This window comes from Pseudarthrobacter adonitolis, from assembly GCF_055412845.1.
This window is the reverse complement of record NZ_JBVAYW010000005.1, coordinates 111,440-222,908: the sequence shown is the minus strand read 5'-3', so window position 1 is coordinate 222,908 and position 111,469 is coordinate 111,440. Positions and strand designations below refer to the sequence as shown.

Annotated in this window: 103 protein-coding genes, 1 tRNA gene and 3 pseudogenes (1 of these 107 only partly in view); 71 read left to right on the top strand and 36 right to left on the bottom strand. The window is 65.3% G+C overall.

Annotated elements, in window-relative coordinates:
• Positions 1-430 carry the start of an HNH endonuclease signature motif containing protein gene (locus tag ACZYZ4_RS08365; protein WP_463859858.1) on the bottom strand. The gene continues 989 nt to the left of window position 1, outside the view, so only the first 430 of its 1,419 coding nucleotides appear in the window; its start codon is at positions 428-430; its stop codon lies beyond the left edge, outside the window.
• Between the two features lie 298 nt (positions 431-728).
• On the opposite strand from ACZYZ4_RS08365, the gene ACZYZ4_RS08360 reads away from it, so the two are divergent.
• Together ACZYZ4_RS08360 and ACZYZ4_RS08355 are read left to right on the top strand one after the other, a co-directional pair.
• Positions 729-818, top strand: a tRNA-Ser gene (locus ACZYZ4_RS08360).
• A 995-nt stretch (positions 819-1,813) separates the two neighbouring features.
• A complete protein-coding gene (locus ACZYZ4_RS08355) occupies positions 1,814-2,089 on the top strand; it encodes a hypothetical protein (RefSeq protein WP_463859857.1) in 276 nt (91 codons plus the stop codon).
• A 241-nt stretch (positions 2,090-2,330) separates the two neighbouring features.
• Here the strand turns inward: ACZYZ4_RS08355 and ACZYZ4_RS08350 are convergent, their stop codons facing one another.
• Positions 2,331-2,423, bottom strand: coding sequence for a DeoR family transcriptional regulator (locus ACZYZ4_RS08350; RefSeq protein WP_463859856.1), 93 nt, complete (start codon positions 2,421-2,423; stop codon positions 2,331-2,333).
• A gap of 96 nt (positions 2,424-2,519) precedes the next feature.
• Between ACZYZ4_RS08350 and ACZYZ4_RS08345 the strand changes: the two genes are divergently transcribed.
• The 4 genes and pseudogenes from ACZYZ4_RS08345 to ACZYZ4_RS08330 form a co-directional block, all read left to right on the top strand.
• Positions 2,520-4,580: an alpha/beta hydrolase gene (locus ACZYZ4_RS08345; protein ID WP_463859854.1), complete on the top strand. Its 2,061-nt coding sequence runs from the start codon at positions 2,520-2,522 to the stop codon at positions 4,578-4,580.
• Between the two features lie 23 nt (positions 4,581-4,603).
• Positions 4,604-5,212, top strand: a complete 609-nt coding sequence (locus ACZYZ4_RS08340) for a hypothetical protein (RefSeq protein ID WP_463859853.1) — start codon at positions 4,604-4,606, stop codon at positions 5,210-5,212.
• A 263-nt stretch (positions 5,213-5,475) separates the two neighbouring features.
• Positions 5,476-5,868 carry a hypothetical protein gene (locus ACZYZ4_RS08335; protein ID WP_463859851.1) on the top strand — a complete coding sequence of 131 codons (393 nt, stop codon included), beginning with the start codon at positions 5,476-5,478 and terminating at the stop codon, positions 5,866-5,868.
• Positions 5,869-5,897: 29 nt separating this feature from the next.
• Positions 5,898-6,336, top strand: a pseudogene (locus ACZYZ4_RS08330) (DDE-type integrase/transposase/recombinase); the annotation flags it as partial.
• A 141-nt stretch (positions 6,337-6,477) separates the two neighbouring features.
• On the opposite strand, the gene ACZYZ4_RS08325 reads toward ACZYZ4_RS08330, so the two are convergent.
• Entirely contained in the window at positions 6,478-7,551 is a 1,074-nt protein-coding gene (locus ACZYZ4_RS08325; protein ID WP_463859849.1) for an IS630 family transposase, read from the bottom strand.
• A 138-nt stretch (positions 7,552-7,689) separates the two neighbouring features.
• Entirely contained in the window at positions 7,690-9,084 is a 1,395-nt protein-coding gene (locus tag ACZYZ4_RS08320; RefSeq protein ID WP_463859879.1) for an MFS transporter, read from the bottom strand.
• 224 nt (positions 9,085-9,308) lie between these two features.
• Between ACZYZ4_RS08320 and ACZYZ4_RS08315 the strand changes: the two genes are divergently transcribed.
• Complete coding sequence (locus tag ACZYZ4_RS08315) at positions 9,309-10,202, top strand: helix-turn-helix transcriptional regulator (protein WP_463859847.1); 894 nt, start codon at positions 9,309-9,311, stop codon at positions 10,200-10,202.
• Between the two features lie 92 nt (positions 10,203-10,294).
• On the opposite strand, the gene ACZYZ4_RS08310 is transcribed toward ACZYZ4_RS08315, so the two are convergent.
• From ACZYZ4_RS08310 to epsC, 7 genes and pseudogenes are all read right to left on the bottom strand, one after another.
• Positions 10,295-11,533: an acyltransferase family protein gene (locus ACZYZ4_RS08310; protein ID WP_463859845.1), complete on the bottom strand. Its 1,239-nt coding sequence runs from the start codon at positions 11,531-11,533 to the stop codon at positions 10,295-10,297.
• Positions 11,530-13,224 (bottom strand): FAD-binding oxidoreductase, encoded by a 1,695-nt coding sequence (locus tag ACZYZ4_RS08305; protein WP_463859844.1) that lies wholly within the window; start codon positions 13,222-13,224, stop codon positions 11,530-11,532. The genes ACZYZ4_RS08310 and ACZYZ4_RS08305 overlap by 4 nt, the downstream gene beginning before the upstream one ends.
• The gene (locus ACZYZ4_RS08300) at positions 13,221-14,498 is read right to left on the bottom strand and encodes an FG-GAP repeat domain-containing protein (protein WP_463859842.1); all 1,278 of its coding nucleotides are present in this window, start codon (positions 14,496-14,498) and stop codon (positions 13,221-13,223) included. Before ACZYZ4_RS08300 ends, ACZYZ4_RS08305 begins: the two co-directional genes overlap by 4 nt.
• Positions 14,495-15,712 carry an MFS transporter gene (locus tag ACZYZ4_RS08295; protein ID WP_463859877.1) on the bottom strand — a complete coding sequence of 406 codons (1,218 nt, stop codon included), beginning with the start codon at positions 15,710-15,712 and terminating at the stop codon, positions 14,495-14,497. The genes ACZYZ4_RS08300 and ACZYZ4_RS08295 overlap by 4 nt, the downstream gene beginning before the upstream one ends.
• A 20-nt stretch (positions 15,713-15,732) precedes the next feature.
• The gene (gene wecB, locus ACZYZ4_RS08290) at positions 15,733-16,899 is read right to left on the bottom strand and encodes a non-hydrolyzing UDP-N-acetylglucosamine 2-epimerase (protein WP_463859840.1); all 1,167 of its coding nucleotides are present in this window, start codon (positions 16,897-16,899) and stop codon (positions 15,733-15,735) included.
• 68 nt (positions 16,900-16,967) lie between these two features.
• Positions 16,968-17,552: a hypothetical protein gene (locus ACZYZ4_RS08285; protein WP_463859839.1), complete on the bottom strand. Its 585-nt coding sequence runs from the start codon at positions 17,550-17,552 to the stop codon at positions 16,968-16,970.
• A gap of 359 nt (positions 17,553-17,911) precedes the next feature.
• Positions 17,912-18,451, bottom strand: a pseudogene (gene epsC / locus ACZYZ4_RS08280) (serine O-acetyltransferase EpsC); the annotation flags it as partial.
• A 237-nt stretch (positions 18,452-18,688) separates the two neighbouring features.
• On the opposite strand from epsC, the gene ACZYZ4_RS08275 reads away from it, so the two are divergent.
• From ACZYZ4_RS08275 to ACZYZ4_RS08240, 8 genes and pseudogenes are all read left to right on the top strand, one after another.
• The gene (locus tag ACZYZ4_RS08275; RefSeq protein WP_463859837.1) at positions 18,689-19,546 is read left to right on the top strand and encodes an alpha/beta hydrolase fold domain-containing protein; all 858 of its coding nucleotides are present in this window, start codon (positions 18,689-18,691) and stop codon (positions 19,544-19,546) included.
• Complete coding sequence (locus ACZYZ4_RS08270) at positions 19,543-20,076, top strand: hypothetical protein (protein ID WP_463859835.1); 534 nt, start codon at positions 19,543-19,545, stop codon at positions 20,074-20,076. Before ACZYZ4_RS08275 ends, ACZYZ4_RS08270 begins: the two co-directional genes overlap by 4 nt.
• Positions 20,073-21,017 carry an LLM class flavin-dependent oxidoreductase gene (locus tag ACZYZ4_RS08265; protein ID WP_463859833.1) on the top strand — a complete coding sequence of 315 codons (945 nt, stop codon included), beginning with the start codon at positions 20,073-20,075 and terminating at the stop codon, positions 21,015-21,017. The genes ACZYZ4_RS08270 and ACZYZ4_RS08265 overlap by 4 nt, the downstream gene beginning before the upstream one ends.
• Positions 21,018-21,024: 7 nt before the next feature.
• Complete coding sequence (locus tag ACZYZ4_RS08260; RefSeq protein WP_463859831.1) at positions 21,025-21,921, top strand: hypothetical protein; 897 nt, start codon at positions 21,025-21,027, stop codon at positions 21,919-21,921.
• A 5-nt stretch (positions 21,922-21,926) separates the two neighbouring features.
• A pseudogene (locus tag ACZYZ4_RS08255) lies at positions 21,927-22,097 on the top strand (IS3 family transposase); the annotation flags it as partial.
• A gap of 88 nt (positions 22,098-22,185) precedes the next feature.
• Complete coding sequence (locus ACZYZ4_RS08250; protein WP_463859875.1) at positions 22,186-22,467, top strand: DDE-type integrase/transposase/recombinase; 282 nt, start codon at positions 22,186-22,188, stop codon at positions 22,465-22,467.
• A complete protein-coding gene (locus tag ACZYZ4_RS08245) occupies positions 22,442-22,741 on the top strand; it encodes an integrase core domain-containing protein (protein ID WP_463859830.1) in 300 nt (99 codons plus the stop codon). The genes ACZYZ4_RS08250 and ACZYZ4_RS08245 overlap by 26 nt, the downstream gene beginning before the upstream one ends.
• 255 nt (positions 22,742-22,996) lie before the next feature.
• Positions 22,997-23,983, top strand: coding sequence for a trypsin-like serine peptidase (locus tag ACZYZ4_RS08240; protein ID WP_463859828.1), 987 nt, complete (start codon positions 22,997-22,999; stop codon positions 23,981-23,983).
• A gap of 134 nt (positions 23,984-24,117) precedes the next feature.
• Here the strand turns inward: ACZYZ4_RS08240 and ACZYZ4_RS08235 are convergent, their stop codons facing one another.
• On the bottom strand, positions 24,118-24,897 hold the full coding sequence (locus tag ACZYZ4_RS08235; RefSeq protein ID WP_463859826.1) for a type 1 glutamine amidotransferase domain-containing protein: 780 nt from the start codon (positions 24,895-24,897) through the stop codon (positions 24,118-24,120).
• A 505-nt stretch (positions 24,898-25,402) separates the two neighbouring features.
• Entirely contained in the window at positions 25,403-25,747 is a 345-nt protein-coding gene (locus tag ACZYZ4_RS08230; protein WP_463859824.1) for a hypothetical protein, read from the bottom strand.
• Between the two features lie 420 nt (positions 25,748-26,167).
• Here ACZYZ4_RS08230 and ACZYZ4_RS08225 point away from each other — a divergent pair, with 420 nt between their 5' ends.
• The 8 genes from ACZYZ4_RS08225 (at position 26,168) to ACZYZ4_RS08190 (ending at position 38,531) form a co-directional block, all read left to right on the top strand.
• A complete protein-coding gene (locus ACZYZ4_RS08225; RefSeq protein ID WP_463859822.1) occupies positions 26,168-27,274 on the top strand; it encodes an NAD(P)H-dependent flavin oxidoreductase in 1,107 nt (368 codons plus the stop codon).
• Between the two features lie 70 nt (positions 27,275-27,344).
• Positions 27,345-28,706 (top strand): hypothetical protein, encoded by a 1,362-nt coding sequence (locus ACZYZ4_RS08220; RefSeq protein ID WP_463859820.1) that lies wholly within the window; start codon positions 27,345-27,347, stop codon positions 28,704-28,706.
• Between the two features lie 75 nt (positions 28,707-28,781).
• On the top strand, positions 28,782-29,405 hold the full coding sequence (locus ACZYZ4_RS08215; RefSeq protein WP_463859818.1) for a hypothetical protein: 624 nt from the start codon (positions 28,782-28,784) through the stop codon (positions 29,403-29,405).
• Between the two features lie 88 nt (positions 29,406-29,493).
• Complete coding sequence (locus ACZYZ4_RS08210) at positions 29,494-30,243, top strand: YcnI family copper-binding membrane protein (protein ID WP_463859816.1); 750 nt, start codon at positions 29,494-29,496, stop codon at positions 30,241-30,243.
• Between the two features lie 104 nt (positions 30,244-30,347).
• Positions 30,348-30,968 (top strand): DUF4232 domain-containing protein, encoded by a 621-nt coding sequence (locus ACZYZ4_RS08205; RefSeq protein ID WP_463859814.1) that lies wholly within the window; start codon positions 30,348-30,350, stop codon positions 30,966-30,968.
• Between the two features lie 42 nt (positions 30,969-31,010).
• Entirely contained in the window at positions 31,011-32,549 is a 1,539-nt protein-coding gene (locus tag ACZYZ4_RS08200) for an FAD-dependent oxidoreductase (RefSeq protein ID WP_463859812.1), read from the top strand.
• A gap of 56 nt (positions 32,550-32,605) precedes the next feature.
• Positions 32,606-37,708: an ATP-dependent helicase gene (locus tag ACZYZ4_RS08195; RefSeq protein WP_463859810.1), complete on the top strand. Its 5,103-nt coding sequence runs from the start codon at positions 32,606-32,608 to the stop codon at positions 37,706-37,708.
• Positions 37,701-38,531 (top strand): Fpg/Nei family DNA glycosylase, encoded by an 831-nt coding sequence (locus tag ACZYZ4_RS08190; protein ID WP_463859809.1) that lies wholly within the window; start codon positions 37,701-37,703, stop codon positions 38,529-38,531. The genes ACZYZ4_RS08195 and ACZYZ4_RS08190 overlap by 8 nt, the downstream gene beginning before the upstream one ends.
• Before the next feature lie 10 nt (positions 38,532-38,541).
• Here the strand turns inward: ACZYZ4_RS08190 and yczE are convergent, their stop codons facing one another.
• A complete protein-coding gene (gene yczE, locus ACZYZ4_RS08185) occupies positions 38,542-39,243 on the bottom strand; it encodes a membrane protein YczE (protein ID WP_463859807.1) in 702 nt (233 codons plus the stop codon).
• Between the two features lie 61 nt (positions 39,244-39,304).
• On the opposite strand from yczE, the gene yczR reads away from it, so the two are divergent.
• Positions 39,305-40,843: a MocR-like transcription factor YczR gene (gene yczR / locus ACZYZ4_RS08180; protein WP_463859805.1), complete on the top strand. Its 1,539-nt coding sequence runs from the start codon at positions 39,305-39,307 to the stop codon at positions 40,841-40,843.
• A gap of 104 nt (positions 40,844-40,947) precedes the next feature.
• On the opposite strand, the gene ACZYZ4_RS08175 is transcribed toward yczR, so the two are convergent.
• Positions 40,948-41,451: a DUF4188 domain-containing protein gene (locus tag ACZYZ4_RS08175; protein WP_463859803.1), complete on the bottom strand. Its 504-nt coding sequence runs from the start codon at positions 41,449-41,451 to the stop codon at positions 40,948-40,950.
• Positions 41,452-41,530: 79 nt separating this feature from the next.
• Between ACZYZ4_RS08175 and ACZYZ4_RS08170 the strand changes: the two genes are divergently transcribed.
• Positions 41,531-42,106 (top strand): TetR-like C-terminal domain-containing protein, encoded by a 576-nt coding sequence (locus ACZYZ4_RS08170; protein WP_463859801.1) that lies wholly within the window; start codon positions 41,531-41,533, stop codon positions 42,104-42,106.
• A 112-nt stretch (positions 42,107-42,218) separates the two neighbouring features.
• On the opposite strand, the gene ACZYZ4_RS08165 is transcribed toward ACZYZ4_RS08170, so the two are convergent.
• Both ACZYZ4_RS08165 and ACZYZ4_RS08160 read right to left on the bottom strand, forming a co-directional pair.
• Complete coding sequence (locus ACZYZ4_RS08165) at positions 42,219-42,911, bottom strand: SRPBCC family protein (RefSeq protein ID WP_463859799.1); 693 nt, start codon at positions 42,909-42,911, stop codon at positions 42,219-42,221.
• Positions 42,904-43,566, bottom strand: a complete 663-nt coding sequence (locus ACZYZ4_RS08160; RefSeq protein WP_463859797.1) for an ArsR/SmtB family transcription factor — start codon at positions 43,564-43,566, stop codon at positions 42,904-42,906. The genes ACZYZ4_RS08165 and ACZYZ4_RS08160 overlap by 8 nt, the downstream gene beginning before the upstream one ends.
• A gap of 172 nt (positions 43,567-43,738) precedes the next feature.
• On the opposite strand from ACZYZ4_RS08160, the gene ACZYZ4_RS08155 reads away from it, so the two are divergent.
• A complete protein-coding gene (locus tag ACZYZ4_RS08155) occupies positions 43,739-44,746 on the top strand; it encodes an RluA family pseudouridine synthase (protein ID WP_463859874.1) in 1,008 nt (335 codons plus the stop codon).
• Here the strand turns inward: ACZYZ4_RS08155 and ACZYZ4_RS08150 are convergent.
• Complete coding sequence (locus ACZYZ4_RS08150) at positions 44,694-45,224, bottom strand: O-acetyl-ADP-ribose deacetylase (protein ID WP_463859795.1); 531 nt, start codon at positions 45,222-45,224, stop codon at positions 44,694-44,696. The two genes, ACZYZ4_RS08155 and ACZYZ4_RS08150, sit on opposite strands and share 53 nt — an antisense overlap.
• Before the next feature lie 151 nt (positions 45,225-45,375).
• Here ACZYZ4_RS08150 and ACZYZ4_RS08145 point away from each other — a divergent pair, with 151 nt between their 5' ends.
• On the top strand, positions 45,376-46,053 hold the full coding sequence (locus tag ACZYZ4_RS08145) for a hypothetical protein (protein WP_463859793.1): 678 nt from the start codon (positions 45,376-45,378) through the stop codon (positions 46,051-46,053).
• A gap of 69 nt (positions 46,054-46,122) precedes the next feature.
• A complete protein-coding gene (locus tag ACZYZ4_RS08140; protein ID WP_463859792.1) occupies positions 46,123-46,740 on the top strand; it encodes a DedA family protein in 618 nt (205 codons plus the stop codon).
• A gap of 1 nt (position 46,741) precedes the next feature.
• Here the strand turns inward: ACZYZ4_RS08140 and ACZYZ4_RS08135 are convergent, their stop codons facing one another.
• Positions 46,742-47,047 carry a hypothetical protein gene (locus tag ACZYZ4_RS08135; RefSeq protein WP_463859790.1) on the bottom strand — a complete coding sequence of 102 codons (306 nt, stop codon included), beginning with the start codon at positions 47,045-47,047 and terminating at the stop codon, positions 46,742-46,744.
• A gap of 35 nt (positions 47,048-47,082) precedes the next feature.
• Positions 47,083-48,285 carry a HoxN/HupN/NixA family nickel/cobalt transporter gene (locus ACZYZ4_RS08130; protein WP_463859788.1) on the bottom strand — a complete coding sequence of 401 codons (1,203 nt, stop codon included), beginning with the start codon at positions 48,283-48,285 and terminating at the stop codon, positions 47,083-47,085.
• A gap of 138 nt (positions 48,286-48,423) precedes the next feature.
• On the opposite strand from ACZYZ4_RS08130, the gene ACZYZ4_RS08125 reads away from it, so the two are divergent.
• The 12 genes from ACZYZ4_RS08125 to ACZYZ4_RS08070 are packed head-to-tail and all read left to right on the top strand — an operon-like array spanning position 48,424 to position 57,617.
• Positions 48,424-48,753, top strand: a complete 330-nt coding sequence (locus ACZYZ4_RS08125) for a hydrogenase maturation nickel metallochaperone HypA/HybF (RefSeq protein WP_463859786.1) — start codon at positions 48,424-48,426, stop codon at positions 48,751-48,753.
• A gap of 60 nt (positions 48,754-48,813) precedes the next feature.
• Positions 48,814-49,659 carry a hydrogenase nickel incorporation protein HypB gene (gene hypB, locus ACZYZ4_RS08120; protein ID WP_463859784.1) on the top strand — a complete coding sequence of 282 codons (846 nt, stop codon included), beginning with the start codon at positions 48,814-48,816 and terminating at the stop codon, positions 49,657-49,659.
• Between the two features lie 30 nt (positions 49,660-49,689).
• A complete protein-coding gene (locus tag ACZYZ4_RS08115; protein ID WP_463859782.1) occupies positions 49,690-50,748 on the top strand; it encodes an NADH-quinone oxidoreductase subunit B family protein in 1,059 nt (352 codons plus the stop codon).
• A gap of 29 nt (positions 50,749-50,777) precedes the next feature.
• Positions 50,778-52,571 (top strand): nickel-dependent hydrogenase large subunit, encoded by a 1,794-nt coding sequence (locus ACZYZ4_RS08110; protein WP_463859781.1) that lies wholly within the window; start codon positions 50,778-50,780, stop codon positions 52,569-52,571.
• Between the two features lie 6 nt (positions 52,572-52,577).
• On the top strand, positions 52,578-53,525 hold the full coding sequence (locus ACZYZ4_RS08105; RefSeq protein WP_463859779.1) for a NifU family protein: 948 nt from the start codon (positions 52,578-52,580) through the stop codon (positions 53,523-53,525).
• Position 53,526: 1 nt separating this feature from the next.
• A complete protein-coding gene (locus tag ACZYZ4_RS08100; protein WP_463859777.1) occupies positions 53,527-54,198 on the top strand; it encodes a DUF5947 family protein in 672 nt (223 codons plus the stop codon).
• Complete coding sequence (locus ACZYZ4_RS08095; protein WP_463859776.1) at positions 54,195-54,863, top strand: DUF6084 family protein; 669 nt, start codon at positions 54,195-54,197, stop codon at positions 54,861-54,863. The genes ACZYZ4_RS08100 and ACZYZ4_RS08095 overlap by 4 nt, the downstream gene beginning before the upstream one ends.
• Positions 54,860-56,263, top strand: a complete 1,404-nt coding sequence (locus ACZYZ4_RS08090) for a hypothetical protein (RefSeq protein ID WP_463859774.1) — start codon at positions 54,860-54,862, stop codon at positions 56,261-56,263. Before ACZYZ4_RS08095 ends, ACZYZ4_RS08090 begins: the two co-directional genes overlap by 4 nt.
• Positions 56,260-56,379: a DUF6893 family small protein gene (locus ACZYZ4_RS08085; RefSeq protein WP_463859772.1), complete on the top strand. Its 120-nt coding sequence runs from the start codon at positions 56,260-56,262 to the stop codon at positions 56,377-56,379. The genes ACZYZ4_RS08090 and ACZYZ4_RS08085 overlap by 4 nt, the downstream gene beginning before the upstream one ends.
• Before the next feature lie 7 nt (positions 56,380-56,386).
• On the top strand, positions 56,387-56,971 hold the full coding sequence (locus ACZYZ4_RS08080; RefSeq protein ID WP_463859770.1) for a hydrogenase maturation protease: 585 nt from the start codon (positions 56,387-56,389) through the stop codon (positions 56,969-56,971).
• A gap of 12 nt (positions 56,972-56,983) precedes the next feature.
• On the top strand, positions 56,984-57,310 hold the full coding sequence (locus ACZYZ4_RS08075; RefSeq protein ID WP_463859768.1) for a HypC/HybG/HupF family hydrogenase formation chaperone: 327 nt from the start codon (positions 56,984-56,986) through the stop codon (positions 57,308-57,310).
• Positions 57,279-57,617, top strand: coding sequence for a hypothetical protein (locus ACZYZ4_RS08070; protein ID WP_463859766.1), 339 nt, complete (start codon positions 57,279-57,281; stop codon positions 57,615-57,617). Before ACZYZ4_RS08075 ends, ACZYZ4_RS08070 begins: the two co-directional genes overlap by 32 nt.
• Positions 57,618-57,668: 51 nt before the next feature.
• Here the strand turns inward: ACZYZ4_RS08070 and ACZYZ4_RS08065 are convergent, their stop codons facing one another.
• The gene (locus tag ACZYZ4_RS08065) at positions 57,669-58,442 is read right to left on the bottom strand and encodes a DUF6390 family protein (protein ID WP_463859764.1); all 774 of its coding nucleotides are present in this window, start codon (positions 58,440-58,442) and stop codon (positions 57,669-57,671) included.
• A 154-nt stretch (positions 58,443-58,596) separates the two neighbouring features.
• Here ACZYZ4_RS08065 and ACZYZ4_RS08060 point away from each other — a divergent pair, with 154 nt between their 5' ends.
• The 3 genes from ACZYZ4_RS08060 to ACZYZ4_RS08050 are packed head-to-tail and all read left to right on the top strand — an operon-like array spanning position 58,597 to position 61,637.
• Positions 58,597-59,751 carry an ABC transporter substrate-binding protein gene (locus ACZYZ4_RS08060; protein WP_463859762.1) on the top strand — a complete coding sequence of 385 codons (1,155 nt, stop codon included), beginning with the start codon at positions 58,597-58,599 and terminating at the stop codon, positions 59,749-59,751.
• Positions 59,741-60,901 (top strand): FecCD family ABC transporter permease, encoded by a 1,161-nt coding sequence (locus ACZYZ4_RS08055; protein WP_463859760.1) that lies wholly within the window; start codon positions 59,741-59,743, stop codon positions 60,899-60,901. The genes ACZYZ4_RS08060 and ACZYZ4_RS08055 overlap by 11 nt, the downstream gene beginning before the upstream one ends.
• On the top strand, positions 60,894-61,637 hold the full coding sequence (locus ACZYZ4_RS08050) for an ABC transporter ATP-binding protein (protein WP_463859758.1): 744 nt from the start codon (positions 60,894-60,896) through the stop codon (positions 61,635-61,637). The genes ACZYZ4_RS08055 and ACZYZ4_RS08050 overlap by 8 nt, the downstream gene beginning before the upstream one ends.
• Before the next feature lie 149 nt (positions 61,638-61,786).
• Here the strand turns inward: ACZYZ4_RS08050 and ppc are convergent, their stop codons facing one another.
• A complete protein-coding gene (gene ppc, locus ACZYZ4_RS08045) occupies positions 61,787-64,609 on the bottom strand; it encodes a phosphoenolpyruvate carboxylase (protein ID WP_463859756.1) in 2,823 nt (940 codons plus the stop codon).
• 152 nt (positions 64,610-64,761) lie between these two features.
• Positions 64,762-65,442 carry an NADPH-dependent F420 reductase gene (locus tag ACZYZ4_RS08040; RefSeq protein ID WP_463859754.1) on the bottom strand — a complete coding sequence of 227 codons (681 nt, stop codon included), beginning with the start codon at positions 65,440-65,442 and terminating at the stop codon, positions 64,762-64,764.
• 193 nt (positions 65,443-65,635) lie between these two features.
• Here ACZYZ4_RS08040 and ACZYZ4_RS08035 point away from each other — a divergent pair, with 193 nt between their 5' ends.
• Entirely contained in the window at positions 65,636-66,472 is an 837-nt protein-coding gene (locus ACZYZ4_RS08035; RefSeq protein WP_463859752.1) for a DUF1684 domain-containing protein, read from the top strand.
• A gap of 79 nt (positions 66,473-66,551) precedes the next feature.
• Here ACZYZ4_RS08035 and ACZYZ4_RS08030 read toward each other — a convergent pair whose 3' ends face one another.
• Together ACZYZ4_RS08030 and ACZYZ4_RS08025 are read right to left on the bottom strand one after the other, a co-directional pair.
• Positions 66,552-67,817, bottom strand: a complete 1,266-nt coding sequence (locus ACZYZ4_RS08030) for an acyl-CoA dehydrogenase family protein (RefSeq protein WP_463859751.1) — start codon at positions 67,815-67,817, stop codon at positions 66,552-66,554.
• Complete coding sequence (locus ACZYZ4_RS08025) at positions 67,814-68,611, bottom strand: SDR family NAD(P)-dependent oxidoreductase (protein WP_463859749.1); 798 nt, start codon at positions 68,609-68,611, stop codon at positions 67,814-67,816. Before ACZYZ4_RS08025 ends, ACZYZ4_RS08030 begins: the two co-directional genes overlap by 4 nt.
• Before the next feature lie 103 nt (positions 68,612-68,714).
• Between ACZYZ4_RS08025 and ACZYZ4_RS08020 the strand changes: the two genes are divergently transcribed.
• The 4 genes from ACZYZ4_RS08020 (at position 68,715) to ACZYZ4_RS08005 (ending at position 73,903) form a co-directional block, all read left to right on the top strand.
• On the top strand, positions 68,715-69,938 hold the full coding sequence (locus ACZYZ4_RS08020) for a glycoside hydrolase family 76 protein (RefSeq protein WP_463859747.1): 1,224 nt from the start codon (positions 68,715-68,717) through the stop codon (positions 69,936-69,938).
• A 162-nt stretch (positions 69,939-70,100) separates the two neighbouring features.
• A complete protein-coding gene (locus ACZYZ4_RS08015) occupies positions 70,101-71,156 on the top strand; it encodes an iron ABC transporter substrate-binding protein (RefSeq protein ID WP_463859745.1) in 1,056 nt (351 codons plus the stop codon).
• Positions 71,157-71,201: 45 nt separating this feature from the next.
• Complete coding sequence (locus ACZYZ4_RS08010; protein WP_463859872.1) at positions 71,202-72,740, top strand: ABC transporter permease; 1,539 nt, start codon at positions 71,202-71,204, stop codon at positions 72,738-72,740.
• Positions 72,737-73,903, top strand: a complete 1,167-nt coding sequence (locus tag ACZYZ4_RS08005; RefSeq protein ID WP_463859743.1) for an ABC transporter ATP-binding protein — start codon at positions 72,737-72,739, stop codon at positions 73,901-73,903. Before ACZYZ4_RS08010 ends, ACZYZ4_RS08005 begins: the two co-directional genes overlap by 4 nt.
• Before the next feature lie 34 nt (positions 73,904-73,937).
• Here ACZYZ4_RS08005 and ACZYZ4_RS08000 read toward each other — a convergent pair whose 3' ends face one another.
• Positions 73,938-74,537 carry a YdeI/OmpD-associated family protein gene (locus ACZYZ4_RS08000; protein ID WP_463859741.1) on the bottom strand — a complete coding sequence of 200 codons (600 nt, stop codon included), beginning with the start codon at positions 74,535-74,537 and terminating at the stop codon, positions 73,938-73,940.
• A 78-nt stretch (positions 74,538-74,615) separates the two neighbouring features.
• Between ACZYZ4_RS08000 and ACZYZ4_RS07995 the strand changes: the two genes are divergently transcribed.
• The 6 genes from ACZYZ4_RS07995 (at position 74,616) to ACZYZ4_RS07970 (ending at position 80,421) form a co-directional block, all read left to right on the top strand.
• A complete protein-coding gene (locus tag ACZYZ4_RS07995) occupies positions 74,616-75,380 on the top strand; it encodes a VOC family protein (RefSeq protein WP_463859739.1) in 765 nt (254 codons plus the stop codon).
• Positions 75,381-75,527: 147 nt separating this feature from the next.
• The gene (locus ACZYZ4_RS07990) at positions 75,528-76,067 is read left to right on the top strand and encodes an NUDIX hydrolase family protein (protein WP_463859738.1); all 540 of its coding nucleotides are present in this window, start codon (positions 75,528-75,530) and stop codon (positions 76,065-76,067) included.
• Between the two features lie 86 nt (positions 76,068-76,153).
• Positions 76,154-77,191 (top strand): DUF6707 family protein, encoded by a 1,038-nt coding sequence (locus ACZYZ4_RS07985; protein WP_463859736.1) that lies wholly within the window; start codon positions 76,154-76,156, stop codon positions 77,189-77,191.
• Between the two features lie 61 nt (positions 77,192-77,252).
• Entirely contained in the window at positions 77,253-77,978 is a 726-nt protein-coding gene (locus tag ACZYZ4_RS07980) for an SRPBCC family protein (RefSeq protein ID WP_463859734.1), read from the top strand.
• 33 nt (positions 77,979-78,011) lie between these two features.
• Positions 78,012-79,358, top strand: a complete 1,347-nt coding sequence (tgt, locus tag ACZYZ4_RS07975) for a tRNA guanosine(34) transglycosylase Tgt (RefSeq protein ID WP_463859732.1) — start codon at positions 78,012-78,014, stop codon at positions 79,356-79,358.
• A gap of 124 nt (positions 79,359-79,482) precedes the next feature.
• Positions 79,483-80,421, top strand: a complete 939-nt coding sequence (locus ACZYZ4_RS07970) for a type IV toxin-antitoxin system AbiEi family antitoxin domain-containing protein (RefSeq protein WP_463859730.1) — start codon at positions 79,483-79,485, stop codon at positions 80,419-80,421.
• Positions 80,422-80,557: 136 nt separating this feature from the next.
• Here the strand turns inward: ACZYZ4_RS07970 and ACZYZ4_RS07965 are convergent, their stop codons facing one another.
• Positions 80,558-81,274 (bottom strand): queuosine precursor transporter, encoded by a 717-nt coding sequence (locus tag ACZYZ4_RS07965; RefSeq protein WP_463859718.1) that lies wholly within the window; start codon positions 81,272-81,274, stop codon positions 80,558-80,560.
• 180 nt (positions 81,275-81,454) lie between these two features.
• Here ACZYZ4_RS07965 and ACZYZ4_RS07960 point away from each other — a divergent pair, with 180 nt between their 5' ends.
• From ACZYZ4_RS07960 to ACZYZ4_RS07950, 3 genes are all read left to right on the top strand, one after another.
• Entirely contained in the window at positions 81,455-82,111 is a 657-nt protein-coding gene (locus tag ACZYZ4_RS07960; RefSeq protein WP_463859715.1) for a TetR/AcrR family transcriptional regulator, read from the top strand.
• Between the two features lie 31 nt (positions 82,112-82,142).
• Positions 82,143-83,060, top strand: a complete 918-nt coding sequence (locus ACZYZ4_RS07955; protein WP_463859714.1) for a TIGR01777 family oxidoreductase — start codon at positions 82,143-82,145, stop codon at positions 83,058-83,060.
• Positions 83,061-83,304: 244 nt separating this feature from the next.
• Positions 83,305-84,201, top strand: a complete 897-nt coding sequence (locus ACZYZ4_RS07950) for a hydroxymethylpyrimidine/phosphomethylpyrimidine kinase (RefSeq protein WP_463859712.1) — start codon at positions 83,305-83,307, stop codon at positions 84,199-84,201.
• A gap of 122 nt (positions 84,202-84,323) precedes the next feature.
• Here ACZYZ4_RS07950 and ACZYZ4_RS07945 read toward each other — a convergent pair whose 3' ends face one another.
• On the bottom strand, positions 84,324-85,616 hold the full coding sequence (locus ACZYZ4_RS07945; RefSeq protein ID WP_463859710.1) for a serpin family protein: 1,293 nt from the start codon (positions 85,614-85,616) through the stop codon (positions 84,324-84,326).
• Between the two features lie 301 nt (positions 85,617-85,917).
• Positions 85,918-87,312: an MFS transporter gene (locus tag ACZYZ4_RS07940; protein ID WP_463859708.1), complete on the bottom strand. Its 1,395-nt coding sequence runs from the start codon at positions 87,310-87,312 to the stop codon at positions 85,918-85,920.
• Between the two features lie 253 nt (positions 87,313-87,565).
• Here ACZYZ4_RS07940 and ACZYZ4_RS07935 point away from each other — a divergent pair, with 253 nt between their 5' ends.
• Genes ACZYZ4_RS07935 through ACZYZ4_RS07925 form a run of 3 tightly spaced genes read left to right on the top strand, consistent with a single transcriptional unit; the run spans position 87,566 to position 90,688 of the window.
• Positions 87,566-88,234 (top strand): response regulator transcription factor, encoded by a 669-nt coding sequence (locus tag ACZYZ4_RS07935; RefSeq protein WP_463859706.1) that lies wholly within the window; start codon positions 87,566-87,568, stop codon positions 88,232-88,234.
• A complete protein-coding gene (locus ACZYZ4_RS07930; RefSeq protein ID WP_463859704.1) occupies positions 88,231-89,685 on the top strand; it encodes a sensor histidine kinase in 1,455 nt (484 codons plus the stop codon). The genes ACZYZ4_RS07935 and ACZYZ4_RS07930 overlap by 4 nt, the downstream gene beginning before the upstream one ends.
• A gap of 1 nt (position 89,686) precedes the next feature.
• On the top strand, positions 89,687-90,688 hold the full coding sequence (locus ACZYZ4_RS07925) for a TAXI family TRAP transporter solute-binding subunit (protein WP_463859871.1): 1,002 nt from the start codon (positions 89,687-89,689) through the stop codon (positions 90,686-90,688).
• A 163-nt stretch (positions 90,689-90,851) separates the two neighbouring features.
• Here the strand turns inward: ACZYZ4_RS07925 and ACZYZ4_RS07920 are convergent, their stop codons facing one another.
• The gene (locus tag ACZYZ4_RS07920) at positions 90,852-92,366 is read right to left on the bottom strand and encodes a helix-turn-helix domain-containing protein (protein WP_463859702.1); all 1,515 of its coding nucleotides are present in this window, start codon (positions 92,364-92,366) and stop codon (positions 90,852-90,854) included.
• 153 nt (positions 92,367-92,519) lie between these two features.
• Here ACZYZ4_RS07920 and aceA point away from each other — a divergent pair, with 153 nt between their 5' ends.
• On the top strand, positions 92,520-93,836 hold the full coding sequence (aceA, locus tag ACZYZ4_RS07915) for an isocitrate lyase (protein ID WP_185262477.1): 1,317 nt from the start codon (positions 92,520-92,522) through the stop codon (positions 93,834-93,836).
• Between the two features lie 223 nt (positions 93,837-94,059).
• The gene (gene aceB, locus ACZYZ4_RS07910) at positions 94,060-95,712 is read left to right on the top strand and encodes a malate synthase A (protein ID WP_463859700.1); all 1,653 of its coding nucleotides are present in this window, start codon (positions 94,060-94,062) and stop codon (positions 95,710-95,712) included.
• A 246-nt stretch (positions 95,713-95,958) separates the two neighbouring features.
• On the opposite strand, the gene ACZYZ4_RS07905 is transcribed toward aceB, so the two are convergent.
• Positions 95,959-97,155 (bottom strand): MFS transporter, encoded by a 1,197-nt coding sequence (locus ACZYZ4_RS07905; protein WP_463859698.1) that lies wholly within the window; start codon positions 97,153-97,155, stop codon positions 95,959-95,961.
• Positions 97,156-97,323: 168 nt separating this feature from the next.
• On the opposite strand from ACZYZ4_RS07905, the gene ACZYZ4_RS07900 reads away from it, so the two are divergent.
• A complete protein-coding gene (locus ACZYZ4_RS07900; RefSeq protein WP_463859696.1) occupies positions 97,324-98,292 on the top strand; it encodes a D-2-hydroxyacid dehydrogenase family protein in 969 nt (322 codons plus the stop codon).
• Here ACZYZ4_RS07900 and ACZYZ4_RS07895 read toward each other — a convergent pair.
• Positions 98,289-99,500, bottom strand: coding sequence for an ROK family protein (locus ACZYZ4_RS07895; RefSeq protein WP_463859694.1), 1,212 nt, complete (start codon positions 99,498-99,500; stop codon positions 98,289-98,291). The two genes, ACZYZ4_RS07900 and ACZYZ4_RS07895, sit on opposite strands and share 4 nt — an antisense overlap.
• Before the next feature lie 198 nt (positions 99,501-99,698).
• Here ACZYZ4_RS07895 and ACZYZ4_RS07890 point away from each other — a divergent pair, with 198 nt between their 5' ends.
• Genes ACZYZ4_RS07890 through ACZYZ4_RS07870 form a run of 5 tightly spaced genes read left to right on the top strand, consistent with a single transcriptional unit; the run spans position 99,699 to position 104,380 of the window.
• A complete protein-coding gene (locus tag ACZYZ4_RS07890) occupies positions 99,699-100,463 on the top strand; it encodes a sugar phosphate isomerase/epimerase family protein (protein ID WP_463859692.1) in 765 nt (254 codons plus the stop codon).
• Positions 100,460-101,581, top strand: a complete 1,122-nt coding sequence (locus tag ACZYZ4_RS07885) for a Gfo/Idh/MocA family protein (protein WP_463859690.1) — start codon at positions 100,460-100,462, stop codon at positions 101,579-101,581. The genes ACZYZ4_RS07890 and ACZYZ4_RS07885 overlap by 4 nt, the downstream gene beginning before the upstream one ends.
• A 10-nt stretch (positions 101,582-101,591) precedes the next feature.
• Entirely contained in the window at positions 101,592-102,809 is a 1,218-nt protein-coding gene (locus tag ACZYZ4_RS07880; RefSeq protein WP_463859688.1) for a Gfo/Idh/MocA family protein, read from the top strand.
• 1 nt (position 102,810) lies between these two features.
• Positions 102,811-103,812, top strand: coding sequence for a sugar phosphate isomerase/epimerase family protein (locus tag ACZYZ4_RS07875; protein WP_463859686.1), 1,002 nt, complete (start codon positions 102,811-102,813; stop codon positions 103,810-103,812).
• A gap of 22 nt (positions 103,813-103,834) precedes the next feature.
• Positions 103,835-104,380, top strand: coding sequence for a GNAT family N-acetyltransferase (locus tag ACZYZ4_RS07870; protein ID WP_463859684.1), 546 nt, complete (start codon positions 103,835-103,837; stop codon positions 104,378-104,380).
• Between the two features lie 3 nt (positions 104,381-104,383).
• Here ACZYZ4_RS07870 and ACZYZ4_RS07865 read toward each other — a convergent pair whose 3' ends face one another.
• Together ACZYZ4_RS07865 and ACZYZ4_RS07860 are read right to left on the bottom strand one after the other, a co-directional pair.
• Entirely contained in the window at positions 104,384-106,567 is a 2,184-nt protein-coding gene (locus tag ACZYZ4_RS07865; protein ID WP_463859682.1) for an amylo-alpha-1,6-glucosidase, read from the bottom strand.
• Positions 106,564-107,700, bottom strand: a complete 1,137-nt coding sequence (locus tag ACZYZ4_RS07860; RefSeq protein ID WP_463859680.1) for a glycosyltransferase family 4 protein — start codon at positions 107,698-107,700, stop codon at positions 106,564-106,566. Before ACZYZ4_RS07860 ends, ACZYZ4_RS07865 begins: the two co-directional genes overlap by 4 nt.
• Positions 107,701-107,880: 180 nt before the next feature.
• Here ACZYZ4_RS07860 and ACZYZ4_RS07855 point away from each other — a divergent pair, with 180 nt between their 5' ends.
• Positions 107,881-108,579 carry a DsbA family oxidoreductase gene (locus tag ACZYZ4_RS07855; protein ID WP_463859678.1) on the top strand — a complete coding sequence of 233 codons (699 nt, stop codon included), beginning with the start codon at positions 107,881-107,883 and terminating at the stop codon, positions 108,577-108,579.
• A gap of 114 nt (positions 108,580-108,693) precedes the next feature.
• Positions 108,694-109,323 carry a TetR/AcrR family transcriptional regulator gene (locus tag ACZYZ4_RS07850; protein ID WP_463859676.1) on the top strand — a complete coding sequence of 210 codons (630 nt, stop codon included), beginning with the start codon at positions 108,694-108,696 and terminating at the stop codon, positions 109,321-109,323.
• Between the two features lie 10 nt (positions 109,324-109,333).
• Here the strand turns inward: ACZYZ4_RS07850 and ACZYZ4_RS07845 are convergent, their stop codons facing one another.
• Both ACZYZ4_RS07845 and ACZYZ4_RS07840 read right to left on the bottom strand, forming a co-directional pair.
• Positions 109,334-110,005 (bottom strand): LytR C-terminal domain-containing protein, encoded by a 672-nt coding sequence (locus ACZYZ4_RS07845; RefSeq protein WP_463859674.1) that lies wholly within the window; start codon positions 110,003-110,005, stop codon positions 109,334-109,336.
• On the bottom strand, positions 109,998-110,297 hold the full coding sequence (locus tag ACZYZ4_RS07840) for a type II toxin-antitoxin system VapB family antitoxin (RefSeq protein ID WP_058930154.1): 300 nt from the start codon (positions 110,295-110,297) through the stop codon (positions 109,998-110,000). Before ACZYZ4_RS07840 ends, ACZYZ4_RS07845 begins: the two co-directional genes overlap by 8 nt.
• A gap of 149 nt (positions 110,298-110,446) precedes the next feature.
• Here ACZYZ4_RS07840 and ACZYZ4_RS07835 point away from each other — a divergent pair, with 149 nt between their 5' ends.
• Entirely contained in the window at positions 110,447-111,376 is a 930-nt protein-coding gene (locus tag ACZYZ4_RS07835) for a Cof-type HAD-IIB family hydrolase (RefSeq protein WP_463859672.1), read from the top strand.
• Positions 111,377-111,469: the final 93 nt, after the last annotated feature.

Genomic DNA, 111,469 nt, shown 5'->3' with positions numbered 1-111,469 from the left:
CCATGTACCGGGCGTGCAGCCACGAGATCGACCCGGCCTGCAGCGCGGACAGGGTCAGTGGCAGGCTGGTTGTGAGCTCGTCGGCTTCAGCGAGCAGAGCACCCGCGGTGCGTTCGCTTACTGTCAGCACGCAGGCGACCTCAGCAATCACCACCATCTCCTGCCCGCAGTGGTCCTGCGGGGACTCGGCAGGGCCCGCAAGGGTCTGGGCGGCGTCGGCATAATCGACGGCAGCGTGAACCTTCAGGGCCGCCATCTTCGCTTCCCCGTGAGCTACCTCAGCCAGAGTCGCCAGAGCGATATCGGCCCTCCTGCGCAGCGGATCCGCATAGGAATCCGGGGTTTCGGCAGCGCCACGCAACACCAGAGCCAGCTCAGAGAAGGACGCCGCAAGGGCATCTGCCGCCTCTATAGCTGCTCTGCTTTCCAAACTCAAAGCATCCCAGCGGGATCTGACAATTCCGCGTGGCTGAATGCCTATGTGCATAACTCTGCGACCAGAAGGGCATAGCAAGGATCCGGGCCAACAGTTGGGCGGCTTCGGCGACACCAGGAAGGACTCGGCGGCTTTCAGAGGTCCACTGACCGGACGTCATCATCATGGCGCTGCAGGTGAGGGCCCCAAGTGTCCCTTCGCCTGTAGCGGGGGCTTAAACGTCCGGCCATCCATGAGCTGGACGCCCGCCGTTTTGTGGATGGGCGGCATGCTCCGGTAACCTATTCAGGTTGGTGACGTGTCCGAGCGGCCGAAGGTGCAACACTCGAAATGTTGTTTGGTGTCAAAGCCAACGTGGGTTCAAATCCCACCGTCACCGCCAAATGAGAAGGTCCCGGTTCCCCTATAAACAAAGGGAACCGGGACCTTTCTTCATGTCAGGGCAGGGCCCAGCAGTAACGCAGCGGTAACAGAATTTTCACGGTTCCCCCGCACGACACTCCTGAATTCCCCCCATTCACATCAGTAAGGTATCCGTGCATCCTCGGGGCTGGCGGTTACCTGGTGGATGCACGATTCTAGAGAACATGACTGATTCGCCGAAGAGCCAGACAGAGCAGACCTACGAGCTGAATGGTCGACTGATGGCACCGAGACAGGGGCCGGCTCCACGTTCGAGGAGTTCATCGCCGCAAGCGCTACCTATCTGGAAATTAACCGCGAGACTTACTGGAACCCATGGGTTAGGGAAGACCGTGCCTCGGAAGAACGTGCCGCTGCGACGGTGGTGGAGCAGTGGGAAGTAGTGAACCCTGACCCGCCAACCTCACGGCAGGAGACGCTGGAGGAGTTCGAGCACCGTCGCGAGGAAGAGTCCGCCGCGGACTCAGCCCGTCAAAAGCGGGACAGGGAACGATATGACCCCGCCCTTGAACGGGCTCGCCTGTCACTGCTTGAGCATGAGTCTCTCCTTCGACATCGACGAGAAGAAATCGCAAGGCTCCGGGGAGGCAGCTTCGCTGCATAGAGTGATGAACGCCGCGTCGCGGAAATAGCGGTTCTCCAGCAATTGGCTACTACCACGGAAGCCAAGATCGCAACGCTAGCCGCTGTCGTCGGGGACCGCGAGGCTGTAGTCGATGCTGAGGGTCGCTCACCCCGGGACCGGCTGGAATTAGCGCTGTTTTACTATCGGTTGCATCGCGAAACGAGAGTACGCGAGCTTCGGACACAGCTCCCGAAGCTGAAAAGCATAGCCAACGAGCCGTTGAGCGCATCTGACCGCTCGAAGCATTGGGCTGAGATGAAGGCGTTCGAGCATGAGCTTGGGGACCTTCTGGCAGTGCCGCGGCTTGCCGCAGACGACATGTGCTCCGAATGCGCAACGCCATCCTCCCACCATGGGTTCTCCAGCCACGTCGGCCCCTGCTCGGCGTGGCCAGATTCGGGCGCACGCCTGAAACAGGTACGGGACATGTTCTTGCCCGTACCGCAGCGAGTTCCGCTCCGGCCAAGATTCCCGATCCGCCCAAGCCGGAACCGATCGCACTCTTGCCTTCAGGACTTCCGATTGCCGCCGTGCTCGCTGAGCTGAGCGAGCTGAAAGAGGAACATCCCGACGCGATCGTCGAAAAAGGTCGCGCCGGCACATAGGAGATTTGGCCATCTCACAGGTGAATATTGAGTCCTGGAACCAGCGAAACCCTGGGCTCATGTGTTTGCAGGCCTGGTCCCACCAAGCGGAGACACTCAACTGCTGCTCGCCCCTGAGAACCGGCACCCGCGATCATTGTCCGAGGGTGCGTTTATGGTGATGGGATGGATCTAGAGAACCTCGTGACAACTCTCCGACAGAAGTACCGCCGGGAGATTTCCGCACTGCATCACGACTCGTTCAGCGAGGACGGATCTGGCTGACTGAAACGTTCAGTTCCTCGGCAACCTGCTCAATGGTCAGGAACCGGTGCTTCTTGATTTCATCGGGCATCACACCATCCTAAAGTCGTCCGCGTAAACCCTCACGCGAAGCAATCAGAGGTTATGCTAGTCGTTGGATTTATTGTTTGCTTGTGGGGGGACGGGCATGAGTTTTACCTTTGATGACGGCGCGGCCGTCGGGATTGTCTTTGATGATGGCGCTGCCGACGCTTTGATCAGTGCAGCCGATTCAGCGGAGCAGGTTCTGCGTGGCGAGGGTGGTTTTCTGGGCGGCGCTGTGCATCATGCAACGGAGGACTTCAAGGGCGGCTACGCACGCTTGTTCACCGAGGCCTGTGCCATCAGATCCGACGATCGCGGCCGGCTTGCCGGTGTTCTCGCGGATCTGGCTGAGGACATCCGGGAAGCGAAACTGCGGGCCCAGCAGGAGAAGTCCCGGCTAAAGAAACTCACCGCCTGGCGGCAACGCGCCGATGCCCGTGACCAGGACCTGGCGTCCCTCGATCCAGCCCGCCAGTCCGCGGCCCTGCTGAGCATAGTAAATGATCCGAAGCCCGAGGAAACGCGCGTTGCGCCACCGACGATTTCAGCGGTGTTTTCCGCGCGTGACCGGGCCCGGTTCGCCGGTGGATCGGGAGGCGGAACTAGCTCGGCCGATCCTGGAAAGCTGGGCGGGTTAGCGTCCCAGTCCCGCGCCTCCGCGAACATCCTGAACGCGGAGCTGGGAAGAATCCGGAACGCGTGGAGCGGATTCACCGCGGGGTGTTCCTGGGTGAACAGCGGCATTGTCACGTTCGTGTCCGGCTTCGAGCAGCTGCTGGCTGAGAACGCCGCTGACGCGGCTTGGCTTGAGCAGATCGCCACGACATTCGAAACAGCCGGCAGCGGTTCCATGGCCGACACCATGCTCAACAGCGCCCTCATACAGTACGCATCACCCGGGCAGGTGAGTTTGAATGACATCGGGGCCCTGAACGCCGCGCAGCTGAAAGCCTGGCTCGGTAGTGCCGGCAACACGACCCGGCTCCAGCAGCTCCTCAGCCAACCGGGGCTGGACCCCGTCGTGACAGCCAAGTGGTGGGCCGGTCTCGGCCACACCGTCGCCAAAAACGGAACAATCGAAAGCGGCGAAAGTCAGAAGCTCCTGATCGAAGCCCTCCCGGGGGTCATCGGGAACCTGAACGGTGTCACCGCGACCGCCCGCAACATCGCCAATCGGAATCGCCTCATAACCGAACAGGAGCGCATCAACGCCGAACTCGCCAAAACGACGGAATTCCTGCCCGCCGGACCGGGAAGGTCCATTCCAAACCCTCACTGGATACGGCTGCAAACCCAGCAGCAAGCCCTTAACGGTATCCGTGGGGCTCTTGTCAACGCCGGAGCATCGGGCGATGCTATCCTGCTCGGATTCGACCTCACCCACGGCTCCCCCAAGGCACAGGTATCTGCGGGTAACCCGGACACGGCCCACAACGTTACCTACGCCGTGTCCGGCATGGACATCACACCCCAAAGCGGATTCAACGACTGGGCAACAAACGCCAACAACCTGAAGCGGCAACAACAGCTGCTTTTCCCGGGTGAGTCCTTTGCGGTGGTGGCGTGGATCAACTACGACCCGCCCACGGTTCCGACCGTGAACAGCGGCGATGCCGCCCGGGCCGGTGCCGAACGGTTCGTCGCAGACCTTCAGGGGTTCAACGCCGTCAGAGAGAGTTTGGGCAACAGGACCCCCGAGACCCTCAACGTACTGGCCCATTCCTACGGCACAACTGTGACGTCCAACGCCCTTGCCGCCGCGGAATTGAACGTCGTCTCCTTCACGATGCTCGGCTCCGCCGGGATAGAAAAAGAGATCCGAAACACCGGAGAACTCCACGTGCCTGCCGGTCAGGTCTACGCCAGCGAAGCGAGCGGTGACGGCCTGGCCCAAATGGGTCGCTCCCAACGCCAGGATCCGCGTCTGGAGTCCTTCGGCGCAAAAGTGTTCTCCTCAGAAGAGGCCACGATCGACGGGACCCACTACCAAGGCACCACCGAACACAACACACTGGCACACAGAACAGCCAGTGACGGCTACGGATACCTGGATAAAGAAACCACCGCCGTGTATGAAGCTGCCCTCACAACAACCGGCAACGGAGACCGTATCCTGCCAGGCGCACGGCCCGTATCGCCTCCCCTTGGATTTGCTGGCCGTTGAACAACTCAGGAAGAGTGAACCACATGCCCCATGAAACCAAGGCCCGGCTAAAGGCCCGCCGCATACTCGCCGGATTGTTCTGCGCCACCATTGCACTGAGCGCCTGCACACCCACCACCACGGAGAACCCCATGACCGGCTCAAACAATCCCAGCGACCCCGCAACCGTCAAAGCCCAGGTCGAAGAACTCAAACAAGCCCTCGCGGACCTCCACGCCTTCAAAACCGAAACCCAAAAAGTCATCGGCCCCCAGAACTGGGCGGACACAGACAACCCTGTCAACAGTGCCTGCATCACATCCGACGGGCAAGACGGCGTGAACTACAGCATCCTGAGCCAAACCTCCGACCCAGTCGATCTGGAAGCATCAATAAACGTCGTCAAAACGTTCTGGGAATCCAAGGGCTTCACCACCCGCACCGAAACCAACCCCCGGGACCCAGGCCTCATCCGCCTCTACGCTGACGAGAACGGCGGACACCTTCTGTCCTACTACGCAAACATCGAAGGCTCCGGCTTGGAGATGGACAGCGTCTGCATCGCCGGAGACCAAACCGCAATCTACAAGGAGCTGTATCCCGAAATTTACGGGGGCCCTCCCAACCCCAGCCCCACTGAGACTGCAAAGTAGAGCCTTTACAGCACGTTCTCTCTGATCAGAGCCGATTCCGCGGTGCAGGTTCTCCGTTCCAAAAGGCGGTTTTCCGGGTGACGCCTTGAACTATGCCGTGTTCTCGGCCTGGACGATCAACTCACGAATGCGAAACGATGACCACCAAATCCCGCCACCGATACAGGCGTGTCCTTCCCGCCGTAGCCGTCATTCTGCTCAGCCTGTCAGGGTGCGGGAGCGCCCTTGGCACTAATCCTCCCACCAGCACAGCGGAGCAGACCATGGGATCAGAACAAGCCCGCAAAGAGTACCTCGACATCTTCACCCACATCCAAGCCCTCGCCCCGGGCGACTGGACACAAGTCACACCCGACAAACCAGGAATGGTTTGCCCCCTCCCTGACGGGACAGAGGGCACCCAAGTCAACTACGACAGCACGCGTGGTTCGATTCCACAGGAGCAGGCGGCGGAAATACATAAGACGGTAAAGGAACTGTTTCAGACCCAAGGACTACGAGTCGTTCAAACTCAACCTTCAGGGGCAAATCGTGACCAGACGACCACTGGCTTCGGTGATGGCAAGTTCTCCATGCAATTTGGAACAAGCAGCTTCGGAACTACGCTCGGCGGCAACACTCGATGCGCGCTGGACCCGGAGGGGAAATTCCGCTAATGACTTCCCAGACTTCTCCGAGACCCAAGATGGCGACGCTTCCCGCCTGCTACTCGAAGAAGGTCGTCGGCTGGTCCATCGCCGATCACATGCGCACCGAGCTCGTCGCCGATGCGCTCAGGAACGCCGCCGCTACGACCCGGATTGAGCCTCTCGCGATCTGGCACTCCGATCGGGGCAGCGTCTACACCTCGACCGATTTCAGGGCCTTGGTGACCGGTCTGGGCATGCGCTCCTCGATGGGACGCACCGGGGTGTGCTGGGACAACAGCATGGCCGAATCGTTCTTCTCAGCCCTGAAACGAGCGTGTCTATCGAACCGTTTACGCGACCAAATCACAGGCCCGGAGCGACGTCATCCGCTACATCGAGGGGTTTTACAACAGCCGGCGCCGTCACTCCGCGCTCGGTTACCGGCGGCCTAACGAAGTCCACTATGGTTATCAACAGCCAGCCTTGGCAGCGTAGAGAATCCACTAATTCCGCTGTCCGAAAACCCCGCGGCAGCTCAGGTAATCCGGTGAATACCGTTGGAGTTTTTGGCATCCTGCCAGTTCTGTACGGGGCCGCCTCGGCGTAGTCATTGGCTTGGCAATTAACGTGCTGGTCCTAGCGCCGCGGGTTTGAAGTTGTCTTTGGCTTGGCTTTCGCGAGGATTTCTTCGGGAGATTTGGTCCAGGTGAAGGGGTGGGAGCGTTTGTTCCAGCCTGTGATGAACTGCCGGATTTTGCGCATCAGGTCTGTGACCGAGGTGAATGTTCCGCGGTGGATGGCCTGGCGTTCGATGATCCCGAACCAGATCTCCACCATGTTCAGCCAGGACCCGGACGTCGGAGTGAAATGGACGTGTATGCGCGGGTTTTCCGCCAGCCATGCCCGTACTTCAGCCTTCTTGTGGGTGGCGTAATTGTCCATTACCAGATGCAGATCAACGCCCGGGTAGGTTCGGGCGACATGCTTGAGGAAGGACAGGAATTCCTTGTGGGTGTGGGCGGGCTTGCAGAGACCGATGAGTTTTCCGGTGGCGATGTCCAGCGCCGCGAACAGGGTCGTGGTGCCGTGGCGGACGTAGTCATGGGTGCGTTTCTCCGGTACGCCGATCTGCATCGGCAGCAGGGGCGCGGTCCGGTCGAGTGCCTGGATCTTGGATTTCTCGTCAATGCACAGAACGACCGCGTTTTCCGGCGGGGCAAGGTAGAGCCCGACCACATCAACGACTTTTGCTTCCAGTTCCGGGTCGGTGGAGAACTTGAACGTCTCGGACTTCCATGGCTTGACCCCATACTCCCGCCAGGTCTTGGCCACCGTGGAAAAGTCCGTCTTCAAATGCCGGGCCAGCAGCCGGGAAGACCAGTGCGTGATCCCCAGCGATGCCGGCGGCGGACTCAGCGTGGCGGCAATGATCTTCGTCCGGTCAATCTCCCGCGGCCGGCCGGCACGCTGCTCGTCCTCCAGACCCGCCATGCCCCGCTCCTGGTACCGTCCACGCCAGGCGAGGACCGTGGGAACCGAAACACCGACCTCCCGGGCGATGCGTGAATTCGGTGCACCCTCGGCCGCCATCAGGATGATCCGGGCCCGCTGGACCAGCCCCGCCCTCATCGCCGAGGAACGGGACCACCGCGACAACACCTCAAAGTCACCATCACGAATATCCAAAGCAGGAGCGGGGGGATGAGCCATGCCCAATCCTCCCAAACACCAACCATAAAACTACTTTAGACACGCGGCACTAGGACTAGGACGCAATCGGCAGCCATACCCAAAAATAGAAGAAGCGTGAGCGCACAAGCAGCGCTCACGCTTCCCCATAACGGGAAATCAGGCAGTGATTTCCACTGCGGCTGGCTTCTTGAGGAACAGTGCAACCACCAGGGCGGTGGCGAGGCAGAGCGCGGCGTTGACCCAGATGGCCAGGGTGACACCGCTGAGTACCGCCGGGGCGTCCGTGGATCCAAGGGACATGAGCTGGGCGGTGAAGATGGCGCTCATGATCGGGATGCCCATGGTGATGCCGATCTGCTGGCTCATGGTGGCCAGGCCGGTGGCTAGGCCGGCTTCTTCTTCGGGGAGGCCGGAGGTGGCGGTGACCATGAAGCCGACGATGACTACCAGGTTGGCGACACCGCCGATAAAGGTGGCAACCAGGAGAAGGGCGATCGCTGCCGGATCGTTGCTCAGCATGACCAGCGAGGCTGTCGCAATGGCCTGGACGATGAAGCCGTAGACGATGGCGCGCTTGTTGCCGACCTTGCCGATGATCTTGGGGCCGAGGATGCCTCCCAGGACGGTTCCGAGGCCGAGGACCGCGAAGGCGAGCCCTGCACCAAGCGGCGTGTAGCCAAGGACCTGCTGGAGGTAAAGCGTCAGCAGGAACACCAGGGAAGTCTCCGTGACGAACGCCAGGACGCCGGCGATGTTGCCCCATGCGACGGTTGAGCGCTTCAGGATGGCCAGCGGGACCAGCGGGAATTCGGCCCGTCGTTCCACCGCGGTGAAGGCGACGAAGAGCACTACGGCGGCGGCCAGTGAGCCAAGGGTCAGCGGGTCAGTCCAGGAGCTCTCGGCGGCGTGTGTCATACCGAACACGAGGGCGAGAAGCCCAAGGGTGACCGTGAGCGCGCCGGGGACGTCCAAGCGTGTCTTGGTGGCGGGCCGGCTTTCGGCGAGGACGACGGGGGCGATGACCAGGACGGCGATGGCGACCGGGATGTTGATGAAGAAGGCCCAACGCCAGCTCATCAGGTCCGTCAGGAGCCCGCCGAAAATGGCTCCGGTGGTGAAGCCAGCGGCCATGAGCGCGCCGTTCAGTCCTAGCGCCTTGTCGCGGAGCGGTCCTTCAGGGAAGGAGCCGAGCAGCAGGGACAGCGCTGCCGGGACGACGATGGCTGTAGCGATGCCCTGGCCAACGCGAGCGATCAGCAGGACAGCGGGGTCGATTGCCAGTCCGCCCATGAGGGAGGCTGCGCCCAGCAGGGCCATGCCAATGAGGAACATCTTGCGCCGGCCGGCCAGGTCCGCGACCCGCCCGAAGAGCAGGGTCAGTCCGGCTGCGCAGAGGGAGAAGGCGGTGGCGATCCACTGCAGGTTCTCCAGGCTAAAGCCGACGTCGCTGCCTATGGTCGGCAGGGCGACGTTGAGAATGGAGAAGTCAACGGCGAGGGTGAAGCTGGCTGTCAGCAGCACGATCAGGGCTACGTGTTGCTTGCCGGTCATTCCGGTTGCCGGCTGGGGTTTTGGCAGAGGTGGTGCCAGTAGTGTGTCAGGCTCGGCGGTTTCAGGCTGAGTGGTCATGTGGGTGGTCCTTGTCTGCTTGTCGGGCCGCCAAGGCGGCGCTTCATGTCTCAGCTTCAGGTAATTGCCAACGATCAACCACACCCCTCTGTGGGTACCCCCGGCAGTGACAGGACAATTAGTCCAATGACAGGCAGAATGGCCCCATGAGTAATTTGAGTGAACTTGGGGAGTTCCTCCGCGTCCGGAGAGCAGCCCTGCAGCCCGAGGACGTTGGCCTTCTGAACTACGGCATCCGAAGGGTGCCCGGACTTCGGCGGGAAGAGCTGGCCATGCTGGCCGGTGTCAGCAACACCTACTACACCCGCCTTGAGCAGGGGCTGAGCAACAACGCCTCAGAATCCGTCATTGATTCCATTGCCCGTGCGCTGAACCTGAACAATGATGAGCGCGCCCACCTGTTCAACCTCGCCCGCCCGGGCAAGACCAAGCGACGCACCATGACCAAGCCGGACAAGGCCAGGCCCGGTACGCTCCGGCTGATCCGGTCCATGTTCACCACGCCGGCGGTCGTTCTGGGCCGCCGCAGTGAAGTCCTGGCATGGAACCCGCTGGGTCACCGCCTGGTGGCCGGCCACATGGACCTCGCTGCCCCGGAGACACCGTCCACCCGGCCGAACATGACACGGATGCTGTTCCTGGACCCGCACACCCGCGAGCTGTACTCCCGGTGGCAGGAAGAGGCCACACGGGCTGTTGCTTCCCTTCGGCTGCTGGCCGGTATGACCTCAGATGACCTGGAGCTGGCGGCCCTCGTGGGCGAGCTGACGATGAAGAGCCCCGAGTTCGCTTCACTGTGGGCCAAGCATCCAGTGGAGAACTGCATGTCGGGCCTGAAGTACATGCATCACCCTGAGGTTGGTGACCTGGAGCTGAACTTTGAGGTCCTCACCCAGCATGACGATTCCGGGCACCGGATCCTCATGTATACCGCTGACCCCGGAACCCCGGCAGCCGAGGCGCTGCAGCTGTTGCGCTCGGACACTGATGTTCCGCGGGCCACCGCCGCCACAGATGCCGTGGAAACTGCCAACGCTTGAGCTGACCGGAAGCTACAGGTCCCAGGAGGGATCTGCCGAACACCAAGAAGTCCCCCACCCTGACCACCGGGTGGGGGACTTCGTTCGTGCAGCTACCTGTTGACGCTGCTCAGGGCATCCACGGATGACTGCTCCTCGTCGGATACTGCTCCCTCGAATGCGGGCACGGGAGCTGCTTCAGACAGGGGCTTCCGTCGTGGCCTTGCCCACCGGTCCATGACCGGCTTTTCAACCAGGGCGTAGAGTGCCCAGCCACCCAGAAGGGTGGCGATGAAGAAGCCGGCGATGATGAGCAGCGCGACCGGGGTCTCGTAGGTCTGGTTTCCCAGGAGGATCCGGCCGTAGAAGATCACGACGCCCTGGCAGAGGTAGAACCCGAACGAGATGTTTCCCAGCCAGACCATCGTTTTGGAGCCCAGGAAACCGGTCTTGCCGGCGATGTCTGAGGCGGCGACGGTGCAGATGATGGCAGCCACCGGGACGATGGTGGCCACGTTGAAGGAGTACACAAAGGGCACGACCATGGCTAGCGCGTAGCCGGCCACGCAGATGAGCAGGGTTTGCCACATCTCCAGCGGTATCCACCGCCCGGACAGGACGATCAGCGCCAGGATGGAACCCAGGACGAACTCGAAGAGCCGGGACGGCGGGAAGATGTAGCCGAACCAGAACTGCGTGACCGAGATCGGCGTCAGCGGGGAGACCGGTGTTGCCGGGATCAGGTAGGTGGTCACCAGTTGCACGGCCACCATGGCGACGACCATGATGCCCGCCCACAGCCACAGCCTGTTGCCCGGGATTTCCCGCAGCGCAACGATGATGAGCGGGAACAGCATGTAGAAGAACAATTCGCTGTTCAGCGTCCAGGATGGCGGGTTCACCGCGACGTACACGGCCCCGTCGGGGATGAAGGAATTGACCAGGAACAGGTTCGACGCCCAGCCCAGCGGGGTCGTGATCGCGGCTGCGAACAGGATCATCGACAACGCCCACATGACCAGGTGGTTCGGGAAGATCTTCAGCAGCCGCCGGCGCCAGAACTGACGCTTGGCCTCCCCCGGCTTGGACGCCCAGGCGAGCAAGAAGCCGCTGAGGACGAAGAAGAAGGAAACTCCGACGTACCCGGCCTTGCTGACCAGCCATTCGAGGGTGACGCCCAGCTCAGCGTCGGCGAACGGATTGATCGGATCGTTGGGCGGGATCGGTGAGTTGGACAATGTGATGTGGAAGCAGAACACCAGGAGCGCAGCGAAGAACCGCAATCCGGTCAGAGACGGAAGCTTGCTCAGCCGCATATGCGCGGTCGTGGCCTCCGGAACGGTGGCGGTCATGAGGCACCGCCGGCGGGAAGCTCGATACCCAGGCTGTGGGTGAAGAAGTTGGTCGGGTCCCACTCGCCTTTGGCCCTTTGCAGCCGTTCGTAGTTGCCTTTGAAGTACAGGGTCTGCCAGCCGATGCCGGAGCGGTTCCGGGCCGGGTCAGCCATGTCCACGTCCGGGTAGTTGATGTAGCAGCCGTCCAGCTGGTCACCGGGGACCGGGACGCCGCCGGTGGCAGCGAACATGCCCTCGAAAGTTTCCCTCTCCCAGTTCAGGTAGAAGTCATCGTCTGCGGCGTCCGGCCAGAAGGTCTGCAGGCACAGCTTGAATGCCGAACGGCGCTGGACATTGGCAGTGGCTTCGGGCGCGACGGCGTTGACCTGGCCGCCGAAGGAGAACAGCACCAGCATGGTGTTCGGGTTGGTGAAGTCTTCCCTGCTCATCTGTTTAAACAGCACTGCGATCTGCTCATCCGTGAAGCGTGTGTTCAGGTAGGCGGACTTGTGCGCGCCGCGGCTGGTCGGGTTGGTGATGACGGGGTTGTCCGTGCCCACCAGCCGGGTTGCCTGCAGCCAAGGGATCTCCCTGGTCTTGAAGAAGTCGGGCATGGCCGGCAGCTCACCGGTTGGTCTGGCGAGCGGTTCGGGTGTAACGGCGACGCCTTCGAGGATCGCGGCGACGTACCGGGCCATGACACCCTTCGCGTCGGGCGAGGCGGCATCAATCTGGGTGAACATGCCCATCCGGCCCTGGGCTTTGGAGCTGACGTTGAAGAGGCTGCTCAAGTGCGACTCCGGAGTTCCGGGTTCACGGTACTTCTCATGCCAGGCGCCGAAGTTGGTGATCAGGCGCCGGAACTTGGTTTCGTCGAGCTGGTCCCATGGGATGGAGATAGCGCTGACGAGGACCTTGGACGGTGCCTTGACGAGCTGCTCGGTCGGGTTCTTCCCGGAGGTCCCCGGTGACCGGAACCAGTATTTGGTTACGATTCCCCAGTTCCCGCCTCCCCCGCCGGTGTGGGCCCACCAGAGGTCTCCGAGTTCCCCCGTGTCGTCCCGGGTGGCTGTGACGGTACGGACTTTCCGGTTTTCGTCCACGGTAACGACCTCGACGGCGTAGAGATGGTCCACCACGAGGCCGTGGGAGCGGGAGAGCAGCCCGTAGCCGCCGCCGGCGATGTGGCCGCCGATGCCGACGCTGTAACAGATGCCTCCGGGGATGGTGACGCCCCAGTTCTTGTACAGGGCTTCGTAGGCGTTCATGATGCATGCGCCGGGCTCGATGACGAACGCGGTCATCTTCTTGTCGTAGTACACCGCGTTCATCGGCGAGACGTCCAGGATGACCTGGACGGAGGGGTTGCAGACGAAGTCAGCGAAGCAGTGCCCGCCGCTTCGCACGGAAACCTTCTTGCCGGTGCGGACTGCATCCCGGACGGCGTTTTCTGCGTCTTTGGTGCTGGTGATCAGGCGAACGTAGTCGGGCTGGGCGACGAACCGCTGGTTGTTGCCGGTCATCAGGTCCGGGTAGCGGGAGTCGGCGGGGCCGATGACTGAGCCGTCGGGGACGTCAGGGGAAGATGCGGCGGCCGCGGCCGGTGCGGTGGCAGTGCCGATGGCGGCCAGTGATGCTGCCGCGACAGTACTGGCCGATCCGGCCATAAAGAAGCGTCTGCCGATGCCTGCTTTCTCGGTGGTGCTCATGCCTGTTTTCCTTCGCCTTGAGGTGTGAGGTTGTGGTGCAGGGTGATCTGGGCCTTGGGGGCCACGAAGTAGTGCTGCACGGAGTAGGAGATCGTGGCGTAATCCTCTATGCCGCTCGAGGTGAAGTCCCCGGCGACGATCCGGGCGATGGATTCTTCGGAGACTTTCCACTTCAGGAACAGTCCCTTGGCCAGGTCGACCGCCTTGTAGTAGTAGGCGCCCTGCCAGGGCTCCGGTCCGCGCAGGCCGATCAGGAACTCATCGTCCCCGTCACCGTCGAAGTCCCGGCACATCACAGTGTGGCCGGGGCCCTCCCCGTTCTCGTTCGGGTCCCCGTAGATGTCCAGGAGGTGCCGGGTCCAACCCGCTGCCTGGGTATCATCCCCGCTGCGGGTGTAGACGGCCACCGTGTTGCCGTGGAACGGCTCGATGGCCGCGACGTAGGCCAGGGGGTCATCCCCTACACGGCCTCCGTCGACGTCGCCGCTGCCTTTGAAGGTGGTCTGTTCGAACTGGCTGGCTTCGCCGTCGCCGATGTGTTCCCAGGACCAGGTGTTTTGGTCGGCGTCGAAGTACAGCCAGGTGACGCCTTCATCGGAGGCCATCAGGATCGAATCCAGGGGTGATCCGGGGATGAGGCCTTCCTTGCGGGCGACGCCGTGGATCATGCGGAAGTCGGAGTCGGAGATGATTTCTTTGTCCCATTCGGCGCGTGGGTTATCGGTCGGGGTGAACAGCACCACGGGAAGGACCGCGTGGACGTCCTCCACGGCGACGATGGGGAATCCGATGATCTGGATTTTGTCGGTGCGGGTGAAGTGTCCGACCCGGAGCCGGTGCATGCCGATGGCGCGCCCGACGTAGTGCCGCTGCCAGTTCCCGGTGGCTTCTGCGGCGTTGCCCGGGTTTTCTAGCCAGTCGATTTTGCCGCCTTCAGGGTCGGCGTGGTGGATGGTGCCGCCGGGGCCGTACAGCTGGTAGCAGACGACCAGGTCGTTGTTGCCGTCTCCGGTGATGTCACCGAAGTCCATGCCAACCGGCTCCTTGATCTTGTCCACCACGAGGCGCTTTTCCCAGGTGGGGTTCTGGTACCAGTAGATTTCGCCGATCTTCAGTCCGTAGCCGACAAGGTCCGGTCTGCCGTCCCCCGTAAGGTCGGCTGCTTCGAGCCAGTACCCATCGCGGAGGAAGTCGGTGACGGTTTCAGTGCCGAAGGACGGTTCGGTGATGTTCAGGCTTGGCGCTGCGGCGGCCCGTACTGCGCGAGATGTCATGGAAGTACCTTTTCTTTCTGGCTGGTTGAGGTGGCGAGAAGGCCCGTCTCCCCTGCTGTGGTTCGGTTGTTCTTGCTGAGTGTGGAAGCGATAAGGATCAGGATGAGCGCCGTGAGGGCCAGCCCCGCCCCGATCCAGATGGGTGATGACAGCCCGAGCCCGGCGGCGATGGTCAGACCGCCCAGGTAGGCGCCGATGGCGTTGCCCAGGTTGAAGGCGGAGATGTTCACCCCCGAAGCGAGGGTCGGGGCTGCCTTGGCGTAGGACAGGACCCGCATCTGCATGCCAGGCACGGCGGCGAAGCCGACAGCTCCCAGCAGGAAGAGGGTGATGCCTGCTCCCCAGGGGTTGTTGATGGTGGCGGCGAAGACCAGCAGCACCGCGGTCAGGGCGGTCAGCAGGACCAGCAGGGACCGATCTAGGTTCGCATCGGCGGCCTTCCCGCCGATGAGGTTGCCGGTGAACAGTCCTGCTCCGAAGACCACGAGCATCCAAGGTATAGACGCGGCCGGCAGGCCGGAGATGTCGGTGAGCATCGGGGCGATGTAGGTGAAGGCACCGAACATTGCCCCGAAGCCGAAGACGGTGATCAAGATCGAGAGCCAGACCTGACCGCTGGTGAAGGCGGCCAGTTCCCGGCGCAGCTGTCCCGGCCCGCGTTCAGAAGCTGCGTGCTGGGGCACGAACAGGACCAGGCCAGCCAGGGCGATAATGCCGATGATGGTGATGGCCCAGAAGGTTGACCGCCACCCGTACTGCTGGCCCAGGAAGGTTCCCATCGGGACGCCGAGCACGTTCGCGATGGTCAGGCCGGCGAACATGATCGAGATGGCACGTGCTTTGCGGTCCGGGGCGACCAGGTCTGCGGCCAGGACCGCCCCGATGCCGAAGAAGGCGCCGTGGCACAGCGCGGCGACGACCCGCCCGGCCATCATCACGGCGTAGGTATCGGCCACGGCCGAGATGAGGTTGCCCAGGATGAAGAGCACCATGAGCGCGCAGAGCACGTTCTTGGGCTTCAGGGAAGCGGTCATCGCCGTCACCAGCACCCCGCCGACGGCCACGCTCAGTGCGTAGCCGGAGACGAGGTAGCCGGCAACCGGGATGCTGACGGCGAAGTCGGCGGCCACTTCCGGGAGCAGCCCGAGGATGACGAACTCGGTGAGACCGATGCCGAAGCCGCCGAGGGCGAGGGCGAGCAGCCCCAGGGGCATGTCCGCGCCCGTCCTGGTACTCAAGCTGCCACCGGAACGAATTCCGCCCCGGGAACGAAAGGCATGGCCGCAGGACCCAGCCGGAAGTAATGCGCCACTGCTGCGATCGTCCGTTCGGTGGCCCTTCCGTCGCCGTACGGGTTGATAGCAGTTGCCATCTCCATGTACGCATCTGGGTCATCCAGGAGCCGTCCGACCTCGGCGGTGATCTGCCCGCGGTGACGGCTCACCAAGCGGGAACTGCCCGTCAGGATGGATTCGCTGCGCTCGGTGATTTCCCGCAGGACAAGGGTGGGCTTGCCCAGTGCCGGCCCTTCCTCTTCAGCGCCGGAGCTGTCCGAGAGGATCAGGTCGCTGCGCTGCAGCAGCTGGCAGAAGCTCAGGTACGGGAGCGGATCGACCAGATCCACGTTCTCCAGATCCCGCAGGACCGGGACCATGATTTCCCGCACCCTCGGGTTCAGGTGCAGGGGCACGACGATGCGCACGTCATCGCGGGTGGCGATGTCGGCCAGTGCCTCGGCGATTTCGCGCATGGGCCGGCCGATGCTTTCGCGCCGGTGCGTGGTGGACAGGATGACCTTGCGTGGGTCGCTGTCGAGGTCCTCCAGGGCCGGGACGCCATAACCATGCAGGTTGTTCATGCCCCACTGCAGGGCGTCGACGATAGTGTTGCCGGTGACGACAATCGAGTGCTCCCTGACGCCCTCACGGATGAGGTTCGCGCTGTTGCCCGGTGTCGGGGCCAGGTGCAGGGAAGCGATCTGGGCGACCAGCTTGCGGTTTACCTCTTCCGGGAACGGTGAGTAGTTGTCACCGCTGCGCAGGCCCGCCTCGACGTGGATGATGGGCACGGAGCGGTGCAGTGCCGCCAGTGCGCCGGCCAGGGTGGTGGCGGTGTCCCCGTGGACCATGACTGCGTCCAGGCCTGCCATGTGGTCCCCTGAGCAGAGGCCTTCAAGCATTCGGTGGGTGACCTGGGAGAGTGTCTGCTTGTCCTGCATCACCCGCAGTTCCACGTCCGGGTTGATGTCGAACTCTGCCAGGGTGCTGTCCAGCATTTCCCGGTGCTGGCCTGTGGAAATGAGGACAGGGCGGAAGCGCGGGTCCTTGATGAGTGCGTGGATGATCGGGGCGAACTTCACAGCTTCGGGCCTGGTGCCGAAGACAATTCCAATGGTTTTCATGGTTTCTCCTCCTGAAAATGGCTGCGAACGGATGGCCGGTTGTCGCCGGCCTGTTAGTGCTGTGGGTCCTAGATGCGGTGGTATTCCAGGGCGAGCCAGACGCAGTCGGTGTCGGCGCGGTACTGGTGCCACGGGTAGGCGTAGCTTCCGTCCTGCGCCTGGCAGAACGGAACAGGGTTGGTGTTGCCAGGGCTCAGGATCTGGTCCTCGTAGAGGGTGTCGTGGTTTTTGTCCATGAACTTCTGCATCCGGCCAAGACCGGAAACCTGAGTGTGGATCTCAATGAAGTCGTGCTGGTTATGGATGCCGCAGTCCGTGTCGGCCGGGCTGAACCAAAGGTTCGCGTTAAGCAGGAACTTCCCGCTGGAGTTGGCCAGCTCGGGCTGGTGAAGAACCGCAGCCTCGACCAACTCCGCTTCCCCAACTTCTACCTGGGGTGAACGAAGCAGCACAGGCGCCCCATCGCCGGCCCCGTAGAAGTCCGTCCAGCCCAGATCCCTGAAGTCCTGCTCGGCCGCTTCTGGGTCCCTTACGGCGAGGACGAGCACCAGGGAGCCCGTAACGCGGGCCCCGGTCAGGATGGTGGAGCTGAAGGGCGGGATGGCCGAGGGCTGGGAGCCGATTGCCCGGGCGTCAGTTGATGACAGGTTCACGACGACAGAGCGGCTGGTGACCTGAAAGTCGACCGCGTCGCGTAACACCTCGACACGAACCAGAGGGCTACTGAAGCCCACTTCTTGCGCTAAATCGCTTTTCACTAATACCCCCAAATTCATAGCCGCATGAAAGCGGCCCTGCAACTGAAGTTGTGCACAGAGAAGTGGGACAGTGCGCCGGCCTCCGCTGAGGCAACTGCACTGTCCCACTAAGCAAGTATCAGCAGTACTAGCCACGTCTATCCACGCCCTGTCAGTGATAGGCAGAACAGGGACAGGCTGGACAAGCCACAGTGGAGTGAGGGTGGGCAAGGGGTCGCCGTAGGGACCCGGCCAGACTGAAGATCGAGGGTTGGCTAGACCAGGAGGGCAGGGTCTATGAAGTCCGTCCGAGGATCCGCAGGCGCCGTAGGATCTTTTGGCCTTGTAGTGGCTGGCATGCCGACAGCTACGGATTGGGCAGGGACGTCGCGGACGACCACAGCATTGGCTCCTACAGCCGAGTCATTGCTCACGGTGATGGGGCCCAGGATCTTGGCTCCGGCTCCGATCCTCACCCGGTCACCGATGGTGGGGTGCCGCTTGGTTTTACTCAGTGCCCGTCCACCCAGTTTTACGCCCTGGTACATCAGGACGTCATCACCGATCTCAGCGGTTTCGCCAACGACTATGCCAGTGCCGTGGTCCATGAAGAGTCGCCGGCCAATGGTAGCTCCAGGATGAATCTCGATGCCGGTAAAGAACCGCGACGCCTGCGAAAGCATCCTGGCGGGGCCCCGCAGCAACGGCCGCTGCCACATTGCATGAGCCAGCGTGTGGCTCCATACGGCGTGGACGCCGGAATAGGCCAGAGCTACAGCGAACAGGCTGGGGGCCGCAGGCTCTTGGGTTTTTGCCTACCTAAGGTCCTCACTCATGAGCTTCATCAAGTCCACTGTTGTCCCTTCGGGCATGGGTCGGATGCGGCCAGGGAGCAGCTGCTCAAGCGACCTTTGGCCCTGCTGAGACCATACGAAGCCCCTGCACATCTTCACTTCGACTTGTAACGGTCACTGATACCTCCAGCCACACCCTGCCGGTGATAGGCACAACAGGGGGAGGCACGGCCCTGCGTTGTTGGGAAAGATGAGGTCATGACGTCAGAAATCTCCGCACGGCCAGTGGCCGGGTCCGCATACGGAAGTCCTCTCAACGCGGGCGTTCCGTGGATGGACTCTGCCGTCGAGGCCCATGACGGAGAAAGCGTCCGGCTCCGGGTCTATGAACCCGTGGCCCGCCCGGAGGTCACCCTGGTGTGGGCCCATGGCGGCAGCTGGACCCGTGGATCCATCGAGGGCTGGCACAGCGCATGCATGGCCATGGCGGCCATGGGCAGCGCACGCGTCATCAGTGTCGGATACCGGCTCGCTCCCGAATGGCCACACCCCACAGCTGTCCTGGACGTTGTTGCCGCGGTCAGGTGGGCACAGTCGACATTCCAAGGGTTGACGGTTGTCGGTGGTGACAGCGCCGGCGGGACGTTGGCTGCAGGGGCCGCGCTATGGCTTCGGGACAACGAACAGACCCTTGACGGGCTGCTGCTGACCTACCCGCCGCTTGACCCCGAGTGTGACTCAGCCTCCCACCGCCACCCCAATCAGCCCTTCCCGCCGCGGGAAATGCTGCGGGAAGCCTGGCAGGACTACGCCGGCACCGATGAGGACCTCCGCACCCTGCCTTACCTGTCCCCCATGCACGCAGACCGGCTGGAAGGGCTCTGCCGGACCGCTCTGCTGGTAGGCACGAGCGACCCGGTCCGGGATGACGTCGCACAGTTCTCCGCCCGTCTGGAAGCGGCTTCGGTCCCTGTCAGTGTCTGCACCGATCCCGGCGTCTTCCACGGCCAGTTCCTGGACCCCGCAACCCATCGAAGCAACCCCGTTCACGGCTGGGTCCAAAGCCACCTCTTCCAAATCCGCCAATCGGCCACAAAGCCAGTAGGAGCATCATGACCCCCTCCAATCCTCAGACACTTCCAGACCCGGGAGTGGTCGCCGCTCTCCTGCGCCACTTCGCTGACCTCCGGGACGGCACCCACGGTGACGCCGTCAGCCGGACGGATAAGGAGTCGCTGTTCCGCACAGCAGTTGACCTGCTGGACCCTTACGCCCGCCAGGCCCTGGAAGAAATCAATGAAGCCCTGCTTTTGGATAAAGGGACCCTGGAGAGCACCGGCGTCATCCGCGCGCCGCAGGATACCGGCATTGCCTGCTCATGGACCCTCTCATGGCAGGAACAGTCCCGTTTCCAGATTCCGCCGATCACCATCCAGGCGTTCTACGGCCGGGGTTTCCACCACCCGCACCTACGCGGCGGAACAGTGGGCGAATGGCCCCTGAACGTCTTTGATGCTGATCAGGCGGCTGCAGAGCTGCCGACCCTGCGGGCCATCGCAGCCGCTGAAATCCACAACCTGGTCTTCCTCGCCAATTACTCGATCGTCCCGGCCTCAAAGCCCGGCACGACCACCCCGACCCGATGAAGCTGTCCGTCCTCGACCAGTCGCCTATAGCCGCCGGCCAGAGCCGGGGTGCAGCGATCCGGGAAACCGTTGCGCTGGCACAAGCCGTCGAACAAGCCGGCTACCACCGCTTCTGGGTCGCTGAGCACCACAGCTCCCCCGCGTTCGCCGGAACCACCCCCATGCTCCTGGCCATGGCCGTACTCGATGCCACCTCGACCCTGAAAGTCGGCACCGGCGGGGTGCTCCTCGCACTTCACGACACTGGCCACACCGCCGAAGCTTTCGAGATACTGGCCGCCCTCCACCCCGGCAGGGTCAACATGGGCATCGGCCGGGCGGGCAGCGGAGGGTCGGAATACTTCACCGATAAGGTGCTGGATCTGCACCGGCGCATGGGCCTGCTCCCTGGCGCCCCGGCCCGTGAGGACATCGACGTTTGGCTCCTCGGAGCCGGGCGCGGTTCGGCGCCCATGGCCGCGGCGTTCGGTGCCGGCTACGCCCATGCCCACTTCCTAAACGCCGAAAGCGGGGCCGCCGCCATCGAGACCTACAAATCCAGTTTCAGTCCCGGCGCGCGGCGCCTGGCCCCGGAACCCCTTGCAGCAGTGCGGGTAATCGCGGCGGAAACAGAGTGGGAAGCTGAACGCCTCGCCGACTCCGTCAGGCTGTGGCGGGCCCGGAAAGACCTTGGCCAGGACAAACCGTTCCCAAGCTATCCGGACGCTCAAACAGGGCACTGGACCCCTGAGGAGCTGAGCCGGCGGCAGGCCAACGACATGCGGCTTATCGTGGGCGACGGAGCATCAGTGGCGCGGCGTCTCGAGCAGCTCGCAATGAAGCTCCGGGTAGATGAAGTCATGATCTCCACCCCGCTGCCCTTGCTCGAAGACAGAATCCACTCGTTTGCGTTGGTTTCCGAACACGTCTCAGAACTAAGCGCCGCCCCGGCGACGTCCTGAGCCGCCGGTGTCGTTCACGCCCCACCCGGTCCTCGCCGGTATCCGTGAACAGGCCAGCAAACACCCTGGGAAGACAGCTATCCGCTGGTGCTGCAACGACTACCCTTACGCCGCCCTGATGAGCATGATCGACGCACGGGCCAGAGACCTGCAGCTCAAGGGGGTGAGAGCCGGCAACACGGTGGCACTCCAGGTACAACGGGGTATCGACGCCGTCGTGGATATTGGTGCCCTCTGGTCTATTGGGAGCACAGTGATGGTCTTCGCTGACCGCGGCGAGCCCCTGCTCGTGGACGAGTCGTTCGTGCGGGCAAGGATCGTGGGAGTCCTTAACCCTGACGGGAGATATTGCTCCACAGGTTTGACCGGCAAGGGTGGGCCGCAGCAACCCGCAGCGCCGTCGCTGATCTTTGCAGGCTCTGGGACATCACCGTCCAAGTGCGCCAAACCACACACGCGCGAACAGCTCGGAGGCTCTGTCGCGAATGCTGAACATAGCTTCAAAATCTCCGGCCGGACTGTCCTGGGGATCGCGGCAGCCTGCGACGAAGTATCAGTCCTGGAAACTTGGTCGGTGCTTGCCAACGGAGGGACCGTCGACATGGTCAACGACGACGAGGCCACCAGCGGCGCGAAGCTCCTGCACCACATCCGCGAATCGCCCGTGGACCTATTGCACCTGAGCCCGTCCACGGTTCGGCTGCTGGGTCATCAATGGGATACGTTGCCGGCTTCGACGGGCGTCCGGGACATAATTCTTTCTGCCATCCAGCCGCGAACGGCCGCCATCGCTAAGACTTTTCCTTGCGCCAGATTCCATCGCCTCGCCGATAGGACCGTTGCCCGCACCTTGCGACTTTCAAGCGGTGGCGGTGCGTACATTGGCAGGACAGTCGCCACCTAGATGTAATGACGCACTCCGGCGCCCTGAAGGTCCCCGACGCGAGGGGACGCCGCCGGCCCGAGATCATCTACGGACGGCGGAAGATGACGCAGTGGCTGCGCCGTAGCGGCTTCCCGGAAGCCTCCAAACACACAGTGGACCGGCTCATGCGCGAAGAGGGCATGAACGGCCTCATCAGAGGCCGCAAGACCCGCACCACAATCCCTGGCAAGGACGGCCGCCGCGCCGGCGACCTGTTGAACAGGTACTTCACCGCCCCGCCAGATCTGGGTGACCGATTTCACCTACGTTCCGGTCTACTCCGGATTCGTCTACGTCGTCCTGGTCATCGACCCGTACTCTCGGGCGATCGTCGGCTGGGAAACCTCAACCATCAAGGACACCGCCTTCGTCGAACACTGCCTGCGCATTTGCCCTGTGGCGGCGGCAACACACCGGACGCCCGGCACCGGCCGGACTGATCCATCATTCAGATGCGGGCAGCCAGTACACCTCAATCCGGTACACCGACACGCTGGCCTTGGAGGGCCTGCAACCGTCCATTGACAGCGTCGGTGACGCCTATGACAACGCTGCCGCCGAAACTGTGATGGGGCTGTTCAAGAACGAGGCGATTGCGAGGGATTCACCGTTCCGCACCGGGGCGTTGAAGACCGAAACCGACGTGATGGAGATCGTCTTCGAGTGGGTCCACTGGTACAACAATGAACGCCTGCATTCTGCCCTGGATCACCAGACCCCTGAGGAGTATGAGCAGACATATTATGATCTACGAACCGGCCTGTTACCCGACGACGCCGCGAACAAACAGGCGGCATGATTCCCGGGACGGTTCACCCGCCCTTTCCTTATGATCCGAGGGGTGGCCTCATCTCGCCCGGCGTACCACCCGTAATGCTCGGGAAAGTACCGATACTGCAACTGCTCAGCAACCTGGCTCCAAACAGGGGCCGCCACCAACAAAAACTTTTGACAATAGTCAACTGAGTATTTACAAATTTGTCATACGTCGATAGGTTCGTACGGTCCCAGCGGATCCCACCCGTATCCGTTTCACGCGACCAATAGGATAGCTATGACAAGCACCAGGACTCTGGCCACAAGCCTTATGAGCCTAACGACTGCGGCACTAATCGCACTTTGCTCGGCAGGGGGAGCCACTGCGGCTCCCACAACGCCAGTCAACAAGGACGCTGACGGCGTCAGCGGCTCGACGATTACCGACTCCATTGACCCCAGCTACTGGACCGCTGAGCGAATGCGTGCAGCGATAGCCGGAGACGTACTGGCAAAAAAAGCAATGGAGCGACAAAAGGCCAATAAAGCGGACGCTGCAGAACACGTCGTGCAAGGAGCCGAGACGAAGACCAAGGGGTCCGCCCCGACTGTCCAGCCATTAGCCAACGCGAGCGAAAACCCGGTGTCTCACATCGGCAAGGTGTTCTTCACTCTCGGCGGCGCAGACTACGTCTGCTCGGCAAACTCGGTGGCCTCCACCAATAGAAACACCGTCTCCACCGCTGGGCACTGCCTCAATGAAGGCCCCGGCGCCTTCGCCACACGGTTCACGTTTGTTCCTGCATACCTTAACGGTGCGGCCCCTTACGGCAAATGGACGGCAAAAGCCCTTTATGCCCCCACTCAGTGGAGCTCCTCAGGCAGTATGCAATACGACACCGGCTTCGCCGTCATGGCTCCTCTGAACGGCCGCAACCTCGCCGACGTCGTCGGGGCTTCCGGCGTAAACTTCAACGCCGCGCGCGGTCTGGCCTACAAAGCTTTCGGCTATCCGGCAGCGTCACCATTCAACGGGGAATCTCTGAAGAGCTGCACCGGAACAGCCACGAACGATCCCAACAACCCCCAGTTCAACTCCCAGGGGATCCCGTGCAACATGACAGGTGGTTCCTCGGGCGGTCCGTGGTTCATCGGCAATAGCTCCGGCGGTTACCAGAACTCGGTCAACAGCTACGGCTATGGCAGCAATTCCACGAAGATGTACGGCCCGTATTGGGGCTCGGCGATCCAGCAGACCTACAACACTGCATCTTCAGCGCTCTAACAGGGCACCGGCTCCCATAAATCCATGCGCTGAAGACCACCAACGGAACGCTCTGAAGTATGTGCGATTCACGTACGCCGACCGGCGGCCGCCCCGTAGTCGGGGCGGCCGCCGGTTTCAGTGCGCTGCGGGCGTTAGTGCTCGGTGCCTGCCGCAGCAGCCTTCTTGGCGTTCTTCTCGGCGTCCTTCTCGGCGCGCAGAGCCTCCGTCTCGTGCTGTTCCTCGGCCTTTTCCTGGTGGATAACCTCTGCCAAGAGCTTTTCCATCTCCTTGGCCACGCCGGCGGCTGAGGCCGGGTTCTGGCCGGTCACCAGCCGGTCGTCAACCACGACCTTCTCCTCAAAGACATCAGCGGAGACGTGGGTGGCGCCCTGTTCCTCAAGTCGGTCTGCCAAAAAGAACGGGATGACCTTGTCCTTCCCTGCGGCAACCTCCTCGTCGTTGGTGAAAGCGGCCACCTTCCGGCCCTCGACAAGGCGAAGCCCGTTCTCCAATTCCACGTTCAGCAGGCCGGCCGGTCCGTGGCAGACCGCGCCCACCAAGCCGCCGGCGTTGTAGACGCTGGCCACCAGATTCTGCAAGCCTTCGCTGTCCGGGAAGTCCCACATGGTGCCGTGGCCGCCCACGAGGTAGACGGCGTCGTACTGTTCGGGATCAACGACGTCGACGCGGGCAGTGTTGTAGAGACCGGCGCGCGTGGTCTCGTCCTCCGTGAAGGCGACCTGGATGGGATCTTCTGAGTCCACCTCGTCGCGCGGGGGCTGGCCGCCCTGGATGGACGCAAAGTCGACAAAATGCCCGGAATCCTTGAAGACCTTCCAGGGATGTGCGGCTTCGGCCACGTTGTAGCCGGTCTTCTCTCCCGTATCGCCGATCTCGGAAACGCTGGTCAGTACCATGAGGATTTTCTTCATGAAGTGTTCCTTTCGTCTAACTTCCACCCTACGCCCAGCCTAGTTCGGACCCTCCCTCCCCGTCTGAGACGGTGGTAGTCGTCTGCGCCTCGAATCGCCCGTACGAGGCCTCCTCGGCCGCAGCCAGATATTTATGTTTAGCCATACACGCTCAACGAACCGAGGTACCCATCGTTACCACGCGGGATCGGCTTAGCGTGACTTTCCCAAGCATTGGTCCTCAAACCCCAACTTTGGGGTGCGGCCGAAATCGCGGAGGGCGGTGGCCTTGCCCGTGCGGAATCTTGTCGACGGGGGCAGTCCCAATACCTGCCAGACAGCGTAAATGGTCGTGAGCAAACGGAGGCTACTGCCGCATAAAATCAACGATTCTACGGGTGTCCCACCTAAGGGGGCGGTACTATATGGTTCAAATCCCATCACCGCCAAATAGCAAGGCCCTTGGTTGCCACTCCTGAGTGGCGAACCGAGGGCCCCTTTGCTGTACCCGTCGGACAGTGCCCCGTTAGAGCTTGTCCGTTCTGTCGTCTCCCTTGTGCCCGCCGCGCAGGTTCTCCTGGACCTTGCCGAAGATGTCCTTGATGGTGGACTCGGTATTGGTGAGCATGTCGGGCTGCAAAAACACGTGGTGGCTCCCGGGAATGCTGTAACTGGACTGCAGGCCGCCACTTCCTTCGACGCCCTGCAGGGCGATGGTCACGCCGCCTTCCTTGCGCGCAATGGCTGCGATTTTTCCGAACACCAGCGTAAATTCGTCTGGCTCAAAACTGACGGTCTGACCCACGTGGGTCCTGTTGAGTTCGCTGGCCGGGGTGGCTTTTTCGTTGCCAGTTCCTGAGTAGTTCATCATGTGCTCCCGAAGGTGGTTGGCGACTTACGCGAGCAGTCTAGCCCCGCCCCCTGTCGCGGTACATGGCCCTACTGGATGCCTGCACAAACGGGCGCGGCAAGAGTGGTCACATTCTCCATTGAGCAGACCAGAGCCGTTCGGGTTGTATGTAATGGACCGGAACACCTGACCGGCACCCGATCTCTAAGGAAAACCGTGACTTCGATGACGAATCGCGCTAATGGGCGGCCGCAGACTCTTCCAAGTCGGCGGAGGCCTCGAACTCCCTTGGAGCCAGCCGTGACCGACACGTGCCCCGACGACTGTCACTACTGCTCAGGCCCGGAAACAGACTGACTCCGCACCCACAGGTTGGGCAGCGGACGCCAGCCCTGCGAGACTGGGTCCTGAAGCCAACGACGACCTGCCAGGAGCCGCCGCATGACGCCCGAGAACAGCACCTCCGCCCGGCCAAACCGCATCACCGAACTGTTCGGCACGGACGTTCCGGTGGTGCTGGGCCCCTTCGGCGGCGTCTCTTCCGTGGAGCTGACAGCAGCCGTGAGCGACGGCGGCGGGCTCGGTTCCTACGGCCTCTACGGCTACGGCGCCGACGCCATCCGGAACACAGCAGCTGAGCTCAGGAAGGCAACGGCGAAGCCGTTCGCCCTCAACCTCTGGATTCCCACCGGCGACGAAACTACGTCGCTCCCCCAGGCGGACTTCGCCCAGTACCTCGAACCCCTGAAGCCCTACTTTGACGAAGTGGGCCTGCCGCTTCCGCACATGCCGGACCGCTACCTGCCCGACTACGACGAGCAGGTGGAGGCAACCCTGGCCGCGGGTCCCGCCGTCGTCAGCTTTGTGTTCGGTGTGCCCGCGCCGGAACTGGTCGAGGCGGCGCACCGGCGTGGAATAGTCGTGGTGGGCACCGCCACCACCGTCGCGGAGGCCATGGCCCTGGAAGCTGGCGGTGTGGACGCAGTGGTTGCCAGCGGCATGGAATCCGGCGGACACCGCGTCTCGTTCCTGAAGCCCGCGGAGGAGTCCCTGATCGGAACGTTTGCACTCGTTCCGCAGGTGGCGGATGCCGTCAGGATCCCGGTGATCGCGGCCGGGGGAATCGCGGACCGCCGCGGCTACGCTGCCGCACGGGCCCTCGGCGCCGATGCGGTCCAGGTCGGCTCGGCTTTCCTGGCTACCCGCGAGTCTGCGGCCGTTCCGGCATACCGGGCCGTCCTCCACAGCCCGGCCGCGCGGGAAACAGTGCTGACAAGAGCCCTCAGCGGACGGCTTGCCCGCGGCATCCCCAACCGCATCATCGCGGAACTGTCAGCGGCCAAACTGGCGGAGGACGGACTCTCGGAGGGTGGAATAGCCCCGTTCCCAGCCCAGAACTGGCTCACCGGCCGCTTCCGGCCGGAGGCAGCTGCCCAGGGGAACACGGAACTCATGTCGCTTTGGGCGGGGCAGGCCACACCGCTGATCCGGCATGACTCGGCCGCGGATGTCCTCGCTGAACTGCTCGCCGGCAGCCCGGTTTTGTAAGCTCGATACATCCGCGGTCATCCCAGGCAGCAAACCTGGGGCGAGCGCCCGTTGACACCGGAGGCAATCCTTGACCAAAAAGACCGGCAAATCCAAGAGCAGAGACAAGGACCGGCGGCACCTCAAAGCTGTACCCTCGGCCCCCAAGATGCCCCTGCAGCTGGTCCTGAACCATCGGGTGATTGATTCGATGGCTCTTGACTTCATTCAGTGGCACGCGACTGAAGACCCTGATCCTGCCGGCGCCTTCGACTGCCTCGAGCTGGTCAAACTCTTCCTCACGGCGCAGCACGCCATCAACGGTTCGAGTTCGGCCACCGCCATCGACAGTCGAAGCGTGAACCAGGCGGCCGGAGCAATTGCGGCGTCGTTGGACCCCGACGAAATGGACGAGGCCTTCGACGACATCTATTTCGCCCTTCACTCGTACATCCATTTCCTGAAAGAAACCGGCCGCTGGACCGGCACGGACGCCGCCTACGAGGACCTCCATTCAGCGCTGGGAAACGGTATCGCCGCGGCAGTCCCGCAACTGCCGGCTATCCAGGTACCTGACCTCAGCGACGACCACCAGGAGGCTGCGTTCAATGCCATGCCGCTGATCCTGCGTGCGTCGTCCCTCCTGGAGTGGATCGGAACCAGCAGGGAAATCACCAGTACGGGCGCGCTGCGTCTAAAGGACATCGAGCCGGCAGCCGCAGCCGTAGGAGTCCAGGCCCGTGGAAAGCGTGGTGCGGGTCAAGCCGCGCCACTTTTCGATCTGGAAACAGCCGAAATCCAGCCCGAAACGCTGCTGGAAGTCGGAACCATGCACGACGTGCCGGTACTCCGCGAGATCTGGTCAGCCATGGTGGGGACAGGCCTGATCAGGCTCGGATCCACCAAAGCCACTCCCGGCCCGGAAGTGGCCGCCTGGAACAGCACGAGGATCGAGGAACGGCTGCACATCCGCCGGATGCTGTCGGTGGTCCTCCTGGTCGGAGTACTCACCGACGCGGACCAGGTGTGGGACCAGGAAGCGGTGGCCGGGGCACTGCCGGCCGTCCTCACCTATGGCACCACCGATGAACCGATGCCCGTGGCGGAACTCGCCAGGATGGCGACACCGGACCTTGAGGGCGCCTTTCTCGAGGACCCAGACCTCGAGGACACTGAATTTGAGGACTCCGAACTCAAGGACATAGCACTTGAGGAAATCTACGCGTCGTTCGCAGCCCTGCAGGCACAGCAGAAGCTGTCCCTGCTCGCCGAACTGGGATTGGTGGAGGCGGCAACGGATTACCGCGTTCCCCCGGTGGCCATCCAGTGCCTCGATCTGGCCATGGGCTTCTTGAAGTTAGCAGACGAGCCATCCGACGCCACAGAATCCATGTCCAACGTGATCGCCCTGCACGGCCCATCGCGGACCGGTCGACCGCCCAACGACCGGTAGAATCTGAACGTCGCCTAAGAACACTCGAATAACGCAGCTGGTGCCCGTCACCGGCGGCCGAAATAAGGAGGATCCGTGCGCGCCAACCATGCCCGGCCACCTTTCCATTTCCTCCGTGCTGCGTCCCTCTCCACGGGAATCCTGACTCTTGCCGCCGGTGCCCACGTGGCTGGCGGCGGCGACCTTCCCTCCCCAAGCATCCTGCTGGCCGTGCTCGCACTGACAGTGCTCGCGGCCACCACCGCCACGAGGCTGCGGCTCAATTTTCCGAACATGCTCACGGTCCTCGGCGCGGGACAGTTCATCCTGCACGAAGCCTTCACTGCATTCAGTTCGTCGGGCACGGCTGTGAGCGCTGCTGCCTCCGGGCTCCATAACACCCACCTTGCCGGCTCCGCCGCACCAGTAATCGCGGCTTCAGGACACGTCCACGATTCCGGATCCGCGGGCATCCTGATGCTCCTGACCCACGCGCTCGCAACCGCCGCGTGCGCCCTCCTGCTTGCCAAGGGTGAAGCCGCACTATGGGCACTGGCCGCGTGGCTGAGGCCCCTCGTCCGGCTCCCCGAAGCAGTACCGTCCGACGCCGGCACGCCGCGTGCGGTGCCTGGCCCACCGGCGGTTCTCCCCCTCCGCCCCTGGCGGAACCTCAGGCAACACAGCCGGCGCGGCCCGCCTTCCGCCGTCGTACTTTCCTAACTCCGCCCGCACCGCACTTCCGCAGGCCGCGGGCCCCACCCCGTACTTCCGCACGCCCCCATCCGGCGTGCGTCCGAAAGGCAACCCCATGACCACCACATTCCTTCGCCGTACCCTCACCGCGGCGGCAGCCGCCGGCGGCGCAGCCGCCCTGATCCTGGCCGCAGCAGCAGGCGCGTCGGCCCACGTCGGCGTCACCCCGGACAAGACGGACGCAAATTCCTACGCCCTGCTCACCTTCGGCATCCCGCACGGCTGCGAGGAGTCCGGCACCACCAAGGTGGCCGTCACCCTGCCGGCCGAACTCAACGACGCCCAGCCCACGGTGAACCCCAACTGGACTGTGGAAAAAGTGACCGAGCAGCTCGCTGAGCCGAAGAAACTGGCCGACGGCACGTCCATCACCAAGCGCACCAGCCAGATTGTGTACACGGCCAAGGCTCCGCTGGAGCACGAGCTGCGCGATGCCCTGGTGCTGTCGGTCAAGCTCCCCGACGCGGCCGGCTCCACGCTCTACTTCCCCACGCTGCAGTCGTGCGAAACCGGGCAGACTGACTGGTCGGAGATCGCCAAGGACGGCCAGGACCCGCACTCCCTGAAGGCGCCTGCGCCGTCCATCACCATCACCGAAACGGCGAGCGCGGACGGCCACGGCGCCGCTGCTTCCGCGGCGCACGCCAGCGAACCGCCGGCCACCGAGCAGCCAGCTGCGGTGACTGACAGCGGCGCGGACGCCCGCAGCTGGGCGGGACTTGCTGCCGGTCTCGGCGGACTCGCCCTTGGCGGGGTGGCCTTCGCTCGCAGCAGCTCAAAACGCCGGCAGGAATCCGCCACGTAACATCGCGGGATTTGATGCCCGGATGATCACGATCCGGGCATCAAATCGTCCCGCCTGCCCGTGGCATCGTTGACTCCCGTCACAGCAGCAACAAGGGTGGTGCCATGACGTCTCAGCGCATTTCACTAGGGTTTGTTATTACGACGGCGGTCGCGGCGGCGGCGCTGATGCTCACCGCCTGCGGACCGAGCCAGCCGCAGGCGCAGGGGACGACGCCGGGGACCAACTCCGCCAGCCCGTCCACCACGCCGGCGTCTCCGGACGCGTCCCAGTCGCCGTCGTCGTCCGGCACCACTCAGGCCGGTCCCGCGCTCTGTAAAGCGGCCACACTGTCGGCGGCTACCGATGCGTCCGGCGGGGGCGCGGCGGGCAGCGTCTACATGAAGCTGAACCTCACGAATACGGGCACGGCGCCCTGCCTGCTCAAGGGCTACCCGGGGGTGTCGCTGGCCGCCAACGCCGACGGTGCACCGATTGGCGCGGCGGCGACCCGCGACGAAGCCACCCTCGTAGCGGACGTCCTGCTTGCGCCGGGCCAGACCGGATCCGCCGTGCTCCGCTACACCCAGGCCGCGAATTACAGCGACTGCATGCTGACGGACGCGGCCGGTTACCGCATCTACCCGCCCGAAGACACGGCGTCGTTGTTCCTGCCGCAGCCCACCAGCGCGTGCAGCAACGCCAACATCACCCTCCTGAGCGTCGGAGCTTTCCAGCCCGCCTGATGCTCTGGGCCCGACGGGCCATGATAAGTACACTTAGTTTCCATGACGTCGTTCTGGTTGGACCGCGGGCAATCCTTCAGCTCTGACACGTTCGAGGCAGGCAGCAGCTACGACACCGTGGTGGCGGGGGCAGGGCTGACCGGGCTGGTCACCGCACTGCTGCTGGCCAGGTCCGGGCAGCGAGTCCTGGTCCTGGACGCCAGGTTTCCCGGGGCCGTGACCACGGGAAACACAACGGCGAAAGTCAGTCTGCTGCAGGGGACAGTCCTGTCCGGCCTGGCTAGGCAGTATGCGCAGAAGCAGGTTGGGGCCTATGTGGAGGCCAACCGGGAGGGGCAGTCGTGGCTGCTCCGCTACCTCGACGAACACCACGTGCCGTATCAGCCCCGGGATGCTTACACGTACGCCACCACCGCCCAGGGGACCGAACGCCTGCTTGAGGAACTCGGCGCAGCGACCACCGCCGGCCTGGACGTCGAGTACGTGCGCGATGCACGCCTCCCATTCCCCATCCAAGGCGCCCTCCTGCTGACCGATCAGGCCCAGATCAATCCCATGGACGTCATGGGTGCCTTACTAAGGGACGTCCGGGCCCGCGGCGGCAGCGTAGTGGGCGGGACCCGGCTGCGGAATGTCTCCGGGAGCGGACCATTAACTGTCCACACGGACCAGGGCACTGTCACCGCCAACGACGTGGTTCTGGCCACCGGAATCCCCGTCCTGGACCGCGGGCTCTACTTCACCAAACTCAAGCCCCTGCGCTCCTACGCCGCGGCCCTGGAACTGCCCGCCGGAGTCACCGCGCCGCCCGGAATGTACCTTTCCGCCGAGGAACCCACCCATTCGCTGCGCGACTATGAGGCTGACGGCCGCAAGTTCCTGCTGGTCGGCGGGCACGGGCATCAGGTGGGGCGGACCGAATCGGAAAAGTCCCATCTGTCGGGTCTGCTGGACTGGGCTACCGGGCACTTCCCGGGCGCGGTAGCCACCCACACGTGGTCGGCCCAGGACTACCAGGCCACGAACCTCATGCCCTTCTTTGGCAAACTGCCCCGGGGCCGGGGCCACATCTTCGTCGGCACCGGTTACAACAAATGGGGCATGACCAACGCGGTGGCCGCCGCCCTGGGCATCTCCGCGGACGTGCTCGGCGGCAGCCTCCGCTGGGCCAACACGATCCATCACCGCGTGACGTCCCCTGGCGGGGCGCTGACCGCCGTCGCCGTAAACGCGGGCGTGGCGGCGCGGCTGGCCACCGACTGGGGGAAGCTGGCGATTGGCAAGTCGGCGGTTGAGCCCATCGAAACCGGGGTTTCGATGGGCTCAACCGCCGGAGGTCCCGTACCGGCCGACGGCGACGCGAAGGTTTACCGCGACGGCGCCCGGCCGGCGGCGGTCTCCACAGTGGACGGCACCACGTGCAGGCTCTCCGCCGTCTGCACGCATCTGGGCGGGATTGTCCACTGGAACGACAGCGAACTGACCTGGGACTGCCCCCTCCACGGTTCGCGCTTCAGCCCCGACGGCAAGCTTCTCGAAGGACCCGCCACCAGGGATCTTCCGAGGCTCGAGCAGGGTTGATCCGCGCCTCCAGAGGGGCCGGCAATACTGTCGGTGGGGTAGGGCATGATGGAGGAATGCAGGAGCACCAACCGCCGGGAGCGGAGCCGGACGTCCTTCCCGGCACTCCCATGGGCCGTTTCAGCCGGCCCACACGGGACTGGTTCCTGGGCGCCTTTGCCGAGCCGACACCTGCCCAGACCGGAGCCTGGAACGCCATCTCGTCCGGCTCGCACGCGCTGGTGGTGGCCCCCACCGGTTCAGGCAAGACCCTCGCGGCGTTCCTCTGGGCCCTGGATCGTTTGCTAGTTGACGCGCCGGCCCCTGACCCGGAATTGCCCGGCCTGGATGCTGTGCCGGTCAGTGGGCCCTTCAAGGGGACAGTCAAAGCGCCCGTCAAAGCGCCCGTCAAAGGAAAGCGCCCCCGTCCGCTCAAACGCAAGACCCGCGTCCTGTATATCTCGCCGCTGAAGGCCCTCGGCGTGGACGTGGAACGCAACCTCCGCTCGCCCCTGATCGGGATCACCCAGACTGCCAAGCGGCTGGGACTTCCGGCACCCCTGATCACCGTGGGGGTCCGGTCCGGTGACACCACGACGGCGGACCGTCGCTCCCTGTTGAGCAACCCGCCGGACATCCTCATCACCACGCCGGAATCGCTGTTCCTGATGCTCACCTCCAAGGCGCGCGAGACCCTCGCCGAGGTGGACACCATCATCGTTGACGAGGTCCATGCCGTCGCCGGAACCAAGCGTGGCGCGCACTTGGCGGTCTCCCTGGAACGGCTGGATGCGCTGCTACCCAAGCCCGCCCAGCGGATCGGGCTCTCCGCCACCGTGGAGCCCCGCGAGCTCGTGGCTCAGTTCCTGGCCGGTTCCGCGCCTGTGGAAATCGTGTCCCCGCCGTCGCGGAAGAACTGGGACCTCACCGTGGCCGTCCCGGTGGAGGACATGTCGGATCTCCCGGGCGCCGCGGGCGCCTTCGACTCCGGTCCCGCGTCAGGGCTGCAGCCTCAGGCCTCGATCTGGCCCCATGTGGAGGAAAAGATCGTTGACCTGGTGCTGGCCAACCAGTCCACGATCGTTTTCGCCAACTCACGCCGGCTTGCGGAGCGCCTCACCGCCCGCCTTAATGAGATCTACGCCGAACGGCAACTGATCGCCGTCGGCGGCGGCTGGGACTCGCCTGCCGCTGGTGCTGCAGACCCCGGGTTTCCGCCCGGCGCCCCTGTATTTAGTTCTGCTTCCGTTCCCGCTTCCACCGCAACGCCGGCCCACATGATGGCCCAGGCCGGCAGCACGGCGGGAGCCGATCCCCTGCTGGCCCGCGCCCACCACGGCTCCGTTTCCAAGGACCAACGGGCGATCATTGAGGACGACCTCAAGTCCGGCCGCCTGCGCTGCGTCGTGGCCACTTCGTCCCTGGAACTCGGCATCGACATGGGCGCCGTGGACCTCGTGGTGCAGGTGGAATCACCGCCGTCGGTGGCCAGCGGACTCCAACGTGTGGGCCGCGCCGGTCACCAGGTGGGAGAAATTTCGCAGGGAGTGCTGTTTCCCAAGCACCGGGCAGACCTGGTGCACACGGCCATCACCGTGGAGCGGATGCTCGAGGGGAAGATCGAGCGGCTCTCTGTCCCGGCCAATCCGCTGGACATCCTGGCCCAGCAGACCGTCGCGGCCACCGCCCTGGGCAGCATCGATGTAGAGGAATGGTTCGCCACTGTCCGGCGGTCCGCCCCGTTCGCGTCCCTCCCCCGGTCCGCCTACGAGGCAACCCTTGACCTGCTGGCCGGCCGGTATCCGTCCGATGAATTCGCCGAGCTGCGGCCCCGGATCATCTGGGACCGGAACGCCGGAACCATCGAAGGCAGGCCCGGGGCCCAACGGCTTGCCGTGACGTCCGGCGGCACCATCCCAGACCGCGGCCTCTTCGGTGTGTACATCATCGGCACCGAGGTGGAAGGATCCGGTGCGCCGGGCGCTGATGGCAAACCCGCCGCGTCGCCCGCGAAGGGCGGCCGTCGCGTGGGCGAACTGGACGAGGAGATGGTCTACGAGTCCCGGGTGGGTGACATTTTTGCGCTGGGCGCCACCAGTTGGAAGATCGAGGACATCACTCATGACCGCGTCCTGGTCTCCCCCGCCTTTGGCCAGCCCGGCAAACTTCCCTTCTGGAAGGGTGACTCGCTGGGGCGGCCCGTTGACCTGGGCCGTGCGCTGGGCGCCTTCGTGCGTGAGCTGTCCGCGTCCGACGTCGGCCCTGCCACCGAACGCTGCAAGGCCAGCGGGCTGGATGAATTCGCCGCGAACAACCTGATCCAGTACCTCAGTGAACAGAAGCTCGCCACCGAGGTGGTCCCCTGCGACACCACCCTGGTGGTGGAACGTTTCCATGACGAGCTGGGCGATTGGCGGGTGATCCTGCACAGCCCGTTCGGGATGCCGGTGCACGCTCCCTGGGCACTCGCCGTCGGGCAGCGACTGCACCAGCGGTACGGCATGGACGGGTCGGCCATGGCGGCTGACGACGGCATCGTGCTGCGGGTTCCCATGATGGAGGACGAGCCGCCCGGTGCCGAGCTGTTCCTGTTTGATCCCGATGAGCTGGAGCAAATTGTCACGGCCGAGGTGGGCGGCAGTGCGCTCTTCGCCTCGCGTTTCCGGGAGTGCGCCGCGCGTGCCCTGCTGCTGCCCCGGCAAACTCCCGGCAAGCGGCAGCCCCTCTGGCAGCAGCGCCAACGGTCCGCGCAGCTGCTCGACGTCGCACGGAAATACCCCACGTTCCCCATCGTGCTGGAAACCGTCCGCGAATGCCTCCAGGACGTATACGACCTTCCGGCCCTGAAGGACATTGCGGCCTCGGTGGAACGCCGCGAACTCAGGATCGTGCAGACCACCACGCAGCAGCCGTCGCCGTTCGCCAAGTCACTGCTGTTCGGCTATGTGGCCCAGTTCCTGTACGAAGGCGACTCGCCCCTGGCCGAGCGCCGGGCCGCAGCCCTGGCCCTGGACTCAACGCTCCTGAACGAGCTGCTCGGCCGCGTTGAGCTCCGCGAACTGCTCGACGCGAAGGTCATCGACGCCACCGAGCTTGAACTCCAGCGCCTTGCGCCGGACCGCCGGGCCAGAGGCATGGAAGGCGTCGCCGATCTTCTCAGGTTGCTGGGTCCACTGACCCCGGAAGAAGTCGCCGCACGATTGGAGGCTGCGCCCGTGGTTGAGCCTGTCGAAACCCAGCATGCCGATACCCCACTGGCCACGACGCACCTGACCGCACTGCTGCGGGCCAACCGGGCCATCAAGGTCAACATCGGCGGGGCTGAGCGCTACGCCGCCGTCGAGGATGCCGCCCGGCTTCGTGATGCCATCGGCGTTCCGCTGCCCATGGGCGTTCCCCTTGCCTTCATCGAACCGGTGGCAGACCCCCTGGGCGACCTGGTTTCCCGGTACGCGCGTACGCACGGACCCTTCACCTCGGCGGAGGCCGCGGCCCGGTTGGGGCTCGGCGTCGCCGTGGTCAGCACTGCGCTGAAACGGCTCGCCGCGGACGGCCGGGTGGTGGAAGGCGAGTTCCGCCCGCACACCGCCCCGCCGGAACAGGTGGCCAGCTATGGGCCATTGGACGAAACACCGGTTGAGAATGTCCAAACGGCTCAGCCGTTCCCGACAGAATCCACGCAGACGCACCTTCCCGCCCCCACCACCAGCGAATGGTGCGATGCCGAAGTGCTCCGCAAGCTCCGGCGTCGTTCGCTCGCAGCACTGCGCGCCGAAGTGGAACCCGTGGACGCCGCAGCCTATGGGCGTTTCCTGCCGGCCTGGCAGCATGTCCGTACGCCGGGCGCCGGGCGCGGGCAGCCGTCCCTGCGGGGTCTGGACGGTATTGTCACCGCGATCGACCAGCTTTCCGGCGTGCCGGTACCTGCTTCGGCGTGGGAGCCACTGGTCCTGGCCAGCAGGGTTTCGAACTACCAGCCCGCCATGCTCGACGAGCTCATGGCCGCAGGTGAGCTCCTCTGGTCCGGGGCCGGAGCGCTGCCTGGAAACGACGGCTGGGTCAGCCTCCACCTGGCCGATTCCGCCGAACTGACGCTGAATCCCGCCGTCGAATATGAACCCGGAGACTCGCAGCAACGGCTGCTTGACCACCTGAGGAACAACGGCGGCGGTTATTTCTTCCGCCAACTGAAGGACGTTGCCGGTGGCATGGACTCGGTGCTCAGCGACCAGGAAGTGGTGTCCGCGCTGTGGGATCTGGCGTGGGCGGGCCGCATCACCGGCGACACCTTCGCCCCTGTCCGCGCCCTCATCGCCGGCGGCCACACGGCGCACCGCCAAGTGGCCCGCTCGCCCCGCGCCCGTGCCCCCAGGCTGAGCCGGCTCGGTCGCTCGCACGGCTCTGGCCTACTTGGATCGCCCGGGTTGGGCTCCCCGGGACTGAGCTCCCCTGCGCTGGGCGGCGGACGGTACGGCTCGTTGTCGGGCACGGCGGCGACACCCCCGCTGGCCGCGGGGCGTTGGTCTGCCCTGCCCTCTCCCGAACTCGACGCCACCATCCACGCCCGTGCCACCGCTGAACTGCTGCTGGACCGGTATGGCGTGGTGACGCGGGGATCGGTCATGGCGGAGCAGATCCTGGGTGGGTTCGGCCTGATGTACAAGGTGCTGGCCCGGCTGGAGGAGGCTGGACGCTGCCGCCGCGGGTACTTCATCGAGCACCTCGGGGCCGCACAGTTCGCTGTCCCCGCAACCGTGGACCGGCTGCGCTCCTATTCCGAGGACACTCAGCTCGCCAAGCCCGAGCCAATGGCGCTGGCCCTTGCGGCCACGGATCCCGCTAACCCCTATGGCGCGGCGCTCCCGTGGCCGGCGCTCAACGAGGAAGCCGGGACGGGGCATCGGCCTGGGCGGAAAGCCGGCGCGCTGGTGGTTATGGTGGACGGCGCCCTGGTCCTCTACGTGGAACGGGGCGGTAAAACGCTGCTGTCCTTCAGCGAGGACAGGGCCGTGCTGTCAGCCGCGGGGGCAGCCTTGGTGGGTGTGGTCACCCGGGGCGCGGTGGACAAGCTGATCATGGAGAAAGTCAACGGCCACGGCATCCTGGACACACCGGTAGCAAGCGCACTCGCCGCCGCCGGGGCATACTCCACGCCCAAGGGTCTGAGGATCCGTGCCTGAAGGTGATTCCGTCTGGCGGGCCGCCGCCGAACTGCACAAGGCCTTGGCGGGGCAGACGCTCACGGGGTCGGACTTCCGCGTGCCGAGGTTCGCCACGCTCAACCTGGCCGGCTGGACCGTGGAGGAAGTGGTCCCGCGCGGCAAACACCTCCTGATGCGCGTGGTGGGACCGGACGAGCGGAAACTCACTATCCACTCGCATCTGAAAATGGAGGGCGCTTGGCAGGTCTATCCGCCGGGTGGACGCTGGCGGAAGCCGGGATTCACTGCCCGGTGCGTGCTGCGCACAGCGGCGGCAGACGCCGTCGGATTTTCCCTGGGTATCGTGGAAGTGGTCCGCACCTCGGACGAGGACACCATTGTGGGCCACCTGGGCCCGGACCTGCTGGGTCCGGACTGGGACCTGGCCGAAGCAGAGCAGCGGATCTGCGCGGCACCCGACGTACCCATCGGCGTCGCCCTGCTGGACCAGCGCAACCTGGCGGGCATCGGCAACATCTATCGCTGCGAAGCCTGCTTCCTGTCCGGCGTGCACCCGGCGACTCCGGTCTCAGCTGTCTCCGACCTCAGGACCCTGATGACGGATGCCAAGCAGTTGCTCGAAGCCAACGTGGGCCCGGGACGCCGGGTGACCGTCCTCAATCCGCGAGGCATGCCCGTGGGGCGGATGGCGGGCCGTCCGGGCTATTGGGTTTACCGGCGCGAACACCAGCCGTGCCTCAAATGCCGGACCCCCCTCCGCCGCGGCGTGCTGGGCAAACCCAACGGCGAGGAGGAACGGGACATCTATTTCTGCCCGCAGTGCCAGCCAGTGGTGCCCTAAGCGTCCTGTCCTAGGAAGTCCTGGCCACGGGTTCGACGACGACCGGTTCGCCAGTGTCCAACTCGGCAGTGTCCAACTCGCCAGCGGCCAACTCGCCACCGCCCGGTTCGAGGACTGCAGGTTCGGGCGGAAGCGCTGCGGGCACCATGAACCGCGGGAGCAGCAGCTGCACCAGCGGCCCGATGCCGAGGGCATAAACAACGGTGCCCACGCCCACGGAACCGCCCAGCAGCCAGCCCACTCCCAACACGACAACTTCGATCAGGGTGCGCGAGACCCGCACGGACCAGCCGGTGCGCCGAGCCAGCCCGGTCATCAGCCCATCCCTGGCGCCCGGACCGAACCGTGCGCCGATGTAGCAGGCGGACGCGATGCCGTTCAACAGCACTGCGCCTGCAAGCATGCCGATCTGGCCGCCCAGATGCGAGAACGCGGGGATCAAGGCCAGGCCGATGTCCGCGAAAACGCCCACCAGCACGGCGTTGCAGAGGGTACCGAACCCTGGCCACTGCCGGAGCGGGATCCAGAGGAGCAGCACCAGGAAACTCACAATGATGACCACCACTCCGATACTCAGCCCCGTCCTGCCGGCCACCCCCTGATGGAACACATCCCACGGATCCAGTCCAAGTCCGGCCCGGATAAACATAGCCAGGGAGATGCCGTACATGGCGAGGCCGATAAAGAGCTGGAGGATTCTGCGGGTCAACATAACGACAACCCTGACAGAAAACTGGCATTGAAATACATAGCCAGTTTGAGATACTGGCATCATGTCCTCTTCGCTGAACCCGTCCGCACTGGCTCGTCTCCTGGGCGAGTGGAACCTCGGCGTCGCACCGGCCTACCGCGAGCTGGCCGACGTCGTCCGCCTCCTGGTCCTGGACGGCCGGGTGGCCCTGGACACGGCGCTGCCCAGCGAGCGGGCCCTGTCTGAGGCGCTGGGCGTCAGCCGCACCACCGTAACGGCCGCCTATACGCACCTCCGCGAGCAGGGTTTCCTCAGCAGCGGGCAAGGCAGCAGGGGCCGGACGCGGATTCCGCGTCTGACGCCGCTGGGTACCACGGTACTCACGGACCCGGGCCTTACAACCACGGGGCGGACACCCGGAACAACATCTCCCGGGATCGCGGCACCGGAGGGGCTGATCGACCTCGCCTACGCATCGCTGCCTGCCAGCGGTGAGGTGGTACATCGCGCGTTCGCGGCAGCCCTCACCGAACTTCCCGCACTGCTGCCGGGCTTCGGTTACAGCGCCATGGGCCTGCTCCCCCTGCGCGAGGCGGTGGCGGCACGTTATGCGGCGGCCGGCGTGCCGACAACCGCCGAACAAATCCTGGTGACATCGGGCGCACAGCACGCCCTGAACATCATCATCCGCGCCGTAGCGGGCCGGCAGGACAGGGTGTTGGTGGAACACCCCAGCTACCCGAACGCCCTCGATGCCATCCGCGCGGCCGGTTGCCGGGCCATTCCGGTGGCGTTCACCGCAGCCCACGGCGCCGGCACTGACAGAGCCAACGGCGGTCCGCCCGCCTTGGCCTGGGACATGCACGCACTGCAGGCCACCATGACTCAGCAGCGTCCCAGGATGGCGTACGTGGTGCCGGACTTCCACAACCCCACCGGGCAGCTGATGCCCGACGTCCAGCGCCGCCAACTGGTCCGGGCGGCCGCGGCGGCGGGGACGGTTTTGGTGGTTGACGAGACCCTCCGCGAACTGAACCTCGACGGCGCCGAAACCAGTCCCGTGGCAGCCTTCAGTCCCGCGGTGGTCACCATCGGCTCCCTCAGCAAATCCCACTGGGGCGGCCTCCGCACGGGCTGGATCCGCGCCTCCGAAGCCATGATCCAGCGGTTTGCGGCGGCACGAACGTCCCTGGATCTGGGCGGACCGGTCATGGAACAGCTGGCGGCCGCCCACTTGGTCCGAGCCCTCGACGAGCCGCTTCCCGCACGGCTAAGCGCCCTCCGGGACAACCGCGCCGCACTCTTGGAACTCCTCGCCGGACACCTCCCGGAGTGGGAAACGGGACACCCGGCCGGCGGCCTGTCCGTCTGGTGCAGGCTGCCCGCACCGGTCAGCACTGCGCTGACGGTGATCGCTCCGGATTTTGGCATCCGACTGGCCGCTGGGCCTCGCTTCGGCATCGGCGGCGCGTTCGAACACTACCTCCGGGTGCCGTTCACTCTGCCACCGGGGCAGCTGGAGACCGCCGTCCTGGCCCTGCGCTCAGCCCAACACCGGCTCGACGCCGCCCCGCAGCTCCGCCGGACCCTGAAGAACGCGCCGGCCCTGGCTATCGCGTGACGCGCGGGCGCACCTGAACGCCCTTGTACCGTTTGCCAGGGCGTGTACACCGCCGTTGCTGGGCGCCGGACACATCGCCTTTGGGACATGATGCCGTTACGGGATCAAGCGGCGTCATTACCGCGCCCTGCGCTCCGGCCCATCCGCTGCTTTGCGGTGTTGGTCCCGGCCCCGACGGGGACATGCTCCGTAGCCTTGGCCAGCCCGAACTGCGGCATCCCGCTGTAGACAACCTCGATCCCGCCGGCGGGCACCTGGTACGTCTCATGCCACACGCCGACGTCGCCGGTCCCGGCGAGTTCCTTCATAAATCGGCGCCAGGGTTCCAGATGAGGGGACTCCCGGTCCGCGGCGAACGTTCGCAGGTGCTCGGGGCTCTCCCAGTAGCTAAGCAACACCGTGGTGCGCCCGAACCACTGCTCATATCCGAGCATTCCTGCCGCGGGGTCGGCGGCCAGGTGTTGGAGCATCCGCGGCATGGCGACAGCCACCTTGCCGACGGTCCCAACCTTCCACCAACGGTTCGCCCGCATGCCGATCAGGAAGACCGTCACTGATTTGCGGCCCGGGTCAGCGGTGTACCGGCCCGGAAATACCTTCTGCGCCATGGGAACTCCTCAGGTTGTAAGTTTCATAACATTGTTTCATAACGTGGTTACGAAACAATGTTATGAAACAATGGACCCCATGGCAAGACCCGTTGTGCATAACGATTCCCTCAGGCAGGACCTGCTGGCCGTCACGGCCGACCTGGTGGACCGCGACGGTCCCGCGCGCGTGAATCTGCGGGATGTGGCAGCAGCTGCCGGAACGTCCACCACGGCCGTCTACTCGCTATTCGGCGGAAAGTCCCAGCTTCTGACCGCCGTCGTGGACGACGGGTTCCGGTCATTCCGCGACTCACAGGCGGCCGCGGCCCCGGGCGGGCTTCGGGGACTCGGCGCGGCCTACCGGACCTGGGCGCTGGAACATCGGTCGCTCTACCGGCTGATGTTCGGGGGCGCCCTGGCCGCCTACGTCGATTGCCAGCCGAGCCCTGAAGCTGCCGCCGCTGCCATGGAGCCCCTGATGGAAGCCGTGGCGGCCGCCCAGTCCGCGGGCACTGTACTGCAGGCACCGGCGGAAATGGTCGCCGTCGCAATCTGGGGCCAGGTCCACGGCCTGGTGAGCCTGGAACTGGCAAAGGTGGGCCCGCCGGACGCAGACTGGGCCGCGGTGTACGGCTCAGCCCTGGATGCCGTCGCCCGCGGCTGGGCCGCCTGAAACTCCTTTTCGCGGCGCAGATTCTCCCGCGACGCAAAATACCTGACGCGAGTGAAATTTCCACTGCGTCAGGTATTTTGCGAGTCGAGAACGAAGCCTGCCCTAGGAACTTTTACGCGTAGACCTTTTCGAGGAAGCTGCCCCAGGCCTCGGCGGTCGCTGAAGAGTCACCGCTGCCACCGAAGTTGTGGACGGTCATGCCCACCGGCGCGCCAAAGGCATTGCGGCCGAAGAACCGGTACATCGCATCCGACGTCCGCAATCCTAGGAAGTGCTCGTTGGAGAAGTCCACCTCCCCGGACAGCCGCCCCACGCCGTCGAGTTTCAGCTCAACCACGGAACCCTGCTCGGCAGAGTCCACGCCCAGCGCCTTCTTCAGGCGTTCAAAACCGTCCGGGGCCTGCGATGCCGCGGGAGACTGGATGTCCGTGAACACCACCGGCTTGCCGTCGAAATACCTCAAGTACTGGCCCAGGGTGTGGAGGTAGAACTCGGTGTGCCGGCTGGCACCGTCGTATTGCTCATCCCAGTTGTCCGCGAAGATCCCGCTGTGGACATAGTGCAGCCGGGCGCGGCCGCCGTCGAGCGGTTCCAGGACGTGCTCCAGCTGGTTGAACCAGCCCTCCGGGCCCTCCATGCGGTTGACCAGATGCGTGGGGTGTTCCTCCACGGTGTTGACCGAATCCCAGCCGTCATTCGGGAACAGCCAGGCGGGAGTGGCGTTGGTGACGGCCTCCCAGACGCGCTCGGGCGTGCCGGGCAGCTCGGTGTCGTAGACGATCTCAAATTTACGGTTGTCAGTCATTGTCCTGCTCCTTGGCTAAAAGGCGTTTGATGGGGGTCTTGAGAACGGGGTGGAGCGCGACGACGAGCCGATGCTTCCGCCCGCCACTTGCCGAAGTGCCGCCTGCTGAGGTGCCGCCCGGGCCGGAGCCCGCGCCGCCGTCGTGATATTTGTCCACCAGGCGGGTCACCGCAACGCCGAGCTCCTCGGCAAAAGCGGCGCGGTCCGCTGCCGTGCGGAAGGTGACTTCGCCGTCGATCGCGAACGTTGCGAGCTTCTTCCTGGCCGCCGCGGCGCCGGCGATCAGCTTGCCCACTTCCTGGACCATCCGCCCGGCGAGCGCCAGCAGCCAGAAGGCCGAGAAGCGGTCCGAGAAATGGTGCGGGTCCGGGGCCACAGAAGCGAGCGCCACCGGCGAAATCAGGTAGGAGGCCGCCGTCGCCTGGAGGACGCGCTCGGTGACGTTCCCCTTGCGCCGCTCCTCCACCAGCGTCACCAGTCCGTGCCGCTCGAGGGCTTTGAGGTGGTAGTTGACCTTCTGCCGCGGCAGTCCCACCTTGGCGGCGAGCTGCGTCGCAGAGCCTGGCACGGCGAGCTCCCGGAGGATGCGCGTCCGGATCGGGTCCAGCGACGCTTCCGCCGCGGCCGGGTCCTCGATCACTTCGATGTCCAACATGTTTCCATCATGCCAACCGACAACTTATATTGTCAAGAACTTTTTTTCCGTCGGCCTTTCGACTCGACGGTTTCCCTGCCGGATCGACGGCGCTGGACGTCGAGTGTGCAGGGAACCGTCGAATCGGACACGGGCGGGGCCCAAGGAGCCGGCAAAGTAGAATGGACCGGTGATGCAATCCCCCCTTCCCGTGCGCGACGGCGTCAACGCCACCCGCCTGCGCCTGCCGGACGAGGGGCCGTGGACCACTGCGATGGACTACATGATGCACCGCTGGGGCCACATCGATCCGCAGGGCATCGAGGACAGATTCGACGCCGGCGAGATCGTGGGCGAGGGCGGCGTCCCCCTGGACCGGGCCACCAGGCTCGAGGACCACACCTTCATCTGGTACTACCGCACGCTGCCGCCGGAGACCCGCATCCCGGTGAAAATCAGCATCCTGCACCAAGACGATCACCTCCTCGTGGTGGACAAGCCGCACTTCCTGCCCACCACCCCCGGCGGCACCTACATCCAGGAATCGGCTCTGGTCCGGCTGCGGAACCAGCTCAACCTGCCGGACCTGATCCCCATGCACCGCCTGGACAGGATGACCGCCGGCGTCCTTCTGCTCTCCACGAACCCGGAGACGCGGGGCAACTACCAGGTCCTCTTCGAGAAGCGCCAGGTGCAGAAGGAGTACGAGTGCGTATCCGCCGCGGAGCCCGCCGCCGGCTACCCCGCCGTCGACTTCCCCGTGGTGGTGCGGAACCGGATGACCAAGTCCCGCAGCTACCTGCTCGCAGAAGTGATCGAGGGCGAGCCAAACGCGGAGACCCGGATCGAACGGCTGGAATCGTTCGACGGCGGCGCTTCAGCAGGTGCCACTGCCACCAACGCCGCAGGCAACGGTGGTGCGCCACGCCTGGCGCGGTACCGGCTGGAGCCCCACTCCGGCAAGACGCACCAGTTGAGGGTGCACATGGCTTCACTGGGGCTGGGCATCGTGAACGACGCGTTTTATCCTGACCTGCTGGACAAGGCTCCGGACGACTACACCAGACCGCTGCAGCTCCTGGCCTGCGGCATCCGTTTCGTGGATCCCATCAGCAAAAAGCACGTGGAGTACCGCAGCGGGCTCGAGCTCAGCGAGGCTGCACAAACAAGGCTTGGAAGGCCTCCGCCATCTCCGGGCTGAACAGCACAAACTCCACCAACTCGAGCGCGCTGGCCGGATGTGAGGCACCAAACCCTGTGACGGCGTCGTACGCGGCCTCCGCTACCTGGCGCCCGTGCCAGCCGTAGACTCCGCCGCCCACCGCCGGGAAGGCAAGGGACCCGGCCGCCAGCGAATCCGCCAGCCGCAGGCTTTCACTGAAGCAGGAAACCAGCAGCGCCGGATTGGTCTGCCCGGCATGCCGGTTGGGCCCTACCGTGTGGATGACCCAGCGCGCCGGGAGCCGGTAACCGGGCGTGGCAACTGCGGCCCCCACCGCCAGGCCGTGCGGGAGTTCCGTGTCGCGGAGTTCGCGGCAAGCGGCCAGCAGCTCAGGGCCCGCGGCCTGGTGGATGGCCCCGTCCACACCGCCGCCGCCCAGCAGCGAGGAGTTCGCCGCATTCACGATAGCGTCCACAGCACGGGTTGTGATGTCGCCCTGGAGAACCTGGATGCGCATGCCGCCAGTTTCCCACCGTAGGCCTCTGGATGACAGGCCGGAGCAGGAATATCCTGTGGGTAGGCGCGGCGTGTCCGGGACGGTTCCCTCGAGATCCAAGAGGTTCCGGAAGGTTCCGGAACTGACGTCCGCGACAAGGCGAGGACAACTCATGGACACGCTCATCGAAATCCCCGGGGACCGCACGGCGGCCAAATTTGCCTACGCAGCGGCGGGCCTCGGTGTCGTGGGCGTAGCAACGCTCGGCGCCATGTATGCCATCGAAGTGCCAAAGAACGGGCCCTATGTCTTCGGCACCATCAACGACGCCACCGGAGGCGTCTTCAACCTGGTGATCATCCCCGTGGTGGTCCAGGTCCACCGGCGGCTGCGCCGGACGCCCGCCTCCGAGGCGGCCAAGTGGCTTGTGGTCGCGGCCAGTGGCGCAGGATCGGCAAGCTCGTTCCTCCTCGTCGCAAAGAAGCTCGATTTCAACGTGTCCACCGGTATCACGGTGGGGGCAATGGTGGTCCAGGCCGGTTGGTTCCTGCTGGCCCACCGGTCCCTGCTGACGTCCGGAGGCTATCCTCGCAGCCTGGCAAAACTGGGACAGTTCATAGGCGGCGCCCTGGTGGTGGCGTTGCCCCTGGCCGCGCTGGCCGCCGTCGAACAGGCGCCGGCCTGGATCCGCTGGGGCATCGGTGGGGCCGGAATAGCCGTGGGAGCCACCGCGTGGGTCGCCTGGCCGTACTGGTATTTCCTGGCAGCCCGGCACCTCAGCCACGAACCGCAGGAAGTTCCCGGAAAAGCTCCGCGGCCAACCCGGCGGAACATCGGTGCCGGGTACTGAGGCGCTGCTTACTGAACAGCGCGCAGCCCAAGGCCGTGCTGCGACCCCAAAATGCGGTACTTTGTGGCCATGGACTTCGGTAACGCGGACAGCTGGGGGGCGGCGATCTATTTCTGGATCATCCCCGTGGTTCTTGGCGACGCCATCTTCCCGCCCATCCCCTCCGAGATGGTGGTCATCACCGGAGGCGCCCTCTCTGCCGAAGGCCGGGCCAACGTCTTCCTGGTGGCAGCGCTGTCCGCGGCGGCTTCCTGGATCGGCGACATGGTGGTGTTCCAGCTTTTCAAACGCCGGCTCAGCCACGTGCTGGACCGCTGGCGCTGGGGCCGGAAAGTCCACCATGGCATCCATGAGGCCATTGCCAGGGCCGGCCGCTCCTCCACCTACGGGACCATCATCGGCGCCCGCTTCATCCCGGGCGGGCGGCTGGCGACGTCGGCCGCGGCCGGCATCGCCGACGTTTCGGCACGGGGCTTCAGCCTTTGCGCAGGCCTGGGTGCGGTCCTCTGGGCGAGCTGGCTGGTCGGCCTGGGCTACTTCACCGGATCGGCAACGAAGCTGCCCTTCTGGGCGAGTTCGCTGATCGGCGTGGTATTGGGTCTGGTGATCGGCGCCGTCGTCGGAATCATCGTGACGCGCCGGCGCGGCACCCGCTCGCCCGTAGACGAGCCCGCCCCCGGCGATTGAGCTAGATCGGGGCCCAGCGGCCGCGGTTGCGGCGGAGCACCATCAGCGAGCCGGTCAGCGCAACGCGTTCGACGGCGTCGCGCATCATCGCTGCCGATTCGCGGGCCTGCTGGTTCTCACCGCGGCATTCCGTGGCTTCCACGAGGAAGCGGAGGTTCAGTTGGGGGACGCCGGCAGCAAGTTCGATCTGGTTGGATTCCACATGGTGGCGGGTCTCCAATGCCTCGACAGCGGCGGCCATCACAGCTTCCGGCGGGTTGCCAGGTTTCAGTCCGGTGATTTTCAGGCGGGTCTGGAACGAAGGCATGCCTTCAACCCTATCCCGGCCGCCTTCTGGTACGGCTAGTCCCGCTGCTCGGGGCCGCCCTCCGGGACGGGCACTGACCAGCGTTCCTCGATGTGGCCGAAACGCCACACGCCCAAGGCAACGAGCCAGGTGAAGATGAACAGCGCCACCGTGGTGTATCCGACGGCTGCCAGGTCGAGTCCGCCGATCACCGCCAGCGGCCCGGACCGGATCCCGGCACTGTCCACCAGGAGGGAAACCAGCTGCACGGAGCCGATGCCCAGCGCAACCGCAACGGACAGCCCCGTCACCACCACGTTGTAATAGATCCTGCGGACCGGCTTGGATAGCGCCCAACGGTAGGCGAAGGTCATGAAGCAGCCGTCGAGGGAGTCCAGCAGGCTCATACCCGCCGCGAAGAGGACCGGCAGCGTGAGGATCGCGTACCACGGCAGCGCCGAAGCGGCGGCACCGGCGGCCAGGATCAGCAGGCTCACCTCCGTGGCGGTGTCAACCCCCAGCCCGAACAGCAGCCCCACGCCGTACATCTGCCAGGGCTTGGTGATCAGCCCCGTCAACCGACCGAAGATCCGCGTCATCAGGCCACCGGCGGGGTGATCTTCCATTCCGGCGCTGGTGTCCTGGCTGGACCGCAGGCGCCGCGCCGACTTGAGCACCTCCAGGAGGACCACCAGGTTCAGCACACCGATGAGGTACAGGAAGACGCCCGAGACTGCCGTGCCGAAGATCTGCAGGCCTGCCTCCGTTTCGCCCGAAACCACGCCCCCTTGATCCGACAGGCTACGGATTCCGGCCGCCAGCAACGCACACAGGCCAAAGACGATGCTTGAGTGGCCCAGCGAGAACCAGAAGCCCACGGTCATGGGCCTGTGTCCGACTCGTGCCTGCCCGTTGCCGCTGTGCCGTCCGCCCCGGCGCCCACCGCCCTGCTGGCTATCGCCCGCGAGTTTCCGGGTGGTGTTGTCGATGGCGGCGATGTGGTCGGCGTCGAACGCGTGGCGGAGCCCCAGCGTGTAGGCGGCAACGCCCAGGCCAACGCCGAAAACGCCGGACGAGCCCACCGGAAGGTTTTCCGGTGCGACAACCACCAGCAGCGCTCCCCAGCCCACGGCATGTAGGAGCAGCACAACCGCTGCCATGCCACCGATCGATGCCCGTTCCCGGCTGGTCAAAGCGGTCCCGGACCGACCCATCCGGGCCTTGGGCTGCGTGTTGCTTTCAGCTTCCGGTTGCTTCATTCCGAGCCTCCGGCGTCCGCGTCATTGCAGAATAATGACATGACTATACGCCCGGATTCGATGAGTGCGCAGCTGTCAAATAATTAGGTTGCGTTATGGCCGGGACGAGCCTATCTTGACAGGGAGGGGGCATAGCCGATGCACGAACTCTCGATCGTACAAAGCCTCATAGACGCGGTTCTGGACAGGACCGGCGGTCAGGCAGTCACGGGCGTCAACCTTCGGATCGGCCCGTTATCAGGTGTCCTCCCCGATGCCCTCCGTTTCTGTTTTGATGTTGCTTCGGCGGGCACAACCTTGGCAGGGGCGCGGCTGCAGATCGATGAACCGCAGGGCCGCGGGCACTGCCGGACGTGCGGCAACGACTTCGCGCTGACGGACATGTTCCTCCTGTGTCCGTGCGGCAGCGCCGACGTCGAAGTGGTCACCGGCCGCGAACTCAAGCTCGTTTCGGTGGAGGTGGCATAGCGGATGTGCGCAACGTGCGGCTGCGGCGAGGACGGGACACCAAGGGTCTACGCCCTTGAAGTGCCTGGCGCGCAAGTGCATGGGCATTCCCACGAAGATGGGCGCGAGCACACGCACGACGGGCACACCCACAGCCACCCGCAAGATCACGGACACACGCACGAGCACGCGCACTCCCACCCCCACAGCGATGGCCACACGCACGTGCCGGAGCTCATCTCCCTGGAGCAGAACCTGCTGGCCAAGAACGACCTGCTCGCGGAACGGAACCGTGGCTGGCTCGCGGGACGGAAGGTCCGGGCCATGAACATGATGAGTTCCCCAGGCGCCGGCAAGACCACGCTCCTGGTGCGGACGCTCACGGAGCTGGGAGACCGGCTGCAGGCCGGGGTTATCGAAGGTGACCAGGAAACCTCCCTCGATGCCGAACGCATCCGCGCCGCCGGCCGGCCCGTGGTGCAGATCAACACAGGGGCGGGCTGCCACCTCGACGCCGATATGCTCCGCCGGGGACTCGACGCGCTCGATCCCCCGATGGGTTCGACCGTGTTTATCGAGAACGTGGGAAATTTGGTCTGCCCCGCCCTTTTTGACCTGGGCGAGGCAGCCAAAGTAGTAGTCGTCTCAGTGACGGAAGGTGATGACAAACCGCAGAAATACCCGCACATGTTCATCGCAGCTGACCTGGTGATCATCAACAAGTCGGACCTGCTCCCCTATGTTGATTTCGACGTCGACGAGTGCTTGCACCGCATCCGTCACCTCAACGCCCACGCGCAATTCCTGGTCCTCTCGGCCACTACCGGCGACGGCCTTGCCGCCTGGTATGACTGGCTGGATGGCCGAACTACTCCGACAGAGACCCGGCCAGGGTCTCTGGAAGAGTCCCTGACAGACGCACACTGAGCCCCCCTCGGGCCGCGGAAAGAGCCAACGATGCCTACCGAAACTTCCCTCAAGGCCGAAGAAACGCTGATCCACGTGCTGTGGATCAACGCCGGGTTGAGCTGCGACGGCGATTCCGTCGCCCTGACCGCGGCAACCCAGCCCAGTGTGGAGGAGATCGCCCTCGGTGCGCTGCCCGGCCTGCCCCGCATCGCCATGCACTGGCCTCTGATCGACTTCGAGTGCGGACCCCAGGAAGGGGCGGACGACTTCCTCGAGTGGTTCCGCAAGGCGGACCGCGGCGAACTGGAGCCCTTTGTCCTGGTGGTTGAAGGGTCCATCCCCAACGAAAAACTGCACGACGCCGGCGGCTACTGGTGCGGGTTCGGCAACGACCTCGAGACCGGCCAGCCGATCACCACCAGCGAGTGGCTGGACCGTTTGGCACCCAAAGCCACGGCCATCATCGCCGCCGGCACGTGTGCAACGTACGGCGGCATCCATGCCATGGCCGGAAACCCCACCGGCGCCATGGGAGTCCCCGACTATCTGGGCTACGACTGGAAATCCAAGGCTGGCATTCCCATTGTCTGCGTGCCAGGCTGCCCCATCCAGCCGGACAACCTCTCCGAAACCATGACCTACCTGCTGTACCAGGCCACCGGACAGGCCCCGATGATCCCGCTCGATGATGCGCTGCGGCCCACCTGGCTGTTCGGCAAGACCGTCCACGAAGGCTGTGACCGGGCGGGATACTACGAGCAGGGCGACTTCGCCACCGAATACGGCTCCCCCAAGTGCATCGTCAAGCTCGGCTGCTGGGGTCCGGTGGTCAAGTGCAACGTGCCCAAGCGTGGCTGGATGAACGGGATCGGCGGCTGCCCCAACGTTGGCGGCATCTGCATCGGCTGCACCATGCCGGGCTTCCCGGACAAGTTCATGCCGTTTATGGACGAGCCACCCGGCGGCAAGCTCTCCACCGGCACCATCCGCCCCTACGGCGCAGCCATCAGGGCGTTGCGCGGCATCACCACCCACACGCTGGACCAGGAGCCCAAGTGGCGCCGGCCCGGACGCGAACTGCTAACCGGCGCACAGCGCACCTGGTAGCCACCCCCAATTCCAGACAGGTGAAGAACATGACCTCAACGATTCCAACGCCGTCCGGGAGCGGGACGGACAACAACAACCTGGTGGAGATGGCCTGGGATCCCATCACCAGGATTGTCGGCAGCCTGGGCATCTACACCAAGATCGATTTCGCGAACAACCAGGTGGTGGAGTGCAAGAGCACCTCCTCGATTTTCCGCGGCTACTCCATCTTCATGAAGGGCAAGGATCCGCGGGACGCCCATTTCATTACGAGTCGCATCTGCGGGATCTGCGGCGATAACCACGCCACCTGCTCCTGCTATGCGCAGAACATGGCCTACGGCGTGAAGCCGCCCAACCTGGGCGAATGGATCGTGAACCTCGGCGAAGCGGCCGAGTACATGTTCGACCACAACATCTTCCAGGAAAACCTCGTGGGCGTGGACTACTGCGAAAAGATGGTGTCCGAGACCAACCCCGGAGTCCTGGCCAAGGCGGAAAACACCCGGTCCCCCCATGAGGGCGAGCACGGCTTCCGGACCATCGCAGACATCATGCGCTCGCTGAACCCCTTCACCGGGGAGTTCTACCGCGAGGCGCTGCAGGTCAGCCGTGCCACCCGCGAGATGTTCTGCCTGATGGAGGGGCGCCACGTGCACCCCTCCACGCTCTACCCGGGCGGCGTTGGCACGGTGGCCACCATCCAGCTCATGACTGACTACATCACCCGGCTCATGCGGTATGTGGAATTCATGAAAAAGGTGGTCCCCATGCATGACGACCTTTTCGACTTCTTCTACGAGGCGCTGCCCGGCTACGAACAGGTAGGCCTGCGCCGGACGCTGCTGGGCTGCTGGGGCTCCCTCCAGGACCCGGACTACTGCAACTTCGAATACAAGGACATGACCCAGTGGGGCCGGAAGATGTTCGTCACCCCGGGCGTGGTGGTGGACGGCAAACTGGTCACCACCGACCTGGTGCGGATCAACCTGGGCATCCGGATCATGCTGGGGTCCTCCTACTACGAGGACTGGGAAGACCAGGAGATGTTCGTGACCCACGATCCCCTGGGCAACCCGGTGGACCGCCGCCACCCCTGGAACCAGCACACCAACCCCAGGCCACAGAAGAGGGACCTCAAAGAGAAGTACAGCTGGGTCATGTCCCCGCGCTGGTTCGACGGCCAGGACAACCTGGCACTGGACACCGGCGGAGGACCCCTGGCACGGCTCTGGGCCACGGCGCTCGCCGGCCTGGTGGATATCGGCTACATCAAGGCGACCGGAAGGAGCGTCCAGATCAACCTCCCCAAGACGGCGCTCAAGGGCCCGGTGTCCTTCGAATGGAACATTCCGCAGTGGAGCAACACCCTGGAACGCAACAGGGCCCGCACGTATTTCCAGGCCTACGCGGCCGCGGCAGCGCTGCACTTCGCCGAAAAGGCCCTGGAGGAAATCCGTGCCGGCCGGACCAAGACCTGGGAGACCTTCACGGTTCCGGACGAGGCCATCAGCTGCGGCTTCACGGAGGCCGTCCGCGGTGTCCTGTCGCACCACATGGTGATCCGCGACGGCAAAATCGCCAACTACCATCCCTATCCGCCCACCCCCTGGAACGCCAGCCCGACGGACTCGGCCGGGATTCCCGGCCCCTATGAGGACGCGGTGCAGGGCCAGCCGATCTTCGAGGAGAACGACCGCGAGCACTTCAAGGGCATCGACATCATGCGGACCGTCCGCAGCTTTGACCCGTGCCTGCCCTGCGGCGTCCATATGTACCTGGGCAACGGCCAGAGCCTGGACAAGTTGCACTCGCCCACCCAGATCCTCACCGGCGAGTAACAGGCCATGCACGCCGGGGACCGGCCGCTGCAAACCGGCGAGCGGATAGGCACGCTCCTTGACGCCCTCGGAGCGGGCGGCGCGGTGGCTCGCGGCCGGGCGGAGGACCTGGTACGGCAAGTCACCGACATGTACGGCTCGGGGCTGGAACGGATCCTGGAAATCCTCGATGAGCAGGGAAAGCTCGACGACGACACGCTGGCAGCGCTCGCCTCCGACGAGCTGGTGTCCGGCCTGCTGATCATCCACGGCCTCCATCCCGCATCGATGGAAACGCGGGTGGCCGGGGCACTGGACAGCGTCCGGCCCTACCTGGGCTCCCATGGCGGGGACGTGGAACTGCTGGACATCAGCCCGGAGGGCGTTGTGCGGCTGAAGCTGCTCGGCACCTGCCAGGGCTGCCCGTCGTCGTCCGTCACCCTGAAGTTCGCCGTCGAAGAAGCGATCGAAACGGCAGCCCCCGAGGTCACGGCCATCGAAGTGGTGGAAGCGGAAAAGCACGCCGCCACCCCTGCCTTGATCCCCGTCGACGCCCTGCTGGTCCGGATGAACCACACAGACCCCGCCGCCGCGGGCAACGGCTGGCATGATCAGCCGGAAGGGTCCTGGGAGCCCGTCCCCGGCATTGCCGACCTGGAACCCGGCGACGTGGCCGGGTTCCAGGTGGGCGGCTATTCACTCCTGGCCTGCCGGACCGGGCAGGACGTCTACGCGTACCGGGACTACTGCCCACGCTGCGCCGGGTCCATGGCGGGCGCAGCCCTGCAGCGCGCCCTCGCAGCCCCGTCCGGCGGAGGACTGCTGCGCTGCGCCACCTGCCGCGCACACTTCGACGTCCGCCAGGCCGGCGCCTGCCTGGAGGACCGGACCCTGCACCTGGACCCGCTCCCGCTGCTCGTTCGGGGCGGCGTGATGTCTGTGGCCGTGCCGGTTGCGGCAGGGAAGGGCGGCTGAGATGGAAACGCCTGGCCTGCCCGTCGCACTCCTGCGCCGGATCGCCGCTGCCCCGCCGCCCGCTCCTGCAGGCGAGAGCTGCGAAATGTGCGGGGAGCCCATCGCGGCCGAACACCAGCACGTGGTGGACCTGGAGAGCCACGCCATGATGTGCACCTGCCGTCCGTGCTACCTGCTTTTCGCCGACAGCAACGCCCACCTCCGCTACCGGTCGGTGCCTGACCGGTACCTGTCCTTTCCCGACTTTGAACTCGGCCCGGGCCAGTGGGACGAGCTGGAGATTCCGGTAGGACTGGCATTCTTCTTCCGCAGTTCCACGATGGAGCGGACGGTTGCCTTCTACCCTGGCCCAGCCGGCGCCACCGAATCCGAGCTGCCCCTGGATGCCTGGGATGCCGTCATGGTGCGAAATCCCGCCCTGTCCATGGCGGCCCCGGATACCGAGGCGCTCCTGATCCGGGGGCCCGGCGAGGACCGCACCCAGGCTGACTGCCACTTGGTCCCCGTGGACGCCTGCTATGAGCTGGTGGGTCACCTGCGGCGCCTGTGGCGGGGGTTCGACGGCGGCCAGGAGGCCCGCGACCAGCTCACCGCCTTCTTCGACAGAGTCAGCAGCCGCAGCAAGCCGGTCCGTGAAGCCACGCGGGAACCAACGTCCGGGAGCCTGCAGTGACTGCGCTGGCGTTCGAGGTCCTGGACATCCAGCCCGAACCCTACGCGGCGGCGCCCCAGCTCACCGCGACGCTGCGCGTGACCGAGTCCACCGGAACCGCGGTGCACGCCATCGCCCTGCGCTGCCAGGTCCGGATCCTGCCCCAGCGCCGCGGCTACACGCCAGAAGAAGAAGCAGGCCTGCTGGACCTTTTCGGCGAGCGCAGCCGGTGGCCCACCACGCTCAAGTCCTTCCTCTGGTTGCAGTGCAGCACCATGGTCCAGGGCTTCACCGGGGAAACCGAGGTGGGGCTCCCGCTGCCATGCACATTCGATTTCGACGTTTCCGCGGCCAAGTACCTGCAGTCCCTGCGTGACGGGCTGGTCCCGCTGGAACTGCTGTTCTCCGGCACCGTCTTCACGAAGGGCCAGACCGGCTTCGGCGTGGAGCAGGTGCCCTGGGACCTCGAAGCCTCCTACCGGCTTCCCGTGGACGCCTGGCGCCGGCTCATGGACCAGTACTTCCCCAACACCGGGTGGCTCCGCCTCGACCGCGACGTGCTCGCTGCCCTGTCGCACTACAAGGCCGCCCGGGGCCTGACCTCTTGGGATGCCACCGTGGAAACCCTGCTGGCGCATGCCACCGCGGTATCTACGGCAGCGCTGTCAGGAGACCCGCTGCCATGAATATGAGCCTCAGCCTTGCCCGCGCCGTGGCAGATGCCGTCCTATACGAGGGCTACCTGCTCTACCCGTACCGCGCGTCCTCGCAGAAGAACCAGGCCCGCTGGCAGTTCGGCATCCTCGGCCCGCCGGGCGCAGCCGCTGCCGGCGCGGGCGAGGAACCCCACATGTTCGCCGACTGCCTGCTCACCACTGGCCCGCGGGCCACCATCGAAGTCCACCTGCGCTTCCTGCAACTCCAGAGCCGTTCCGCTGAAAAAGCGGACGACGACGGCGGGTTCACGGCGGTGGATGAGCTCACCGTCGGCGCCGCCCGCTGGCTGAGCTGGGACGAGGCAGTGGAGCGGGAAGTCACGCTTGGGCCGTTTCCCGTGGCCAGGCTCAGCGGCCGGGAGACGGTTCTGCCCGTGGAGGTTCCCGGCGGAGAAGACGTCGAGGAACTCCGTGACACCTCGGGGCGGCAGGCTGGCAGGTTGGTCCGCCGTCGTCGTCCGCTTCATGGTGACGTGAGGCTGGAAGCTGCGCCTGCCGGCGGGGACCTGGTCAGACTGCGCGTCGGCGTTGCCAATAGGGCTGCGAATACTGCGTCGGGCGGGGCGGCTGGCTGGACCAGGGAGGATGCCATCGCGGAATCCTTCATTGGCACACACCTGCTGTTGAGCCTTCAGGACGCTGATTTTGTTTCCCTGCTTGAGCCACCGCCCGACGCCCGATCCGCGGCGGCCACGTGCAAACAGCACCGGTGCTGGCCCGTCCTGGCCGGTCCGGAAGGGCAAGCGGATGTGCTGCTGGTGTCTCCGATCATCCTCTACGACCACCCTGCGGTGGCTCCGGAAAGCTCGGTGGCGCTGTACGATTCCACGGAAATCGACGAGATCCTCACCCTGCGCGTGCTGACACTCACCGAGGAGGAAAAGGCCGAAGCCCGCGCCACGGATCCCCGGGCGGCGGCCATCATCGACCGGTGCGAGGCCATGACCCCCGAGGAACTGCAGCAGCTGCACGGCATCCTGCGCAATCCCCGGGCCCTGGATGTCGCACTGGACAGCCCGGAACCCCAAGCCGGCCGCACCGGCGAGGAAGCCGCGTGGTGGACGCCTGAAGCCGAAGCCCTGGTCCAGCCGCACCTGGATGCCGTCCTGATCAACGGGGTTCCGGTGGCCCGGGGCAGCAGGGTCAGGGTGAATCCGAGCAGGCGCGCCGATGCCCAGGACCTGTTCTTCGCCGGGCAAACGGGCCGCGTCACCAACGTCCACTTCGACGTGGACGGCAGCACCCATGTAGGCCTGGTCCTCGACCAGGACCCCGCCGCGGACCTCCACGAGGGGTACGGCCGGTCCTTCTACTATTCACCGGAAGAGCTCGAACCCCTGGGTCAGGATGGAAAGGAAAGTCCGCCATGAGAATCATAGGAATGGCCACCGTAGGGTTGCTGGCGGCGCTGGCACTCGGCGCCATCTACGTGGGAATCCGCTCAGTCCCCGACGTCCAGCGATATCTGCAAGCACGGCGGATGTGAAGCCGGCATGAACGCCGCCGCGCCTTTGGCACAGCCCTCCGCGGCAGCCCCCGTGCAGAACGCGTCCCGCGTGCTGATAGCAGGCGTGGGCAACATGTTCCTGCGCGACGACGGCTTCGGCCCGGAAGTCGCCCGCCGGCTGGCTTCGGGCGTTCACCTGCCGCCCGGCGTCGAGGTGGTGGACTACGGCATCCGCGGCATGCACCTGGCCTACGACCTCCTGGCCGGAGTGGACGTGCTGGTGCTCGTTGATGCGGTGCCGCCGGCCCGCGGGACAGAACGCGACGGCGGCGGGGACGGTTACGGTGACGGCACCGGCGGGACGTCCCCGGGCAGCATCCGCGTGCTCCGGATCCGCACCGAGGATCTCGACGGCGGCGCGTCCCTGGACCCCCACGGCATGGACCCGGCCGCCGTCCTCGGCAAGCTCCGGACCCTGGGCGGCGAGGTGCCTGTCACCTATGTCGTGGGCTGCGTTCCGGCCGACGTGACCGAAGGAATCGGCCTGACGGCACGGGTGGCCGCTGCCCTCCCCGCGGCGATTGCCGCCGTCGGAACGCTCCTCAGCCAACACACCTCCAACCAGACCTAAGGCGGACGAATCATGTGCCTCGGAATCCCGGGCCAGGTCATCGGGCTGATCGATGGCTACGGCAACCAGCTCGCGCTGGTGGACGTGGCCGGCGTGCAGCGCAAAATCAACATCGGGCTTCTGGAAGACGGCCCGCTGCCACCGGGCAGCTGGGTCCTGATCCATATGGGCTTCGCGCTGGAGCGGGTGGACGACGCAGGCGCTGAACAGGCGATGAGCGGGCTCGAACTGATGGGCCGGCCACGGCAACCCGGCGACGGCAACGACGTTCCGCCGCCGGCTGACCACCACCAACAAGGAGAACACCATGACACCCATGAATCCGTCCGAACCACGTGACGAGGAGCAGGAGACCGCCCCCGGCACTGCTCGCGCTTGGGGCAGCGAGCCACCGCTGAAGGAGCCCGCGCAGCCGGGTTCCGACGAAACTCCGGCGGATGCCGCCATCGCTCCGGAAGGAGTGGGCGAGAGCACCACCCGGCGCGGTGAAGACGTTGTCAAGGAGGAAGGCAAGGAGCCGGGCCGTAAAGACACCGGAACGGACGCGGGCCCGGCGGAACGGCCTACCGGCGAATCCTCCCCCCGCGATTCGACCGCTATCGAGCCCCCGGACGACCCCCATACCGCGGCACCGCAGTCACCCTAGCCACGGGGATCGCCCTAGCTCCAGGGTTCCAAGGCTCAGTGGCCGGAGGGCTCAGTGTTCCAGGGCGATAGCTGCGCCGCGGTGTTCAACGCCGCTGTTGGCGATCTTAAGGTGCCGGCCGGTGAAGTACTTCAGTTGCTGCAGCTGATGGGAAGTCAGCCGGTCACAGACCCAGTCCCAGTGGAGCGACACCACATCGCCCGCTGCGAGCCCGGCAACGAAACCGGTACCGTTCACGGCATACTTGGCGGACTCCACAACGGGATCCCCCACGGCCAGTGTTGTTCCGTCCCAGGTCAGGGGACGCGATTTCACCACCGCTTCGTCGCCGGTGATGGCCAGGACCTCGCCCCACCGGATCCGGCAGCGGTCCAGGACATTCAGCGCAGTGGCGTACCGGCGGTCATCCCGCAGCAGGCCCAGCCACGGATAGATTTCGAAGACGTGGAAGCTGTGGTGCGGAACGCCGCCGGCCAACACGCCTTCCACGAGGTGCGGAAACTGCCGGCCGGTGCGGGCCCGGAACCGGTCTTCCATCGAGTTACCCATGTTGCCGATGCCCACCGAGTCCAGCAGGCTGTTTCCCACCCAGTAGGCCTCGACCACGCGCGCGTCGAGCGGGTTGGGGATGCCGTGGGCGCCGGCAATGAGTTCCAAGTACGGCCAGGCTCCGGCGAAGCCCTTCGCGAGTTCCCGGAGCCCCTGGTCAGTGACGCCGGACTGGCCGTAGTGCAGCAGGGCGTCGCTGTCCGGAGGGCCGCAGCTGCCCCGCGAATTGGGCGGGTAGGCATACCGGACAAACAACTGGGCACCATCGATAACCATCGCGTGGCCACCTTCTCCGAGGGTCTTTTGAACCTAGCACCGCCACGCACCCCGGACAAGGGCCGCTCGGCCGACGTGGCGAGCACAAAAACCGTTGACAGCCTCCGCGCACGAGCGGATGCTGTGAAGACCGAAGCGCAGGGGGTCACACACCATGGCAACCACCGATCTCAACCGCCGCACCGCCCTTCAACTCCTTGCGGCGGGAAGCTCAGCAGCACTCCTGGCCGGATGTGCCGGCACCCCCGGTTCCCCGTCGTCGTCGGGCGCTGACGTGAACCGGGGGACCGGCAGCGCCGGGGGGATCAGCGTCACCGACCAGCGCGGCAAGACCATCACCTTCGCCCGGCCCGTGACCCGCGTGGTGGCCATCCCCATGCCGGCGGCGTCGCTGCTCGTGGCGGTGGACCGGACCGCTGACCATCTCGCTGCCATGCACAACGCGTCCTGGGTGGCCATGCGCGACGGCATCATGGGCACAATGTTTCCCAAGGCCCTGGATCTGCCGCACGAGATCGCCACACAGGACTTCACCGCCAACGTGGAAAGCGTGCGTGCTCTCGATCCGGACGTGGTGATCCAGTGGTCCGACGCCCAGCTCGTCGATCCGCTGGAAAAGGCCGGTCTCAACGTCATCGGGCTGACCAACACCGGCAAACAGGGAGATGTGGACGCGTGGGTGGCCATGTTCGCCGCCATGCTGGGAAAACCGGAACGGGCCGTGGAGATCAAGGCGCGGAGCGACCATGAGCTCGCCGCCATCAAGGAGCTGGCCGCAGGCAGAAACTCCACAGGGCCCAGCATCTTGTACTTCAACCGGTTCACCGGCGGCCTCAAGGTAGCTGCCGCCAACAGTTACAACGACTTCTACATCAAGCTGGTGGGTGCCGCGAATCCCGCTACCGGGGATGACCCGCTGCAGGGCTCGGGGATGGTGGGCCTGGACGTGGAGCAGGTGCTGCGGTGGGATCCCGAGGTCATCCTGCTGGGGAACTTCGACGCCGCCATGCCCCAGGATCTCTACTCAGACCCCGTCTGGCAATCAGTGTCCGCGGTGAAGTCCCGGCGCGTGTACAAGGTGCCGCTGGGCGGATACCGGTGGGATCCCCCCGGGCAGGAGTCACCGCTGATGTGGCACTGGCTCAGCGACATCGCGTTCCCCCAGCAGCGCTCCCTCCTCCGGGACAAGGTCACGGAGTACTTCGATTTCCTGTACGGCCACAAGCCGACGGCGGCGGAACTGGACAAGGTCCTGTGGACCGCGGCCAACGCTCACTCTGACCACTACCGGCAGTTCAATGCTGCATGACGCCAGCGACGAACGGCTTGAAGCCGGCAGAGCCCGTGCGTCCGATAGCCCGGAGCGGGGCACCAGCCCCGCCGGGGACGTTAACGACGCCGCCCGGGACCGGGACCGGGACGGTACGCGTGAAGGACGGCCTGGACCATCGGCCCTGAAGCCCATCGCCATCAGCACCATCTTCCTGGTTGCCGTGACTCTGGTGGCCTTGGCCCTCGGCCGCTACAACATTCCGCTCTGGCACGTGGTGCAGATCCTGGTGGGGCAAGTCGTCCCGATCCCCTCCGAAGCCACCGCCACGGAGGAGAATGTGGTGCTCCTTGTCAGGCTGCCCCGCGTGCTGCTGGCGCTGCTGGTGGGCGGCGGCCTGGCGATCGGCGGCGCCGCGCTGCAGGCCATCTTCCACAATCCGCTGGTCAGTCCGGACATCATCGGTGTTTCCGCGGGCGCATCCTTCGGCGGCGCGCTGGCGATACTCTTGGGGCTGGGGACGTTCGCGCTGATCACCAGTTCCTTCGCTTTCGGACTGATTGCCCTGGCCATGCTGTTCCTCATCACCTCGGGCCGCGGCGGGACTCCCCTGCTCATGATCGTGCTGGGCGGCGTGGTCACTGGATCGTTCTTCTCCGCGCTGGTAGCCCTGGTCACCTACATCGCGGATCCCAACACCACGTTGCCGGCCATCGTGTTCTGGCTCCTGGGGAGCATAGCCACTGCCACCTTCGGCAAGGTGGCGGTGGCACTGATTCCGGTCGTCGGTGGCGCGTTGGTGCTCCTGGCCTTGCGGTGGCGCATCAACGTACTCTCGCTGGGCGACGACGATGCCACGGCCCTGGGGATCCGGCCCCGCCCGCTGCGGTGGGTGGTCCTCGTTTCGGTGGCACTGATCGTGGCCGGCGCGGTGGCCGTCAGCGGCGCGGTCAGCTGGGTGGGCCTGGTGGTCCCGCACCTGGCAAGGATGTGGGTGGGTCCGGACCATCGGGTCCTGCTGCCGGTGTCCTTCCTCTTGGGCGGCGCCTATATCATGCTCGTGGACACCGTGGCGCGCACCGCGACAGCAGGCGAGATCCCGCTCGGCGTGCTGACGGCCCTGATCGGCGCGCCCGTGTTTTTTGTCCTGCTGCGCCGGAACCGGGACAGGATCTGGGAAAGTGCTTGAGCTGAACGGCGTGGGCTTCGGATACGGCCGGACGGACTGGGTCTTCCGGGACGTCAGCTTCCAGGTGCTCCCGGGAACAGCCACCGCCGTCCTGGGACCCAACGGCAGCGGCAAGACCACCCTGGTGCGATGCGCCGCCGGGCTGCTGAACCCCGTAGAGGGAAGCGTTACGCGGACGGCCAGAGCGGGCTACGTCCCGCAGGCCCATGGCAGTACCTTCGCCTACCGGGCCCTGGATATGGTGCTGATGGGACGCGCCCGACAGATCGGACTCTTCCGTTCGCCAGGTCCGGCAGACCGGGCTGCTTCCCTGGAGGCAATGGAGAGGGTGGGTGTCGCCGGCCTCCGCAGCAGGTTCTTCCCCACCCTCAGCGGGGGCGAGCAGCAACTGGTCCTGATCGCCCGGGCCATCGCCGCCGGTTGCCCCGTCCTGGTGCTGGACGAGCCCGCCACCGGGCTGGACCTGAAGAACCAGGTCCGCGTCCTGCGTCTCCTGCGCGAACTGATGACGGACGGCATGGCGGTGCTCCTCAGTACGCACCACCCGGACCACGCCTTGTACCTCGCGGACCGGGCCGTCCTGCTCACTGCCAGCGGACCGCGGACCGGCGATGCCTTGGAGCTCCTGAGCGAGACGGAACTCACCGCGCTTTACGGTGTGGGCGTCAGCACCATGGCGTACGCCGACGGCCGCAACACCCGCCGGACGGTGGTGGTGCACTACGGCGGCCGGTGAGTTCCGGAGTTTGCGCGAGCCGGCAGCTAATGACGTCAAAAGGGACCGGAAAGGGTATTAGCTGCCAGTTCGCGCGGGGGTGTGCGTGTCGCGCAGGGGTGCGAGGTTCTCGCGGATTGCGCGGGTGCGAGGGCGGAAAGCGTCCGGCGTTAGCCCGTGTTGCGCAGCCCGGCCGCTACCCCGTTGACGGTGATCAGCATGGCCCGCTGGAGCCGTTCGTCGATCTCGGCTCCGCTGATGCTTTCGCTTTCGGCGCCCTGGGCGGCCCGTACGCGGCGGAGCAACTCCACCTGCAGGTAGCTGATGGGGTCCAGGTACTGGTCCCGGATCTCCAGCGAACGCTTGAGCGTCGGCTGGGCATCCAGGAGCACACCTTCGCCGGTAAGTTTCTGGATCTCTGAGACCGTGAGCTCGTACTCTTCGCGGATGGTGCGGAAAATGCGGTGCAACTCCTCGGGAACCAGGGTGGCCACGTAGTACCCGGCGATGTCCATGTCCGTCTTGGCCAACGTCATCTCCACGTTGGACAGAACCGACCGGAAGAAGTGCCAGTTCTCCATCATCTCCACCAGCTGGGCGGAGTTTCCGGCCTCACGGGCAGCCTTCAGGCCCGAGCCAACACCGAACCAGCCCGGCACGATCTGCCGGGACTGGGTCCAGCCGAACACCCACGGGATGGCCCGCAGGCCGCCCAGCCCCGCCCCGGAATCCGGGCGTTTGGACGGGCGGGAGCCGATATTCAGCGAGCCCAGCTGCTCCACCGGAGTGGAGGCCAGGAAGTACGCGGGCAGGTCAGGATCGTCGATGAGCTTCCGGTACCGGTCGAAGGCATCGTCGGAGATGGTCTCCATGACGTGCCCGTACCGTTCGCGCTGGTCATCGGACGTGCGCGGATCCCGGTGCAGGGCCGAGCCCTGGAGCACTGCCGCTAGGGAGAGCTCCAGGTTTTCCCGGGCCAGCTCCGGCAGCGAGTACTTGTCGGAGATGACCTCGCCCTGTTCGGTGAATTTGATCTCGCCTTCCAGCACGCCGTTGGGCTGCGCCATGATGGCGTCATAGGTGGGTCCGCCGCCGCGGCCCACGGAACCGCCGCGGCCGTGGAACAACCGGACACGGACGCCGTGCTTGGCCGCAACGTCGCGCAGGTTCCGCTGGGTCTTGTGGATCTCCCACTGGCTGGTCATCACGCCGGATTCCTTATTGGAGTCCGAGTAGCCCAGCATGATTTCCTGGACGTCGCCGCGCAACCGGACCAGGTCGCGGTAGGACGGAACGGACAGCAGCTGGTCCACGATCTCCGCCGAGGCACGCAGCTCCTCCACGGTCTCCAGCAGGGGCGCGAACCCGATCTTGGCGTAGGGGTTTTCGCCGAACAGGTTGATGAGGCCTGCCTCGCGGGCCAGGACGGCCGCGGCCAGGACGTCGTCCGCGCCGCGGGTCATGGAAACGATGTAGGTCTCGATGACGTCCGGACCATACGTGCGCAGGGCGCGGCGGATCTCACGGAAGACGTCGTACGTGCCGTCAGCGACGCCGTCGAGCTTAATGGGGTGGCCGGACAGCGGCCGGCGTGAGGCGAGCTCCGAGCCGAGAACCTCAAAGCGTTCCACCCGGCTCAGTTCCGCGTAGCGGATGCCGGGGCCGCCCAGCCGGTCCATCAGCTGGCCAACGGCGTCGTGGTGGTGGTCGGCGTGCTCGCGGATGTCCAGGGTGGCCAGGTGCAGGCCGAAGGACGCGACGGCGCGGCGGACGCGGGCAAGGGCGCCATCGGCAGCGAGCGACGCCGAGTGGTTGCGGAGGGACAGCTCCAGCAGTTCAAGGTCGTTGAGGAGTTCCTCGGTGGAGCTGTAGTCACGGCCGTGCTCATGGGTGGAGTCCGCGGCAACCCGCTTGCCCGTGTTGATGAGCTTGGCCTTGATGCACGTGAGCTTGAGGCGGTAGGGCTCCTGGGCGTTGAGCTCCAGGACCCGCCGGTCCAGGCCCGGCAGCTTCTTCAGGTCCGCATCGATGGAGTCCAGCAGGGTCTGGTCCGCGCCGGACAATGCGGTGGAGTTGGACAGGATGGAGATCAGCTCATCCATCATCGCAATGCTGATGCGGACGGCGTGCTGGTTCTGGATCTGCAGGATTTCCTTGGTGACCGCCGCCGTGACGTTGGGGTTGCCGTCCCGGTCGCCGCCGATCCAGGACCCAAACCGGATGGGTGCGTCCTGGGACGAAAGGCTGACACCGTGCTCACCGAGCAGCTCCGAGAAATCCGAGAGCATCTCGGGCATGGCGTCGGTCAGGATGCCGCCGAGGTAGTAGATCGCGTTGCGGGCCTCGTCCACCGGGGTGGGGCGCACCTGGCGCAGTTCGTCCGTCTGCCACATCTGGTCGATGACTTCGGAAAGCTGGCGGTCCTGCCGGCGGCGCGCGGTGGTGCCTTCCTTAGTGGACTCGGCCAGGATGTCAGAGAGCTTGCGGATCTTGTCCAGCACGGAACGGCGCGAAGCCTCGGTGGGGTGGGCGGTGAAGATGGGGCGGACGTCCAGCCCGTTGACCACTTCCTGCAGGACTTCGGGCCCCGCCTGGGCCGCGATTTCGGTGACGGCCTTGGCCAGCCACCCATCCTTCTCCTGCCGGGTCCGCAGACCGCGGACCCGGTGGACCTGCTCAGCCGCATTGGCCAGGTGGAAGTAGAACGCGAACGCACGCACCAGGTCGGTGGCTTGCTCGATCGGCAGGGAGCCGAGCAGTTCGCGGACCTGTTCGACGACGTCGTGCGCGCTCCACGGGCCGGTGGCATCGGCACCGCCACGGGCGGCTTCCTTGGACTCCTTGGTGAGGAGGCGCACCTGCTCCACCAGATCAAGGAGTTCGGGGCCGTGCTGGCGGACCAGGGATTCACCCAGCAGGGTGGAGACGCGCCGGACGTCGGCCCTCAGTTCAGAGGCGAGGTCGGTTGCGGAATTCATTGCAGTGTTAGCCATGGAAACTGTCTTTCGAGGGTTCGGACTTGGCTCGTACACTGCGCTGGATACTGTGAGCCACGTTACTAGCTATCGATGCTACCCGTACGGGATGGCGAAGGCGGAATCCGTCTCAGATATTGCGTCGGTCTCCGCCCCTGCCGCGGCGGACTTCAGCGGACGATCTTGAAATTGAAATCCGGAGTCCCCAATGCCGACCACAGGCGCAGCCACACCGGGAGCATCATCTCCGCTCCGCGAGCGGTGGTGATGTCTCCGAGGTCAATAATATCGCGGTGGCCCAACTCCTGGAGGAGCGCCGTCACGGTGTTCTTGGCGCCAGCGTCGTCGCCGGAGACGAACACCGAGTGGTCCCCGCCACCCAGCCGTCCGGGGTCAATCATCAGCCCTGCGTTCATGGTGTTCAGTGTTTTGACCACCCGCGCCTCCGGGAACGCGTGCTGGATCCGTTCGGCGTTGCTGTCCGTGTTACACGGGTTCAGCACCGGCGGCATGCCCTGTGAGAAGTCGAGCGGGTTGGAAACGTCCACCACGACTTTCCCTGACAGGTTTGCCGAACGCGCGGCATTGAGGGCACTAAGGGCGCCCGCTCCGTTCGTTGCATTGACTATCACTTCGGCCGCGGCTGCGGCCTCCGCGAACGTTTCCAGGGCTATGTGCTGGTTCGCTACGTGCCATTCGCTGAAGGGCGGCGTGCCCGTGGCGTCCGGCGCGCTGCGGGCGAGAGTCTCTCCCGGGTCGCGGGTGCCCACCACCACGTCGTGTCCCAGCGCGGACAGCGCGCCCGCGAGGGTCCGGCCTGCGAAACCCGTGCCCAGGACCGCGATTTTCATGGTTCCTCCAAGTTCAACCATGGGACTCCGGAACGATGTTCCGTCGCTTTCGACGTTACTCTCCGCCGCCTGCAAGACAAGGGCTGCGGCAGCAACACGGCCGTGGTGGGCCGTGGTGGAATGGACAGCGTCTGCGCTGGGTTGTAGGCCTTGAAGTTGTAGCCGGGGAATCAGAACCGTTTTTGGAGGAACCATGGACACCACCGCAGCCGCGCAGCTGGAACGCTGGCAGCGTTTCCGCACGAACCGGAACAAAGCCCTCGCCACCCGCCACGGCTGGCTGACACTCACTTCCTTCCAGTGGCTGGAATCTCGACCCGCCGCCGTCGACCTCTCCCCCGGTTTCTGGTCAACGGACGGTACGACGGCGACGCTCACCGCTGCGGCGCAGGATGGACTGACGCTGGTGGAAACCGGCGAGCCCGTTGACGGGACTATTACGGCCTCCCTCACCAACGAGGAATCGCTGATGTGGGTGCAGTTCGGCGGAGTAGACGGGCAGCAGGTAGTGGCGGAACTCGCCATGCGCGCAGACCGGTACGCGATCCGGACCCGCGATTCAGCGTCGCCGGTACTGACGGAGTTCGACGGCGTGCCCACCTTCGACTACAACCCGGACCTGGTGATCGAAGCAGCCTACGAGGCGTATCCCGAACCTGTGGCCGTCCCGGTCGGAACAGCCAATCCGCTGGTGGACGGCGTGCATTATTCGGTGGGCGAGGTGGTTTTCCTGCTGCCGGGCATTGACCATGAGTACCGGCTGCATGCGGAGGAGGAAAAACTGGGGGCGCTGACCATCACGTTCCACGACGAAACCAACGGCGAATCAACAGATGAGTGGCGGAAAGTCTCCACCCCCAGGCCCCGGGTTGATGCCTCCGGGAAGGCCACCGTGGTCCTGGACTTCAACCGCGCCATCAACTACCCCAGTGCCTTCACCCCGTTCGGCACCTGCCCCATGCCCGTAAAGAACAACAGCCTCGACGCGAAGATCGAAGCCGGCGAAAAGCAACCCGCGTTCATTGATTGAGCGCGAACATGCAGCTAATCCCTTCAAGTTCATGTTTTGAGGGGATTAGCTGCCAGTTCGTGCGAGTGCCGCGTGGGGGTCAGACGATTGCTGAGACGCCGGTGACGGCACGGCCCACAATGAGCGTGTTGATTTCGAACGAGCCCTCGTACGTGTAGATGGCCTCTGCGTCGGCAAAGATCTTGGCCATCCGGTAGTCGGTCACGATGCCGTTGCCGCCCAAGATGGACCTGCCCAGCGCCACGGACTCGCGCATCCGGGCGCTCGTGTAGGACTTGGCGAGGGCCACCTGAGGCATGTCCGCCACCCCGTCGTCCTGCAGCTGGGCAAGTCGCACCATCATGCCCATGCTGGCCACGGCATTGCCGAGCATGGTGACCAGCTGCTGTTGGATGAGCTGGAATTTCGCCAGCGGCCGGCCGAACTGCCGGCGTTCGACGGCGTACTGCCGGGCGACGTCGAACGCCGCCAGCTGCTGCCCCACCGCCTGCCACGCCACCATGATCCGTGAGCCCCGCAGGAGCTCGTTGGTGTCCTCGAAACTGCTGATGCCGGCAAACCGGTCGGCCTCGGCGACCTGGACATCCTTGAACACAATGTCCGCGTTCTGCACCGTCCGCAGCGCAATCTTGTTCTCGATCCGGCTCCGGCTCACACCCGGCAAGGAAGCATCAACGATGAACCCGCGCACCGCGCCATGCCCGCCGGCCGCCGCGGCCTCGTCCTTGGCCCACACCAGCATGTAATCGCAGAACGTCCCGTTCCCGATCCAGCGCTTGGCGCCGTTGAGCACCCACGAGTCGCCGTCGTCGTCGGGCTCTCCCGTTGCGCTGGAGATGCGCCGCGCCCTCGTTTCCATCCCGCCGGCCACGTCGGAACCGTGGCCGGGTTCGGTGAGAGCGAACGCGCCGGTGATGCGCAGGTTTGAGGCGTCCGCAAGAAGCCGCGCCTTCTGGCCGTCCGAACCAAAACCGTAAAGCGACTCCACAAACAGATCGTGGTGGACCAGGAAAAACGTGGCGATGGAGGTGTCCACGCGCGTCATCTCGGCGATGACCAGGCCGGCGAAGAGGTTGCTATAGCCGCGTTGCGCCGGCGTGCTCAGCTCCAGCGCGGCGAGCTTGGGCAGGATGTGCGCCGGGAACTCCGCCGTGTTCCACCAGTCCGACGCGTAGGGGGCGATCTCCGTGGCCAGGAACTCTCGCAGCTCGGCCAGCTTGCCCCGCTCCGTCGAGCTGAGGAGGGACTCGAACGCGAAAAAATCGGCGGTGGGCAGGTCGTCGAGCGCCGATCCGGAGGTGGGCGATTCCGAAGCGGTCTGTTCGGAGGTGGGCGGCAGGCTCATTTCGGGCCCATTCGGATGGCACCGTCGAGCCGGATGGTTTCGCCGTTGATCATCGCATTTTCCACAATATGGGCCACCAGATTGGCGTATTCGGCGGGCCTGCCCAGGCGCGACGGGTGCGGGACCTGCTGGCCCAGGGAATCCTGCGCGTCCTGCGGGAGGGTTGCCATCATGGGTGTTTCAAAGATGCCCGGGGCGATGGTCACCACCCGCACCAGCGATCGGGCCAGCTCGCGGGCCAGCGGCAGCGTCATGGCGGCCACGGCACCCTTGGAGGCGGCGTAGGCCGGCTGGCCGATCTGCCCGTCGAAGGCAGCCACGGAGGCGGTGTTGATGATGACGCCGCGCTCGGGGCCGCCCAGGTCAGTATTGACCGGTTCCGTGGCAACCATGGCTGCGGCCGCCAGGCGCAGCACGTTGAAGGTCCCGATGAGGTTGACCTTGATGACGCGGTTGAACGTGTCCAGCGGGAGGACGCCATCCCGGCCCAGGACCTTGCCCGGGGTGGCGACGCCAGCGCAGTTCACCACGATGCGCAGCGGCCCCAGTTCCACAGCGGTGTCGACGGCGGCCTGCACCTCAGTTTCGTTGGTGACGTCCGCGGGGACAAAGGCCGCTCTTGCCCCCGAACCGCTGCCGGCGGCGTTAAGCTCGGCGGCGAAGGCCGCACCGGCAGACGACGGCAGGTCGATCAGCACAACCGAGGCGCCGGCGTCGAACAGGCGCTTCGCCGTGGCAGCCCCCAGCCCGGAGGCCCCTCCCGTAATCAGCGCGACAGTACCCGAGACGTCCATACATCCTCCTTGATGCGGCCCCAACACCACGAGACCGGCGCGGAACATAAGTTAGTGAATGTTAACTGAAATTCGGGCGGGCCGCACCCGCTAGGCTAGATTTATGACCGTGCCCGACGCCGAACCCACCGACTGGCAGGCCAGGGCTAACGTGGCAGCCCGCTCCGTCACCGGACTCTTCGGCCGGCGGCTGCTGTTCCTGCCGGGAACCCACCTGGCGGCCGTGCAGTGGCCGTCGAAACAGCTGAAGAACCTGTTCCGGCCGTGGCATTACTGGTGGCAGGCGCACTATGTGGACTGCCTGGTGGACGCCGGGCGCCGTGAACTGGGCAACGGAGCGACCCCTGCGACAAGGTTCAACGGCCCCCGCCACCCCAGCGCCGGAAAGCTCGCGTCCAGGCTGGTCACGGGCATCAGGCTGCGCAACACCTTCACGTTCGTCAACAGCTACTATGACGACATGGCCTGGCTGGCGCTGGCCACGCACCGCCTGCAAGGCCTGGCCGAGGAGACGCGCAAACCCGGACACCGCCGCTACGCCAGGGTCCACAAAACCCTAACCCTGCAGTTCGATTCCGCCTCCACCGACGACCTGGGCGGCGGGACCTTCTGGAGCAAAAAGCGCGACTTCAAGAACACCCCCGCCACCGCTCCCGTGGCGCTCTACTACGCCCGCACAGGCCAGCAGACCAAAGGGCAGCGGCTGGTGGACTGGCTCAATGCCGTGCTGTTTGACCAGGCCCAGGGCCTTTATATTGACGGGGCGCGGCTCAACCCTGCCGGCGACGTGATGGTGGAGAACACCATCTACACCTACAACCAAGGCCCCGTGCTGGGAGCCCTGCTGGAGCTTGGCAGCGACGCCGACCTCGCCCGGGCCGCCGCGGTCATTGACGGCGTGGCCCAGCATCTGACGGTGCACCCCGCAGCGCCGACCCAGGCCGCAGGGCCAACACACGCGGCAGCGCCGGGCAGTTCCCGGCGCATCCTCCGCTGCGATGGAACGGGAGACGGCGGACTCTTCACCGGGATTCTCTGCCGGTATCTGGCACTCGCCGCCGTCGACGCCCGGCTCCCGGAGTCCGCCCGGAACATTGCCGCGGACCTCGTGACTGCTACTGCCGAAGCCTTCTGGGCGGGCCGCCGCCCGGCCACCCCCGGAGCGGCAACACTCGGCAACGGCAGGTGCCTGTTTTCCATCCACGCGGCACAGCCGGCGGACGCCACCTACCCGCCAGGTGCCGCCGTCGAACTTTCCACCCAGCTGCAGGCCTGGATGGTGCTGGAGGCCGCAGCGGCCCTCCAGCAAAAACCGCAAGCGAATTAGGTCACGCAACAGTTCCGTAATGCATGTGATCCTGATCACTTAAGGGCCATGCCGCTTGGTGCCTTAGGTATGGCTAACCTACAGTTTCTCGAGTGAGCCACCCCTTATCCCCGGCTCACCAGGACCCGGTCCGCACACTTTTTCCCCAGAAAGTAGCCCCCAATGAAGATCCGCAACAGCGCCCTGGTCGGCATCGCACTCGCCGCCACCGCAGCCCTCGGACTGACCGCCTGCGGCGGCAGCACCACCCCTGCAGCCACCGTCGCACCGTCCGGAGAAGCCAATGCTTCCGGCGAGATCACGGTCTACAACGCGCAGCACGAATCCATGACCAAGGCCTGGGTGGAAGAGTTCAGCAAGGAGACCGGCATCAAGGTGACCCTGCGCCAGGGCAAGGACACCGAGATGTCCAACCAGATCATCCAGGAGGGCGACAAGTCCCCGGCTGACGTCTTCATCACCGAAAACTCCCCCGCCATGACCCAAGTGGAAAACGCAGGACTGTTCGCTGATCTCACTGACGAGGTCAAGAACCAGGTTCCGGCCGAGTACCGCCCGTCCACCAACAAGTGGACCGGCGTCGCAGCCCGCTCCACCGTGTTTGTGTACAACAAGGAAAAGCTCACCGAAGATAAGCTGCCCAAGTCCCTCTCTGACCTGGCCGGTACCGAGTGGAAGGGCCGCTGGGGCGCATCGCCGTCCGGCGCGGACTTCCAGGCGATCGTTTCGGCCTACCTTGAGCTCAAGGGCGAGGCCGAAACCGAGAAGTGGCTCACGGCTATGAAGGAAAACTTCAAGGGGTACCAGGGCAACGGTGCGGTCATGAAGGCCGTCAACGCCGGTGAAATCGAAGGTGGCGTTATTTACCACTACTACTACTTCGGTGACCAGGCCAAGACGGGCGAGAACTCCAAGAACGTGGCCAGCCACTACTTCAAGAACCAGGATCCGGGCGCGTTTGTCTCCGTATCCGGCGGTGGCGTGCTGAAGTCCTCCAAGAACAAGGACGCTGCCGACGCGTTCCTCGCCTTCATCACGGGCAAGAAGGGCCAGGAGCAACTGCAGGTGGGCAAGGACTTCGAGTACACCGTGGGCTCCGGCGTGGCATCCAACGACAAGTTGGTTCCGCTGACCGAACTGCAGGCACCGAAGGTTGACTCCTCCAAGCTGAACTCCAAAAAGGTCACGGAGCTGATGACCAAGGCCGGTCTGCTCTAACACTTGGTTTCAACCCCAGAACTAACCGCCAAGGCGGCTACATCGATGGCGGGCAAGGGCAACAGCCCTCGCCCGCCATTGGTGGTTGCGCTCCCGGCCACATTGCTCGCTCTGTTCGCCCTCATCCCGTTGGGATATGTCATCTATATGACGGCGGTCACTGGCTGGGATACCAGCATTGAGCTGATCTTCCGCCCCCGGGTGGGCGAGCTGCTGGTCAACACCCTCTTGCTGATGGTCATCGTGGTACCCGCAACCCTGGTGGTGGGCGTGGGCGGCGCGTGGCTGGTGGAACGCACCAAGCTGCGGGGCCACAAATGGTGGGCCGTGCTCCTGGCGGCGCCGCTGGCCATTCCCGCGTTTGTGAACAGCTACGCCTGGGTGTCCGCCATACCCTCCCTGGAAGGCGTCTGGTCCGGCGCGCTGATCGCCACACTGTCCTACTTCCCGCTGGTCTACATTCCGGCCGCGGCCACGCTCAGCCGGCTGGATCCGGCGATCGAGCAGTCGGCGGCCTCCCTGGGTTTGGGCCCGTGGCAGGTCTTCTTCCGAGTGGTGCTGCCCCAGTTGCGTATCGCCGTCACCGGCGGCGGCCTGCTGGTGGGCCTGCACCTGCTGGCCGAGTACGGCGCCTTCGCGATGATCCGCTTTGAGACGTTTACGACCGCGATCATGCAGCAGTACGCTTCCACATTCAACGGCGCGGCCGGAAATATGCTGGCCAGCGTCCTGGTGTTCTTCTGCCTGATCCTCCTGGTGCTGGAGGTCCGGAGCCGCGGCACGGCCCGCTACGCACGGATCGGCTCCGGCGCCCAGTCCAAGCCCCTGCGGCTACCCCTGCACCGCTACCAGATTCCTTCCCAGCTGGGACTGCTGGCACTCACTGGCCTGGCGTTCGGCCTGCCGCTGTGGTTTGTGATCCGCTGGATCGTGGCCGGCGGCGCCGAGATCTGGGATGTGGAGGAGTTTGTCCCCGCGCTGCTGCAGACGCTGGGACTGGGCCTTGCCGGCGCAGTGGCCGCGACCGCCGTCGCATTCCCGATGGCGTACCTAGCCGTCCGGCATCCGGGGTGGTTCAGCAAGTCCCTGGAGCTCTCCAACTACATCACCAGTTCCATGCCCGGCATTGTGGTGGGTTTGGCCTTCGTCACCGTGGCCATCAACGTTGCCCCGGACATCTACCAGACCACCGGGCTGCTGGTGGCCGCGTACGTGCTGCTGTTCATTCCGCGTTCGTTGGTGAACATCCGCGCCGGGCTGGCACAGGCCCCCAAGGAACTGGACGAAGCGGCCCGCGCCCTGGGCAGGTCGCCGTTCAATGCCTTCCTGAAGATCACGTTACGCCTCACGGCTCCCGCGGCCGCCGGCGGTGCAGCGCTGGTGTTCCTCGCCGTCGTGACCGAACTGACCGCCACGCTCCTACTCTCCCCGAACGGGACAAAAACCCTGGCCAGCGCGTTCTGGAGCAAGAGCAGCGAGATCGACTACGCCGGCGCCGCCCCCTACGCCCTGCTCATGATCCTGCTCTCGGCGCCCATGACCTATCTTCTCTTCCAGCAGTCCAAGAAAGTGGCCGGACAGTGACCGAACAATCACCCTCCAGACTTCCGGAACCGCGGATCGCGCCGTCTGTGGCACCCACCACCAACAGCCACCTGCAGATCACCGATATCACCAGGAACTTCGGTTCCCAGGCCGTCCTCAAAGGCGTCAACCTGTCCGTGGCCAAGGGCGGGACCACGGCCATCGTGGGGCCCTCCGGCTCGGGCAAGACCACCCTGCTGCGGCTGATCGCCGGCTTTGAACATCCTGCCACCGGCAGCATCTCGCTCAACGGCGCCAAGGTGGCGGGCGACGGCGTGTGGTTGCCCGCGCACAAGCGCCAGGTGGGGTATGTGGCCCAGGATGGTGCGCTTTTCCCGCACCTGACGGTGGGCCAGAACATCGCGTTCGGCCTGGACACGGCCAAGCTCGCAGGCGGCCGCCGCGGGGCGGCGGGCCGGATCAGCGAGCTGCTGGACATGGTCTCACTGGACGCCTCCATGGCCAAGCGGCGGCCACACCAGCTCTCCGGCGGGCAACAGCAGCGGGTGGCACTGGCCCGCGCGCTGGCCCGCGAACCCGAATTGATGCTGCTGGACGAGCCCTTTTCAGCCCTCGACGCCGGCCTGCGCGTGGCGACCCGGCGGGCCGTGGCCAAGGTTCTCAACAAAGCCGGCGTCACCACCATCCTGGTCACCCACGACCAAGCCGAGGCCCTGTCCTTCGCGGACCAGGTGGCCGTGATGCGCGGCGGCAAGCTGGCCCAGATCGGCAACCCGTTTGTGGTTTACACCCGCCCCGCCGACCGCGCCACCGCGGAATTCCTGGGCGACGCCGTCATCCTGGACGCCTGGATGGAAGGTTCACTGGCCACATGCTCACTGGGCGGAATTCCCGTGCGCCGCCCGCCTGCCCAAGGCCGGGTGCAGCTGATGCTGCGTCCGGAGCAGATCCGCATTGCCGAGGATGGCCCCATCCGCGGCGTGGTGGTGGACACCGACTACTTCGGCCCGGAAACCACCGTGCGCCTCAAACTCTCTGTGGCGCCGGAATTGGCCGGCCGCACCGACCACCGCTACCCCGGCGGCGGCGAAGTCATCACCATCCGGCACTGGAACGCCTCCATTGCCCGGCCGGGAATGGAACTCTGCCTGCGGGTGGTGGGCGAAGCCGTCGCCTTCCCCCTCGACCCCGTCGGTGACTGAGCCCGGTGACTGATCCTGTCGAAATCCTGCCCCGTTAGCCTCCGGTGGGCTTCTTTTTCTGCGGATACGGCGCCTCTCCGCGGGCCAGCATCTCCACAAAGCCGGCGATTTTCCGTTCCCGCGTGGACGCCTGCTTCACGGAATTCGTCCGGTAAATCAGGGCGTACCGGTTCACAGAGGTGAGGACGTCGAACATGGCCTGGGCCTCGGGGACGGCAGCGATCGCGGCGGCCAGGTCCGGCGGCACTTCCGCCGTCGCCTGCCCCACATAGGCTGCCTCCCAGCGCCCGTCCGCCTTGGCGGCGTCGACGGCCGCGCGGCCCGCCGCAGTCATCCTGCCGGCAGCCTCGAGCTTCCCGATGCGGTCCACATTCCGCGCCGACCAGACGCTCTTCGGGCCGCGGCGGGTCATCCGTTGGAAGGAGCTGTCGTCGTCGCGCCTTTTGCCCTGACCGTCGATCCAGCCAAAGCACAGCGCCTCCTGCAGCGCTGCTTCGTAGTCCAGTTCAGTGGTGTTGCCGCCCTTCTTGTGCAGCACAAGCCACACGCCAGGGCTGGTGGCGTGGTGCTGTTCCAGCCACAGCCGCCACGCCGCCGCGTCCGCTACCAGCAGTTCCTCGAGCTCAATGGCCATGGCCCTATTCTGCCTGCCTTCTGCAGGAAGTGGCATGATGGCGGTAGTCGACCTGTCCCGGTTTTCGAGGAGGAACCCATGCTGCGTGTCAGACCCGTCCATTTCACCTCCCGGCCGGACAGTTGGGAACAACTCTTGACTGCCCTGGGCATGGCCAAGACAGTTGATGACGGCCCGTGGCGGGAGTTCGACGCCGGTTCCGGCCGGCTGGCCCTGCATTTGGCCGACGCCGGTGCCACGGACGACGGCACAACAGCCCTGGGCGTTGAGGTGGGCGATCTGGCCGAATTCGCCCGGCGCACTGCTCTGGCCGCGGAGGAATCCGGGAATACCGCCGCCGAGCTCATCGCCGCTGACCACGGCGAGTCCTGCCGCATCACCGGCCGGGACGGCTTCAGCTTCCTCGCTGACAATGGCGCGCGGGAGCCGAACGTGGCTGACCCTGATCCGGCCCTGACCGTCGTCGGGGTCTGGTTTACGGCGGATCCCGGCGCCGCCGCGGTGACGCTGCAGGACATCGGCGCCAGGTTCCGCCCCGTCCCCGACGCCGACGAAACCGCCGACTTTACCGCCAAAAACGGCGGGGTGCTGATGGTGCGCCCGGCATCCGGCCCGCCGCGGTCAGGCCTGGGTTTTGAGTACGACGGCGATCTGGGCGCCTTGCGCGACCGGCTCACCACCGCCGGGCTGGACGTCAGCGAAACCGAGGAAGCCTTCGGCCGGACCCTGCACGTGGCCAACCCCGACGCCGCAGGCACCACCGGGACTGCGGCAGCCCGTGCCAGCGCCGCCCCGCACGTCCCGCCCACTCTCTGGATCTCGCAGCGCCTCGCCTCACCGTGATCCGGCAGTGAGCCGGCCGAGGGGTGAACCGGCGGCGCTCCGGCGCGAACCGGCCGAGGGGTGAGATTCCGACGCTTTGGGCGACGCTTTTCGCTGATAGCTCACCCCTCAGCGGTCCACGGCCGTCCGATGAGGTAGAACTTAACCATGAACGTTCGCACTCCTGACCCCAATCCCGGCTGGCTCTCCGAAGACGACCTTTTTGAGGCCCGCGGGAGGCTCCCCATGATCTATGTGGAGGCCGTGCCGGTCAGGCTGGATCCGCTGGGTTTTGTGAACGAGGTTGGCACGCTGCTCCAGGCCGATGCGGACGGGAACATGATCCGGTCGCTGGTATCGGGCCGCGTGATCTATCGCGAGACCATCCGCGCCGCACTCCTGCGCCATATGGAAAAGGACCTGGGGCCGCTCGCCTTTCCGCAGCTCCCCATCAGCCCGGTCCCCTTCACGGTGGCCGAATACTTCCCAGCCCCGTCCCAGACCGGCTTCACCGACGACCGCCAACACGCGGTGTCCTTGGCGTACGTCATCCCCGTGACGGGCGAATGCGAGCCCCGCCAGGATGCCCTGGAACTGACCTGGATGACTCCGGCGGAAGTGCTCAGCGCCGACGTCCAGCTCGAATTCAGCGGCGGCCGCGGCGCCCTGGTCCGCCAGGCGCTGGCCTTTGCGGGAGTGGGTAACTGACGCCCGCGGGTTCCCCGGCGTCCCCGACTTCCGGCGCCCCGCTTTGTAGACTGTAGGGCGGACCGCAAGAGAACTTAAGGACTCCCATGACCGAAAAACCAGCCGCCCGGCACTACAGCGAACAGCAGGCTGGATCTCTGACCACCGGCGATCAGCTCCTCCTCCCTGACGGTGAACGCACCGCCGAAATCCAGCACGTGGAGTTTGAACCGGATGACTTCGGGACCCCTGCGGTAGTCCTGGCAAACCTCACCGGCGGCGGCACCCTCCGCATCGCGGCCGGCTCCACCGTGAAGATCCTGGACACAACAGTCCGGGTCATCACGGTTCCGGACACCACCCTTCAGGACACGCCGCCCGACGCCGTTACGCAGCTTCCGGTCGCGGCTCAACCCCCTGCCGAACAGCCCCAACACACCGGCGAAGCGGAGGCAGCCCCGGCGACTCCCGCCGTCGTCGTACCTCCCCTGCCGGCCATCCCGCCCGCGGTGAGCGGGCCCTCCGCTGAAGAACTGGCGCGGATTCCGGCGCCGCAGGGCACGCCCGAAGCGGTGGTGGAGGCCGCCGCGGAGGCCCACCCGGACGCCGTTGGTGTGCTGCTGCTGGCGGACAGACTGGCCAAGGGCATCAACTTCAAATCCGGCAGCTGCCTCAAGGACCTCAGCGACCTTGCCCACGAACTGTTCATCACGCTCAAGGATCCGGACGGGGCGCTCACAGTGGCGGACCTGCTCAACGTCCTGCCGTTCGACGGCAACCCGGGCCGGTGGACGTCCGTGGAGGCGTCGCTGGCGTTATCCAGCTTCATCTGCCGCCAGGACCGGCAGGAGGAGCGCGCCGAAGTCTATGAAAAGCTGCTGCGCACGCCGGAAAACCAGGAAACAGACCCGTTCAAGGCGCGGATGAACGCCAAGGTGCGCCAGCGTTCGCTGAACGAACCCAACCTATACGACAAAGAGATCTTCCGCTCGATCGACAACTCCAACCATGAGGCCGAGCGGGAGTGGCGGCTGCTGCGCCTCGAATCGCTGCTGTTCCTGCGGGCACACGGCGGGTCTGAGACGATCGGCGTTGGCGAACTGCAGCGCCGGATCAGCAACGAACTCGAGGCCGTCCGGGTCTGAGTCGCGCTGGCGGGGGAAATACCCCCTACCCGGGGCTGCGCCGGGGTTGTAGATTCGGGCTATGACGAACAATCTGAGCGTGGTGATAAATGCTGATGCGCCGCAGGTCTGGACCATGCTGCGTGAACCGGCCAAAGTGTCCCAGTGGCACGGCTGGGAGGCCGATGAACTGGCAGGTGAGATTGACGCGATCTACTTCAGCAGCAACGTCGTTGAAGCCCCTGACCACACCAGCCTGACCACCAACGGCGGGGACGTCTTCGACCTGAAACCGGTGTCCGCCGGGACTCTGGTCAGTGTCACGCGGGCAGCCCTGGACCACAACTCGGAATGGGCGGCCTGGGACGAGGACATCACCCAGGGCTGGCTGACGTTCCTCCAGCAACTCCGCTTCGCGCTGGAACACCACCCGCGCGGCAAGCGGCATACGTTGTTCTTCGAATTTCCCGGCGAGCCAGCTTCCGCCATCGAAAAGCTGGGCTTGTCGGACGTGCCTGCGCCGGGTGAGACGTACGTGCTGACGCTGGCCACCGGGGAAGAGATCACCGGCAAGGTCTGGTTCCACAGCAACCACCAGGTGGGGCTCACCGTCCACGGCTACGCGGAGCACGGCGACGGCCTCCTGATCGTGGCGGACCAGCCCGCCATTGAAGGGGTAAGGCCGCACGGCGGTGCCATGGTGATCGCCTCGACGTTCAATCTGGGTGCCCACAAACTGGAGTCCATCCATTCGCTCTGGGACAGCTGGCGGGCTGAGAACTACCCCACATCGGAAGCGGCCCGCTGAGGGATCGGCGACGTTTGCTGGCACACTGGAACCGTGCCAGCCAACCCCGCCTCCGCTACATCCGTCTCCGTTTCGGCCGTCTCAGCTGATCCCGTCTCACCTGCGGCCGGCTCCGCCGCTGCAGCTGACCAGTCGCAGTTCTCCTTCACCGTTGGCACCAGGCTTGCTGACAGCTGTGCGCCGTCGTCTGCGCAGGTATCTGCCAACGGCGGCGAATTCCTGGGCCGCACGGGGACCATCACCACGCCCCACGGCGAGATACGCACCCCGGCGTTCATCGCCGTCGGGACCAAAGCCACCGTTAAGTCCGTCCTGCCGGAATCCATGGCGGAACTGGGGGCACAGGCGCTTCTGGCCAACGCCTACCACCTGTACCTACAGCCCGGAGCGGACATCCTGGACGAGGCCGGCGGGCTGGGTGCGTTTATGAACTGGTCCGGGCCAACGTTCACGGACTCCGGCGGGTTCCAGGTGATGAGCCTGGGGTCCGGGTTCAAGAAGGTCATCGACATGAAGTCGGTGGACACCTCCGGACCGGACGACGCCGTAGCACCGGGCAAGGAACGTCTGGCCCACATCGACGACGACGGCGTCTGGTTCAAATCGCATCTCAACGGGGACCGCCACCGCTTTTCCCCGGAAATTTCCATGCAGGTCCAGCACCAGATCGGCGCGGATATCATGTTCGCCTTCGATGAGCTGACCACACTGCAGAACTCCCGCGGCTATCAGGAGGAATCCCTGGAGCGCACTCGGTTGTGGGCCCTGCGCTGCCTGGAGGAGCATTTTCGGCTGACGTCCGACCGCGTGGGAAAGCCGTACCAGGCCCTCTTCGGCGTGATCCAGGGTGCCCAGTATGAGGACCTGCGCCGGAAAGCCTGCCGGGACGTTGGCGCCATGAATTTCGACGGCTTCGGCATCGGCGGGGCGCTGGAGAAGGAAAACCTGGGCACGATTGTGCGCTGGTGCAACGAGGAACTGCCGGAGGACAAGCCGCGGCACCTGCTCGGCATCTCCGAGCCGGACGATATCTTCACCGCGATCGAGAACGGCGCGGACACCTTCGACTGTGTGTCCCCCACGCGCGTTGCCCGCAACTCGGCGTTCTACACACCCGGCGGCCGCTTCAACCTCTCCGGCGCCAAGTACAAGCGCGACTTCGGGCCGCTCCAGGACGGCTGTGACTGCTACGCCTGCGCCAACTACTCCCGGGCCTACATCCACCACCTGTTCAAGGCGAAGGAGATGCTCTCGGCAACGCTGATCTCCATCCACAACGAGCGCTTCGTGGTGAAGATGGTGGACGATGCCCGGCTGGCCATCGAAGCCGGGACCTTCTTCGAGTTCAAGGCCGAGACCCTGGCGCAGTACTACTCCTAAGCGCCGCTGCCTCCCGCCGTCCAGTCCTTCCCGCCCGCCTTCCCGGCGTCCCGGCGATTTCGGGTTTTCCACATGGCGACGACGGCGTCTACCCGTCTGCCTCGCGCTCCCGCAATCTGGCTGGATGACACAGTCTCAGGCAATCCGCCTCCCAGAACTTCCTGAAACAGGCAACCTCTGGCGAACTGGCCAGCTGCACGAAAAGGGCCTCAATTCCCGGGCAATCAAGTTATTGCTGAAGCATAAGAAGCTGGTCCGGCTTCGTTACGGTTGCTACATCCGCGGTGAGCTATGGGACAAGCAGTCCGCCACGATACGCAGCCAGCAGTTGATCCACGCCCACGCGCACGGAACACTCACGACGTCGTCGGGAGACTACGTCTACAGCCACACATCGGCCGCGCGGCTGCACGGCTTGTTCCTCTCGAACGTGGACGATGTGATCCATATCCTGCTGCGGGTCCGGCCTTCCAGTGAACGCCTCGGCGAAGACATCTGCGGGCACACCACGCGCTACACGGACGCGGACGTCGTGACAATAGGCAATCTCCGGGTCACGTCGCTCGAGCGGACAGTAGTGGATTGCGCCATGATGCTCAGCTATCAGGAGGCCTTGGTGCTCGTGGATCACGCGCTCAGGCTCGGCGCGGATCTGGCGTTGATGGACGCCATGGCAGAGGGGCTGCCGGGACGCCGCGGGATAAGTAACCTCCGCATGGCCTTGACCCACGCCGACCCGAGATCCGAATCGGCAGGCGAAACCCTCACCCGTGAACTGCTCGCAAGGTTGAATCTGCCCATGCCCCAGCCGCAGGTTGAGGTGAACAGCCGGGCCGGACGGCCCCGACTGGACTTTTCCTGGAAGGACAAAAAGGTGGCGCTCGAATTCGATGGCAAGGTCAAGTACTTTGGCTACAAGCCAACGGCGGAGGTGCTGTTCCAGGAGCGACAACGAGAAAATGCACTCACCGAAGACGGCTGGAAATTCGTACGTGTGAAATGGAAGGACCTATCCCGCGAGCAGGAGTTCAAAGCCCGCATCCTGACCGCGCTACGACGGTAGCCGCCGTCGTCGAAATCGCCGGAACGCGACGGGCTCGCCGTAGCGTCACGGCGACCCGGCCGCGTTCCGGCGATCTCGGGTCCAGCAGGCGGAAAAGTCCAACGGCGGGTGGCAGCTGGCGCCGCGGGAGGCGCGCCTAGACCCCGTAGCTTGGTTCGCGCTTCTTGATCCAGCCGATTACGAAGGACGTCAGAGGAACGAAGAGGAACTCCACGAGTGTCTTGTAGACGAAGCCCACCACCACGTAGTTCAGGAACGTGCCGAAGTCCGTGATGCCGATGACAGAGGCGGCGATGCTGCAGAAAATCAGGGTGTCCACGAACTCACCCGCGCCGGAGGAACCCATCAGCCGCGCCCAGAGGGACTTCTCCCCGGAACGGGCCTTCATCTTCACCAGGATCCACGAATTGATGGTCTGGCCGGCCAGGAATGCCAGCAGTGAGGCGAGCACAATCTGCGGCACCGGGCCCAAAGCCCCTTCAAGGGCGGCCTGCTTGGAGGTGCCGAAGTCGTCATCAAAGCCGGGCAGGGCGATGATCACCCAGTAGCAAACTGAGGCGAAGACGGACAGGGCGAAGGCGGTGATAATGGCTTTGCGCGCCACCTTGAAGCCGTAGACCTCACTGATGACGTCGCCCAGGATGTAGGCGAGCGGGAACAGGAAGAAGCCGCCGTCTGTGATGATCGGGCCGATCGCGACGCCCTTGGACGCCCCGATGTTGGACAGGATCAGCACCACGGCCATAAACGCCAGCATGATGCCGAAGTACGGCGAGCCGATCGATGCAAATTTCGGCGCCGTCCGAGCGGAGTCGGCCATGGGCAGGGCGTCAGGGGCCGAGGGGGAAGGCATGAGAGATTCCATTCGTAGTGGTTCGCTCGGCGTACCGTTCCCGCAACGAAAGTTGCACGGGACGCCGGCTGTATTAGCACTGTCACGCCATTCTCCCACCGAACATGCACCACCACGGTTTTGAACACGTTCAGTTCCATGCCATACTCAGTTTTGAACGCGTTCAAAAGGGGAGAAATCATGGCCGCCAAAAGCGAGCAAACCAGGCAACTTGTAGCGGACGTCGCGCTGCGGATGTTCCGGGAGATCGGGTTCGCGAAGACCACCATGCGGGCCATCGCAACCGAGGCCGGGGTCTCCGTGGGTAACGCGTACTACTACTTCGCCTCCAAGGACGATCTGGTGCAGGAGCTGTACGTCCAGGTTCAGGCCGAGCATGCAGCCAAGGCCGACGAGGCACTCGAGGGAGTCACGGACCTGGGCAGCCGCCTCAAGACCACGCTGCACGCGGGCCTGGACGTTATGGTGCCGTACCACCGCTTCGGCACCGATTTCGTGGCCACGGCCATCCGCCCGACGTCGCCCGTCAACCCCTTCGCGGGCGAGTCGACGGCGGCCCGGGAAGCATCCCTCGCCATCTTCAGGGCGGCAGTCGAAGGCGCCAGCCCCACAGCCCCGAAAAAGCTCCGCGCGGATCTGCCCGAGCTCCTCTGGCTCGGCTATTTGGGTATCGCCCTGTTCTGGGTGTACGACACCTCGGAAGATCAGCGTCGGACCCGAAAACTGGTGGACGGAGTTGTCCCGCTGATCACGCGGGGCCTGTCGCTGGCACGGATTCCGGGCGTCAACAAGGTGCTGGATGACGTCCTCAGCCTGAGCCGCAGCATCCGCGACTGAACGCACACCGAACACAATATTGAGGGAAGAAATGAACAGGACACAGACCGTGGTGCTCGCGGGGGCTTCGGGCTTCATCGGCAGCTACCTACGGGACCGCTTCAAGCAGGACGGCTGGGCGGTGCGCACCATCGGCCGCCGGGCCAGAACGGGTACGGCCGAAGCGGCCAGCTGGAACGACGACGGCGCCATCGCGCGAGTGCTGGACGGCACCGACCTGCTGGTGAACCTTGCCGGACGGTCAGTCAACTGCCGCTACAACGCCAGGAACAAGGCGGCCATCCTCGATTCCCGGGTCTCCACCACCGCGGCACTCGGCCGCGCCCTCGCACTCTGCCAGGCGCCGCCGTCGGCCTGGCTCAACGCCAGCACAGGCACCATCTATCGGCACGCGGATGACCGGCCCCAGACAGAGTCCGACGGCGAACCTGGAACAGGCTTTTCGGTGGACGTGGCGCGCGCGTGGGAAGCCGCCCTGGACGCTGCCGCCACGCCCGGAACGCGGAAAATTGCGATGCGGATAGCCATTGTCCTGGGTCCAGGCGGGGGCGCCCTGCGTCCTTTCGCTGCCCTCGCCCGGCTTGGCCTGGGCGGGCATATGGGTACCGGCAGCCAGAAGTTCAGCTGGATTCACGTGGAAGACCTCTACCGCGCAGTCCGCTTCCTCCACGCGCGAACGGACATTTCGGGCCCCGTGAATGTGGCTTCCCCGGACGTCGTGGATAACCGCGACCTGATGCGGCTCGTCCGCCGGGCATACGGCGCCAGGCTGGGCATACCCACTCCAGCCTGGCTGCTCCGGCTCGGTGCTGTACTGGTCCGCACGGACACCGAGCTGGTGCTGAAAAGCCGGTGGGTGCAGCCGCAGAAGCTGCTCGACGCGGGGTTCATCTTCCGGCAGCCTGAGCTGGGCCGCGCGCTGCTCACCATCGCCAAAGGGACAGCGTGAGCCGGCCGCCCGGGTGACGTTCGGCCCCGGCGCATTCCTGCCGGGCGCCGCCATCACCGTGCTCCGGCTTTCTCACCCTTCTCTTCCTCATGTGAACCCACTGGCACACTGTGTGGGGGCTGGTCCTGTGGACCGGATTCTGCGCGGCCGTGGGGCGGCTGGCTGTTGTGGGCCTCGTGGCCACACATGACCGTGACGAACACGCCGCGCAAGTTGTCCCGACGCCGGATGGCAGGATAGTGCCATGACTTTTGCTTCAGCTGCCGTCCAGTCCCCCGTGTCCGCTCCCGCCGTCGCGCTGACTATTGCGGGGTCCGAAGCCACGGGTGGCGCCGGAGCCCAGGCCGACCTGAAGACGTTCCAGGAGCTGGGCGTGTTTGGCATTGCCAATCTGACATGCATCGTGTCCTTCGATCCGAGCGACAACTGGAACCACCGCTTTGTGCCGGTGGACCAGCAGGTCATTGCGGACCAGCTGGAGGCTACGACGGCGGCCTATGGTCCGGCGTCAGGGGCCTCCGCCGGCGGGGCGCCGGAAGAGCCGTCGGTACCGGGCCGTCCGGTCCTGGACACCGTGAAAATCGGCATGCTGGGCAGCCCCGCCACCATCGGTACGGTTGCGGCGGCTCTGGAAGCGGGCCGGTTCCGCAACGTGGTGCTGGATCCGGTGCTGATCTGCAAGGGCCAGGAGCCGGGCCATGCGTTGGACACGGACCAAGCCCTGAAGGCGCAGATCCTGCCGCTCGCCACGTTCGTCACGCCCAACCACTTCGAAGCCGAATCACTGTCCGGCCTGGCGATCACCGACGTCGAGTCCTTGAAGGCCGCCGCTATCCGCATCCATGAGCTCAGCGGCGCCGCGGTTCTCGCCAAGGGTGGCGTGCGGCTGGCAGGCCCGGACGCCGTCGACGTCTACTACGACGGCGAGACCTTGGAGGTCCTCAGCGCTCCCAAGGTGGGCGAGGTGGCCGTGTCCGGTGCCGGCTGCTCGTTGGCCGCGGCGGTGACGGCGGAACTGGCCAAGGGGGCCGCTCCGCTGGAAGCTGCCCGGGCCGCCAAGGACTTTGTCACCGCAGGCATCCGCAACCGCGTGGCCTCCGGCGCTCCGTTCGACGCGCTCTGGCAGGGCGGCGCACGCTAGCCTACGCCTGCGCAGCTGGAACGCTCTCTCACTTAATGCAAGGAAAACGGGGACGCTCTCTCTTTCCACAAGAAAGTGAGAGAGCGTCCCGGTTTTGCCGCAGGATCTGAGAGAGCGTCCGCTCAGGACCGCGGGTCGGCCACCGTTCCCATGAACAGCGGCAGGCCGGTTTCCACATGCACGATCTGGTAGTGGAACGGCCGGTCGAAGTCGATGGTCCGCTCGGGCTGCGGCGGAGCGCTGGTGACAGCTCCGTTGATCTGGGTGACAGCGGCGGCAATGGTGCCTTTTTCGGCGACCGTGATGTTGGCGGCCTGCGCGGCCTGGGTGATCGCCATCTTGGGCTGGATGTTGTTGAAGTCCTCCGTGGTGTCGAGCGTCTTCTGGAGTCCCAGGGACTCAAACACCTTCCGCAGGTCAAAACTGCACTTGTGGTCCCAGCGTGGCAACTGGATCTGCACGGTCTCCAGCGCTGCAGTGTCGAAGGCGTCCGCGATTTCCGTGAGCTTATCCGCGCCGAAAGCCGCTGAGGCGGGGCGGGACCCGGCGTCGGTTCCGGCCTCCGGTAGGACCAACCGCATAACGAAACCGTCGGCGTAGGGAAGGTCCACACCCTGCCAGCCAACACCTTCCGCGTACTTCATCTTGAGTTCGTTATGCATGGCTGGCGCGTCGATTTCCTCGCCCGCGGCTGTTGTGAAGGGCAGGTCAGAGGTGGCGTTCGGGTCGAACGGTGCGCTCCAGGCGGAAGCAAAGTACAGGGAATTGAGCAGGCTGAAGGTGTTCCTGGGGTCGTACTTGGCGGGCGCTTCCTTGATCCGTCCACCCGTGTTCCTGTTGACCCAGGCATCGATGGCGGGCTTCGTTGCACCCTCATCGCTGAAGTCCACGGGGTACACACCGGTTCCGTAATGCCGGGCCAGCGTGTCCAGGAAGGACTCGCCGGTGGGCACGTCTTTGTCCACGAACAGCCCGTTGGCGGCGTGCATGACCGGTTTCCGCGGCGGGTTGTCCTCATCCACTGCGCCGGGGTCGCCGTCGAACTTCTCCAGAGAGGTGAGGACCGCGTTCATGGCCTCATCGCGGTTCTCGGCGGGAAATTGCAGGACACTGTCCATCTCGGCCGCGCTCTCGCCCGACGCGCCGGCGCGAAGCATCGCGAGGGCAATCAGCAGGCTCCCGGGCGAGGACACCACGTTCCCGTTGGAGCCGTCGCCGCCGTCGGCCAGCAGGGCCTCGCCGAGGCCCAGGGCCGAAGCCCGGAAGGAGCGCAGTTCAGTGGCGTAAGCAGCGCGGTCCACCGAAACCCGCTCAACGCCGTCGGCCTTCAGGAGCTCCGGAGACGACGCCGAACACGCGGTGAGCGCCACCAGGGCACCCGCGGTCGCGATCCTGGCAGCGCGGAATGTCTTCATTTCTCCCCCTGGGACCTGCCTTGCCGGCACTTGGCGGGAAATCCGCCTTCTCCCAGTGAACCAGCGACGGCGGCACCAGACGATGCCCGTAGGGTCACGGTTTGCCGTCTTTTCGGTCTCAACCCCCAACGCTCTCGCACTTAACGCAGGAAAACCAGGGATGCTCTCCCACTTCCCACAAGAAAGTGAGAGAGCATCCCTGGTTTTTCTGCAGGATCTGAGAGAGCATCCTGGGCGGTGAACGGACGACGGCGGGCGGCCACCCGCCGTCGTACGCCCCCGGAGCCTCTACAGCTAAACGCTAAGCGTTGATGAGGTCCTTGTCCTTGTCGTCGTCCTTGGCCAGGCGGTTCCAGGCGTCGCCCTGTTCGCGGTCCAGGTGGGTGGTCTTCTTGTTCTTCAGGGCGAAGATGTAGACCACCAGTGAGATGGCAATGGCCACGGTGACGTAGGTGAAGAACAGGTCCACGCGCTCGGCCTTCTGGAACGCGGCACCAAGCAGCGGGACCGTGCCGCCGAAGAGGGAGTTGGCGATCGCGTAACCCAGGCCGACGCCGAGGGCGCGGATGGAGGCGGGGAACAGCTCAGCCTTCACCAAGGCGTTGATGGAGGTGTAGCCGCCAACGATCAGCAGGCCGCCCATCATGAGCAGGAACGCGGTGAACGGGTCCTTAGTGTTGGACAGGGTGGAGAGCAGCGGCCAGGTGAAGAGGACGCCGGTGATGCCGAACCACAGGAGCAGCGGTTTGCGCCCCACCTTGTCCGAGATGATGCCGTAGACGGGCTGGAGGATCATGAAGATGAACAGTGCCCAGAAGTTGATGACCGAGGTGTCGGTCTTGGCGATGCCGGACGTATCGTTCATGAACTTCAGGATGAAGTTGGTGTAGGTGTAGAACGCCACGGTGCCGCCGAGGGTCACACCGATGCAGATCAGCAGGGGCTTCCAGTACTGCGTGAACAGCAGCCGCATGGTGCCCGGCTGGGCTTCGCCGGCCGCGACGGGCCTCTTGGCGGCCTCGACCTGCTCCGCGGAGACGGTTTCCTCCATGGAGCGCCGCAGCCACAAGACCACCAGGGCAGCCACGCCGCCGATGGCGAACGGAATGCGCCAGCCCCACTCGGTCAGGTCGCCCTTGGGCATAACGTTCTGCAGGATGACCAGAACCAGCAGCGCCAGCATCTGGCCGCCGATCAGGGTCACGTACTGGAAGCTGGAGAAGAAGCCGCGGCGCTTGGACGTGGCGGCCTCGGACATGTAGGTGGCGCTGGTGCCGTATTCCCCGCCCACGGAGAAACCCTGGATCAGGCGGATAGCTATCAGCATCACCAACGCCCAGACGCCGACCTGCTGTGTGGTGGGCAGGAGCGCGATGGCGAAGGAACCCGCGGACATCAGCGTCACGCTGAGCGTGAGCGCGGCCTTGCGGCCCTTGCGGTCGGCGTAGCGGCCGAAGAACCAGGCGCCGATGGGACGCATCAGGAACGACGTCGAGAAGACGGCCATCGCCTCCAGACCGGCCTGGAGGTCGTCCGTGGAGTTGAAGAAGTGGGACTGGAAGTAGGCGGCGAAGACGGTGTAGACGTAGAGGTCGTACCACTCCACGAGGTTGCCCGCTGAACCCTTGAGGATATTGCTCACGGCCCGGCGGGTCTGGGCCGCCTCGCTCTGTACTTCGGCCTGCTGGGTGCTCATCGCTGAACCTTCCTGGGCTGCGCCGCTTTCTGGCTTGCTTTCGTGCTGTCCATGGCTACGTTGCCCATGGTTCCTCCTCAACGTTGACGGTCCCCCTCAAACGCCGAGGGCCTCATCCAAGTTATGCGTGATCCAAGGCACATCCAACGTGGGCGGGCATTTCCTAACACTTCCTTAGGTTTCGCCGGGAGAAAGGGTAATCTCCAAAGCGGGCAGGTTGCAGGTGCCCGCTCAGCGAATAAGGGACCAGGCCATGGAGTTGCTCATCGTCGAGGACGACGACGCCATGGCGTCCGCCCTCGCCGCCGCCGTCGCGACCGCGGGGCACAACCCTACCCGGGTTGCCCGCGGAGCCGACGCCCTGCTGGTCCACCGGAAGTTCGAAGTGATCCTGCTGGACCTCGGCCTTCCCGATATGGATGGCCTGGAGGTACTGCGGAAACTGCGCCAAGTCACGCCGGTGCCCATCCTGATTCTCACCGCGCGCGACGACGAACGCAGCGTGGTGCTCGGCCTGCGGTCCGGAGCGGACGACTACCTCGTTAAGCCTGTGAAGCTCGTGGAACTTCTTGCCCGCATCGAAGCAGTCACCCGGCGTGCCGGGCGTCATAGCGGTACGCGACAGCCGAGCGTGGTGCTGGGCGATCTTCACCTCGACCTCGAACGGCGCGTGGCGGCCCTCCGTTCCAAGGTGCTGCCGCTGACGGCCACCGAGTTTGACCTGCTGGCACTGTTGGCCAGCCACGCCGGTTCGGTAGTCACCCGCGAACAGATCCTTGATGCGCTGTGGGGCGACGCTTTCGTGGCCTCTTCCCGGTCCCTGGACGTGCACCTGACGGGGCTGCGGGCAAAACTCCAGTTGCCGGACTTCATCATCAACGTCCGCGGCGTCGGCTACCGGGTCGAGGCGGACCCGGCGTGAAACTGCGCGTCCTGGGCATCCTGAGTGTCCTGGCGGTGCTCATCGTCCTCATCGCCTCCAACGCCCTCCTGACCTCCACCAGCCGGGAACTGACCCAGGAACTCCAGATCAACCGTGCCGCGTCGCTCAACCGCCTGGCACAAGTGGCGTTCGACGCAGCTTCCGCCGGCGAAACCGCACAGTTACAGACGGAGATGAACCGGTATTCCGAACTCTATGGAGAGGGAATCCTGATCCGCCTCCAGCAGGGCACACTGCGCTCCGGCGGCTTGAGCGAGGACAGGCCGGACGTCCGGGATGCGGTAGCCAGGGCGAACCTGAACCTCAGCGACACCACACTCACTCCACTGGAGCCGTTCGGGCCGTCCTCCGAGGTGATCTCCCGCTCCTTCGGCAGCGCGAGCCAGGTCCTGGGCGAAGCAGTCCTCGAGGTCAACCTGGACGCGGCCCGGCAGAAACTGAGGGAGCGATGGCTCGTGGTCGGATTGGCGGCGGCGGCCCTGGCTGCGCTGCTCCTCCTGGGCGCGTCCCGCGTGACCGAGTGGGTCCTCCGGCCCGTGCACCGCCTGAACGCGGCCGTCACCGAACTTGAGGCAATAGGCCGAACCGGTCAGCTTCCCGAAGCCGGGCCGCCGGAACTTCGGCAACTGAGCCGTTCATTCACCACCATGGCGCAGACCGTCAGCCACAGCCTCGACTCCCAACGGCAACTGATAGCGGACACATCGCACGAATTGCGCAATCCCGTGGGCGCCCTGCGGCTCAGGATCGATCTGCTGCAGCTGGAACTGAAGACCGCCCGGGAACACGACGCCGCGGCAGGGGTGCTGGCCGAGCTCGAACGTGTGGAGGAGATCCTGGACGGGGTACTTCGGCTGGCGGCCGCCGAGCACAGGGCCTCCGAGGACTCCGCCCGGGGCCCGCTGGGAACCCCGTCTCCCGCGGCACAGGCTCCCCTTGATCCGTACCCGGTCCTGCAGGAGGAAGCCGAACGGGCTGGGCCGGCCGCCCAGCGCAGCGGAGCATCGATCCTGCTGGAAGATCCGCCGGCACCCGCCGTCCCTATCGCCTGCAACTCCGCGGAACTGGCCCAGATGGTCGGCGAACTTCTGAACAACGCCATCAAGTACGCTCCCGGCGCCCACATCTCGGTTGCCGCCCGCGCGCGCCAAGCCACGGTGGGCATCGAAGTGTCCGACGACGGCCCCGGGCTTTCCGTCGACGAACGGACTGCGGCCACCAGCCGTTTCTGGCGGTCCCCGGCGCACCGGACGATCCGCGGCACCGGCTTAGGCATGACCATCGTGGACAAGCTGGCAGCCGCCAACGGTGGCCGGCTGACGCTTGCGGACGCCTCGCCGCATGGCCTGATCGCGCGCCTCGAGTTTCCACTTGTAGCGGACGTGCCGGGAAGTTTTGCCGCACCGGAGCAGGTGGCTCCGCGTGCCTGACCTGACCGGAGCGCGGGCCCTACCCACGCTTCCCGCGCGGCGTACCGTCCTCAAGACAGGGCTGGCGGCGGGGTTGTCCGGGCTGCTTCTGCCCGCCCTCAGCGCCTGCACGCCCACGGACCGTCCGGGCACCGTCACCGTGGCCGGCGGCGAGCCCGGGGGCTTCTACCTGGAGTTCGCCGAGCTGCTGGCGGCATCCCTCCAGCGTCACGGGGTGGCCGGCCAAGCCACGGCTCTGACTACCGGGGGCAGCCTGGACAACCTCGAACATCTGCTGACTGGGAAAGCCACGTTCGCCGTCGCGCTTGCGGACTCAGCGGCCCAACGCACAGCGGTGGGTGACCCGCCCGCCGTCGGACTTTCCGCCGTCGGAAAGGTGTACGAAAACTACGTCCACTGCGTCATCAGGCAAAACAGCGGGATCCGGGACATCGGCGCGCTTGCCGGCCGGACCGTGGCTGTCGGCGAGCCCGGTTCGGGGACGTCGCTGACCACTCCGCGGCTGATCGAGGCCGCCGGGCTGAGCCCCACTGCTGGCACCGCCGGCGGCGTCACAGTGCTGAGCCTCGGCCTCAACGGGGGCCTCGCGGCCCTGCGGGACAGAACAGTGGACGCGTTGTTCTGGTCAGGCGGCGTGCCTACCGCGGCCATTGCTGCCGCGCACGACGACGTCGGGCTGGGTTTCCTCGATCTGTCCCCGCTGCTGCCGGCGCTGCGGGCCAAGTACGGGGTTTTCTACGACCGCGTGCTGATCCCCGCGGGCGCCTACGAGGGCATTCCGGCCGTGTGGACCGTGGGCGTGGCGAACCTGCTGCTGTGCCGGAGCGATCTTGATGGCCAAACCGTAAAGCGGACCGTCGAACTACTCGTGGGGCACGCCGAGGAACTGATCCCGCGCTCCAGCCTGGGGGTCCAGTTCCTGAGCCCGGAATCCCTGATCAACACCGCCGGTTTGCCCCTGCACTCCGGCGCCGCTGCGGCGTACCGGGAGCTCCACGGGTAGCGAAAAGCCGACGGAGCCGTCACGCACAGCATGCTTTTGGCCCGCCTGGTCCTGGGCACCTGCCTGACTTCCGCAGCTTTCCGGGGATTTCCAGGCCGGACCCGTCCCGGTGGGAACCGAATGCGTGCTCTGCGTGACGCCCGCGCGGCCGCCCGCCTGCCGCCTACCGCTCCGAGTGCGCCGCCAGGAACGAGTAGACCTCGGTCTCGTCCACGCCGGGGAACGCGCCGGGCGGCATCGCGGCCAGCAGGTGCGTGTTGGCGCGCGCCGCCGGCCAGGCGTTTCCGGCCCACTCGGAAGCCAGTGCTGCCGGGGGTCGCTTGCAGCAGTTCGGGTCGGGGCACGTGGACGTTTCGCGCGCCGTGGTTTCCCGGCCGCGGAACCACTTCACATGCTGGTACGGAACCCCGATCGACAGCGAGAACTCGCCGTTGGCCGACCGCTCTGTCCGGGCAGTACACCAATATGTGCCAGACGGAGTGTCGGTGTACTGGCTGTACGCGCTGAACTTGTCCGGCACGTCGAACACTGCCCGCGACGTCCACGCCTTGCACGACGGCTGGCCCTCGATGGCGCCGGTGTGGTCCATCGGGAATGTCACGCCGTCGTTCTCGTAGGCCTTGTAGATGATGCCGCTCTTGTGGGTCTTCTGGAAGTGGGTGGTAATGCCCAGGTGCTTCGTGGCCAGGTTGGTGAAGCGGTGCGCGGCGGTCTCGTAGGAGACGGCAAAGGCGTCACGGATGTCCTCAACCGCGATTTCCTTGGCAGCCTTGGCTTTCTGCAGGAAGTCCACGGTGGCCTGCTCGGGCAGCAGGAGAGCGGCCGCGAAGTAGTTGGTGGCCACCCGCTGGCCGAGGAAGTCGCCGTAGTTTTTCGGCGTCTCGTGCCCCAAAACGTAGTGCCCCAGCGCCTGCAGCAGCACGGAGCGGGGGTCGTGGTCCTGCCGCTGGCTCTGCGTCAGGTAAATTCTGTGGTTCTTCAAATCCGTCACGGAACGGGTGGAATGCGGCAGGTCGCTCACGTGGTGGAGGGCGAATCCGAGCTTCTCGGCGATGTCGGCGATGACGTGCTGGCTCAGAGGTCCCCCCGTGTAACCCACCAGTCCGAGCACCTTCTGCGCCTCGGCCTCATATTCGGGGAAATAGTTGCCGCGCTCGCGCATCATGGCGCGCAGCTCGCCGTTCGCGCGGCGGGCTTCCTCCGGCGTGGCCACCTGTTCGTTAAGCTTGCGTTCGAGCTCGTGCAGGAGCCCCACCTGTGCCTCCAGCACATCGACCGGGAGCCGTGAGCTGATGCGGATTTTGGGCAGGTTGAGGGACTCGTACAGGGGCCCTCGCTGGTAGCGTTCCAGCTCAATTTCCAGGGCCGCGCGGCGGCTTGGCGGTTCGGCGCCAAGTAGCTGGTCGATGCTCACGTTGAGCGCCGCGGCCAGCCCTTGCAGCAGGGAAAGTTTGGGCTCCCGTTTGCCGTTTTCGATCAGGCTCAACTGGCTGGGGGCAGTCCCGACGGCGGCGCTCAGGTCGTCGAGCGTGTACCCGGCCTGCTTGCGCAGATGCCGCACGCGGCGGCCCAGGCTGATGACGTCCAGTTCCGGGGAGGCGGCGGACGACGACGGTAGGGCGACTTCGCGGTTCCAGCTTGCAGACGTCATTTCTTGAGAATACGCGAAGAAGTGCATTTCTTTCCAGAGTTTTCCCCTAGAGAAGTGTTGTGAAGTGCTGAAAAGTAGTGATCACGGAAAGAAACACCGCACCGGGGTAGCCGGCCGGAACTGCAACGAAGCAGCTCCGGCCGGCAGATAACCACCCGGAGCTCAATCGAGGAGACAACGATGACTGCAGCATTTGAGCCCACCCAGCAGACGCCCGAAGAGCAGGCTGCCGCCCTGGAGCTTGAGTGGGCCGCCAATCCCCGCTGGGAAGGTGTGACCCGTGACTATAAGGCAACGGACGTCGTCAAGCTCCGCGGCCGTGTCTCCGAGGAACACACGCTGGCCCGCCGCGGATCCGAGAAGCTGTGGAAGCAGCTCACCGAAGAGCACAAGACCGGCGGGTACACCAACGCCCTGGGCGCCCTGACCGGCAACCAGGCCGTGCAGCAGGTCAAGGCCGGCCTCCGCGCCATCTACCTCTCGGGCTGGCAGGTTGCCGCCGACGCCAACAATTCCGGCCACACCTACCCGGACCAGTCGCTGTACCCGGCCAACTCGGTTCCCACGGTGGTGCGCCGTATCAACAACGCCCTCCTCCGCGCAGACCAGATCGAATTCTCCGAAGGCATCCAGACGGTTGAGGACTGGATGGTGCCGATCGTCGCCGACGCCGAAGCCGGCTTCGGCGGGCCCCTGAACGCCTACGAGCTCATGAAATCCATGATCCAGGCCGGCGCGTCAGGTGTGCACTGGGAAGACCAGCTCGCCTCGGAAAAGAAGTGCGGCCACCTCGGCGGCAAGGTGCTCATCCCCACCCAGCAGCACGTCCGCACCCTGAACGCCGCCCGCCTGGCGGCCGACGTCGCCGGCACCCCCTCGGTGGTCATCGCCCGCACCGACGCCGAGGCCGCCACCCTGATCACCTCCGACGTCGATCCCCGCGACAAGGAATTCGTCACCGGCGAGCGCACCCCGGAAGGCTTCTACAAGGTCCGCAACGGCATCGAACCCTGCATCGCCCGCGCCAAGGCCTATGCCCCGTACTCTGACCTCATCTGGATGGAGACGGGCACCCCGGACCTGGAACTGGCACGCAAGTTCGCCGAAGCCGTCAAGGCTGACTTCCCGGACCAGATGCTCTCCTACAACTGCTCGCCGTCGTTCAACTGGCGCAAGCACCTGGACGACGCCACGATCGCGAAGTTCCAGCGTGAACTCGGCGCCATGGGCTTCACCTTCCAGTTCATCACCCTGGCCGGCTTCCACGCCCTGAACTACTCGATGTTCGACCTCGCCCACGGCTACGCCCGTGAAGGCATGAGCGCCTACGTCGAGCTGCAGGAGAAGGAATTCGCCTCCGAGTCCCGCGGCTACACCGCGACCAAGCACCAGCGCGAAGTCGGCACCGGCTACTTCGACGACATTGCAACTGCGCTCAACCCGAACGCGTCAACCCTGGCACTGGTGGGATCCACCGAAGAAGGCCAGTTCCACTAACACTTACCGTTCGACGGCGGCGCTTGCGTCCGCCGGCGGACCGGACGATCCTCTGCCTGCTATTCCCCATGCCCGCCCCATGACCTCGTAGAACTCGGTCGGGGGCGGGCACAGGGCCCCTTTTACGCAGGCTGCCGGATGCCCGGACCGCCGTCTTGTGCCTGAGTCACCGCAGTGCCGCTACCCGCCGTCGAACTCCCTTTTCGTCTTTAAGGAGACAGAAATGAACACCTTCACTGACAACTTCACCATCAACGGGATCACTTTGACCGCGCAGCCCTTCTGCCGGCAGGACGAGGTTCTTACTCCGGATGCCCTGGAGTTTGTCGCCAAGCTGCACCGTGCCACTGCCGAGCGTCGGCAGGAACTGCTGCAGGCACGCCGGACCCGCCGCGCCGAGATCGCCGGCGGCCAGGACCCGAGGTTCCTCCGCGAGACCGAAGACATCCGCAACGACCCGTCGTGGCGGGTCGCTCCGCCAGCCCCGGGTCTGGAGGACCGCCGGGTGGAGATCACCGGGCCGGTGGACAAGAAGATGACCATCAACGCTCTGAACTCCGGTGCGAAGGTATGGCTCGCTGACATGGAGGACTCCTCCACCCCCACGTGGCGGAACGTCATCAAGGGCCAGCTGAACCTCACCGATGCGCTGGAACGCCGTATCGATTTCACCTCTCCCGAGGGCAAGGAATACAAGCTCCGCCCGGCCGGGGAACTGCCCACCATCGTGGTGCGCCCCCGCGGCTGGCACCTGCCCGAGAAGCACATGATCATCGACGGCGCTCCCGTGGCCGGCGGCATCGTGGACTTCGGGCTGTTCTTTTTCCACAACGCCCGCCGGCTCCTGGCCCAGGGCAAGGGCCCGTACTTCTACCTGCCCAAGATCGAGAACCACCTCGAGGCACGGCTGTGGAATGACATCTTCATCCTCGCCCAGGATCTTTTGGGCATCCCGCAGGGCACCATCCGCGCCACCGTGCTGATCGAGACCATCACCGCGGCGTTCGAAATGGAGGAGATCCTCTACGAACTGCGTGATCACGCCTCAGGCCTGAACGCCGGCCGCTGGGACTACATCTTCTCCCTGATCAAGAACTTCCGTACCCGCGGCCCCCGGTTCGTCCTGCCGGACCGCGCCCAGGTGACCATGACCCAGCCGTTCATGCGCGCCTACACCGAACAGCTGGTCCGTGCCTGCCACAAGCGCGGCGCCATGGCCATCGGCGGTATGGCCGCCGCCGTCCCCAACCGCAAGGACGAGGCCGCCAACACCAACGCGTTCGAGAAGGTCCGTGCCGACAAGACCCGCGAGGCCAACGACGGCTTCGACGGCTCCTGGGTGGCCCACCCGGACCTGGTTCCGGTCTGCCGCGAAGTGTTCGACGCCACCCTCGGCGAGCGTCCCAACCAGCTGGACCGCACCCGCGAAGACGTCGTCCCCGATGACCGTGCCCTCATCAACGTGGCCGCCACGACTGGCACCATCACCGAGCAGGGCATCCGGAACAACATCGAGGTAGGCATCCGCTACATCGAATCCTGGCTCCGCGGGAACGGCGCCGTCGCCATCCACAACCTCATGGAAGACGCCGCCACCGCCGAAATCTCCCGCTCCCAGATCTGGCAGTGGATGTTCGCCAGCGCCCTCACCGACCGCGGCGAAATCATCACCCACCAGTGGATCGAGGAATTGCTCGACGAAGAGTTCGCACGCCTGGAACGCTTCGACGGCGACCGCTTCGAAGACTCCCGCGACATCTTCGAGGAAGTCACCCTCGGCCAGGACTTCCCGTCCTTCCTGACCCTCCCCGCCTACGCCCGCTACCTCACCGAAGCCCGCGAAAAGGCGACCAAAGAAGAGCTCGCCGCAGCCTAGGGCCGCAGCAGGCTAACTGAATAGACTTCCGTCCGCCGGGCAGGCACGCCCTTCGCAACAGGCACCCCCGAGATCCGGGGAGCCGGCCCGGCGACGGAACACCACCAACAGCGCGAACCGGCAGCTAATGACCTGAAAACCCAGGTTTGAGGGTATTAGCTGCCGGTTCGCGCTGTTGTTTGGGGATGGTCTCGGCGCGTGGGGCCTGCGGGTGGCAAGGAAGGGAACGTACGACGACGGGACGCGTCAGCGTCCTTTCGGCACCAGCCGCACGGCCAGGGTTGTGCAGACGAAGAACATCAGCACGGACCCCTGGATCACCAGCAGCGCCGGGGTCCAGGAACCCGACGTGTCGTGCACGAAGCCCACGAGGGGCGGGGCCACCGCCCCAAAGCTGTAACCGAGCCCCTGGACCGTGGCGGACATCCGGCCCGCGGACGCCTGGTCCCGGGCCAGTTTGATGATGGCGATGAAGATCAGCGTGATCCCGCCGCCCTGCGCGATGCCGCCGCTGGTGGACCACAGCCACCACAGCTGCGGCGCCAGCAGCAGCCCGACCGGCACTGCCGTCCACAACAACCCCACGGTGACTGCCGTCGTCGTCGTACTGAAATACTTGGCCGCGAAGGGCACTCCCAGGCCGCCAACAATGGCGAAGATCTGGAACAGCGATGAGCCTGCCCCGGCCGCCGAGGCAGACATGCCAAGCTCGTCGTTGAGATAGCTCGGCAGCCACGCTGTCACGGCGTAATAGGAAAACGCCTGGCCGGCGAAGCCTGCGGTGAGCCCGGCGGTAATCCAGCCGGAACCCTTGACGGCCGGGTGCTCCTGCCCTCCGGCCACCACGGTGCGAGAGGGCACAAACGCGCTGCGGGCGCCCACGGCGAGGGTCCAGAAAACAATGGCAATCACGGCCAGGATGCCCACGGACACCAGGGCCACCCGCCAACCGGCCAGCTCGGCCAAGGGAGCCGTGACCATGGATGTCAGGAATGATCCGATGTTCAGAGCCGCGGTGTACACACCCATGGCGGTTCCTTGGCGCAACGGGGAATAGTCGCGGCGGATAATCAACGGCACCGCGATGTTGCCCACCGTGATGGCCAGGCCGATCATCACCGTACCCACTACCACCGGTCCCGGGCCGCCCGCCGAGCGCACAATCACGCCTGCCAGGACGCCAAGGATGGTGAGGGAGACGGCGAACTCCGCGCCGAGTTTCCTTGTGGTCAGTGACGCCAGCGACGCCGCGAGCGCGAAACACAGCACCGGGATGCTGGTCAGCAGGCCCAACATCACGGGGGTGAATCCGAGGTCGGCCTGCATCAAGTCAACCACCGGGGCAACGGCAACGAACGGCCCACGCAGGTTCAGCGCCAGCAGTCCGATGCACGCGAGCAAGATCCAGCCCTTGGGAACTTTGGCCAGGAACTGTCCGCTCACGAGGATTCCGCGGTGGCTAAAAAGGATTTCATCACTTCCATTGCTATCACGCCGCATTGCGCCGGACGCCGCTGCTGCGTCATGGCGCCCTGGCATACGATGAAGCTCACACCAGCCAGCCCCAACGTGCGGGATACAAAGCCGCACCCCTCGGACGAAGGAATAGACATGCAGCAACGGCTTGCCATCCTCGACGACTACCAGGACGTGGCGCACGGCTTCGCCGACTGGGCCTCCCTGGAGCAGGCCGGCGTCGCAACGTCCGTCTTCCGCGAGCCCTTCCAGTCCGAGGACGCCCTGGCAGCGGCGCTCGCCAATTACCAGATCGTCGTTGCGATGCGGGAGCGGACCCCGTTCCCCCGCACCGTGCTGGAACGGCTCCCGGGGCTGAAGCTGCTGGTGACCACCGGAATGGCCAACGCCGCCATCGATGTGGCCGCAGCAGCGGAACTCGGCATCACCGTGTGCGGCACGCCCGGGTCACCCACCGCCGCGCCGGAGCTGACGTGGGCCTTGCTGCTCGCGATCGCCCGCAACCTCCCGGCCGAGGAGAACTCGCTGCGCGCCGGCACGTGGCAGACCTCGGTGGGGATGGAGCTGTCCGGCAAGACCTTGGGCATCGTGGGCCTGGGCAAGATCGGGCGGCGGATCGCGGCCTACGGGCAGGCGTTCGGCATGGAGGTGCTCGCCTGGAGCCAGAATCTCACCGACGAGGCCGCGGCTGAGGCCGGGATCCAGAAGGTCAGCAAGGAGGACCTTTTCAGGAATTCCGACGTCGTCACCCTCCATCTGCGGTTCTCTCCCCGTTCCGAGGACATCGTGGGTGAGCAGGAACTGCGGCTCCTGGGGCCGGAAGGCATCCTGGTGAACACCTCGCGGGGGCCGCTGGTGAACCAGGATTCCCTGGTGCGGGCTTTGTACGAGGGCTGGATCCGGGGCGCGGCCCTGGACGTTTTTGACCAGGAACCACTTCCCGCGGGCCACCCGCTGCTCAGCGCCCCCAACACTGTCCTGTCCCCGCACCTCGGCTACGTGACAGCGGAGAGCTACCGGCAGTTCTACGGTGGCGCGTTCGAGGACGTCAAGGCCTGGCTGGAGGGAAAGCCGGTCCGCGTGATTACGGCCGCTAGAGGCTAGCCGGCCGCCTGGAGCGTCGCCTCAATGGCTGCAGGCGACAACACGTACTGCGTGACCATCTGGCTCGCACCAAGAATCGCCGCCTGGTCCCCGGCCTTGGAAAGGGCGATCCGCAGGTGGCTGGTTGCCAGCGGCAAGGACCGCCGGTAGACCACTTCGCGGACGCCGGCCATCAGGTGCTCTCCTGCCTGGCCAAGGCTCCCGCCGATGACGATGACGGACGGGTTGAGCAGGTTGACGACGGTGGCCAGCACGTCGCCGACATCCCGGCCGGCCTGGCGCAGGGCGTGGATGGCCTGCGGATTGCCCTCGCCGACCAGCCGCAACACCTCGCTGCCTTTGCGTGCCGGCACACCCTGCCGCTCCAATTCAGCGGCAAGCGCCGGTCCGGACGCGAGCGCCTCCAGGCATCCGTAGTTTCCGCACCGGCACAGAACGTTATCGCCGCGCGGCACGCGTACGTGGCCCAGATCGCCCGCCGTTCCGTTGGCACCGCGCTGCAGTTCGCCGTTGCTGATGATCCCGGATCCGATGCCGGTGGCCACCTTGATGAACAGGAAATTCCCGTGGTCCGGCCAGTGCGCTGACCGCTCCCCCAGCGCCATGATGTTTACGTCGTTGTCCACCAGCACCGGAACAGCCAGCGAGCGCTGGACGTAAGGGACGACGTCGAACCCGTCCCATCCCGGCATGATGGGCGGCTTGACGGGCTTTCCGGTGGCGTGTTCCACGGGCCCCGGAAGGCCGATCCCGATGCCGGCGAGATCGCGCAGGTCCCGTCCGGCCTGCTTCAGCAGTACCAAGCCCTCCTTGATCACCCGGCCAAGCACCGACTCAGGGCCGGCCGCAACATCCTGGGCCAGCCGCCGCTCCGCCAGAACCCGGCCGCTGAGATCGGTGACGGCAACAATCACGTGAGTGGCGCCGACGTCGACGGCTAGGACGGCGCGTGCCGCCGGGTTGAAGGCAAAGCGCGACGGCGGCCTGCCGCCACTGGAGTTCGCCTCCCCCGCCGGGCCCACGAGTCCTGAATGGATCAGTGCGTCGATCCGCGACGCCACGGTGGAACGGGCGAGCCCCGTACTCATCGCGAGTTCCGCGCGGGTCCGCGCCTGGCCGTCCCGAAGCAGCTGAAAGAGATCGCCGGCGCGCGCCAAGTTGACGCCGTGGTCTGGGACGGCGTGCTCGGTTCCGGGGCTGAGGCTCATGGATCATGAATAACACATTCAACTTCTGCCTGTCACGCGGAATAAAGAATATCGGCACCCGCGCAACTTTTGCTTGACGATCGGCGAAAGTCATCCTAGCTTTAGTGGAAGTGGCATCGCCCTCAGCGCCGCAGCACCGCAGCACCGCAGCACCGCAGCACCCAGTCAACGTGCATTCGTCTGCAATCAGGAGAACCAATGAACTACTCGATCCAGCTCTACACACTTCGGGACCAGATCCAGGAGGATCTGCCCGGCACTATCCGCAAGGTCGCGGAGATCGGCTTCACCCAGGTTGAGCCCTACAACTTCGTGGCGACGGCCAAGGAACTCGGCGCCGCGCTGAAGGAAAACGGCCTCACCGCCCCGTCCGGACACGCCCCCCTCCTCAGCCAGGACCAAGACGAAATCTTCGCGGCAGCCAAAGAACTGGGCATCACCACCGTTATCGACCCCTTCATCCCGGCCGAACGCTGGCAGTCCGCCGAAGCCATCCAGGCCACCGCTGCCAGCCTCAACGCCGCAGCCAGGAAGGGCGCCGGATACGGCATCCGCGTGGGCTATCACAACCACCAGTGGGAGCTGGAGTCCACCGTGGAGGGCCGCACGGCCTTGGAGTATTTCTCTGACTTTTTGGACCCTGAAGTTGTCCTCGAGGTGGATACTTACTGGGTTGCCGTGGGCGGCCAGGATCCGGTGGACATCCTCACGAAGCTGGGCAGCCGCGTGAAGCTGATCCACATCAAGGACGGCCCGCTGAACACGGACACCAAAGCCCAGCAGCCCGCGGGCAAGGGCAACGTCCGGGTTCTGGAGGTCATCGCCGCAGCAAAATCCCTGGAAGTGGGCGTGGTGGAGTTCGACGACTACGCGGGCGACATCTTCGAAGGCATCGCGGAGAGCCTGGCGTTCCTCAACAAGGCTGCCGGTTCCAACAACGCAGCGGAACGGGCCAACGCATGAGCGGCGCAGCAGCGGCCGGTCGGGGCCCGGTGGGCGTAGCCGTCATCGGTGCAGGCAACATCAGCAAGCAGTACCTGGACAACCTCACCGTCTTCCCGGACCTCAAAGTCCACGTGATCGCGGACCTCTTTGAGGGAGCCGCCGAAGCCCGCGCCAAGGAATACGGCATCGCGGAGTGGGGCGGCGTGGACGCGGCGCTGAACCACCCCGACGTCGAGATCATCGTCAACCTCACCATCCCGGCGGCGCACGTGGAAGTGGCCACAGCAGCCGTCAACGCCGGCAAGCACGTCTGGACCGAGAAGCCGTTCTCGCTGGACCGCGAATCCGGGCTAGGCCTGCTCAAAACCGCCGACACCGCCGGAATCCGGTTGGGCTGCGCCCCGGACACCTTCCTGGGCGCCGGGCTGCAGACCGCTTTGCGGCTCATCGAGCGCGGCGACATCGGCACGCCATTGACCGCCATGACCACGTTCCAGACTCCCGGTCCGGAATCCTGGCACCCCAACCCGGCTTTCCTTTTCCAGCACGGCGCGGGCCCGCTCTTCGACATGGGCCCGTACTACCTCACCACCTTGGTCCAGGCGTTCGGCTCCATCCGCAAGGTGGCCGCCGTCGGCTCCAAGGCCAAGGAATTCCGGGTCATTGGTTCAGGGCCCAAGGCCGGCGAGGAGTTCACCGTCGAGGTGCCCACGCATGTGTCCGCCATGGCGCAGTTCGAGAGCGGGGCGTCCTCGCACAGCGTCTTCTCCTTCGAATCCCCCCGCGTGCGGATGGGCTTCGTGGAAATCACTGGTACTGAAGCCACGCTGTCCCTGCCGGACCCCAACTATTTCGACGGCGACATCCGCCTGTGGCGTGCCGGTGACGAGGACTGGACCACCGTCCCTGCCACGGGACCTGCCAACGGCCGTGGCATGGGCGTCCTGGACATGGCGCGCTCCATCCGCGACGGGGTGCCGCACCGCGCCACCGGCGACCTGGCCTACCACGTCCTGGATTCTATGGTCTCAATCACCGAATCCATGGAATCTGGAACTTTCGTGGACGTCGAAAGCTCTGCCCCGGCATCCCCAGCCCTCCCTGAGGACTGGGCGCCGGAAGCCGCTACCCTCTAGGAAACCCACCATGACCTCACACGAACCAGAGAACAATCCGCGCCCGGAACTCAAAAAACTGGGTGTGGCGATGATCGGTTATGCGTTCATGGGCAAAGCCCACTCGAACGCGTGGCGGAACGTCGCCAGCTACTTCGATGTCCCGGCGTTTGAGCAGAAGGTCCTGGTGGGCCGGGACGCCGCCGGGGTTGCCGAGGCCGCCGGGAAGTACGGCTGGGCTGAAACGTCCACCGACTGGCGGACGGTCATCGAACGCGATGACATCGACATCGTTGATATTTGCGCCCCGGGCTGGCTGCACGCCGAGATCGCGATCGCCGCCCTCGAGGCGGGCAAGCACGTGCTTCTGGAGAAGCCGCTGGCCAACACCCTGGCTGAGGCCGAGGCCATGACGGCAGCGGCGCAGGCTGCCCGGGCAGCAGGAGTGCAGTCCATGGTCGGGTTCAACTACCGGCGCGTCCCGGCCTTGGCCCTCGCGAAGGAGCTGATTGCGGAGGGCAGGCTGGGGACCATCCGGCACGTCCGTGCCGCCTACTTCCAGGACTGGCTCGCTGATAACAGCGCACCCATGACGTGGCGGCTCAAAAAGGAGACCGCGGGCTCGGGGGCGCTCGGAGACATTGCCTCCCACGCCATCGATCAGGTTCTGTTCCTGCTCGGGGACCACGTCACCGAAGTGTCCGGCCGCCTGCACACCTTCGTGGACCGCCGCCCCGGGGCGGCCGGCATGGAAAAAGTAACGGTCGACGACGCCGCTTGGGCAACGCTGTCCCTCTCCTCCGGAGCAATCGCCTCCGTGGAGGTCTCCCGGGTAGCCACCGGCCGGAAGAACTCGCTGAAACTGGAGATCTACGGGGAAAAGGGCGCCATCCTTTTCGATCTGGAGAACCTGAACGAACTGGGATTCCTGGACGCCACCGTGCCCGTCCGCGAGCAGGGCTTCCGCCGGATTCAGGTCAATGAACCAGAGCATCCGTACCTTGCAGCATGGTGGCCGCAGGGCCACATCATCGGCTGGGAGCACACGTTCACGCACGAGGTCCGCGACTTCCTGTTGGCGATCGACGGCGGGACCGAACCGTCGCCGTCGTTCGAGGACGGCCTCACCGTCCAGCGCATCCTGAATGCGGTGGAAGAATCCGCCGCCGCGAAAAGTTCCATCATCCAACTGGCCGGCACCCCGGTCGGCATGTCGACAGCCCGCACCACAGCTTCAGAAGGAGCCTGACATGGCCCGCCCCTACACCCTCTTCACCGGCCAGTGGGCCGACCTCCCGTTCGAGGAAGTCGCCAAACTGGCCTCCGGCTGGGGCTACGACGGCCTCGAAATCGCCGTGTCCGGGGATCACCTGGACGCCTGGCGCTGGGACGAACCCGGCTATGTCGAGTCCAAACTCGCCGTCCTGGACAAGTACAACCTCAAAGTCTGGGCCATCTCCAACCACCTCAAGGGCCAGGCCGTGTGCGATGACCCCATCGACTTCCGCCACGAGGCGATCGTGGGCGCGAAGGTCTGGGGCGACGGCGATCCCGAGGGCGTCCGCCAACGCGCCGCGGAGGAAATGAAACACACCGCCCGGCTGGCCAAAGCACTCGGCGTGGAAACCGTCGTCGGATTCACCGGCTCCTCGATCTGGCAGTACGTGGCCATGTTTCCGCCCGTCCCTGCCGCCGTGATTGAGGCCGGCTACCAGGACTTCGCCGACCGCTGGAACCCCATCCTGGACGTCTTCGACGAATGCGGGGTCCGCTTCGCCCACGAAGTCCACCCCTCCGAGATCGCCTACGACTACTGGACCACCGTCCGCACCCTCGAAGCGATCGGGCACCGCGAAGCGTTCGGCCTGAACTGGGACCCGTCCCACTTCATGTGGCAGGGCATCGACCCCGTCTCGTTCATCTGGGACTTCCAGGACCGGATCTACCACGTCGACTGCAAGGACACGAAGCTCCGCCCCACCGGCCGGAACACCGTCTTGGGCTCGCACCTGCCCTGGGGCGACCCGCGGCGGGGCTGGGACTTCGTCTCCGCCGGCCGCGGCGACGTCCCCTGGGAATCGTCGTTCCGCGCTCTTGCCGCGATCGGCTACAACGGACCCATCTCCGTCGAATGGGAAGACGCCGGCATGGACCGGCTCCACGGCGCCCCGGAAGCCCTCGCAGCGCTGAAGAAGTTCGACTACCCGCCGTCGAACGCCTCCTTCGATGCCGCCTTCAGCTCTAAACCCTAGGAAGCGCACGTAGAATCCCTGCATGACCCACACCATCCGGAAGCCAACAACGGACGACGCCGGCCCGCTCGCCGAACTGGTGGCCGTCACCTTCCCGCTGGCCTGCCCGCCGTCGTCGTCACCGGAGGACATTGCCACGCACATTGCCAACACGCTCAGCGAACGGCATTTCCGGGAGTACCTGGCGGATCCTGATGTCACCATCCTGGTGATCGACGCCGACGGCGTGCTCCGCGGCTACAGCTTGCTCGTCAACCGGCCAGCAGAGGATCCGGTTGTGGCGTCGGCGCTGAAAGTCCTGCCCTCCGTCGAGCTCAGCAAATGCTACGTCCACCCCGAGCATCACGGCCTGGGCGCCGCCGCCGAACTGATGCACGCCAGCCTCCAGGCTGCGGCAGAAGCGGGAGCGGCCGGGGTGTGGCTTGGCGTGAACAGCCAGAACGCGCGGGCCATCCGTTTCTACGAAAAGTCCGGTTTCCGCAAGGTGGGCAGCAAGTCCTTCCGGCTGGGGACCACCGTGGAGCACGACTTCGTCCTTGAACGCGCCGTACCCCAGACGCTGCCCTAGAAGCTAGCCGCCGGCGCGTCCGCCCAGGCGTTCGTCCAAGTGTTCGTCCATGCGTTGGTCCAGGCGTTGGTCCAGTGGCGGACGCGGTTCATTCAGCAGCTTCAGCCCCGTTGGAAGGCCGTCGATCCAGCCCTCCCTCCCGCGCGCGCTGATGGCCACACGCGAGGTCCCAAGCAAGACGTTCTCTGCCCGGAAGTCCCCGATTCCCTCCGGGAGGATCGGTGCCAGATGGACCACTTTGCGAGTAAAGTCCGGGTCGAAGCGCAGCATCATCCGGGCAAGTTGAATGGGAGCTGCTGCAGCCCAGGCCTGGGGCGAGCATGCCGTGGGGTACGGGACAGGGCCGTGGAATTCGGACCGGTCGAACCCGCAGAACAATTCCGGCAACCGCCCGTCGAAATGTTCGGCGGCGTCAAGGATCCCGCTGGCGATCTTCATGGCCTCATCAACGAATCCATAACGCATCAGCCCCGTGGCAACGAGCACCGTATCGTGGGGCCACACCGATCCGTTGTGATAGCTGACGGGGTTGTACGCGCCCATGTCGGAGGCAAGTGTCCGGATCCCCCAGCCGGTGAACAGTTCCGGCGACATCAGGCGCTCCACCACTGGTGGGGCCTTTTCCTCGTCGACGATGCCCACCCACAGGCAGTGGCCTATGTTCGACGTGCAGGCGTCAACCGGATTCTTGTCCTTGTCCAACGCGATAGCGAAGTAGCCCCTGTCCGGCATCCAGAACTTCTTGTTGAAGGCCTCCTTCAACGCAATTGCCCGCTCGGCCCAACGGTGCTCTGTCTCGGCGTCCCCCGCCCAGCGCGCCAGCAAAGTCCGCCCGACGTAGGCGGCGTAGACGTACCCCTGGACTTCACACAGGGCAATGGGCGGCTCAGCTATCCGCCCGTCGGCGAAGTTGATGCCGTCCCAGGAGTCCTTCCAGCCCTGGTTGACCAATCCATGAGTGTTGGGGCGAAGGTATTCGACAAGACCGTCGCCATCACGGTCCCCGTACTTTTCAATCCACTCAAGGGCACGGTCGGCATGGGGAATCAGCGAATCGATGATGTCCTCCGACAGTCCCCAGCGGCTCAACTCGCCCAGGAGACTGACAAAGAGCGGGGTGGCGTCCGCTGTGCCGTAGTACGCGGTCCCACCCAGGGACAGCCCTGCAGTCACGCCCAGCCGCACCTCGTGCGGGATCCGGCCCGGCTCTTCTTCGGAATCAGGATCCACTTTTGTGCCCTGGAGGGTTGCCAGCGTCTGGAGGGTTCCGGCCGCCAACGTGGGGTCAACCAGCAAGGACATATAGGAGGACAGCAGCGAATCCCGGCCAAACAGGGCCATGAACCAAGGCGCGCCCGCTGCCACCGCCGCACGGTCCGGATGTTCGGCGTCGAAAATCCGCAAGGAGCCCAAATCGCTTTGGCTCCGACGGAGGGTTGCCTCCATGTTGCCATCCGCGACCCGGATCCGGGGAACATGCTCCTCCCACGCCCGGTGCCGCTGCACGCCCATGCGGTGGCGAGGGTGCCCCTCCTCCGTGAAAGGCGCCTCGGGTCCCGCACCGTTGATCAGCGGGACCACAATCAGGCTGGTGGACCAAGCGCCACGCGCCGGAATGGTTGCATGGAACCTAAGCCCGTCAGAGGAGACTTCAGCGCCGGCCGCGCGGATCGCGGAGCCCCGTCGCTGGCCGTTGCGGAGGGCCTCGATCAGTAGCTCGCCATCCTTAACGGTGCGGCTCACCTGGTCTCCCTGGGGGGTGCGCCCACCTTTGACGTCGAAAAGATCGGCCTGGTCAGCATCGACCAGCAATTCGATGACGCAGTCCACGGCTTCCGCGGAATAGTTTTCCAGGGTGATGTCGTCCTGCAGACCGGGTCCGATATGCCGGACCTGCCGGACCACCAGCGGGCTATCGAACCGGCGGTCAGGCCACAGTGCGCGGCCCACAAAGGTCGCCTCATAGGCGTTTGGCCGTTGGGCTACCAGCGGGTCACGGAGCGCACCGTTGATGCGGAGGATCCAACGGGACAGCACCCGGGTGTCCTGATAAAATGCACCGTTCGTTTCACCGTCGGCACTGATGTCGCCGCTCCGGGCGGAGATGCAGAAAGACGAACCCTCCACGACGGTTATTGCCTCAGCCCCGCCAACATCGGCTTCAGTGTCGGCGTTCCATGCAGTCATGGGTGCGCTCCTTCCTCAAGGTCGCCGCGTAGGATCGTGCCCGGTTCCGGCGCCTGGATAACTGATTCCCGTACTCGATTCTGGCGCAGGGAGGAACCATCCGGAACCCCCGGAAGCTGATTCACTTCCAACAGTTTTGCGTAGAGGTCCAGATGGTTGGCCACCATCCTTTCGGTGCTGAACAGCTTGGCCGCCCGGTCCCTGCAGAGCGACCGGTCCAGTGCTGCGGCCTGGGGAAGGAAAGTGTGCAGCTGTTCTGTGGGACCCAGATACCCGGTCTTTCCGTGGTCCACGATCTCAGGTGCGGATCCGATCGAAGTTCCCACCACCGGAGTGCCTGTTGAGAGGGATTCAATCATCACCAGTCCAAACGGCTCGGACCATTGGATGGGATTCAGGAACGCCATCGCTTCGCCCATGAGCCGATACTTGTCAGTGTCCCCCACTTCGCCCAGGAAATCCTCGTTGGAGCCCAGGAGCGGCTCAATGACGGAGCGGAAATACTCGATCTCGTCTGGCTCGCGCATCTTGGCTGCAATACGCAGCGGAATTCCGGCCCTGCGGGCGATATGGATGGCTTCCAGGACACCTTTGTCCGGGCAAATTCTGCCGACAAAGCAGACATAGCCGCCTTTCCCTGAACCGATCGGCACGGAAGCGACGTCCATTCCATGATGAATCACGCGCGTGATCGGGACGTCGGGCACGCTGGAGGCCTGGTCACGTGAGATTCCGATGATGGCCGTGTCGGCGGCCATGGCACGGTACAAATCGGCCGACGCCGGGATGAGGGGGCCGTGAATGGTCGTCACCACAGGGGCGCTGGACTTCCTCCGGGCAACCAGTGGCCCGGCCAGGGTGTGGTCATGGATGATGTCCACGTCGCCCAGACCTTCATAGGCCCTGATGACATGGCTGAGCTCTGACAGCGTGAACCCCAGTTCAGCAGGCTTTGAAGGCCTCATGCCTGGTACCAAAGGTGCCGGACAAGTGCTGTCCGACGCTGCGGCCAACAACACCTCGTGCCCGGCCGCGATGAATCCCCGCGCAAGGGAGTCAACAACCCTCTCTATGCCCCCATACCCGAAAGGGGGAATCGGAATCCATGGTGCTGCAACAAGTCCTATCCGCATGCTTTCCTCCGTGAGGAGGCCACGCCCCCAGACCTGGCGATTGAGTGTGTTCCTAAAGGCCTCTGCTTAACCCGTTGTTCCGACTATCGCCCCGCGAGGGGCCCCATTTCAAGCCCCCGTGTGACAAATCCGACACTTACCGCGGGGAATGGCTTCGGCACGGTCACAGTTGTGGCAAACATGAAGATTGAGATCTGGTCAGACGTCGCGTGTCCGTGGTGCTACATCGGCAAGCGCCGGTTCGAGGCCGCCCTGGCCGATTTCCCGCACCGCGACGCTGTGGAGGTGAAGTGGCGCAGCTACCAGCTGGACCCCACCCTCCCGGAGCACTACGGCGGCACCGAGCTGGAGTACCTGAGCACGCGCAAGGGCATGGCCCCGGCGCAGGTCTCGCAGATGTTTGACCACGTCACCGAGCAGGCAAAGGGCGAGGGCCTGGACTACCGGTTCGACCAGGTGGTGGTGGCCAACAGCTTCACCGCCCACCGCCTGATCCACCTCGCGGCCGAGCACGGTCAGCAGGATGCCGCCAAGGAACGCCTGCTGAGCGACCACTTCGAGCACGGCAAGGACATCGGCAGCCAGGCATACCTCGCCGCTCTGGGCCAGGAGCTGGGCCTCAGCGCTGATGAAGTCGCCGAACTCTTCACCACGGACAAATACGCCGACGACGTCCGCTTCGATTTCGAGGAAGCCCGCACCCTGGGCATCACGGGCGTCCCGTTCTTCGTGATTGACCGCAAGTTCGGTCTCTCGGGTGCCCAGCCTGCCGAAACGTTCACTGCGGCACTCAACCAGGCCTGGCAGGAGAACAACCCGCCGGTTCTGGTTAACGCCGCGGGCGGCGAGGCCTGCGGCCCGGACGGCTGCGCGGTCTGACAAGGCTGCGCGGTCTGACAAGGCAGGGCAAGGCAGGGCACTTCAGGGCCTCAAATGACCGTTTGCGCCCTGGCGGGGAACAAATTTACTGACACATCGCGGTAAAGTGTCTGCATGCCCAGGATTTCGGCGGCCAGCAACGCCGCGCAACGCGCCGAGACCCAACGCCGGGTCCTGACAGCGTTCGGGGAACTCCTGTTCACGCACGGCCTGCCCGGACTGACCATGACAGACGTCGCGCGGCACGCCGGGGTGGGGCGAACGGCGGTCTATAACTATTACGCTGACATCGAAGAACTGCTGATCTCTTACGCCTTGGATGAGACCGAACGGTTCCTGGCCGAGCTACGGGAGTCACTGGGCGCGCTCGAGAATCCCGTCGAACGGCTGGCCCTGTACGTGCGCACCCAGGTGGAGGACCTCAGCCGCCGCCACCTCCCGCCCGGACCGGCGATGGCGGCGGTGCTGTCGCCGTCGTCCTTTGCCAAACTGGCCGACCACGTGGGTGAACTCAGCGTCCTGCTCCAGGGCATCCTCGGGGACGGCATGGCGCAGGGGTACTTTCCGCAAGCGGACATTGGCCAGCAGGCGCAGCTCGTCCACGGCACACTCTCCTCCAGCGCCGCCCGCGGCAGCCACGAGCCCGCCGAACTTGAGGCCCGGATCGCCCGGACCGTGCGGTTCATCCAGCTGGGCGCCGGAGCAAGGTTCGACGACGACGGCGCACCCCTGCGCGTTAGCTAGGGTGTGGGGCCTAGGGTGTGGGACCGACCGTCGGAATAACCGGCCATTTGGTATCGTCTGCGATCCTTCGGCTTTCACGCGGGCAGCTGAGCGTCCCTGGCGTCTGGTCCACCCGGTCCGCGGCGGCGAGCTCCTGGTAATCGCCGGAAATAATCACATCGACGCTGGCATCCGTCCGGCCATCCTGGAAGTAGTCGGAGCCCGGCAGGTTCCGCTGGACGCTGAAGGCGGCAGACTGCCCGGCAGCCCCGGAAACCACCGCAGCCACGCCGCGGAAGCCGGCCTCCGTGTTGGCCACGGCCCCCACCACGAACTTCCGGACCAGCAATTCATCCGCAACAGAGCGTGCCAGCCCGGGACGGCTGGTGGAGTTGTAGACGTTGAGGTTGATTTTGTCGTTAGGGGTGTAGTCAAAGGTGGCCCCGGGACAGGTGGTCCGGGGCTCATCGCTGCCCGCCGTCGTCGGAAGCTTCAGCTGTCCGTTCATGATGGCCAGCGCAACGATAATGGCGCCGGCAATGAGGCCCAGCAGCAAAACGAGGACCACTCCATGCACCACGCGGCGGCGCAGCCGCACCGGATTGTCGGGGTCGCCGGCAGCCTCAAACGTGGCCCGCAGTTCGGGGCCGGTGACAACGTGGTGGCCGTGCAGGACGCTGGCGTCCTTGCGTTTCCTAGCCATCTATGACCAGCACGCGGGCGTGGATGGCGGTCCGCTGGTGCAGCGCTGTCCGGACGGCGCGATGTAGGCCGTCCTCCAGGTAAAGGGTTCCCTGGTACTGCACCACGTGGGGAAAGAGGTCGCCGAAAAAGGTGGAGTCTTCAGCCAGGAGCGCTTCGAGGTCCAGCGTCCGTTTGGTGGTCACCAGTTCGTCCAGGCGGACAGGGCGCGGCGGCAGCGACGCCCACTGTTTGGGCGTGTTGAAACCATGGTCGGGATACGGGCGTCCCTCGCCCACAGCTTTGAAGATCACTATGCCACCCTAGGCAGCTTGGCGGCCCAAGAGAAGTGTCCGGCCCGCAGCATCCCAAGGTTGTGGCCAAACAGTGACCATCTGTCACATGCCGCGGACATTGTACCGCCGGCGCAGGATCAGAGGCCTCTGGCTGACACAATGGAGCCATGACTGCACCCGAATTCCCTGCCAGCACCACGCCCGGCGTCCGCCTGCCGTCCACCCCGCCCCTCGCCCTCCTGCTCGACGTCGACGGACCCGTGGCCAGCCCCGTATCCCGTGACGTGAAACCGGGCATCATTGCCGATCTCGTGGCGCTGGCCACCGCCGGAATTCCGGTCGTTTTCAATACCGGCCGCTCCGATGCCTTCATCCGGGAGCAGGTCATGGAGCCGATGATCGCCGCGGGAATGCCCGCCGGGACGGTGGTCCACGCCATTTGCGAGAAGGGCGCCGTGTGGTTCAGTTACACCGCTGCCGGGCCCGGCCCCATCCACGTTGATCACGAACTTGCCGTGCCCAAGGCCTACGGTAATGACGTCCGCAGGCTCGTGGCCGAGGACTACTCCAGGCACATGTTTTTTGACGAGACCAAGCGCGCCATGGTGTCCGTTGAGCAGCACATCGAGGTGCCATCCGCCGATTACCTCGCCGAACAGAAGCTTTTCGACACCGACGCCATGGGTCTGATGGCCCGCCACGGCATGGGCGCGGTCCGTCTGGAGCACCACGCACCGAATTCCGACGACGAGGTGGACTACCGTGTGGACCCCACCATCATTTCCACCGATATTGAGTCAGTGCGACTGGGCAAGGACCTCGGCGCCAGCCGCGCCGTGGAGTTACTGGCGGCGCAGGGCATCACGCCGCAGGCGTGGCGAACCGTGGGGGATTCCCGCACAGACTACGCGATGGCGGACTGGCTGCACCACAATGACCATCCCGTGAAGCACGTTGATGTCCGCCCGGCGGACGGCGTTCCGGTCAAACCCTATGACGTGTTGACGGCCACCGATCTGGGGCTTGGGGAAGACGTCATTCACGACGACGCCGGCGGAGCCTTCCTGCGCAGCTGGCGGGAGGCGATGGTCAGCTGAGCCCGTCCCCGGCCGGTGGCCGCCCGCTTGAGGCCTGCCTTTTTGCCGGTGCCGCTATTATTCAAGTAAGAACGCATATCATTTAGCCGCGAC

What these genes read in the sequence shown, in the direction of transcription:
- ACZYZ4_RS08355 (WP_463859857.1), top strand. Translation starts at nt 1,814, where the DNA reads ATGCGCAACGCCATCCTCCCACCATGGGTTCTCCAGCCACGTCGGCCC.
- ACZYZ4_RS08350 (WP_463859856.1), bottom strand. Translation starts at nt 2,423, where the DNA reads ATGCCCGATGAAATCAAGAAGCACCGGTTCCTGACCATTGAGCAGGTT.
- ACZYZ4_RS08345 (WP_463859854.1), top strand. Translation starts at nt 2,520, where the DNA reads ATGAGTTTTACCTTTGATGACGGCGCGGCCGTCGGGATTGTCTTTGAT.
- ACZYZ4_RS08340 (WP_463859853.1), top strand. Translation starts at nt 4,604, where the DNA reads ATGCCCCATGAAACCAAGGCCCGGCTAAAGGCCCGCCGCATACTCGCC.
- ACZYZ4_RS08335 (WP_463859851.1), top strand. Translation starts at nt 5,476, where the DNA reads ATGGGATCAGAACAAGCCCGCAAAGAGTACCTCGACATCTTCACCCAC.
- ACZYZ4_RS08325 (WP_463859849.1), bottom strand. Translation starts at nt 7,551, where the DNA reads ATGGCTCATCCCCCCGCTCCTGCTTTGGATATTCGTGATGGTGACTTT.
- ACZYZ4_RS08320 (WP_463859879.1), bottom strand. Translation starts at nt 9,084, where the DNA reads ATGACCGGCAAGCAACACGTAGCCCTGATCGTGCTGCTGACAGCCAGC.
- ACZYZ4_RS08315 (WP_463859847.1), top strand. Translation starts at nt 9,309, where the DNA reads ATGAGTAATTTGAGTGAACTTGGGGAGTTCCTCCGCGTCCGGAGAGCA.
- ACZYZ4_RS08310 (WP_463859845.1), bottom strand. Translation starts at nt 11,533, where the DNA reads ATGACCGCCACCGTTCCGGAGGCCACGACCGCGCATATGCGGCTGAGC.
- ACZYZ4_RS08305 (WP_463859844.1), bottom strand. Translation starts at nt 13,224, where the DNA reads ATGAGCACCACCGAGAAAGCAGGCATCGGCAGACGCTTCTTTATGGCC.
- ACZYZ4_RS08300 (WP_463859842.1), bottom strand. Translation starts at nt 14,498, where the DNA reads ATGACATCTCGCGCAGTACGGGCCGCCGCAGCGCCAAGCCTGAACATC.
- ACZYZ4_RS08295 (WP_463859877.1), bottom strand. Translation starts at nt 15,712, where the DNA reads ATGCCCCTGGGGCTGCTCGCCCTCGCCCTCGGCGGCTTCGGCATCGGT.
- wecB (WP_463859840.1), bottom strand. Translation starts at nt 16,899, where the DNA reads ATGAAAACCATTGGAATTGTCTTCGGCACCAGGCCCGAAGCTGTGAAG.
- ACZYZ4_RS08275 (WP_463859837.1), top strand. Translation starts at nt 18,689, where the DNA reads ATGACGTCAGAAATCTCCGCACGGCCAGTGGCCGGGTCCGCATACGGA.
- ACZYZ4_RS08270 (WP_463859835.1), top strand. Translation starts at nt 19,543, where the DNA reads ATGACCCCCTCCAATCCTCAGACACTTCCAGACCCGGGAGTGGTCGCC.
- ACZYZ4_RS08265 (WP_463859833.1), top strand. Translation starts at nt 20,073, where the DNA reads ATGAAGCTGTCCGTCCTCGACCAGTCGCCTATAGCCGCCGGCCAGAGC.
- ACZYZ4_RS08240 (WP_463859828.1), top strand. Translation starts at nt 22,997, where the DNA reads ATGACAAGCACCAGGACTCTGGCCACAAGCCTTATGAGCCTAACGACT.
- ACZYZ4_RS08235 (WP_463859826.1), bottom strand. Translation starts at nt 24,897, where the DNA reads ATGAAGAAAATCCTCATGGTACTGACCAGCGTTTCCGAGATCGGCGAT.
- ACZYZ4_RS08230 (WP_463859824.1), bottom strand. Translation starts at nt 25,747, where the DNA reads ATGATGAACTACTCAGGAACTGGCAACGAAAAAGCCACCCCGGCCAGC.
- ACZYZ4_RS08225 (WP_463859822.1), top strand. Translation starts at nt 26,168, where the DNA reads ATGACGCCCGAGAACAGCACCTCCGCCCGGCCAAACCGCATCACCGAA.
- ACZYZ4_RS08210 (WP_463859816.1), top strand. Translation starts at nt 29,494, where the DNA reads ATGACCACCACATTCCTTCGCCGTACCCTCACCGCGGCGGCAGCCGCC.
- ACZYZ4_RS08205 (WP_463859814.1), top strand. Translation starts at nt 30,348, where the DNA reads ATGACGTCTCAGCGCATTTCACTAGGGTTTGTTATTACGACGGCGGTC.
- ACZYZ4_RS08200 (WP_463859812.1), top strand. Translation starts at nt 31,011, where the DNA reads ATGACGTCGTTCTGGTTGGACCGCGGGCAATCCTTCAGCTCTGACACG.
- ACZYZ4_RS08195 (WP_463859810.1), top strand. Translation starts at nt 32,606, where the DNA reads ATGCAGGAGCACCAACCGCCGGGAGCGGAGCCGGACGTCCTTCCCGGC.
- yczE (WP_463859807.1), bottom strand. Translation starts at nt 39,243, where the DNA reads ATGTTGACCCGCAGAATCCTCCAGCTCTTTATCGGCCTCGCCATGTAC.
- yczR (WP_463859805.1), top strand. Translation starts at nt 39,305, where the DNA reads ATGTCCTCTTCGCTGAACCCGTCCGCACTGGCTCGTCTCCTGGGCGAG.
- ACZYZ4_RS08175 (WP_463859803.1), bottom strand. Translation starts at nt 41,451, where the DNA reads ATGGCGCAGAAGGTATTTCCGGGCCGGTACACCGCTGACCCGGGCCGC.
- ACZYZ4_RS08170 (WP_463859801.1), top strand. Translation starts at nt 41,531, where the DNA reads ATGGCAAGACCCGTTGTGCATAACGATTCCCTCAGGCAGGACCTGCTG.
- ACZYZ4_RS08165 (WP_463859799.1), bottom strand. Translation starts at nt 42,911, where the DNA reads ATGACTGACAACCGTAAATTTGAGATCGTCTACGACACCGAGCTGCCC.
- ACZYZ4_RS08160 (WP_463859797.1), bottom strand. Translation starts at nt 43,566, where the DNA reads ATGTTGGACATCGAAGTGATCGAGGACCCGGCCGCGGCGGAAGCGTCG.
- ACZYZ4_RS08155 (WP_463859874.1), top strand. Translation starts at nt 43,739, where the DNA reads ATGCAATCCCCCCTTCCCGTGCGCGACGGCGTCAACGCCACCCGCCTG.
- ACZYZ4_RS08150 (WP_463859795.1), bottom strand. Translation starts at nt 45,224, where the DNA reads ATGCGCATCCAGGTTCTCCAGGGCGACATCACAACCCGTGCTGTGGAC.
- ACZYZ4_RS08145 (WP_463859793.1), top strand. Translation starts at nt 45,376, where the DNA reads ATGGACACGCTCATCGAAATCCCCGGGGACCGCACGGCGGCCAAATTT.
- ACZYZ4_RS08140 (WP_463859792.1), top strand. Translation starts at nt 46,123, where the DNA reads ATGGACTTCGGTAACGCGGACAGCTGGGGGGCGGCGATCTATTTCTGG.
- ACZYZ4_RS08135 (WP_463859790.1), bottom strand. Translation starts at nt 47,047, where the DNA reads ATGCCTTCGTTCCAGACCCGCCTGAAAATCACCGGACTGAAACCTGGC.
- ACZYZ4_RS08130 (WP_463859788.1), bottom strand. Translation starts at nt 48,285, where the DNA reads ATGAAGCAACCGGAAGCTGAAAGCAACACGCAGCCCAAGGCCCGGATG.
- ACZYZ4_RS08125 (WP_463859786.1), top strand. Translation starts at nt 48,424, where the DNA reads ATGCACGAACTCTCGATCGTACAAAGCCTCATAGACGCGGTTCTGGAC.
- ACZYZ4_RS08115 (WP_463859782.1), top strand. Translation starts at nt 49,690, where the DNA reads ATGCCTACCGAAACTTCCCTCAAGGCCGAAGAAACGCTGATCCACGTG.
- ACZYZ4_RS08110 (WP_463859781.1), top strand. Translation starts at nt 50,778, where the DNA reads ATGACCTCAACGATTCCAACGCCGTCCGGGAGCGGGACGGACAACAAC.
- ACZYZ4_RS08105 (WP_463859779.1), top strand. Translation starts at nt 52,578, where the DNA reads ATGCACGCCGGGGACCGGCCGCTGCAAACCGGCGAGCGGATAGGCACG.
- ACZYZ4_RS08100 (WP_463859777.1), top strand. Translation starts at nt 53,527, where the DNA reads ATGGAAACGCCTGGCCTGCCCGTCGCACTCCTGCGCCGGATCGCCGCT.
- ACZYZ4_RS08090 (WP_463859774.1), top strand. Translation starts at nt 54,860, where the DNA reads ATGAATATGAGCCTCAGCCTTGCCCGCGCCGTGGCAGATGCCGTCCTA.
- ACZYZ4_RS08085 (WP_463859772.1), top strand. Translation starts at nt 56,260, where the DNA reads ATGAGAATCATAGGAATGGCCACCGTAGGGTTGCTGGCGGCGCTGGCA.
- ACZYZ4_RS08080 (WP_463859770.1), top strand. Translation starts at nt 56,387, where the DNA reads ATGAACGCCGCCGCGCCTTTGGCACAGCCCTCCGCGGCAGCCCCCGTG.
- ACZYZ4_RS08075 (WP_463859768.1), top strand. Translation starts at nt 56,984, where the DNA reads ATGTGCCTCGGAATCCCGGGCCAGGTCATCGGGCTGATCGATGGCTAC.
- ACZYZ4_RS08070 (WP_463859766.1), top strand. Translation starts at nt 57,279, where the DNA reads ATGACACCCATGAATCCGTCCGAACCACGTGACGAGGAGCAGGAGACC.
- ACZYZ4_RS08065 (WP_463859764.1), bottom strand. Translation starts at nt 58,442, where the DNA reads ATGGTTATCGATGGTGCCCAGTTGTTTGTCCGGTATGCCTACCCGCCC.
- ACZYZ4_RS08060 (WP_463859762.1), top strand. Translation starts at nt 58,597, where the DNA reads ATGGCAACCACCGATCTCAACCGCCGCACCGCCCTTCAACTCCTTGCG.
- ACZYZ4_RS08055 (WP_463859760.1), top strand. Translation starts at nt 59,741, where the DNA reads ATGCTGCATGACGCCAGCGACGAACGGCTTGAAGCCGGCAGAGCCCGT.
- ppc (WP_463859756.1), bottom strand. Translation starts at nt 64,609, where the DNA reads ATGGCTAACACTGCAATGAATTCCGCAACCGACCTCGCCTCTGAACTG.
- ACZYZ4_RS08040 (WP_463859754.1), bottom strand. Translation starts at nt 65,442, where the DNA reads ATGAAAATCGCGGTCCTGGGCACGGGTTTCGCAGGCCGGACCCTCGCG.
- ACZYZ4_RS08035 (WP_463859752.1), top strand. Translation starts at nt 65,636, where the DNA reads ATGGACACCACCGCAGCCGCGCAGCTGGAACGCTGGCAGCGTTTCCGC.
- ACZYZ4_RS08030 (WP_463859751.1), bottom strand. Translation starts at nt 67,817, where the DNA reads ATGAGCCTGCCGCCCACCTCCGAACAGACCGCTTCGGAATCGCCCACC.
- ACZYZ4_RS08025 (WP_463859749.1), bottom strand. Translation starts at nt 68,611, where the DNA reads ATGGACGTCTCGGGTACTGTCGCGCTGATTACGGGAGGGGCCTCCGGG.
- ACZYZ4_RS08020 (WP_463859747.1), top strand. Translation starts at nt 68,715, where the DNA reads ATGACCGTGCCCGACGCCGAACCCACCGACTGGCAGGCCAGGGCTAAC.
- ACZYZ4_RS08015 (WP_463859745.1), top strand. Translation starts at nt 70,101, where the DNA reads ATGAAGATCCGCAACAGCGCCCTGGTCGGCATCGCACTCGCCGCCACC.
- ACZYZ4_RS08010 (WP_463859872.1), top strand. Translation starts at nt 71,202, where the DNA reads ATGGCGGGCAAGGGCAACAGCCCTCGCCCGCCATTGGTGGTTGCGCTC.
- ACZYZ4_RS08000 (WP_463859741.1), bottom strand. Translation starts at nt 74,537, where the DNA reads ATGGCCATTGAGCTCGAGGAACTGCTGGTAGCGGACGCGGCGGCGTGG.
- ACZYZ4_RS07995 (WP_463859739.1), top strand. Translation starts at nt 74,616, where the DNA reads ATGCTGCGTGTCAGACCCGTCCATTTCACCTCCCGGCCGGACAGTTGG.
- ACZYZ4_RS07990 (WP_463859738.1), top strand. Translation starts at nt 75,528, where the DNA reads ATGAACGTTCGCACTCCTGACCCCAATCCCGGCTGGCTCTCCGAAGAC.
- ACZYZ4_RS07985 (WP_463859736.1), top strand. Translation starts at nt 76,154, where the DNA reads ATGACCGAAAAACCAGCCGCCCGGCACTACAGCGAACAGCAGGCTGGA.
- ACZYZ4_RS07980 (WP_463859734.1), top strand. Translation starts at nt 77,253, where the DNA reads ATGACGAACAATCTGAGCGTGGTGATAAATGCTGATGCGCCGCAGGTC.
- ACZYZ4_RS07970 (WP_463859730.1), top strand. Translation starts at nt 79,483, where the DNA reads ATGACACAGTCTCAGGCAATCCGCCTCCCAGAACTTCCTGAAACAGGC.
- ACZYZ4_RS07965 (WP_463859718.1), bottom strand. Translation starts at nt 81,274, where the DNA reads ATGCCTTCCCCCTCGGCCCCTGACGCCCTGCCCATGGCCGACTCCGCT.
- ACZYZ4_RS07960 (WP_463859715.1), top strand. Translation starts at nt 81,455, where the DNA reads ATGGCCGCCAAAAGCGAGCAAACCAGGCAACTTGTAGCGGACGTCGCG.
- ACZYZ4_RS07955 (WP_463859714.1), top strand. Translation starts at nt 82,143, where the DNA reads ATGAACAGGACACAGACCGTGGTGCTCGCGGGGGCTTCGGGCTTCATC.
- ACZYZ4_RS07950 (WP_463859712.1), top strand. Translation starts at nt 83,305, where the DNA reads ATGACTTTTGCTTCAGCTGCCGTCCAGTCCCCCGTGTCCGCTCCCGCC.
- ACZYZ4_RS07945 (WP_463859710.1), bottom strand. Translation starts at nt 85,616, where the DNA reads ATGAAGACATTCCGCGCTGCCAGGATCGCGACCGCGGGTGCCCTGGTG.
- ACZYZ4_RS07940 (WP_463859708.1), bottom strand. Translation starts at nt 87,312, where the DNA reads ATGAGCACCCAGCAGGCCGAAGTACAGAGCGAGGCGGCCCAGACCCGC.
- ACZYZ4_RS07935 (WP_463859706.1), top strand. Translation starts at nt 87,566, where the DNA reads ATGGAGTTGCTCATCGTCGAGGACGACGACGCCATGGCGTCCGCCCTC.
- ACZYZ4_RS07920 (WP_463859702.1), bottom strand. Translation starts at nt 92,366, where the DNA reads ATGCACTTCTTCGCGTATTCTCAAGAAATGACGTCTGCAAGCTGGAAC.
- aceA (WP_185262477.1), top strand. Translation starts at nt 92,520, where the DNA reads ATGACTGCAGCATTTGAGCCCACCCAGCAGACGCCCGAAGAGCAGGCT.
- aceB (WP_463859700.1), top strand. Translation starts at nt 94,060, where the DNA reads ATGAACACCTTCACTGACAACTTCACCATCAACGGGATCACTTTGACC.
- ACZYZ4_RS07900 (WP_463859696.1), top strand. Translation starts at nt 97,324, where the DNA reads ATGCAGCAACGGCTTGCCATCCTCGACGACTACCAGGACGTGGCGCAC.
- ACZYZ4_RS07895 (WP_463859694.1), bottom strand. Translation starts at nt 99,500, where the DNA reads ATGAGCCTCAGCCCCGGAACCGAGCACGCCGTCCCAGACCACGGCGTC.
- ACZYZ4_RS07890 (WP_463859692.1), top strand. Translation starts at nt 99,699, where the DNA reads ATGAACTACTCGATCCAGCTCTACACACTTCGGGACCAGATCCAGGAG.
- ACZYZ4_RS07885 (WP_463859690.1), top strand. Translation starts at nt 100,460, where the DNA reads ATGAGCGGCGCAGCAGCGGCCGGTCGGGGCCCGGTGGGCGTAGCCGTC.
- ACZYZ4_RS07880 (WP_463859688.1), top strand. Translation starts at nt 101,592, where the DNA reads ATGACCTCACACGAACCAGAGAACAATCCGCGCCCGGAACTCAAAAAA.
- ACZYZ4_RS07875 (WP_463859686.1), top strand. Translation starts at nt 102,811, where the DNA reads ATGGCCCGCCCCTACACCCTCTTCACCGGCCAGTGGGCCGACCTCCCG.
- ACZYZ4_RS07870 (WP_463859684.1), top strand. Translation starts at nt 103,835, where the DNA reads ATGACCCACACCATCCGGAAGCCAACAACGGACGACGCCGGCCCGCTC.
- ACZYZ4_RS07865 (WP_463859682.1), bottom strand. Translation starts at nt 106,567, where the DNA reads ATGACTGCATGGAACGCCGACACTGAAGCCGATGTTGGCGGGGCTGAG.
- ACZYZ4_RS07860 (WP_463859680.1), bottom strand. Translation starts at nt 107,700, where the DNA reads ATGCGGATAGGACTTGTTGCAGCACCATGGATTCCGATTCCCCCTTTC.
- ACZYZ4_RS07855 (WP_463859678.1), top strand. Translation starts at nt 107,881, where the DNA reads ATGAAGATTGAGATCTGGTCAGACGTCGCGTGTCCGTGGTGCTACATC.
- ACZYZ4_RS07850 (WP_463859676.1), top strand. Translation starts at nt 108,694, where the DNA reads ATGCCCAGGATTTCGGCGGCCAGCAACGCCGCGCAACGCGCCGAGACC.
- ACZYZ4_RS07845 (WP_463859674.1), bottom strand. Translation starts at nt 110,005, where the DNA reads ATGGCTAGGAAACGCAAGGACGCCAGCGTCCTGCACGGCCACCACGTT.
- ACZYZ4_RS07835 (WP_463859672.1), top strand. Translation starts at nt 110,447, where the DNA reads ATGACTGCACCCGAATTCCCTGCCAGCACCACGCCCGGCGTCCGCCTG.